This is a genomic window from Halovivax cerinus (assembly GCF_024498195.1).
In the GTDB taxonomy this organism is placed as follows: domain Archaea; phylum Halobacteriota; class Halobacteria; order Halobacteriales; family Natrialbaceae; genus Halovivax; species Halovivax cerinus.
Map to the genome: position 1 here is coordinate 2,450,163 of NZ_CP101824.1, position 112,775 is coordinate 2,562,937.

Genomic DNA, 112,775 nt, shown 5'->3' on the forward strand with positions numbered 1-112,775 from the left:
GTCGTGAGAACCACGCCGGTAACCGTTCGACTCTCACCGTCCCCTTCGTGGATCGAGACGTACTTTTCGGCCGCTTTGTCCAGTCCAGCCTGCGCGAACCGCGATCCGATCTTCACGACGACCAGCCCCATCGCGAAGAACCCGACGGCCTCCGGCCCCAGCCCGCGGGCGATTACGAACTGGATGAGGTAGCGAATCCCCTTTCCAACGACGGCGCCCGCGAACGCGACGCCGACGAGGAACAGGACCGATCGCCGGAGCGGCTCGCCGCTCCCCATCATTTCTCGAAACGACACAACCGTACTCCGACGGCGAGGGTGGGAAAACACCTGGCCTGTAGCTCGTGCCTACTCTCTTCGGAGTCACCGCGGGCGGCACCGACCAGGGCGAGTAACCGACGGCTGTGAACGCAGCCGTCGGCGCGGTGGTGTCGAGAGACGGTCCGATCGCACACAGCTCTCAGATTCCTCGCCACCCGCGAGTTGTTCGAAACCGACCCGATCGATGTGGTCCCAGCGGCCCGTGTGGCGACGAGTTCAGTTCGGACCGCCGACGCGGTCGCGCTGTCAATCGACTGTTACTCTGCGACGGGTGCGGTGTCGGTGCGTTTCAGCTATCGAGCCACGAGTGCCCGGTCGGATGCCGTGTGGGTAGTTAAAGTATGTGACTGAAACGACGGTCCGTGGTTATCCGGCAGGCGGTCGACGGATGGGTTCATGCGCATGGTTCGGAGTCGCTCCCTGGCGAATCTAGCGAGCGTCTTCGCACTCTCCGCGGTCGTTGCCGGTAGTGCCTCCCTCGTCAGCGACGTGTCCAGCGAGCCGATTTCATCGGCCGGACCGGTCTCGGGCGTTCCGATGGTGTTCGCCTTCGCTGTCGTCACCGCTGTGGTAACAACGGTGTCGGTCGGACCGCTGGCCGTCTCCGGGCCGTGGGGGCCACGGACGGTCCTGCGCGGGACGGTAGGGCGAGTGGCTGTCGCCACGCTAGTGGTCGCGCTCATCTCGCTCGTCGTGCCGGCGTTCCCGGACGTTTCCACCGTCGTCGTAACGGGTGTCGTTCTGGCGACGTTGCTCACTGGCTGGTTCGTTCGCTTCGATCGGCCAAGCGGCGGTGGGACGCTCGTCGCGACGACCGATCCCGACCTGGCCAGCCGCGCCATCGAGACGTTACCTGTCCGCCCAGATGGATTCGTCTCTCCGCCGCTTCACGTCACACCAGACCCCCGGGTCGACGGCGTGGACACGACGCACGAACGGGGTACCGACGCGGACTCGACGGCCAATCGTTCGGGTCGTCGTCCGATGGATGGCGTCCCGGCACCCACCGAGGAGGACGACGGCCAGCACAGCCCGCGCAGCGACGGCGGCCGGCCGGCAAACGAGTCGGATGGCAACGAGGACAGGGATAGGGACGTAGATCACGACTTCGGGAATTCGGGTTCACCGCACAGGGTGACGATCGACGCGGAAACGGAGGCTGTCGTCGAGACGTCGACGCTCGACGGCGTCGCGGCGATCGACGGCGTTCCTCGTCTCGGCGGCTTGTCTCGGCTGGATGCGATCTTTTCGTCGCACGACGTCGATGCAGTCGCCCTGGCCATCGGCGAGGCTGACCGTTGTGAGTTCTTCGGGACGCTAGAGCTGTGTCGCGATCACACCATCGCGGCGCTCGTCCCGGCCTCTCTCGCCGAGCACGTTATCGTCACCGAGGAACTCGACGGTGGGTTCTATCGGGTCGACCTGAACCCGTGGTCGTGGTACAGCCGTCTCGGGAAACGCATCTTCGACCTCGCGTTCGCCGCGTTCGGCCTCGTCGTTCTGACCCCGCTCATCCTCCTCATCGCCGCGGCGATCACCCTCGACTCCGCTGGCCCGGTGTTCTACGAGCAACCTCGAACGACGACGTTCGGCCGGCAGTTTCGGCTCCTGAAGTTTCGGACGATGGTACCGGAGAGCGACGACGCGGCGCCGCTCGGCGACGAGCAGAACGAACGGATCACCCGGGTCGGTCGGCTCCTTCGGACGACCCACCTCGACGAGATCCCACAACTCGCCTCGATCCTCGTCGGAGATATGAGCGTCGTCGGCCCGAGAGCAGTCTGGACCGAGGAGGAACGCCTCCTCGAACGGGAGGTGCCCGGCTGGCGCAGCCGATGGCTCGTGAAACCCGGGCTAACTGGGCTGGCGCAGGTCCGGGGCGTCACCAGCACCGACGGGCACCGGAAACTGGAACACGACCTGGAGTACGTCCGTGACCGATCGTTCCTGCTGGACCTTCGGATCGTTCTCGCACAGATTCACACCGTCCTGACGGATACACACTCGCTGGCGACCGGCGACGACGGAGGGTCGTCCTGAATGCGGATCTGTCGCGTGGCACAGAAGGTCTATCCAGACGTTCCCGGCGGCGGACCGTATCACGTTCACGCGATGAGTCGCGACCAGGCGGCCCGCGGGCACGACGTGACCGTGTTGACCGTTCGTCACGACGCCTCGCTCCCGCGCGTCGAGGAACGAGACGGCTACACGATTCGCCGATTCGATCCGACGGCCTGCGTGCTCGGCAACGACTTCTCGCTCGGACTCGCGCGTCGACTCGCGGACTTAGACGACGTCGATGTCGTTCACGCTCACTCTCACCTGTACGCGTCCACGAACGTCGCCGCGATCAGGCGCTCGCTCGACGACATCCCGCTCGCGATCACGAACCACGGACTGTTCTCCCAGAACGCCCCGGCGTGGGCGATCGAGGGCTACCTGCGCTCGATCGGTCGGTGGACGCTCAACCGCGCGGATATCGTCTTCTGCTACAGCGAGGTCGACGAGCGACGGCTTCGATCGTACGGCGTCTCCACACCGGTGGCGGTCGTCCGGAACGGCATCGACGTAGACCGGTTCTCACCCGATGGCCCGACGAGTGACCTGATCGACGACGACGGTATCGTCGTCCTGTTCGTCGGACGCCTCGTCGAGGGAAAGCGGCCGAAGGATGCGGTTCGGACGCTGGAGTACCTCCGGCGGGACCTCAACGACGTCACCCTGTACGTCTGCGGCGACGGTCCGCTCCGAGACGATCTGGAGACGGCGATCGCCCGACGCGATCTGGTAGACCACGTCGAGTTCCTCGGCCACGTCTCGTACGACGAGATGCCGAGACTCTACCGGAGCAGCGACGTGCTACTCCTCCCGAGCCGGGCAGAGGGTATGCCGCGAACGATGTTAGAGGCCCAGGCGTCCGGTCTCCCGGTCGTCTCGTCCGATCTCGATCAGTTGCGAACGATCCGGACGTCGGCCGATCGGTTCGTCTCCGACGATGCGGGAAGCGCCTTCGCGGCGGGCGTCCAGTCGGTTATCGAGACGAACGGTCATCTGAAGACGACAGACGAACCGTCGAGCCGATTCTCGTGGGACCGAACGGTCGAGGAGACGACGACGGTGCTAGAGCGACTGGTGACCGACCGGCACGTATAACGGCCGTTCGGACGCCGACGGAGCGGTTCGCGCTCGTCGTTACCGTCGCCGTCGAGGACGCTTCGGTGACTCGATTCCGCCACTGCACGTCCGTATTCGCCGTTCGATCGTCTCCCGGTGATCCCACACGTTCCGAATCCGCGCGTCCCACTCGATATCCAGCCGACCGTTCAACTGACCCTCCGTTCGGACGCGTTCGACGTAGCCGATCGCGAGGTAGGTGGCCATCGCCCGTGCGTCGACGCCGATCGTCACGCCGTATTCGGCCAGGTCTTCGTAGACGACCGACGAGTAGGGGTTCCGATCCAGGAACAGCCGTGCGAACCCCGTTTCGAAACCGTCCCAGAGCGACGTCGCCGACTGGAGCGCAACGAATCCGGCATCGACGATCGGGATTCCCTCGACGCTGGCCCACTCCCAGTCGATGACGCCCGTCACCTCCCAGTCGTCCGTTTCGGTGTCCACGTAGATGTTCGAACCGAAGTAGTCACCGTGCGTGAGAACCTGCGGGAGTTCGATCGGCCGGTCGACTCCGGGTGGATCCGTCAACCCGAGCCGGTCGAGCGCGAGATCCGAGACGACGTCAGCCGGCTCTTTTCGGACTACTCCCGACTGCGTGCCGAGGTGCAGGCGCTGTAGCCAGTCGAACGCGACGTCCAGAATCCGTTCGAAACGTTCCGGGTCCCGAGAGAGTACCGAATCGAGCGGCCTCCCGTCGACGGGACGCTCGACTCGTTCCGGCCCGAACACCGTCGTCCTCGTCCGTGCATTCGGGATCGTTGCCGAAACGGAACTGACCGACGAGGCAGTGCGGGTCGCACGATCGGCCGCCTCGTTCGCCGCTGCGTGGCGCCGACTGTTCGGGATCTTTCGAACGGCGGCGAGGATCCCCTCGTCCAGTTCCAGCACGCTCGTTCGGTTCTTGCCGGCCACGCTGACCACGTCCGTGACCGGCGCATCGGGTCGGGTAGCCACAGGCGATCGCCCGCACACGAACAGGTACCGCGGAAACGTTTGCGCTACCGTACGCGTTCGTCGTCCAATCCGGACCAGCCGTCGTAACACGCCGAAACCGGTTCTGTCCGCCGTCGCGTCGAACTCTCCGAGGAGCCACGGCAGTACGTCGTCGCTCTCGGCGTCGAACGCGAGTTCGTTCTCGTGTCGACCCCGGGAGAGGAGGCCGTACGTGCGTTCGACGGCGAGCCCGTGTCGATCGAGCGCCCGGGTCACTCTGGCCGGTATCGCGTCGATCGACGCGGCGATCCGGGTACCGAGCCCGTCTCGCTGGGACGGGGCGAGTCCGAGGAGTGCTGTTAGTCCGAGCTCGCGGATCCAGCCGTCGACGACGAGGGCGAGTCGGCCGTCCGGCGCGAGGCGGTTCGACACTTCAGAGAGGTACTTCGGGAGTTCGCTCGCCGGACACTGTAGCACGACGAGATCGAAGGCGCCGTCGGGGAACGGAAGGTCTACAACCGTCGCGTGGAGCGGCTCGACGTCGGTTCCCTCGGCGCTCGCGACGGCCGCCGTCGCTTGGAGGGAGGCGACGGACGTATCCGCGACCCAGACAGAGTCCATCGCTTCTGCGACCGAGAGCGCCACCGACTCGTCGTGCGTCCCGACGACGAGCGCCCGCCCGGCACAGTACGGTTCGAGCAGGACTCGCCAGCCGACCGTTCGCCGCGTGAAGAACCGGTCGACTACCTCGTCGTCGAGGCGGCCCACCTGATGGGCCGCGAAGACGGGCGCTATCGTGTCGTCGATCTCGAGCCCGGCGAGTTCCCGGAGTTGCTCGGCGCGCGGATCGGGTTCCACGACCGTTGTCGTGCTCGGAACGCCGCCGCGCGACGAGACGTGGCGGCCGCACACGAGACACTCCTCGTCGTCCATCGCATCTCGAAGACAGTGCGGACACGTCGGTGACCGGGCCACGGGGGTTCGAGTGGCCGGACCACGCCGTCGGGGTTAAGCATTCGCGTCGGGGCCACCGGTGTCGGAGCCGATCGAGCGATTGGTCCATCCGACCCGCCGAGTAAGGGCGCCGTACAGCCGGTTCACCCTGCCAACCACTTTAGGGCTCTCCGCGGTACCTCCGGCGATGGACGTCGATTCCGCCCACCCGTCCGCCGCGGCGATCGCGACGAGGTACGCGACCGCCGGGGCCGACGACTGGACGGACGTGTTACGGCGCGCCGACGCGAACGGGGTCGCGACCGTGGTCCTTGAGACGCTGTTCGCCGGCGAGGAGGGACCGATCGGTGCGGATCGGACGGGCGAGCTGGACTGTCGGGCGCTCGACGCGTCCACCCCCGAGTACCTCTCGGCGGCCCTTCGACGCCGACGGTCGCGCGCGGAGCAGTTCGAACTCGACCTCGAGGCCGTCGGTGGCCACTTCGCAGATCGGGGAATTCCGTACGCGGTGATCAAGACGAACGTCGACCACGCGTACCACCCGTGGGACCTGAACGTCCTCGTCTCCCCGGCTGACTTGCCGGCCGCCGACGAGTTGCTCACCGCCAGCGGCTGGGAGCGGACGTCGCTCCGCGCGCACCCGCTCGCCCGGACCGAGCCGGGAAAGCGGCTGTACGAACACCCGGTCAGGCACCCGGTCCACCTCCACCGTGCGGTGTCGTGGAACGGGCTCACCTACCTCCGGCCGGAGACCGTCCTCGACTCGCGGTGTCGCATCGACGGCGTTGCCTACCCGGATCCGGTCGTCGACGCCGCGATTCACTGTGCGCACACCGTCTTCGAGGGATTCTCCCTCCGACTCGTCGAAGCGCTCGAGATCGTCCGTCTGCTCGGTGACGCGGCGGAATCGGATCAGGTGCGCGCTCGTCGACTCGCGGTGGACAACGGCTGGCCGGCCGGCTTCGACCTGGCGCTGACGACGGCGACGTCGGTCGTCGACGCGATCGAGCACGACCCCGCGTCGGTGTCTCTCCCGAGACGCTATCCGCGCCGCCAACTCGTCGGAGCCTGGCTGCAACACGCTCGTCGAACGGGCGGGTGGTACGAACCGCCGCTCAACGCCCTCCTGGGGGTTGTCAAATGACGAGCCGGTCGCTTCCAGCGCTCGTGGTGGTGTGCGGGATCGACGGCGCCGGGAAGACGACGCAGACGCGACTCCTCGTCGAGTCGCTCGCCGACCGCGGACTCGACGCCAGAGCGGCCCAGACGACCGGCCCGAACACCCGTGTCACCGGGGCGCTCAAACGCACGATCGCGCCGCGATTCCTCGATCGCGAGGACGACCTGGCCCGGGCCGGATCGACTGCGACCGGACCGGCGAGCGCTGGCGGCTGGATCTTCCTCGTACGCGGGCTCTGGGGGAGCTGGACGACCGTCCTCGCGAACGCCACCGCAGACGTGCTCGTCCTCGATCGCTACCTCTACGACGACCTCGTCCGCGTGGCCTGGCGCTACGGGTACGAGGAATCGCGACTCGTCGCCCTCTCGCGACTGGTTCCCGCGCCGGCCCTGATCGTCCGTCTGGTCGCGCCGACCGCGGTCGCCTGGGAGCGCGAGTCGGACGGACGGACGACGCTCGCCGAACACGAGGCGAAACGCGCCGCCTACGACCGGGTCTTCGCAGCACTCGATACCGATGGCGCGATACTCACCGTCGATACCGGCGAACACGGCGTCGAGGAGACGCGAGATCGACTCCGCCGCGCGTTCGACACCCGCCTCTCGACGGTCGCAGCCGACTCCCGTCGTGCGCAGCGGTGAACGCCGGCGTGGTCCCGTGTGGATCGGAACCGAGCTGAATACGAATCACGTTCGGAGACCGGACGGGTTGGTCCGTGTCAGTTCCGCCTCCGCCAGACACTCCTCGACGACGCGTACGAAGGTCGACACCAGTGCCGTCTGCGAGTAGGAGGTTTCGACGATCTCGCGGCCCCGTCGGCCGAACGCGCGCCGTCGATCCGGATCGGAGAACTGTTCCAGTGCGTCCGCGAACGCGGCCGGGTCGGGCTCGTCTAGCAGGTAGCCCGAGGCGCCGTCCTCGACGTAGTGTGCGAGCCCACCCACTCGTGTCGAGACGACCGGCAGGCCACACGCCATCGCCTCGAGCGCAGCGATACAGAGTCCCTCGTATGCGGAGGTGTGCAGGTAGACGTCGTGTCGTCGCAGGAACGACGCGACGTCGTCGACGAACCCGACGAACTCGACGGTATCGAGGCCCAACTCGTCGCGCTGGGAGCGCAATCGGTCAGCGAGTTCCCCGGTCCCCGCGATGGTGAACCGGACCGTCGGCGCTCCCGCACGCGCTTCGAGTTCTCTCGCCGTCTCGAGCACCCGAACGTGTTTCTTCGGCGGGACGAGCGAACCCACGGTCGCGACGCGAAGCGGACGGGCGGTCGAGTGCCGCCGCGGCGTGGGTGTCGACGCTTCGGCCGGACGGGGCCCACCGTCGGTGGTCCCTTCCGAATCGGTCTCTGCTGGCACGAATTCGTCCGTGTCCACGCCCGCGATCGGAACCGTCCGAACCAGGTCTGGGTCGACGCCGACGTCGTCGACGAGTGCCTCCGCGACCGCCGGTGAGTCGGCGAGGATCCGATCGGCGAGTCGATTCGTCGCGACCACCGCTCGCTCGCGGAGTCGCGAGGAAAAGCGCTCGCTGTGTATCCAGTTCACCACGACCGGAACCCGGTGTACGCGCCCGAGCACCCGGCCGACGAGGGTCGCGTGAAAGAGCGAGCAGACGAGGACGTCGGCCGAGGCGACGGTGCGCGAGAGGACGAGCGGTCGTCGCCACGGGGCGACCGACTCCAGTTCGCGGACCGTGACCCACCCGGGTATCGCCGCTCGGACGTCGTCCGTTCCCCGGTAGGCGCACACGACGGTGACGTCGTACAGATCGCGATCGAGTCCGGCGAACAACCTCGACATGCCGATCTGCGCGCCACCGGCGGACAGTGTCGAGACGAAGTAGACCAGCGAGTACCGTTTCGCCGACGTTCCGACCGACGGCCGATCCACGGACGAGCGCACGCGTGGCCGCTCCGGATCCGATCGCGTCGTCATACGCGAACGCGGACGCGCTCGTCCGCCATGGCAGTGGGGGTTCGTCACGCGAGCCGCCCTCACGTCGTCCGGGCGGCGGTCGGTAGAACGAGGACCGTACAGTTGGTAACCGGACGTTGTACGGTGTGCAAGGGATGTGACGCGACGGAGCGGGTCGCGTTCGGCACCGACCGGAGCCTGCAGGCAGGTCGCTTTCACCCGTCTGCCGTGCCTGACGCGGTAGCCGCGGGGATGCCTGCTGCGGTAGCCGCGGGGGATCACGATGGTACGCAAAACGCACAACCACGGACTGCACGTCTACGAACGGGGCGACACCGACTGGACGCACGCGCCCGATATGGAGACGATCGAGCGACGGCTCGTCGTCCGCGGCGAGCGCGCGGCACTCGATTCGTACGACCCGCACGACGGGGCGACCTTCGTCGCCACCGACACGGGCGCCGTCTTCGACGGCGACGGCGACTCGTGGTCGCGCGCTACGCGCCGCTACGCGGAAACGACGGTCGACGACCTCCGGACGCGGGAAACGCCGGTCGCGGACGTTCGCGCCTACGGAGCGACGGGCGACGGGGAATCGGACGACACCGAGGCGATTCGGTCCGCGATCGACACCGACGGTGCCGCCGTTGCGTACCTCCCGAAGGGGACGTACCGCGTGACCGACGAACTCTCGCTGGACTCGACGAACCTCCGCGGAGACGGAGCGGGTGCGACGACGATCGCGCTGGACGAGCGAGTCGATCGGGCCCTCGCGGTCGACGGGGCCGGTGGTGGCGTCGCCGATCTCACCGTCGAGTGCAACGGGATGGCGATGGAGGGCGTCCGTCTCGCCGCCGAGCACGCGCTCGCCGAACGGGTCGCCGTCGATCACGTCACGCAGTGGGGCGACCGGGACGAGTCGACGGCCTGTATCAACGTGATGTCCGCACCCCACGCGACGGTCGAATCATGCCGCGCGACCCGTGCCCGGGCACCGAACACGGGCGTCTCGAACGGGATCCACGTCGCGGGCGACGGCGGCGGCGTGACGATCCGAAACTGCGCCGTCGACGACGTGACGCCGAAGGCCGACGGCGACGGTATCGTCGTACAGGGACTGAACGACGGAACGCGGGTGATCGGCAACCACGTCACGAACGCGGCGAAGTCCGCCCTCAAACTGAATCGCCCGACTGAGCGGCCGATCTCCGTCCTCGCGACCGGCAATACACTGCAGGCCGGATCGAACTGTCTCTCGATCGCGCGCATCCAGGGAACCGAGACGACGTTCGCCGGGAACACCCTGGTACAAGACCGGGTCGCGGACGCGGCCCTTCGCGTATCGACCGACCCCGACCTGGACGCCGCGCCCGTGACGGTCACGGGAAACGTGATAGAGCTCACCGATCCCGCCGACGGCAACGATCTGATCCGGATCAGGGACTGGGACCGGGGCGTCGTCGTCAGCGGAAACACGTGCAAGCTCTACGGCGGCGGCAACTGCGGCATCCGGGCCGACAGCTCGGAGAACGTCGTGATCGAGGGGAACGCTCTCGACCAGGTGGGTGAGACCGCCATCTCGCTCGTCGGGACGTCGCTCGCGTCCGTGACGGGAAACGTCGTCGACGACGCCGGGACGGCCGGCATCTCGCTCGACGCCGAGGCGAGTCGCTGCGTCGTCACGGGCAACGTCGTCGACGCGCCCGATGGGATCACCGTCGCGGACGGCGCGGCGGACGTCGCGGTCGGGACGAACGTTGGGGGATAGGCGGTCACGGCGACGGTCCGGCTGCTTGCGTCGGCGGTCCGGAAACTGAAGCCATCGCTTCGACCGCACGGTTCGGGTCCGCGTCTCGTCGCCCGGGTTTTACCCGGCCGCGCGTGGTGGGTCACCTCCATGTGCTCCGTGCCTCGTGGGACGGGTCGCTCCGACCTCGTTGCCGTCGTGGGCCGGGCGACGGCCCGACGATCGTTCGTCAGGACCGGTCGCGGGTTGGCCGCCGGATCCAGCGGACCGGACCACGGTAGCGCTCCGAACCGATGAAATCGCGCCTCCTTCGCGGATTCGTCGCGGTCCTCGGGGGCAACGTCACCACCAAACTCGTCGGCGTCGCGTTCGTCCCGGTACTCGTCAGGTTCGTCGGGAGCGACGGCTACGGCGATTACGCGTTCGTCACCTCCTCGATGTGGCTGTTGTTGATCGTCGCGAACGCGGGCATCTTCACGAGTCTTCGCAAGTACATTCCGGAGGCGCGTGACTACCCGGACTGGGCGGATCGGGTGTTCGGCTTCTACGTCCGATGGGCGGTCGTCCTCGTCGGCGCCGCGGTCGCACTCGTCCTCGCCGGCGTGGCGACGGGTGCGGTCGGCGGCCTGTTCGGCGACCGGTTCGGCACGTACTTCCTCGTCATGTGCGGCATGCTCGTCACGACGCAGTTTCACTCGGTGACCAGAGCCGCACTGATGGCGTTCGGCCGCGAACCCGCCTCGGAGGGGTTACACGCCCTCCAGAAGGCCCTCTTCGCCGGATTCGCCGTCCTTGCTCTCGCCGTCGGATTCGGGGTGACGGCCGTCCTCGTCGCGTTCACGGTCGCGTCCGGTATCGTCGCCGTCGCCGGCGCGGTTGCGCTCAGGCACAACGTGGCACTGCGAGCGGTTCTGGAACGTCCGCCTCCGGACTTTCCTCGCCGCGAACTGTTCGCGTACAACGGCCTGACGATTCTCCTGATCGGCGGCACGTTCTCGCTCTATCACGTCGACGTCGTGCTCTTGCAGACGTTCTACGGCAGTCACGAGACCGGCCTCTACCGGGCGAGCCTCCAGATATCCGAGTTCCTCTGGTTCGTCCCGATCGTCGTCGGGACGGTGTTTATCCACTCGCTCTCGGAACTGTGGTCGCGAGATCGGACGGACCTCGTGGAGGAGATCGCCGCACGCTCGACGCGCTACACGATCGTCGTCACGCTCCTGTTCGCCCTCGGCGTTGCCGCCCTCGCCGAGCCGTTCGTCGCGCTCTACTTCGGCGAGGACTTTCTCCCGGCCGTCGGGCCGCTGCTCGTCCTCTTGCCCGGCGCGTTCGGGTTCGCGATCGCCAGACAGCTGTTCTCGGTCGGCCAGGCGAAGGGTGCACTTCGGGTACTCATCGCCGCGACGGGCTCCGCCGCCGCGCTCAACCTCGTCCTGAACCTCCTGCTGATTCCGCCGTACGGCATGTGGGGCGCCGCCGTCGCCACGTCGACGAGTTACGGCTCGATGGCCGTCTTCCACGTCCGGGCCGCCAGATCGATCGGCTTCGATCCGCTCGCGGACATCAGGGCCGGGCCCACGCTCGCGACGGCCCTGCTCGCCGCACCGGCGATCCTCGGGGCCGGGTACGCACTCGATGGCCTCGTCGCGCTCGTCGTCGTTCCGCCGACCGGGTTCGTCCTCTACGCGGCGCTGGCGTTGAAGACCGGGGCCGTCGATGCCGCCGAGGTGACCGATCTCGTCGGTCCGCTCCCCGAACCCGTCGCGCGAGCGCTCGCCTGGTTCTGAAAACGCGACGGACGGGAGGCCACTCAGCGCTCGTGACTACCGGCACACTACCCGATCGACCGTCCGTACGTCGTCACTGACTGACGTTTCGATTCGCCCGCGACGGCGGGAGGTAGCCGGCCGTCGTCGACTCGACGGGATCGGGTCGGACGCAGCGGATCGGCTCGCGATTGACGTGCCGGTACTGCTCTGGGGAGTTTGCGAGCGGATGTGCCGGGTTGTCGTCGCTGTCGATTCGCGCGGCGCGCACGTCACCGAATCCGGTCAGCCGGGCCCGGATGCCCCGCCAGTGGTTGGCACTCGCCGCCGGAACGGAGTACGGCCGTGGTGGACGCCTGTCGGGGTGTCTGGCGGCCAGGATGGCGGCGTTGACGTTACTCGCGAGGTCGTCGTGGTCGACGAGGATGCCGACGCGTGCGTCGGGTGGTGCCCTCGCCGCGAGAACGTCGAGCCCGAGGTGCAGCGCCCGGTACTCGGCGACGTTGTTGTTCGGCGGCGAATCCGGACGCGAGAGTCGGGCGACGTGGGCGCCGTCTCGCGTCTGGATTACCGCACCGAGCCCGCCGCCCGCGGTCCTGAACGAACCGTCCGTGGCGACGTAGAAGTCCCTGTGGTGGGTGCGAGGGTGGTGAGCGATGTGCGGTGTCGGCGACTCGTCGAAGAGATCCCGAAGGGCGGGACGGCCGTGCGCGGCCATATCTATCGGTCGGAACCGGACTGACTTAACTGTAGGGGCGAGTCGCATCCCACGAAGGTGTGGTCGGTTCGAGAGTCGATGCAGCCGATAGGACGGCCGACCGGCAGTCGACGACCGCTAGACGCCGAGTGCGATCGACGTAAGCGCCGCAGCGATCACCCACCCTGCGCCCGCCCACGAGAGGACGAAAAACGCCTCGCGAGCGCCGATCTCCGTCCATCCGTTCGATACGTCCACGAACGCTCCCACACCGCGTATGGTTTCGCCGAGTCCGACGGCCATCGACCAGGCGGTGACGCCGAATCCGAGGAGGAGTGCGCCGAGCGCGAACGCGGTGTCAGTTGCCCCTTTCGCCGTCGAGACGGTGAGCAAGCCGATCGAGAGGACGACCCCGATGATCGCGCCGACTGCCATCCAGCGGGCAGCGGCGGGGACGAGATATCGAAGCCGTTTCCAGTAGCTGATTCGATCAGTCGAACGCAACGCATCGGTCGATTGGTCGTCACGCATCAGTTCAGTTGGGAGTAGTAGAGTCGTCACGCGTCGCCGAATTCCCCGGCCGTCAGACCGTCTCCCGCATACGCGGATCCAGTGCGTCGCGCATGCCGTCGCCGAGGAGATTAAAGCCGAGGACGGTCAGCGCGAGGAACAGGCCGGGGAAGAACGACCACCACCACGCACCCATGAACATCCCCTTCTCGACGCCTTCGGAGAGCATCATTCCCCAGGAGGGATCGCCGGGATCGGCACCGAACCCGAGGAACGAGAGTGCTGCGATGTCGATGATCGCGAGGCCGTAGTTCAGGGTCGCCTGGACGGTGATCGGTGCGAGACAGTTCGGCAGGACGTGACGGACGAGGACGCGTAGATCGCTCGCCCCCAGCGCCTGCGTCGCGTCGATGTACTCGTCTTCGAGCACTTTTAGTGCTGCACCCCGGACGACGCGGGCGAATCGTGGCGTGTAGACGAGCGTGAGCGCGGCTACTGCTCGCCAGAGCCCCCACGATTCGGGGAAGATGGTGATGAGTGCGAGTGCAAGCAGTAGTGATGGAAACGATAGTAACACGTCCATCGACCGCATGATGATATTGTCGGTGATGGTCCCGTAGTAGGCTGCGAGGGTGCCGGCGGCGATTCCAAGCACCGTAGACGCGACGACGGCTGCGGTCCCGTACAGGAGTGCATACCACGCCCCGTAGAGGACGCGTGGATAGATGTCGCGTGCCTGCCCATCGGTACCGAACCAGTACTCCGTGCTCGGTGCACCCCTGTTCGGATTCTGTCCGTACATCGTTCGGGTGATCGCATCGATGTCGTAGGTGAGTTTGGCGTAGACGGCGATGACGAACATCGTGACGATGATCACGAGTCCGAACACGGCGAGTCGGTTCGAGAGCAGTTCCATGAGGAACTGGTTCGCTCTGAGCCGGTCGACGAAATTTCGGTTCGCCGCCGTTCGCTCGGTGGTGGTTGTCGTGCTCATTGGTTTATTCTGGGGTCGAGTACGGAGTAGGTAATGTCGACGAAGAGGTTCACCAGCGTGTACAGTAGCGCGAAGACGAGCACTGTCGCCTGAACGACAGGGTAGTCATTCTGTTCGATTGCTGATACTAGAAGCGTTCCGATCCCGTTGATCTCGAAGACGGTCTCCGTGAGTACCGACCCACCGAGCATCGATCCGAACTGAATGCCGATGATGGTGATGACGGGAATGAACGCGTTTCTGAGTCCGTGTTTCATCACCGTCGTCTTCGCGCCCTGGCCCTTTGCGCGGGCCGTTCGCATGTAGTCCTGCCTGATGACTTCGAGCATGGACGAGCGCATCATCCGTGAGATGAACGCCATCGAGTAGATGCCGAGAACCATCACCGGCATCGCGAGGTGGCGCACGGCGGAGACGAACGCGTCCAGCTCGCCGACGAGTACCGTATCGATCAGGATGAATCCGGTCCGTCGTTCGACGAAGTACGTCGAGCCGATTCGACCGCTCGTCGGGAAGACGTCGAGGAAGACAGCGAACAGCAGGATGAGCAGTGGACCACTCCAGTAGATCGGGACGCTGATCCCGGCGAGGGCACCGATACGGGAAAAATGATCGGTGAACGTGTCCTGTTTGACGCCGCTTACGATCCCGAGTGGCAGCCCGAACGCCAATCCGGCGATCAATCCGAGGACAGCGAGCTCGATCGTGATCGGGAGCCGCCCGGCGAGAATCTCCGTGACCGGTGTCCCACGCTGGATCTGGTAGGACTGGCCGAAATCGAGGCGGACCGTGTCCCAGAGGAATCGAAGATACTGTTGCCAGAGGGGGTCGTCCAGCCCGAGATCGGCTCTGATTTGTTCGACGAACTCCTGACTGGCCCGATTGCCTGCGATGGTGACCGCCGGGTCCCCCGGAGAAATTTGCAAAATCGCGAAGACGAACGTTGCGACGCCGAAGAGAACCGGCCCTAGCAACAGGATCCGCTTCGCGATGAAGCGTTTCGATATCATACGCCTGAACACTGGGGCGAATATCCTAAAATGTTACTGTAGAAAAACCAATTAGAACTCCCGTAAAATCGACACCGCTTCGCTACTCTAGCGTCACGAGGTGGAGGTGCGGACCGCTGATAGCCGAGACGGGGTACTCACTGACAGTCTCGTGAACGCCGCGGATCTCCTGTGCGTAGTCGATGTACACCCACGGTGCCTCGTCGTAGGCGATCTGTGCGGCTTCGTAGTAGAGTTCCTGACGCTCGTCCTGATCCGCGGTTTGCTGGCCCTGCTCTATGAGATCCATGAACTCCGTGTTGGCCCACGCGGATCGGTTCGACGTGTTGTAGTCGGTGACGTCGAAGCTGTCGATGTAATCCTGACCCTCCGGCGGTTCGACCTGTGGGTGCAACAGGGCGTAGTAGAAGTTGTCCGGATCGGCGTTGTCGGTGTACCAGCCTGCGAGCGATGCATCGTGGTTGCCGGCTCCCGTGTACTCGAGGTAGTCGCCGAACGGCCGGTCGTCGATCGTAACGTCGATTCCCACGTCACTCAGGTTCGTCCTGATCGTCTCGGCGGTCGACGTCGGCGCGGGGTTGTACCCCCGCGAGTTCTGGAACGTCGTCAGTGTGAACGAGAAACCGTCGCCGTAGCCGGCCTCCTCGAGCAGCGTCTGGGCCTGATCCGTGTCGTATTCGTACGGATCGAGATCGTCGTTGTGCCCGAAGCCGATAGTTGGGGGACACGGCTGGCTGGCCTGGTCGGCGATGCCGGAATAGACCTCGGTGACGATCGACTCGGTATCGATCGCGTGGCTGATGGCGCGCCGAACTCGGGCGTCGCGGAACGCCTCGACGCGGGACATGTTGAACGACATGTACCCGATGTTGATTCCCTGTACCTCCTCGATCGTGGCGGTATCGCTGTCTTCGACGATCGAGATGGCGCTTGGGTTGAGCGTGTCGACGATTTCGACTTCGTCTTCGGTGAGCGCCTGCGCACGCGAGTTGGGCTCTCCGTATTCGAGGAACAGTACTTCGTCGACCTCCGGGCCCTCCCCCCAGTAGTTCTCATTGGGGGTGAGGCGGATGCGACCGTTCGCGTTGTCGAGCGTCTCGAGCTGGAACGGGCCAGTTCCGTTGGCATCGCCGTTGAAGTCGAAATCGCTCTCGATGCCGTCCTTCGGCAAGACGGCGGTCGCGAACATACCGAGGTTGCGCAGGAACGGCGCGTACGTCTGCGTCAGCGTGATGTTCAGCGTATAGTCGCCGTCAGTCTCGATGGAGTCGATCCAGTTTCCGAGCATGAGTGGACCGTAGGCGGACGACTCCTCCAGGTAGTACTCGTAGTCCTCGTCGACGAACCGGCGATACGTCGCGATGAAGTCGTCGGCGGTGAAATCGGTTCCGTCGTCGAACTGGGCGTCCTCGCGGAGCGTGATGGTGACGGAGTCACCCTCCATCTCCCAGTCGGTGGCGAGACTCTCGACGAGCGCCGAGCCACCGGGCTCGAAGTCGAGCAACCCGTCGTAAATCTGGTTGGTTACTTTCGCGACTTCACCACTGGTCGAATTCTGTGGGTCGAGCGTCTGCGAGTGGGCGCCACGACCGTATCGTAGCGTTGCACTCCCTGTCTCACCCTCATCGTCGTCGGGATCGTTGTCGAGACAGCCAGCGAGCGATCCCATAGACGTGGCCGCCACGGTTGCAGTGCCTGTCGCCTTCAGGAAACTCCGTCTGGAAGCGTCGTCGTTAGTAGCACCTTCCATGTTGTGACAAGTTATGTGCGAAATAGATAAGGGTACCGGTGTACGAGATTATATAGTGGGAGTCCTAAATTGGCGATAGATGGCTATATTGGTTGATCGTTTTGTAGAGACGAGACCGAGTCGGGTGCTGGTGGTGACCGAAGATCGATACGCGGTTCCGACTACCGAACGACCGGGCAACTCCCTCGATCACGATTCGTCCGGAAAGAGGTGGCAGGCTACGGGGTGGGTTCCGTCCCCTGTGACGGGGTGTTCGCGTTCGCAGACGCTCTCGAACGTCTCGTGAAGCACTGCTTCGGCGCCCTCCCAGTCGTGCGCGTCGAGGCACTCGATCGATTCGGTGACCGCCCGATCGGCCGCTCCGGAGAGCGGTCCGGAGAAGAACTCCTCGCGGATCGCCGCCTGGAACGCGTCACCGCCGTCTGCGACGGCGCCTTGCTCGGCTTTCGGGACCGTTGCGTCCGCTCGGATAGCCTCGAGATCGATGTCTCGCGCTTCGACGCGCTGTCGGTAGAACATCACCTCGCGATAGCGTTTCTGTTCGATGTGGAGATCCTCTGGTGGGATCACGGCCGGACAGCGCGTCCGGAAGTGACAGCCGGACGGCGGGTCGATGGGTGACGGCACGTCACCCTCGAGGATCGTCCGATCGCTCGTGTCGGCCAGCGGATCGGGTTCCGGGATCGCCGACAGTAACGCCCGGGTGTAGGGATGTTTTGGCTCCTCGAACAGGAGATCCGTTTCGGCCACTTCGACGATTTCGCCCAGGTACATGACGGCGACCCGGTCGGAGATGTGCTGGACCACCGAGAGGTCGTGGGCGATGAAGAGATACGTGAGGCCAAACTGCTCCTGGAGGTCTTCCATCAGGTTTATGATCTGTGCCTGTACGGAGACGTCCAGGGCCGAGACGGGCTCGTCGGCGACGATGAAGTCGGGATCGACAGCGAGCGCTCGGGCGATTCCGACCCGCTGGCGCTGACCGCCGGAAAGCTCGTGGGGATAGCGGTCGTACTGGCTCCGGTCGAGTCCGACTTCTTCGAGGAGTGCGACGACCCTGTTTCGGCGCATTCGTCGGGTCGAACTCCCGGCTGTCACCGTGACGTGAACGTTCGTAATCCGTCCGCCCTCTCTGGTTACGTCGGTCGAAACGTCGAGTTCACCATCGACGCCGACGACTACCTCGTCGTCGGTGACCGAGACGTCGACCGAAACGACACACTCGCCGTCAGTGCTGCCGAGCAGGGCGTCGACGGTGTCGGCGACGTCGACGGTGACGGCCTCGGGCGTGAGTCCCGTGACCGAGAGGTCAGCGCGTGTCTCGACGTCCGGATCGCTCTCGGGGAGGCCGTGTATCTTCAGCGGCTCCATGACTGTCTGCCCGACTGTCATCCTGGGATCCAGACTCGACATTGGATCCTGGAAGACCATCTGCATGTTCTTTCGCATCTCGCGGAGGTCCGACTTCGAGAGGTCACCCAGGGTTTCCCCCGCGAAGACGACGGTTCCGTCGGTCGGTGGATCGAGATGCAACAGTGCACGCCCGGCCGTCGACTTTCCACAGCCGGATTCGCCGACGAGGCCGAGGGTTTCTCCCTCCCTGACCGTGAAGGTCACGTCGTCGACGGCTTTGACACTCGGTTGTTCGTCAAAGAACCGGTCGAGCAGTCCCTCTTCTTGTTCGTAGAATTTTCGTACGCTATCGACCGCTACGAGGGTGTCCCCGATCACGTGCTCGGACGCGGAGGCCACGCCTTGGGTGCCGTACTCGCTCGTATCGAAGTGTTCGAGGATGCACTTCGAACGGTGGTCGACGTCGTCAGGTCCGTGCTGGAGGTACGGAATCTCGCCCGTCCGGCACTCTGGTTGGGCCCACGGACATCGGTCGGCAAAGTGGCATCCATCTGGCATGTCGATGAGATCGGGAACGTTTCCTTCGATGGGTGTGAGGCGATCTTTCTCCTCGGTCGGGATCGACTCGAGCAAGGTGTAGGTGTAGGGATGACTCGGATTGTGGAAGATCTCTTCGACTGGTCCTTCCTCGACGATCTCGCCGGCGTACATCACGGCGACGCGGTCGCACGTCTCCGCGACGACGCCCAGATCGTGTGTAATCATCAGAACTGACATGCCAAACTCGTCCTGAAGCTCGTCGATGAGTTCGAGGATCTGCGCCTGAATCGTGACGTCGAGTGCGGTCGTCGGTTCGTCAGCGATCAGGAGGCTGGGGCGACACGCGAGTGCGATGGCGATGAGTACGCGCTGGCGCATGCCGCCGGAAAACTCGTGAGGGTACTCGTCTAGACGCGTCGTCGCCTCGGGGATACCGACCTCGGTCAGGATTTCGACGACGTCGTCGGTGATCTCCTCGTCGAACGCCCGGCCGCCGATCTTCGGCACAATTTCGCGGATCGCGTTCACCCAGGTATCGGGTTTTTGGCCCCCGTACTGGTGGAGTCGGAGCGACTCGGCGACCTGTTCGCCGACGGTAACCGCGGGGTTCAGCGACGTCATCGGGTCCTGGAAAATCATCCCCATCGAGCCGCCACGAGCAGTTCGCATCGCTTCTTCTGGTGCCGTGGTCAGATCGACGAGGGCGTCGTCGAGACGGATCCGTTCTTCGTCGACGGCTTCCGAACCGTCGTCTGGACCGATTCCATCGAGTCCGTCGGCCCGGGTCGCCCCGACGAGTGTCGCGTCGCCCCCGGTGTCACGGTATCGTTCGAGCGCGTTCGTATCGATGTAGACGAAGCCGTCCGTCGCCCGTGCGATAGCGTCGTCGACCGCGTCGGCGGCAGCCTCGTGGTTGTCTTCTGCGATCGAGGCAGCCTCTTCGAGCTCCGTCGCGAACTCGTCCCTGCCTCGGTCGCGCCCGTCCACGTCTCGAACCTCGGCGGCGATCCCGCGGAGTTCCTGTGGCGCTCTATCGGTTTCGGTTTCCCCCCTGAGTTCGTCGGTGATGCGCCACATCGCCTCGATACGCTCGATCGGATACGACGAGACGGCGTCGTCGTACTCGTCAGCCAACTCCGCCGCGAGCGCGGGTTCTCTGAAGGTCACACGACCGTCGACGATGTCGCCCGGTTCGTCGACCAGGTCCATCGCCGACAGGGCCGTTACGCTCTTGCCCGATCCTGACTCGCCCACGAGCCCTACCGTCTCACCTTCTTCGATCGTGAGATCGACGCCGTCGACAGCCTTTACGTCACCTCGATTCGTTCTGAACTGCGTTCGCAGGTTCGAAATGGAGAGGAGATCTGTCACTGGCAGCTACACGGGTGCCGGCGAAGAAATACCTTTTGGAGCCATATATATTCATTTGTCTGAAATGGGTGTGTCGTGTTATTCGACTTCACTTAAACCTTCGAGGAATGGAGGGCAACTTTTATATCCGAATGCACTACCGAAGAATGCATGGATACTCCGGGCTGCGTACCCCCCGATACGATCCGGACGACTGACAGCTGGCGATCCGTCCTGGACGACATGGAGTCGACAGCTGCGGCGTACCGCGATCGTGGATGGTCGACACTCGAACTCCACCCTGGAGACTGCGTACTCGTCGACTCCGAGCGGCGTACCGGGCTCGACGTGCTCCTCTCCGGTTCCGAGTACGAAGCGCTCGAATCGCTCACCGCGGCGCACACGTTCACCGACGTCGAAGTGTTTGCCGCCCCGACGGGAGAGATGCAGTACCTTCTGATCGTCGAAACCGATCCTGTAGCCGAGTCTGCAGCGTTCGTTCCCGCGTATTTCGAACTGGCCGGCGCTAGAGCGGTCATAGAAACAGCCTCCGAAGCGGGCACGTTCCGCGTCTTTTGTCGTCGATTGAACGACGACTTCGTCGTGTTCGACCACGATGCGGTCGACCTCTTCGTCCCGGATCGATTTCTGGACTAGGCGGATTCCCGTGGCGGGGTACCGCTGATCTCGACCCCGCTCTCGAAACTGCCACCACACGACTGCGGTCTCGAGCGACACCGACGTCGGTTCGAACACTTTACCCTGCGCCAGTGTTCCGATCTGGTTCGCACTGTTCTGACAGGCCGAACCCACCACTGAACCTGGCCGTTCGAACGGGGTGACGGACGGCGGATCCTTCGAATCGAAATCGATACGTTACCCCGATTCGGATAGTACGCCGTGAGTCAGTATCGAACCGCCACGCTGTTTCTCGTACTCGCGTTCGCCTGGGGATCGGCCTTCGTCGCCATCGACGCCGGACTAGCCTACCTCCCACCGGTTCTTTTCGCGGCCGTTCGCTACGACGTCGCTGGGATTATCATGCTCACGTACGCGGCGACCGTCGTCGCGGATCCGGTTCCGCGCAGTCGTGCGGAGTGGCTGACCGTGGCCGCCGGTGCCATCCTCATGATCGCGGTCTACCACGCGTTCCTCTTCGTGGGCCAGGTGAACACGACGGCGGCTGCCGCGGCCGTCCTCGTGAGTCTCTCACCGGTACTCACGACCGGATTCGCTCGCGCGCTCGTCCCGCAAGATGCTCTCTCGCCAGTCGGCGTGGTCGGTGTCGGCGTCGGCCTGGTGGGCGTGTTGGTCATCTCCCGGCCTGATCCCTCGAACGTGCTCGCACCCGGCACGGTCGCCAACCTGCTCGTATTCGGTGCTGCGGCGGCGTTCGCCCTCGGGAGCGTCCTTACGCGTCGGATCGAGGCGGACATGCCAATCGAAACGATGGAGGCCTGGTCGATGCTCGGCGGCGCGGCGATCATGCACCTCATGAGCGCCGGTATCGGCGAACGATTCGTCGTCGAGGACTGGTTGCAGGTGGAGGCCCTCGGGGCGCTCGCGTACCTCTCGATCGTCTCGAGCGCGATCGGTTTTCTGATCTACTTCGACCTGCTGGAACGACTCGGCGCCGTCGAGATCAACATGGTCTCGTACGTGGCTCCCATCGTCGCAGCGATCGTCGGCTGGCTCTACCTCGGGCAAGCGGTGGACGCCCCGACGATGGTCGGCTTCGGATTCATCTTCGTCGGGTTCCTCCTCGTAAAACGCGACGCGATTCGGCGGGAAATCGCCTCGTTATCGCGGTGAGCGGACTGCGCCTCTGGCCCCGCTGACGTGGCAGGATGCGACGAAGATGGAGCGCACACTTTCGCGGACAGGTGAAAATGGGTTTTGGTCGGGCACTCCGAGCGAATTTGGGAACCGATCGGCGCGTTATTGGAAGCCGATGCGACTGCCGCGGCGGCCGCCGGTCGGGGCGGTCGTGGTGCCGCCACGGAACTGGTCTTCGATGCCCTCGTAGTACTCCAGGATGTCCTCCGTGATCGTCGGACGGACGTTCTCGAGCGCCTGGCGGAAGTGACGCATCTCGACGACCTCGGCGCCGTCGTCCTCGCGGAGGGCCTCGATGGCTGCCTCGCGGCCGATCGATTCGAGGTCGGAGCCGACGTAGCCGTCCGTGATCTCGGCGATCTCGCGCAGACTGACGTCCGCGGCCAGCGGCGTGTCCTCGGTGTGGATCTCGAGGATGCGCTCGCGTCCGTCGGTGTCCGGTTCGCCGATCATGACGAGGCGGTCGAAGCGGCCGGATCGGAGCAGCGCGGGATCGATCATGTCGGGGCGGTTGGTCGCGCCGACGACCATCACGTCGCCCATGTCTTCCAGCCCGTCGAGTTCGGTTAGCAGCTGGTTGACGACGCGCTCGGAGACGTTCGAACCGACCTCGCCGCCCCGGCCCGGCGCCAGTGCGTCGAGCTCGTCGAAGAAGATCACGGTCGGCGACACCTGTCGTGCCTTGCGGAAGGTCTGGCGGATCGCCTTCTCCGACTCGCCGACCCACTTCGAGAGCAGTTGCGGACCGCGCACGGAGATGAAGTTTGCGTTAGTCTCGTTGGCGACGGCTTTCGCCATGAGCGTCTTGCCGGTCCCCGGCGGGCCGTACAGCAGGACGCCAGCCGGCGGGTCGATACCCAGGCGGCCGAACTTCTCGGGGCTGTTGAGGGGCCACTCGACCGACTCCTTCACCTTTTCTTTGGCCTCGTGGAGGCCCCCGACGTCGTCCCAGGAGACTTTCGGGAGCTCGACCAGCACTTCGCGCATCGCCGAGGGTTCGACCTCGTTCAACGCACCGGCGAAGTCGTCACGCTTGACGATCATCCGGTCGATGAGGCTCGGCGGGATGTCCTCTTCGTCCAGGTCGATCTCCGGCAGGTAGCGACGCAGTGCCTTCATCGCGGCTTCCTTGGTGAGGCTCTCGATGTCGGCGCCGACGAAGCCGTGCGTGTCGTCGGCCAATCGCGAGAGGTTGACGTCGTCGGAAAGCGGCATGCCGCGCGTGTGGATCTGGAGGATCTCCTCGCGGCCGGTCTCGTCGGGGACGCCGATCTCGATCTCGCGGTCGAACCGCCCCGGCCGTCTGAGGGCGGGGTCGACGCTGTCGACCCGGTTGGTCGCCGCGATGACGATGACCTGGCCGCGGGATTCGAGGCCGTCCATCATCGTCAGTAGCTGGGCGACGACGCGGCGTTCGACCTCGCCAGTGACGTCCTCGCGCTTGGGCGCGATGGAGTCGAGTTCGTCGATGAAGATGATCGCTGGCGACTCCTCACTCGCGTCCTCGAAGATCTCCCTGAGTTGCTGTTCGGATTCACCGTAGTACTTCGAGATGATCTCCGGGCCAGCGATCGAGAAGAACGAGGCCGACGTCTCGTTGGCGACGGCCTTCGCGAGTAGCGTCTTCCCGGTCCCTGGCGGTCCGTGTAAGAGCACACCCTGAGGCGGCTCGATGCCAAGCTTCTTGAAGATCTGTGGGTGCTTCATCGGGAGTTCCACCATCTCGCGGACCCGCTGAATCTCGTTTTGCAGGCCGCCGATGTCTTCGTACGTGATGCCGCCCCCGGTCTTCTCGAAGCCGGAGATGGGCTCTTCGCGGAGTTCGACGTCCGTGTCCTCTGTGATGAGGACGACGCCGTCGGGCTCGGTCTCGACCGAGATCAGTGGGATCGCCTGTCCGGGCGAGCGCATGAACGGGTGGTTCGTCGAGCTCATCACGGGGACGATGTCGCGCTCGACGACTGGCCGCTTCAAGATCTGTCGTTTGACCATCCCTGCGGCGTCGGAACCGAACTGTACCGACGCCTCTTCCGGGGGCGCGAGGACGAGCGAGTCCGCCTTCGTCGCCTCCGCCTTTCGGATCGTCACGCGCTCGCCGATGCCGACCTCGGCGTTCTGGCGCGTGAAACCGTCGATGCGGACGGTATCCGTGTTCCAGTCCTGTCGGTCGGCCCGCCAGACCTTGGCCGCGGTCGTGTTGGCCCCCTCGATCTCGATGATGTCTCCGGGACTCAGCTTCAGATGCAACAGCGTATCTGGATCGAGACGGGCGATTCCTCGACCCGAGTCGTTCGGATACGCTTTTGCGACCTCCAGTTGCACTTCGTTCATGGGTAGTGGTGGGCGACGTTGCCGATACTCCGGTTGCTCGCCGGATAGCTCTTTTGCTCACGATGCCACGGGTTGGCGTTCACACGTGGTACCTGGACTCGAACGCCCTTAGGGTTACTGCCATCACGCGTCGATCGGGATCGATCGGATCGTGGGGGGGAACGGGCGATCGATTGGCTGGTGATCGGGCGTGGTCGTGCGACGCGGGGGTAGCTGTCGGCGAGTTCGAACGAGGGAGCTGTCGGAAAACTGTCGTCCCGCCTCCGCACGCCACTATCGGACGAACGAGTCGATGCGATGGGGCTATCGAACCATCCACCAGGGTCCTTTATATGGTGTCGTGTTATTCTGTCACGTGAATCCTATGGCGCTATACAAAATATTGGCCTGGACGGTCACCCTGGTGGGTGTGCGAACGACACGGTAAACTGGATGTATCCTGCCGTCAGGGCCGTTTCCCGATAGTTCGGAACGAACCTCTGTTTCCAGACGGGTCGGACTCCTCGGAGTAATCGGCCCATTTCCATCGGATGGTATCCGGCTCTCTTCGAGCCGAATCGATAATCGGGCGAGAAATCGAGCCAGGTCCGTGAACGCGGACGGGCACCGGTTGGCGTCGCGTGCAGGCGACGGCGGCAGGACGTTCCCATGGGGCAGCGAGATGGATCCGTCCCTGGAGCCGGGTCGGTCTATCGCCCATCGAGGCGAGTGGCCGTCGTCGGTCGTTCGGCTACTCGCGTTCGTATTCGGGCGCAAGGAGACATTCGCGGACGTACCGTTCGAATTCGGTCCGCGCGTCGTCCAGTACTTCGTCGTCGCTCGTCACCCGCTGGGTCATCGTGCCGACGAAGGTGAGTTGAAAGAGCGCTGCCGTCTCCTGTGGATCGACGTCACGAAAGATACCCTGTTCGATGCCCGAACGAATCGTGTGGGCGACGTGTTTTCGGACGAACTGATCGCTTCGGGTGAAGTAGGATCGAAATTCGTCGTCGTGGGCTGCTTGGGTCCGGAGTTCGAGGATCGCGCGCACGAAGTCGTCCGGTGCGTGGCTGTCGCCGAACACGAACGTCTGGTCGACGATGTCCTGGATGTGGTCGTCTGCGCCACTGTCCCTGTACACCGGTAACTGCTCTTCGAGCTGGTTCAACATAAACTCGAGAAAGTCGAGTAGCAGGTCGTCTTTGCTGTCGTAGTGGTGGTACAGTAACGACTTGCTCTTGGAGAACTCGTCACCGATCCGCTGGATCGTCAGGTCCGAGTAGCCGTGCTTCCCGAGTGCGACGTACGTCGCCCGCATGATCGCCTCTCGGGTGTCGTCCGGATCGTCGAGAAACGACGACGTCTGGTTCATCGCACCACACGGCCGTTCGCGTGCCCGGGTCCTGACATCCCACAGTCCATGCTAGTGCCCGTACTCACGCCGGCTATAAAAATTGATTGAATAGTCAGTCACCGGGTCGAACCGGGTTGGAGGCGGGTGGGTCCGGTCGGACCGACGCGATCGACTACGGACGGTCTCCGAGACCGGATTATCCGAGGAGCGTGGCGCTGGGCGCCACATTCCGATTCGCTGCGGATCGGGTGAAGTGAGAAGGTTCTTAAGTCCTGATTGAATATTCAGTTACAAGATGATCGACGACGCGCGGCCGGTGATCGACGCGGCGACGAACGGGGGGCGGGGTCTTCCATGAGCTGGGTGGACCGTCTGACAGGGGCGATCATGGGCCACAGCAAGGCCGTGATCGGAATTATGCTGATTCTCACCGTCGTCATGGGCGCTGGGGCTGGGATGGTCGACCAGACGTCATCGCTCGACGCGTTCCAGAGCGATACGGAGCAATCGCAGGCGCTTACCTACGCCCAGAACAACTTCGGCGGTGCGGAGCAGAACGGCACGACGGCCCAGGTGATCGTCAGGGGCGACGACGTACTCACGAAGGAGTCGCTCGTCTCACAACTCGAACTCCAGCAGTCGTTCAGAGACGACGAGACGATCAATCGCACTCTCGCTGACGAGCAACCCTCGATCGGAGTGGCGAATCTCGTCGCGATCACAGCGATTTCCGGTGACCAACAGCGCGAGTTGCAGGAGGAGGCCGCCTCGGTCCAGCAGCGTCGGGACGAATTGAACGCGACCGCTGGGGCGCTCAGCACGTCGCTCGATTCCATTCGAGACGGCCAGTCGTCGTCGGCGCGAGACGCGTTCGAGACGGCGAACCAGAATTCGCCCGTCGAACTGAACGAATCGCACTACGAGACGTTCGAGCGGGCCGTCGGGATGCTGCAGAACGCACAGAACCAGACGCAGGTCGAGACGGCGTACCAGGTTGGTACGCAGGGCGTCCTCGAGACCGAGTACGACCAACTGAGCGAACGCAGCCAGCGGTTGCGGGACCGGCAGGAAGCCATGCAGAACGGCTCCACGCCGTCACTTGCCGACCAGATCGACGCGATCGAGTCGATGAACGGGTCGACGTACGAGCGCACTCTCGACACCGTTCTGAGTGAGGACGAAACGAGTCAGTTGAACGGGCTCGCGTTCATGCCGGTCGAGTACGACGTCGGCTCGACGAGCGCGAACGCGACGATGCTGCTCGTCACCCACCAGATGGAGGGTGGTGGGGGTGGTGCCCAGACGGGCTCGATGCCGCAGTCGATCGTCGACGCCCAGCTCGAGATGCGGTCGATAGCGAACGCGGACGACGCCCCCGGAACCGAGGTCATGATCTTCGGTGGCGGTGTCATGACCGAGGAGATCAACAACTCGATGGGTGACAGCCTGTCGATCGTCGGCCCACTGGCGCTGTTGTTCGTCGTCCTCGCCCTAATCGTCGCCTACCGAGACGTCCTCGATATACTCCTCGGGGTGTTCGGTATCGTCGCCGTCCTCGTCTGGACGTTCGGGTTCATGGGCTGGGCGGGGATCAGTTTCAACCAGATCTTCATCGCCGTTCCCGTCTTGCTGATCGGGCTCTCGATCGACTACGCGATCCACATCTTCATGCGTCACCGCGAACAGCGACACGACGGTGGCGAGTACGGCGAGGAGGACACTCGCGGATCGATGCGGATCGCCCTGGTCGGCGTCGGCATCGCCCTCGTCTGGGTGACGGCGACGACCGTCATCGGGTTCCTCTCGAACCTCACCAGCCCCGTTCCGCCGATCCAGGACTTCGGGGTAGTGAGCGCGGCCGGTATCACCGCCGCGTTGCTCATCTTCGGTTCGTTGATCCCGGCGATCAAGGTCGAACTCGACGAGTTCTTCGAGAACCGCGGGTTCGATCGCAAGAAACGAGCCTTCGGGACCGGAGGCGGCCGATTCAGTCAGGTACTCGGCGTCGGTTCGGCGGCGGCACGACGCGCACCGATCGCCGTCATCCTGATCGCGCTGCTCGTGAGTGCCGGCGGTGCCTACGGCGCCACGCAGGTCGACACGACCTTCGACCAGGAGGACTTCATCGCCGAGGACCCACCCGAGTGGACGAAAAACTTGCCGGAACCGTTCAAACCGGCCGAGTACACGATGAAGGAGAACCTGGACTTCGTCAACGAGAATTTCGTCCGCGAGGACGCACAGGCGCAGATCGTGGTTCAAGGTGACGGCGTCACGGATCCACAGACGTTACAACGGATTCACGAGGCCGAGCGCGAGGCCGCGAACAACAGCGTCGTTGCGACGCTCGGGAGCGGTGACGCCGATCTCGAGAGTCCGGTTCGAACGATGCAGGCGGTCGCCGCGGAGAACGAATCGTTCAACGCGACGCTCACCGCGGCAGACACCAACGGCGACATGGTCCCAGACCAGAACGTCGAGGGTGTCTACGATGCCCTGTTCGCGACTGCGCCCACCGAAGCGTCCAACGTGATCGACCGGACCGACGATGGCGAGTACCAGGGCGTCCGGATGGTTATCTCGACGCAGGGGACGGCGGCGATGAGCGACGTCACGGACGAGATGCAACAGATCGCCGACGATATCGACGGGACGGCTGGCGTCACCGCGATCGCGACCGGTCAGTCGATCCTCTTCGACATCATCTCGGACCAGTTGATGGACACGGTCATCGAGAGCCTGCTGATCACGCTCGTGGCCGTCTTCGCGTTCCTCATGCTCACCTACCGGATCACGGAAGGCAGCGCGACCCTCGGTGCGGTCACGCTGATGCCCGTCGTCTTCAGCGTCTCGTGGATTCTGGGGACGATGTACCTCACCGGAATCCCGTTCAACGTCATGACGGGGATGATCACGAGCCTCACGGTCGGTCTCGGCGTGGCCTACAGCATCCACGTCAGTGAACGCTACAACTTGGAACTCGAACGGACGGGCTCGGTCTGGGAGGCGATGTCCCGGACGATCACCGGGACAGGCGGCGCACTGCTCGGGAGCGCTGCAACGACCGTCGGCGGGTTCGGCGTCCTCGCGTTCGCCATCCTCCCGCCGCTCCAGCAGTTCGGCATCATCACCGGGATGACGATCATCTACGCGTTCCTCGCGAGCGTGCTCGTCCTGCCGAGCCTGCTCGTGCTCTGGACGAAGTACCTTGGTCCCGACGACGTCTCGTTCGACGCGGCGGGCACGAACGTTGCGGCCAGCGACGGCGGACAGGCCGGTTCGGCGGACGTGTCCACCGATGGGCTTCCGTCCGACGAAGACGACTGAGCGGCTCGGCATCGACGTCACAGCCGGCTCCAACCGGATCCGCTTCGATCTCTCTCTCTCTCTCTCTCTCTCGAGTACCCGTGTTGCGGAGTCGACTACTCCTCGTCACGGTCGCGACTCGCGTCGCGGTGTGCGGCGAGTGCTTCCTCGATCGTCAACTCGCCAGCGGCGACCTTGCGTGCGAACCGATCGTCTATCGCCCGGTCAGTCTCCCCCGACTCACGGGAGCGATCCTTGATCGCCTGCAGTTCGCCGGCCGTCGGTTCGATCTCGCGTTCCGTGACCGGCTCTCCCGCCATCCGGGCGATGTTCACGGCCGCGATGACGTCGCCCATTCCGCGCGCACCGGTCCCGAGGTACGGTGTCGTCCCGGTCTCGTCGACGAGTTCGACCCGAACGTCGTCGGAAAGGTCGTTCACCAGCGTACTCCCCTGCAAGCGAGCGCCGTCGCCTATTCTGACGATGGGATCGGTGGCGTCCGCCAGTTCCGCGTCGATCGTCTCGACGGCGTCCGCGAGCGGCACCTGAAAGGCGGCGACGACTGCGTCGCCGGCGAGGACGACGATCCCCGGTTTTCGGCCGGGATCGACGCCGACGATCGTCCGGCCCGTCGATCCGCGGACGATCGCGAGGGCTCGGTCGACGACACGGCGTGGTTCGGTCGGATCGCCGGTAACGACCCGGAGGTCCTCGGTGCCACGCGGAGCGGACCGCTCGTCGCTGATCACGACCGTCGCTTCGTCTGGGAGGTCGTCGCCGGGCTCGACGGTCGTGAACGTCACGTCCCGCTCTCGAAGGTCCGTGACGACCCCGTGGTACAGTTCGAAGTCCTCCGTGGCGACGACGATCACGTCGTCGTGTTCGGAACGGACCGGAATAAGTGTGCCTTCGGCCGCGGGAACCGGTCGGCTCGCACTTCAGGTGCAGGTACCGGTCGGCTCGCACGGACAACCGCGTCCCGTCGATGGCTGCAGACGTTGACGGTGCCGAAATCCCCTTGAGTCGACCGGGCTAACCCGCGGTATCGCGATGGTCACCGTCAGCGCTGGCGCCCGATTACACGTCGGGTTTCAGAACCTCTCGCTCGCGCACGAGCGCCTCTACGGTGGAATTGGTGTCGGCCTCGCCGAACCTCGGGTCCGGGTGTGCGCTGAGCGGGCCGACGACGTCACCGTCTCGGACGAGCGACCGACAGAGTCGGACGATACGGCGATCGAATCGACCGAATCGACTCGTCGCTACGCGGAACGAGCGGTCGACGTACTCGACGTCCCCGGCGTCGACGTCCGCGTCGAGACGTCGCTGCCACGCCACGTCGGGCTCGGAAGCGGCACGCAGCTCGCGCTGTCGATCTACGCCGCGACCGCGCTGGCCTACGACCTGGAGCCGGCAGTCAGGAGCCACGCCCCATCGGTGGGTCGCGGTGGTCGGAGCGCCGTCGGCGTAGCGACGTTCGAGGCCGGTGGATTCGTCGTCGACGCGGGTCACCCAACCTCCAGGTTCACCACGGCGCCGCCCGCGGTCGGTGAGTGGACGGTCCCGCCGGTCGTCGCGCGTCACGAACTGCCCTCGGACTGGCGGTTCGTCGTGGTTGTACCCGACGCCGAACCGGGGAGAAGCGGCGAGACGGAAGATTCGAGCATCAGGTCCGTCGTCGAGGACGCTTCGCCCGGCGCCGCCGACGAGATCGCCGGGGTACTCACCAGGCGACTCCTCCCCGCAGCTGCCGCCGGCCGGCTCGACGCGTTCGGCGACGCCGTCGAACGGATCGGACGTCTCAACGGCACCTGGTACGCCGACACGCAGGGTGGCGTCTTCCGTCCGCCGGCCGGTCGCCTCGTCGATCGCCTCGAGTCCGCGTCGGTCCTGACCGGTATCGGGCAGTCCTCGTGGGGGCCCGCCGTCTACGGGGTGACTGACGCTGCGCACGCGAACGAAGCCGTCGATGCGGCCCGTGACACCCTCGCCGGGCTCGATCTGGACGGTTCCGTGTACGTCTCTCCGCCGGCCGCGAACGGGTACGTCGTCGAGGACCGACGCGACTGATCGGTTCGTCCGCCGGACCGGGTCGCCGCGATTGGCCGTCCGACTCTGGCGGCCGACCGTCGACGATCGGGTGGGATCGGACACGGGCGACCGGCGGGTCGTGCCACAACAGCTAACCCGATCGTGTTCGATCACCGGCTATGGAGCGGATCCCCTTCGGCATCTCACGCCTCGACGCGATGATCGGGGGTGGCGCCCCGGCGGGCAGCGTGGTATTGCTCGCCGGCGAGTCGGGTGCCGGCGCCCGGGAGTTCTGTTACACCAGCGCGGCGATGAACGGACTCGCCACGGCGGACGAGGCGGGGTTCGAACTCTACTACGGCGACCTCGCGGCCGGCGCGTCGCTACCGGACGCCGTCCACTACGTCACGTTCACCGACGAGCCAGCGTCCGTCGTCGACGAGATGCGCTTTTCCCTGGAGGACGACCTCGTCGACGCCGCCGCGACGGACATCACGGTTGCGGACCTCTCCCAGGAGTACTTCCAGCTCTCGCCAGTCCCGACCGAGTGGTACGCCGAACGGACGCCGGACATCACCGCCCTCGGTTCGTCGAACGACCGTCGTGACGTCCTTGCAGCCGTCGCCGAGTACCTGACGGCCAACGCGCCTGGAAACCTGGTCGTGATCGACTCGGTGACGGATCTGCTGGCGGCGGCCACGGGTCGGTTCGACCCGGCCGATCTCACGTTTCTCCTCAAAGGGCTGGCGCGCGCCACGTACCGGTGGGGCGGACTGATATTACTCCTGGTCAACGTCGAACCGCTCGATCGGCGAACGCTCGGCCGTCTCAAGGAGGCGGCCGACGGCACCCTGCTGTTCGAGTGGGAGACGGGTGGCTCCGAACGGGCTCGGACGCTCGTCGTCGAGGAGTTCAGGGGCGTCCTCTCGCGGCTCGAAGACGAGAACATCGTTCAATTCGAAACGGAGATCGACGACGCCGGATTCGACGTCAGTAACGTACGAAAGATCCGGTAGCGTCTGGTCTCCTGTCGCCCGGACGACTGGTGCTGCAGGGGGAGCGTGGGGACGTCTCGCGTTCGAATCGAACACTGAGTTCGAACCAACGTTCAAGAGTCGTCAGGCCCTCCACCCGATATATATGGCCAGCGACGGGCGCGACGACGATACGCTCACCATCTCCGTGCCGCCCGACGTCGACGACTGGCTCGACGAAGAGGCGATACGGACGGGGACGTCGCGAGCCGACGTCTGTCGGCGACTCCTGGAAGCGGCCCGCGAGATCGCCGCTGAGGACGGCGCGAGGGCGGTCGCAGACGCCGAGGAACTGGATTCACTTCGAGCGCAACTCGACGCACAGCGCGAGGAGTTCATCGACCACGTCGAAGACGTCCGCGAGCGCGTCATCGAGGTCAAACGCGAGGTCGACGAACGAGCACCGGCAGCGCACGCCCACGACGACTACGCACCGCTCGAGCGGGTCGACGCCCTCTCGAACGAGATCGATTCGCTCGAGGCGAACGTCACCGCGCTCGTTTCAGCGCACGACGATCTCTCGGACCGCGTCGACGACCGATACGAGGCACACGAATCGATCCTCGCCGACGTGTCGGGAGACGTCGACAGGCTCTCCGATCGGTCGACGGTACTCGCGGGCGCAGTGCTCGAGTTGCGCGACGACCGGGAGACGCTCCTCGAACGGGAACGTGACCGTGCGGCCGTGGACGAACTGAGAGCGACGGCGAACCGACTCGACGTGAGGCGGGCGGCCTGCGACGAGTGCGGTTCGAGCGTCGATCTCGCACTGCTCGCGCGGCCCCGCTGTCCACACTGCGGCGCCTCGTTCGCGGACGTCGAGGGGTCGTCTTCGTTCTTCGGTTCCGATACGCTTGTCACCGGCGACCCACCACCGCTCCCGGGCCGTACCGGAACGGACGGACCGGATCGAGAGCAACTCGAAGCCGCGGCGAACGACGACTCGGCGATCGGTGGTGACGACCGATGACCGAGGACGAGTCGGAGTCCAGCGAAGCGGCAGTCGACCGGGATCAGTCCGACGCCGAGGCGCCTCGATCGAGCAGATCGGAGGGTGCCGACGGGGTTTCGACCGGTGCCACCGCCGGTGACGAGCGATCTCCCGGCGCCGCGACCGGTGAGCGTGGCGGTCCCGGCGACGACGCGTCGGTCGACGACCGCTCGCCCGAGCAGTCGGGCGCGGTGGCGTCCAACGGCGGGGGCCCGGGGTTCGAATTCGACGATGGGACCATCGCGACGGGTGTCACCGAGTCAGTTGACGACGATCGGGCATTCGAGGAACTCTTCGAAGCGGTGCCAGTGAACGAACTGGATAGCGACCGGCTCTGGGAACGGCTCGCGGACGACGAGGCCGGGCCAGCGGTTGACCTCGCCGACCGGGAGATCCGAGAGATCGACAAACACCGCTACTGTCACCAGTGCGAACACTTCACCGACCCGCCCACCCTCGGGTGCGAGCACGACGGCACGTCGATCCTCGAACTCGTCGATGTCGAGACGTTCAGGGTCGCGAACTGTCCGGTGGTCGTCGAAGAAGAGGCACTCGAAGAGGGGTAGCCGACCGGAACACGGCCGCTCGTCTGGCGGCGTGTCACTGGCGAGCGGGGCGTCCCGTCCGTGACGGTCGGTTGCGTGTGAGCGGATGCCGGCGACGGGGGACTTTTCACTCGGCGTCCCGTTTTTCGGTGCATGCAGTTTTGCGACGACTGCGGGTCGATGATGAAGCCCGACGGGGACCGACTGGTCTGTTCGACCTGCGGTTCGGCCGTCGAGCGTGATCGAGACCGGGAAGCCGCGTTCGTCACCACGGAGTCCCAGACGGACGACGACGTGATCGAGACGGACGCGAACGCCGACTTCGAGGGGAAACCGAAGGCGACCGACGTCCGCTGTGACGAGTGCGGAACCGAGGAGGCGTGGTACTACATCCAGCAGACCGCGAGTGCGGACGAGCCGCCAACGCGATTCTTCAAGTGTACCGAGTGCGGCCACAAGTGGCGCGGCTACAACTGATCGCGACCGCCACGCCACCAGGCCGGCGACGTTCGAGTGGTGCGCGGATCGAGCACCGCTGACGTCGCCGGAGTCGATTTCACCGTCTTTCGAGAAACTACCGCAGCGGTCGCTACGTCTCTAGGGTCCCGATTGATGAGAAGTCGGTGTGGTGATTTGGACCGTCCGGTGGTTCGATTCGTCGCGGACTGTCGCTGTGGTGCGGCCAATCGCGGACCTGTCGGACGATTACAACGCATGACCGAAGAAGATGCAACTGCGGACGAACCGAACGCGGCCGATCGATTCGCGAAGCTCGAACGAACGGTCGAGGCACTCGCGGATCGCGTGGGGGAACTGGAGACGAACGAGCGATGCGACGAAGGCGACGGCGAATCGGCCGGATCGATGACGCGTCGATCCGCGATGGGTACGCTCGGCCTCGCCGGCCTGCTGGGACTGGGTGCGACGACGGCGAGTGCGGACGCTCAAGGGCAGGTCGGGACGGAGAGCGACCCGCTTCGGGCAGTTCACACCGAGGCCATCATGTCACGATCGACCCTCGATATCGCCGTCGAAGCGAACAGTGGGCACGCCGGAAACATCGTTTCTGGACACTCGAGTAACGGCGTGGAGGGATCCGTTCGCGGAGTCACCATCGCTGGAGGATGATTCGACGATGGGACGGACGCGTTCCCGAACCGGGTGTCGGGCGAGTTCGGTACCATCGGCGGCGGGTTCGACAACGCCGCAGCCACGTACGGATCGACGGTCGCCGGCGGTGAAGCGAACGTCGCGGACGGATCGACTGCCACCATCTCGGGCGGCGTCCAGAACGAGGCGAGTGGGGCGACTGCGACAGTCGGCGGTGGAAACGAAAACGTGGCGAGCGGGGCGGATTCGACGGTCGCCGGTGGAACGCAGAACCAAGCGACCTATCAGTACACCACCGTCTGCGGTGGTCGCTTCGGTGTGGCGAGTTCGCGCGATGCGACGGTCGGCGGCGGTGCGAAGAACGAGGCCACCGCAACGGGCGCCACCGTATCGGGCGGTGACTCAAACGGTGCCAGTATGGACCTCGCCACCGTAGCGGGCGGCGATCAGAACGAGGCGAGCGGCGAGGCTGCGGCCGTGGGAGGCGGTGCGTCCAACGTAGCAAGTGGAGAGAGGGCGACAGTCGGCGGGGGGATCGACAACAAGGCGACCGATAGCGACTCGACCGTCGCGGGCGGCAATTCCAACGAGGCGACCGCTGTCACCTCGACGGTCGCTGGCGGATTATCCAATATCGCGGAATCGACTGATGCAACCGTGAGTGGGGGGTTTAGCTGAATTGAGGCGCTAAGCCCCCTTCCTCAGCGAGCGCCGACCGAACGGGAGGCGCGAGCAGGGAGGGGATACAGTGCCGCACGGTTCTCGAACACAATTCGGTGGCAATCCAATAGACCCACGCAATCGCAATGTTTTTGCAATAGAGTAACATAATATTTATTGAACCCAATGGAATACGACCTCGACTCGGGAGCGCACTCGACGTTTTCCCTGCACTACCACCTGATACTCACCACGAAGTATCGGCGCGGAGTGCTAACCGAGGAGCGAACCCAATTCATTCACGAGGTCATCAGCGGGTTCACGGACAACTACGGTGTCGAACTGACGAACCTCGACGGCGAGGACGACCATGTATACATCTTGTTCCGAGCGAAACCAACCACAGACCTCGTGAAGTTCATCAACACGGCCAAGGGCGCGACCGCCCGCCGTATCCGCAACGAGTACGCGGACGAACTCAAGACCGAACTGTGGGGCGACTCGTTCTGGAACGACTCGTACTGCCTCATCTCGACGGGGCAGGTGTCGCTTGATGTGCTGAAACAGTACGTCGAGGACCAACGCGAGTAGAATGTACTACGCCTACAAGTACCGTCTCACGCCGTCCGACGCCCACCGTGAGGAGTTGGACCGCCACCGAGACATCTGTAGGCAACTCTACAACCACACGCTCTACCGACTCAACGAGTACCAAGACGAACACGGTGAACTACCGTCCATGACCACACTACGGTCGGAACTACCCGACCTCAAGACGTGGTGGGACGGCCTCTCCGCCGTGTACTCGAAGGTTCTCCAAACCGTCGTGGAACGACTGTTCGACAACCTCAAAGGACTCTCGGCACTCAAGAAGAACGGCTACGGCGTCGGTCAACTCAAGTGGAAGCCGCCACGGGAGTTTCGCAGTTTCACGTACAGCCAGTCTGGCTTCAAGCTCGACAAGAAGGGCGGTCAGACTGTCCTGTCACTCTCGAAACTCGCGGATATACCGATTCGGCTCCACCGCGCCATCCCTGACGACGCCACCGTGAAACAGGTCACGGTCAAGAAGGAACCGACGGGCGAGTGGTTCGCCACCTTCGGCGTCCAAATGGACCGTGAAGTTCCTGAGCCACCTGAGAATCCCGAGAATTGCGTCGGTATCGACCTAGGGATTCTCAAGTACGCTCACGACACCGACGGCACAGCGGTCGGGTCGCTTGACCTCACCGACGAGCGCGAACGCTTGGAACGCGAGCACCGGAAGCTCTCTAGGAAACAATACGGGTCGAACAACTACGAGAAGCAACGGCGTCGAGTCGCGGAGTGTCACGCCGATCTCCGACGGAAGCGCCGCGACTTCCTGCACAAACTCTCGGCGTACTACGCTCGGGAGTACGACCTCGTGGCGGTCGAAGACCTGAACGTGAAGGGGATGATGGAATCGCCGTCGAACAGCCGTACCACCGCATCAGCGGCGTGGCGGACGTTCCTCTCGTTGCTCGAATACAAGTGTGAGCGCGAAGGGACGCACTTCGTGGCGGTCAACCCGAGAGGGACGACCAAGGAGTGCGCGTCATGTGGCGTCTCGACCGAGAAGCCGCTGTGGGTCCGTGAACACTCCTGTCCCGCCTGCGGGTTTGAGGCGGACAGGGACGCGAACGCGGCGTGGAACATCCTTTCTCGCGGCCTCGAAGACGTAGGAGTGGGATACTCCGAATCAACGCCTGTGGAGACTGCGCTCCCTGTGGATACACCTGTGTCTGCAAAGCGCGTCGTGGAAGCAGGAAGCCCTATCTGCTCACGGGCGCGAAGCGCCCGTTCGCATGGTCAGCGGGACCGAAGGTCCCGCGCTACCCTCAAGGAGCGACCGGTGTCAGCCGTGAGCGAGTAGGGTAGGGTAGTTCACTAACACCGCGAGTGGTACCGGCGCAACAATCGGCGGTGGTTCGTTAGGCGAAGCGTCTGGCTCCTATGCGACCGTCCCCGGCGGCTACTCGAACGAAGCGACGGGAGAGAGCAGCGTTGCAGTTGGTCACCAGGCGCAGGCATACCACGACCACACGTTCGTCTGGTCGGACGGCAACGGTGACTCCCTATCGGATCCGTTTTCGTCGGGGGACGGGATGAACGGGTCGGGCGTCACCGGCGCGGAGACGTTCCACGTCAAAGCGACCGGCGGAGTCCGATTCATCACCGGCGGCGGAACGACCTACATTTCGGGCGGCAGCACCGGCTGGTCGACCACGTCGACGCGGTCGGCCAAGACCAACGTGGAACCGGTCGAGCCGTCGGCCGTTCTCGAGGGGGTCGAGTCGATGCCGGTCGCGACCTGGGAGTACACGGGGGACGACGGGGACGGCGCCGGTACGACACACATCGGCCCGATGGCCGAGGACTTCCACGAGGCGTTCGACGTGGGGGACAGCGATCGACACATCAACTCGATCAACGCCGACGGCGTCGCGCTCGCCGCGATCAAGGGCCTCGCGGAGCGCCTCGACGAACGCGAGGAGCGTCTCGACGACCAGCGAGGTCGACTCGACGAGCTCGAAGCCGAGAACGAGGCACTACGGGAGCGCCTGGACGCGCTGGAAGCAAGACGGCTGGCGGCTGACGGGGGTGACGCTGATTCGGGCATCGACGGGGGTGACACTGATTCGGGCATCGATGAAGTCGACGACCCGGGAACCGAGGGAGACGACGGCGCGGCTGCGGGTGTGTCGAAGACGGTCGCGGGTTCCGAATCCGCCGGCGGTGAGGTGCGGTGACGGCTCGTCTCGCCTGTGCTTCCCTGGTCCTCGTCGCGGTGATCGCGCTGGCCGCTCTTGGGACGGGAGCGGTCGCGGCGGAGCCCGACCCGGCCTGCGCTGGATCGGGTGGCGGTGCGATGTTCGTCGCGGACTCCGGGTTCACCGTCGCGTACAACGACACCCAGCCGATGCCGGAGGACGGTCCGTTCCTGGGCCCGGAGACCATCCGATTTCGGAACGTGACCTTCTCGTCGAACGCCTCGACGGTTCTCGGTGTCGAGAACGGAACAGGTCCAACCACGTGCCTGTTCGATATCGACGCGACGAACGGGTCGGTTCTGATCGCCCCGGACGACGAGGCGAACGTGAGCGTCGACGGAACCGTCCCCGCGCTGTCGCTCTCTGCGGTGACGTACGGGAGCGGGAGTGGGGATATCGCGTACGACGCGGCCGCTTCGTGGAACCTGACGCTCCTCGAGACCGGTCTCGAGTCCGGGGCCGACGTCGACGCCGTGGCCGAGAACGGGTCGACGCTCGCCTCCGGAACCGTCACGGAGAACGGGACACTGCCCCTGGCGTTGCCGGGCGGGACGAACACCGTTGATTTGCAGGAGAATTCCGGTGGTGGCGGCGGATTCCTGCCGCCTCCGCCCCCGGACGACGACGGGTCCCCGCCGTTCGACGTCACCGCGTTGACACTCGACCACGGCGACGTCGGCGTCGGTGAGCAGGTTGCCGTGACCATCGAGGTCGAGAACGTCGGCGAGAGCGATGGCACCTTCACCGGGACGCTCACCGCCGACGGCGAACGGGTCGATTCGGGGTCGATCGCCGTCGAGTCGAACGGCGCGGGCACGCTCACCCTCACGACGACGTTCGACGAACCCGGCACCTACGAACTCGCCGTCGACGGCGAGCCGGCCGGATCGGTCACCGTCACGGACGAGTCTGCACTCTCGATACCGGACGCATCGATCGAGCCATCGGACGTCGATCCGGGTGAGACGGTTCGGATCACGGTCACCGTCGCTGCCGGAGAAACGGGTGTCGATCGGACCCTCGTTCTCTCGGTCGACGGGGACGAAGTCGATTCGGCGTCGGTGTCCCTCTCTCCGGACGAGTCGAGGACCGTTACCTTCGAACACCGGTTCGATTCGACGGGCTCGAAGACCGTGTCCGTCGACGGGGTAGACGTCGGTTCGGTGACGGTGGCCCACTCCGACGAGGGAGCCGGCGGTCCGCCGCTCGTGATCGTCGCATCGGTTCTCGGCGTCCTCCTCGCCGTCGGTATCGGTAGTCTCTACTGGTACGATCCCGAGAGATTCGCCGGCGTGTTGAATCGGTGATCCCGTCCGAGTTCGGACCCCCGTCGGAAATCGGAACCGGGACCGACAGCGTTTTTCTGATTCCGGCGTACTTCACTCGCGTGAAGGTACGTGGAACGGTCGTCGGCGAGGTGACGACGCGGACGGTCTCGACGAGTGCGGGCGAACGGGATCTCGCCGAGGTGGCGCTCCGGCTGCGTGAGGAGGGGGTCAGCGATTCCGCGACCGACAGCGGTGTTCTGGATTCGGCAGGCGACTCAGCGACCGACAGCGGGGTGACGAGTTCGACCGATGACTCGGCGACCGACGCTGGCCGGTCCGATTCGGCCGGCGCCACGCCGACCACGGTCACCCTCTGGGGCAAGTGGACCGAGTCGGCCGAGGTGCTCGAACCCGGCATGGAACTCGTCGTGACCGAGGCCGAACGCGACGAATACCGCGGCGAGACGGGGTACGCGACGACGCCGGCGTCCTACGTCGTGGTCGAACCCGCGTACCTCGTCGACGTGACCGACGTCCGCAACTGGGTGGAGTGTCCACGACTGTACTATCTCAACAAGCTCTCCGGCGTCCCACTCAACTACCCCGTCGTGAAGGGGACGCTGGTCCACGAGGTCTTCGGCGACCTCCTCCGCGGCCGGGACCTGGAGGCGTCGATCGAGGAACGTGTCGAAGAGCGAGCCCTGGAACTCGGCCTCCTGGGGGAGTCGGCCGAATCGACGGCCGAGGACGTCCGACAGAACGCGGCCGCGATCGAAGGCTGGCTCGAACAGGGCCGGCTGAGCGAGGACGACGAGTGGCGCTCGGAGCAGCTGCTCATCAGTGAGACCTTCGGTCTGAAGGGGCGGGCCGACGCGATCCGTCGCGGCGCGCCGGTCGAACTCAAGACGGGCAAGAACCTGAAGAAGGAACCGCGGTTCAAGGACAAGGTGCAGGCGGCGCTGTACGCGCTCGTCCTCGAGGAACACGGCGGCTCGATCGACACCGGGACGCTGCTGTACACGAAGAACTCGGCGCTCGATCGGAACGAGGAGACGGGCGATCTGACCCCGGCGAAGGACTTCTCGATGGGCCAGGGATTGCTGGAGTACGTCCTCCGACTGCGTAACGAGATCGCCGCGATGGAGGCCTCGGGCGGCGTTCCGACGGGCAAGGAAGGAAACGCGAAGTGCGAGTACTGCTTCGAACGGGACACCTGCATGGTCGTCTCCGGCCGCCTCGACCAGGAGTCGAAGGCCGGCCAGATCGGGGGTGCGATCCCGGTGGAAGAGCGTGAGCACTTCGATCGCTTCTACCGGGCGATCGAGGAGGAGCGGCGCGAGGTCCACCGCGAGTACGCGAAGCTCTGGGAGCAGAGCGCCGAGGAACGAGCGGACGACGACCGGGCGATCGTCGACCTCGAGTTTATCGAGGCGCGCGAGCTGTCGGGCGGCCGCTGGGAGCTGCGCGCCCGCCGGCGGTCGGCGGCCACCTCGAAGCTGCGGGAGGGCGATCTGGTACTGGCCAGCGACGGCGAACCGGTCGTCGGCGACGCCGAGCTGGCCCGGATCGAACGACTGGACGGCGTGGCGCCGCCCGCGGCGGAGGCAGACGATGGGCCGCTGGACGCGGAGATCGTCCTGACGGCGGACGAGCCCGTCGAGGTCGAGCGCCTCGACGTCTACCCGAGCGAGCTGACGACCGATCGGCTCCTGACGGCGTTGCACGACGCTCTCCTCAAGGGTACGGAGCGGCGAAAAGACGTCCTGTTCGAGCGCGCAGCGCCGGAATTCGACGCGATCGACGAGACGTTCGTCGACAACAACGACGCCCAGGACGTGGCCGTCCGCAAGGCGGTCGGCGCGCGCGATTGCGCGTTGATTCACGGCCCGCCGGGAACCGGCAAGACTTACACCATCGCTCGCGCCATCCGCGCCATGGTCGAGCGCGGCGAGCGCGTGCTGCTGTCGGCCTTCACCAACCGGGCGGTCGACAACGCGCTCGAAGCGGTGCTGGAGACCGGGATCGAGCCCGAGGACGTCGTCCGCGTCGGCACCGAGAGCGGCGTTCGCGAAGACATGGGCCACCTCCGTCTCGAACGGGAGGGCGATCCGGACGCGCGGGTCGCCGAGCTCCAGAGCGCCCGGATCGTGGCCGCGACGACGGCGACCTGCGGCTCCCGGGTCATGAAAGAGGGATCGTTCGACGTCGCGCTGGTCGACGAGGCCGCCCAGCTCACGGAGCCGGGGACGTACGCGGCGATCAACCTGGCCGAACGGTTCGTCCTCGTCGGCGACCACCACCAGCTTCCGCCGGTGGTGCAGGCGGAGAACGAACTCGCCGAGTCGCTGTTCGAGCGCCTCGTCGAGGCTTACCCCGATGCTGGCGTCATGCTCGATCGCCAGTACCGGATGAACCAGCGCATTCAGGCGTTTCCGTCGACCGAGTTCTACGACGGCCGGCTCCGGCCGGCGACGCCCGACGTGGCCGGTCGCACGCTCGACGACCTAGACGACGTCTCTCTGGAATCGCTCCCGTCCGAACTCGCGGACCAGGTCACGTTCGTCGACGTCCCCGGCGACGACGAGCGCTACACAGACGCCGTGGAGGCGTCGAGGATCGCCGATCTGATCGATACCTACGCCGATGCGGGACTCGCCCCGTCCGAGATCGGCGTCATCGCCCCGTTCCGCGCGCAGGTCTCCGAGATCGAGCGCCACGTCCCCGACGCCGTCGCCGTCGACACCGTCGATCGCTTCCAGGGGTCGAGTCAGGAGGTGATCGTCGTCTCGTTCGTCGCGAGCGGCGAGCTCGACGGCCCGATCTTCGAAGACTACCGGCGGATCAACGTCGCGCTCACCCGTCCGAAGCGGGCACTCGTACTGGTGGGCGATGCGGAGGCCCTCGGGACGGATCCGGTCTACGCGCGTATGCTTTCCTGGGCGCGTCGGTGACGTGGCCGCCGGTGAGCACGCACGCAGGTGTTGGTGAGCACGCACGCAGGTGTCTGTCCGCACACGCGTCCGCGCCGATGAGCAGACGGCCACTCCGTCGACGCGGCCGGTCTGCTACGGCGGTGAATCCCTCACTCGATCACGTATTCGTCGAGTTCCGTCTCTCCCCAGGATCCGGTCCAGACGAGACGGAGCGTACGCAGGTCGGCAGGTGGCGTATCGCCGACGTCGTCTTCGCTCTCGGTCATCGAACTGACGAGTACCGTCCCGTTCTGAAGCGGTCGTCCTTCGACAGCAATGGCGATGACGTCGACGCCGGTCTCGGTGTCCGTGCCGTTGATCGTCCGCCCCTCGAGATCAGTATCGCTGCGATAGGGCTGTCGTGCCTCGACGTCGGCGTCCGCGACGAAGCCGACGGTGAGCGTACTGCCGTTCCTGACCGTTCCCCAGTCTTCGAGCGAGGTGTTACCAGAGAGTCCGCGAATGCCGGAGGCGTCGAGTGTGAGTCGGTCGCCCGGAATCGAGTCGCCGCCAGCGTGTTCGAGCGTCACTTCCAGATCCGCTCCCTGCCCGTTCTGGGTCCACTCGAAATCGGCATCCGGCTCCGGATCTTCGGCGATCGCACCGACGAGCACGCCGACGGCGACCGCCAGCACGACGGTGACGAGCAGCGCGACGGCGAACCCGAGCGCGGGCGAGATGGCTCTATCGGAGCGACGGCCGCCTGGAACTCCGCGATGTCCGGTCGGTATCATCCTGTGGGGGTCTGGTTTTCGCGTTCGTCGCCGACCGACTCCGAATCGCACGTATTCGCCGTGACGTGCGCAGGTCGAGGTCGCGCGCCCATCGGGGCTCGATCTCACTGTCGTCGGCTCTCTGCCCTCGACGACGGGGTCGCAGTGTGGACGCTGTGGTTCGGCTGTTCCTTCGGAGACCGGTCTCAAGTACGTTCGTTCCGTATCGAACGCTGAGTCGGCACTCGATTTCGTTGGTCTGTCACCCACGTCGGCATCCGCACGGGTCGGTCACGCGTCGTCCAACGCCTCCCACAGGGGATAGAGGCCGTCTTCGATGGGCTCCTCGTACGTGTCGCCGTCGAGCGTGACGCTCCCGGTCCGTTCGCCCGTCGTGACGCGTCCGATGTCGGCCGCGTCGATTCCCGTCTCCGCGAGCGAGGCCACGACCTCGTCGACGGCGTCTCCCGGGACGGTGGCCACCAGCGCACCGGAGCCGAAGATGCGCAGTGGATCGACGCCGGCCGCCGCACAGAGGCGTCCTGTCTCCGGTCGGATGGGAATCGACTCACGCTCGATCGAGAGTTCGACGTCGGAGGCGGCGGCCAGCTCGACGAGACCGGCGAGGACGCCACCCTCGGTCGGATCGTGCATGGCCGTCGCCCGCTCGCGCAGGACGCGTGCGGCCGGGAGAACCGAAATCTCCGAGAAGAACGTATTCGCCGTATCGATCGTCTCCGCCGAGACGTCGAGCGACTCGCCGAAGTCGGCTGCCAGGATCGCCGTTCCCTCGAGACCGGCGGGTCCAGCGAGGACGACCCGGTCGCCCGGACGGGCGCCACCGGTCGGGACGAACGGATCGGCGAAGCCCAGGGCCGTGAGTGAGAGGATGGGACGGGTGAGCGCGTCGACGTACTCGGAGTGGCCGCCGACGATCGCGGCACCGATGTCGGCGGCGGCCGCGTCGAGGTCGGCGGTGATCACGTCCAGCGTGTCGGGAGCGTCACTCGGAAGCAAGCACACGACCGTGAGCCACGCCGGCTCCGCTCCGGACGCGGCGACGTCGTTACAGGCGACGGCGACGCCGAGCCGACCGATCTCGCTCGCTGCCAGCGAGATCGGATCGGAACTCACGACGAGCGTCCCCGCGGGAACGTCGATCGCCGCGGCGTCTTCGCCGAGACCTGGCCCCTGCCTGACGCGGTCGTCCGGCGCGCCGGTCCGCTCGAAGACGTGCCTCGTTAGATCGTCCGACCCTACCTTCCCGGGCATGGACGTGAATGAACGGACTCGCGGTTTGTAGCTGTCGCTCGCGGCGAGTCGTCGAACGGCGAACGGTCGGTGGATCCGGTGCAGGACGACTGCTGGTCGGTGGATTCTGGTCGGAGCGGTTGCTGGTCGATCGATCCGATTCAGGGTGACTGTCGGTCGGCGACGGCGTCACGAAACGCGTCCGGTACGGGCGTCGGTTCGGCCGTTTCCTCGTCGACGATGACCTGCGTGACCGACCCCTTCGCCAGAAGTCGGTCGTCGTCCTCGCGCCTGACCCGGTACTCGTAGGTCACGCTCGTCTCGCCGATGCGGGCGACGCGGACCTCGTTGACCAGGACGTCCTCGTACCGAGCGGATTCGTGGTACTCCATCTCCGTCGCGACCATTCGCGTACTCCAGTCGGTCCCTCGGACGTACTCGGCGTCGAAACCGAGTTCTCGCCGGTAGGCGGACACGGCCTCGTCCTGGTACGTGACGTACTCGCCGTAGTAGACGATCGCCTGTCGATCGGTCTCTGCCATGCGGACGCGATTGGTCCAGACCCGTCGAAACGCGTCGTCGCTCCCGTCGTAGGCTCCACCATCCGTCGTCGCGGCGGGTGGATCTTCGTCACTATCGCTCATACGACCCCTGCGGTGACCGCGCGCAAAGAACTGTTGACAGCGGCAACGAGACGTTGACAGCGGCAGCGAGAACGGGCTCTGGTTCGGAGCGAGGTCTCCGTTCAGTCGTCCGTGGCGACGCCGGTCGGGGTCGCGGCGTCGATCTCCGAGAGGACGCGATCGTGGAACGACTGGAGGGCGGCGCTCTCGTCTTCGGCGAGGACGACGTCGCTGGCCGAGAGCGTCGCGAGGCCGAACGCTCGCGGCGTCGGCGAGTCGAACAGGGACCGTGTGACGGTCAGTTCGCCCGCGTCGATGGCGTCGACGATGGATTCGATCTCGTCGACCGCGAGTTTGTCTTCCAGTATCTCGCGGTACGTTTCTTCGACGACGGCGAAGTCTTCGAGGCCCTCCGCGAAGCCGAGCAGCATCTCGCTCGAGACCTGCTGTTCGCTGGCGGACTTCTCGTAGCCCTTGTAGCGTTTGAGGATCATCAGCGAGCGTGTGGCGTTGATCCGGAAGTACCGCTGTAGGAGGTCCGTCCCGGAGAGCGCATCTCGCAGGTCGCTGCGGACGCTCTCGGGGTCGAGGTCGGCGAGGATACCGGGGACGTCGACCTTGCGATTCAGCGGCATGGAGAGGACGAAACCGTTGTCCGCGACGGCGACGCGAACGTTCGCGGTGGCCTCCTGGGCGCAGTGATACGCGAGCAATCGCGAGAGGCCGTCGTTGACCCGTCGACCGTAATTCGAGTGGACGTAGTAGTGGCGCTCGTACTCGTCGCGATTTCGTTCGATCTCGATCGCGAGTCGGTCGTCGGTCGACACGCTCTCCGTCCCCCCGTACCGACACTGCTGGTCGAACAGGCGCGCGAGCGCCCGGACGCTGTCGTCGTCCAGCGGAACGTCTCGGAGCCAGGCCCGGACACGGGCCGAACCGCCAGCCTCGTAGTGCGATAGCAACTCGCGCTGGAAGTCGAGGATCTCGCGACCGAGGTCCGTCGAGAGCGGTAGCCGCTCGGAGTACCAGGAGGGGACGGTTGGTCTGGCGCGAGTGTGGTCTACGTACACCTTCGACCCACGTCGGTAGCGGTACTCGAAGTGGTTGCCGCCGAGGACGAAGACGTCGCCCTTCTCCAGTGTGTCGAGATAGTCCTCGTCGAGCTGGCCGACCCACTCGTCGCTCGCGCGGGTGTAGACGCTACAGGTGAACGAGTCGGGAATGGTCCCGATGTTCGTCATGTAGATGACGCGGGCGAGTCGGCCCCGTTTGCCGATCAGCGTCTCGCCGACCGGGTACTCCGCGTAGTGGTGCTCGCCGTCGGGCGGGTCGTTCTCGTCGCGCCAGATTTTCGCGTAGACGTTGCGATCCTCGAGGCCGGCGTAGTCGGCGGTGAGGTACCGGATCAGGCGTTCGTAGCGCTCGTCGTCGTAGTTTCGGAACGGATAGGCCCGGCGGAGGATGGCTTTCACCTCGCGTTCCGGACGGATCTCCGCGATGCCCATCCCGTAGACGTGCTGGGCGGCCACGTCGTGGGCGTTCTCGGGGATCGACACCGAGTCGACGAACCCCTCCTCGGCCTTCGTAAGCATGACCGCGCACTCGACGAGTTCGTCGCGATCGAGCGCGATCACGCGCCCGGTGACGGTCTGGCCCACACGGTGTCCCGCGCGGCCGACGCGCTGGAGGAGTGCGGCGACGCTCTTCGGGGAGCCGACCTGGACGACCAGGTCGACGTGGGGCATGTCGATGCCGAGCTCGAGCGACGTCGATGAGGTGACGACGTCCAGCTCGCCCGACTTGAGTTTCGCTTCGACGCTCTGCCGAACGTCCTTCGAGAGGCTGCCGTGGTGACAGGCGGAGTTCGCCTCGTCGTATCCGCTCGCGGCGTCAGCTGTCGCTCTCTCGTTCGTTTCGTCGTTCGTCCCGTCGCCCGTTTCGTCGTTCGTCCCGTCGTCGGAGCGGCCATCACCTCCTGGACCGGGATAGCGCTCACGCAGCTCGTGGAGCACTCGTTCGGCGCCCGACCGGGTGTTCGTGAAGACCAGCGTGTTCGTGTGGTCCCGGATCAGGTCGTGGAGTCGCCGATAGAAGCGGTCCTGGACGATATCTCGTGGCGTGTTGATGAGGTCGTCCGTCGGACACTCCAGTTCGAGGTCGAAATCGCGGGCGAACCTGGCGTCGACGATCTCGCACTCACGGGGCTCGCCGGGCAGCGAATCGTCGGCCGCGTCGGCGGGTACCTCGCGACCGACGAGGAACTCGGCGACGTCGTCGAGCGGGTCGATCGTCGCCGAACAGCCGATACGCGTGATATCGCCCTCGGCCATCGCTTCGAGTCGTTCCAGACTCACGGAGAGGTGCGTGCCGCGTTTGCCCTCGGCGAGCGAGTGGATCTCGTCGACGACGACGTACTCGACGGTCCGGAGCTTCTCGCGAAACTTCGGCGAGTTGAGCAAGATCGCGAGCGTCTCGGGCGTCGTGTTCAAGATGTGCGGCGTCTCGTCCAACATCTTCTGGCGCTCGGACGAGGGCGTGTCGCCGTGGCGGATCGCGTGGCGGATCTCGCCGACGTCGTCGCCCCGTTCCTCGATGATCGATTCGATACCGGAGAGCGGCCGGGTGAGGTTGCGGTGGATGTCGTTGGCGAGCGACTTCAACGGGGAGACGTACAGGCAGTAGACCGAATTGTCCAGCCCGTCGGCCCGCTCGCGATCGCGGCGAAAGAGTTCGTCGATGATCGCGCTGAACGAACTCAACGTCTTTCCGCTGCCCGTCGGCGCACAGACGAGCGTGTTCGTCCCGTCGTGGATCTTCGGGATGGCCTCGCGCTGGGGCGGCGTGAAGAAGCCGCCGTTCTCGGGGACGTACTCGCCGAACTCGCGGATCCACCACTCCTGGACGGCGGGTTCGAACAGGTCCAGGACGTCGCGATCGGCGATGTCCGCGTCGGTGTCGACCGGCAACCGCCCGTCGAGGTCGACCGACTCGGAGGGTTCCATCGAGGTACCCTGGGACGCGAGCGCCAAAGAGGGTTGGGTCGGCGGAGTGAAAGTGAACCTGTGTAGGCTCCATATACCGGCGCCCCGCGGACGCGATTGATTCGGTGCCCGCGGACGACCGAGCAGACGTAGACGTACCGGCGGATCACGCACCTTCCCATTTTTAGATACATTGACTATCAATCGAAATTATTGTATTATACTCGCACAATGGGGAGATAGAACCTATAAATATAGGCGATATCGGTCTCCGGCGAAGTTTATAAAAAATAATAACTGGAGACAAATATTTATCGCCCCTACCAACCCACGTTCGACCGGGATACAATGGCAGACCCCGACTTTCCATCAGAACTGGGAAACATTCCGTACAGCAAGATACTCGGCGCACCGTTGAACGCGGCCGTGGAGGCCAACGCGGAGGCTTCGGAGACGGCGGCGCAGTTCATTCAGGACGTCGGATTCACAGAGACGGATAGCTTCGGCACGTTCGACGCCCAGCGCGAACCGGTCTACGTCACGTTCCACTACAAGAAGGACGCCACGAACACGGACGGGGAGGTCGAGACCCAGGAGTTCGAGATGAAGATTCCGCTCCTGCTGTTGCTCCACGTGCCCTACTTCGAAGTGAGCAACGTGACCGTCGACTTCAACGTCTCGCTCAACTCGACGCACATGCGGCAGGTCGAAGAGGAGGGCGGCGGTGGTGGCAGCGTCGGCGGCCTGGTCGGCGGTATCATCGGTTTCAACGTCGGTGCCAGCTACCAGAAAACCGACAAGCGCCAGCAGAAGATCGAACGCAGTTACGACCAGTCCGTCCACATCGAGGCCGGGTCGATCGAATCTCCGGAAGGTGTCACGCGGCTGCTCGACGTCCTCGAACAGACGATCACGGAACAGTCCGAAGACGACGTCGAGACTCCCTCATAATGCAACCGGGATGTGATGATCGGTGACGGAGGAACTACAGAACCTCCCGCTGTCGGCGCTGTTTAGCGGTCCGCTGATCGCCGCGATCGACGCGAGCGTCGAGGCCCAGACGGAGACCGTCGAACTCCTGCGCGAACACGGCTACGACGAGGCGGGCAATCTCGTCACGGTGACCTTCGGGTACACGACGACCGAATCCGACCCGGCGGGCGGCACGCGCCGGGTGGCCAGAGAGATCGAGATTCCACTCCTGCTCTTTCTCTCCCTTCCCAACCTCGTGATCCACGAGATCGAAGAGGAGTTCTCGGCGAAGATTACGAAGGTACAGAGTACAGAGGCCGAATCCGATAGCGTCGAACCCGCGTCTCGCCACCGCCTCACACCGATCCGGCCGCCGCGACTCCGCGTCACACCGTCCGACCAGGAGACGACGCTCGACCGCAAGACGCGCTCGACCTACGACCTGACCGTCCGGATGGTCGCGGAGCTGCGAAACGAGTCGGCGGGGATGGATCGACTCGAACGGGTGGCTGCGACCGCCACGACCGACCGGATCGACGAGGCGCGAACCGAACAGCTTGCCGAGACGCGTCGTGAGGAAACCGACGGTGGCGGCCTGTCTCCGGTGCCCGGTCGCGATGGGACTGCGAGCCAACCGACGCCGGATGCGGACGCCACGGCTCCCGTTCGTACTCCAGCAACTCCCGACGAGTCCGACGACGAGGGATCGGAGACGGGCGATCAGCTCGCGGGGCAGTCGGCCGATTCGGCCGATCGAGCGGTCGGCGATCCGTCGGAATACACCGTCTCCGAGCTTCGAGAGACGGTCGCCGAGGTGGACGATATCGACGACGCGCGGTCGCTCCTCGAGGCCGAGCGGACGGGTCGGAACCGAAAGACTGCTCGACGGGCCATCGAGCGTCGGATCGAACACCTTCGCGACGAGGAGGCGTCAGAAGAATGACCGAACTGACCCGATTCCTCGCCGCGTTGTACGATTCGTTCTCGGAGGCGGAGATGCAGGCTCAGGAGCACGGCCGCAGGCGCTACCTCGAACTCCTCGAGACGGGAGCGATCCCGAAGGACGGTGCGGTCCCCGTTTACCACGCGGCCGACGCGAGCGTCACACTCGACGTCGGACTCGCGGCCGAAGAGACCAAACACGGGACGGAAATCTACATCACCGAACCGACGGAGGGAGACGAGTCGGGGCTGACGTTCACCGTCGAACTGTTCGACCTGGTCGACATCGACGACTTCGAGAACCTGGAGTACGAGGACGTACTGGACGATGGGGTACCGCCCGGTCGTTCGCGTCCGGGTGGACCCGGTGGCGGGCCGATTGGCGACATCGAGAGCCAGTCGGTGGACGCCGTCCGCGGGATCGGCCCGGAATTCTCGAACGATCTCGAGGCGGCTGGCGTCGAGTCGATCGCCGACCTCGTCGTCCACTCGCCCGAGGAACTGGCCGAGATCGTCAGTGAAGAGGGCGGCGTCGTCTCGCCCGATCGCGCGAGCGACTGGATCGAACAGGCTCGCGGGATGATTGCGGTCCTCTCCGGGGGCGCCCAGCCGGTCGAGTTCGTCGACGATATCGGACCGGCCTACGGGAGTCGCCTCCGTGAACACGGGATCGAGACGCTCTCGGAACTGGTCGATCGCTCACCCGACGAGGTCGCAGACCTGGTCAGTACCGCGTCCCGCTCGATCTCGACCGATCGGACCGGCGAGTGGCTCGCGGCGGCCGAGGATCTCCTCGCAGAGTTGGAACAGACCGAGGCGGACGTGGCGGAGCGCTCGTCCGACGAACCGGGAGAGAGTGATGCATCCCCACCGACCGACGATTCGGCCATGACGTCGGCGGAGCGTGAATCGACCGACGAAACCGGGATGATCGACGAAACTGAGACGACCGGCGACCCCGAGACGAACGACGACGCAGAGACGATCGGCGAAACGGAGACGACCGACGACGAAGAACGATGACAGGAAACCTTGGAACCTACTTCGAGCAGTTGACGATGAGCGATCGAGCCGAACTCGAGACGCGCCTCGAACGCTACCGCGATCAACTCGAGGCACAGGGGTACGAAGCGACGGTCGCGGAGGGCGAGAACGGCTTCTTCGCCGGCGTCCTGGTTATCGACGACGAGGGTGGCCGCTTCGGCTTTCTCGAACCGGACGGCAGTGTCACCTGGATTGGCGGCGACAACGAGGGCATCGGTGCCTTGGGGACGGCTGTCGCACAGAACCCGACCGAAGAACTCGCGCAGGACCCGGACGGGCTCGAGAACGTCGACGTCGAGTGATCCGACGAGACGAGCGGGAGGCGGATGAGACGAACCCGGCCGAGACGGCGGTGCTCGTCGGCATTCGGACACTGGCGTCGGTCAGGCGGCGACGAATGGGCACCCTCGGAGTCTCCGTCCCGATGCCGTCGGAACGTTTTTCCACGATCCGTTCCGATATCTCCGTATGCAGGTGACCTTCCTCGGGACCGGCTCCGCGATGCCGATGGGCGACCGTTTCCAGGCAGGAATTCTCGTCCAGGAGGACGGTCGGACCGTGCTGATCGATTGCGGATCTGGGGTCCTCCACCGGCTGGAGCAGTCGGGCGTGGGATACGAAGCCGTCTCGACGGTGCTGCTCACGCACCACCACCTGGACCACGTCGCCGACCTCCTCCCGCTGATGAAGGCCCGGTGGCTCGCGGGCGAGGAGCATCTGGAGATCGTCGGCCCGCAGGGGACGAAAGCCCTCGTCGACGATCTCCTCTCCGTCTTCGAGTACATGGACGGCCGACTCGACCTCCAGGTTCGCGAGGTCGTCCCCGACGATACGGTCTCGGTCGCGGGATTCGACGTCTCTACGTACGAAACGCGCCACTCGCTGCCCTGTCTGGCCTATCGGTTCGACGATCGCTTCACCTTCAGCGGCGACAGCGAGGCGTTCACCGGACTGGCGAACTTCGCCGATGGGTGTGCAATCTTCGCCCACGACTGCTCGTTCCCCGACGACGTCGACGTCTCGAATCACCCGACGCCGAGTGACCTCGGCCGGGCGCTCGCCGACGTCGAACTCGGGCGGCTCTACCTCACGCACCTCTACCCGCACACGCAGGGCCGCCACGAGGAGATGCGCCGCTCGATCGCGACTCACTTCGACGGCGACGTCAGATTCGCCGAGGACCTCCAGCGCGTGACGATCGAATCGTGAGTGCGTTCGTCGGCGAGTCGGTTCTTCGAGCGGTTTGGTGGTCGGCGTCTCGATCGATCCGGTCCCCGGTTCTTCGACTGGAGTGGGAGCCGGTTCCTCAATCGATCCGATACCGCAGGAGTGCTGCGATGCCGCCAAGGTTCGAGAGCTGCTGTCCCGGCGGGAACTCGCTCGAGAACACGGTCACCTCACCGCCTTTCTGTTCGACCGTCCGGACCAGGTCGTCGACGTCGACGGCCCACTCGCGGTCGGGACCGCGCTCTTTTCGGAGCCGATCGTCGAGAACCAGGAGCCGTTCGATCGCGCCGAATTCGGCCGCTTTCTCGACTTCGTTGGGTCCGTAGGCGGCCTTCGCCCCCTCGGCGATCCGGCGGGTCAGTTCGTCGATCGCCTCGGCTTCGGTCTCGATTCGCGTCTCCTGTTGCACGTCTGCGACGGCACCGCGTTTTAACACCTCGTGAACGCCACGGTCACCGACGCTCGCCGTGTCGACCATCGTGATCAGTTCTGCGACCTCGGGTGCCTCGTCCTCGACGTATTTGTGGGCGTCTTGCTTGGTAAAGCCAGGTCCGGCGAGGATGATCGCGTCGACGTCGAGGCGTCGGAGGACGTCCGTCAGCTCGGAAAAGAGCGCGGTCCGATCCTGGGCGTCCTCGTTCTTGCCCGTCGAGCCCGTGATCGTCGCGCGTTCCTCGGTGCCGTACTGGGCCACGCTGTGGACGTGGGCTCGTCCCTCTTCGACCGTCGCGATGGCGACGTCGGGGTTCTCGGTCGCTTCCTCCGCCTCCTCGAGGCGCCGTTCTTGATCGGGTTTCCAGTACTTCTCGATCGAGAGTTCGTCGCGCTCTTCGACGTTCAGTGTGTGCTGAAAGCCCAGTTGATCCTCGCGGGAGCAGGCGACGATCTCGCCGCCGACGCGGAGCCGGTTCGCGAAGCGGTGGAACTCGACGTCCTCGACCGCCAGCGCGACCCACATGGGCTCTCGCTCGCCGCCCGTATCGCGCATCTTGTCGTCGTTGCGCTGGATCCGACGGGTCGTGTCGCCGGCGACGCGGTCGCCGGGCTCGAGGACGTACTGGAGGTGCCAGAGGTCGTCGACGTTCTCCGGGACGACGGTCAGTCGCTCCCGACCGCCATCGAGTCGCTCCCGGTCTCTGACCTGCATGGGTCACCGTCGAACCGGCGCGGTGAAAGGTGCTGTTATTCGGACCCACCGCGGCGATTGGTTGGCAGTGCGCCAGTGAGTGTGTTTCCGGCGTGCATCGGTGACGCGGTCGACGGCTTCGGGGCTACGATAGTCCGACCAAGCGTGGCTCGATTCCCGAGTGACCGTGACGTCCGTCTTCGCATGCGACGGTGGCCCACTGCTCGGCGTGGTACGGCTTCACCCGTTCCACTGTACTCGTTCCCCGGCACATATTTATACGTCGGTGTGGGGTAATACTTACAGACGAATGCGACACGGACGGGTCCTGCTGCTGGTGGCGACGTTTCTCTCGATTCTCTCGCTGGGGATCGCCGGGTCGGCGCTCGAAACGGTGTCGATCTCGTCGCCGTACGAGTCGCCGTCTGCTGAGCGACCCGACTCGGGTGTCTCGCTGTTCGGGATGCTGTTTATGCTCTTGGCCGCGGTGTTCGAGTTGTTCGGTATCGAGTTGAGGGAGCCAACGGTCCCTGCCGGTACCGGCGACATGACCGGGGTCTTCGTCGCGTTGCTCGAGTTCCTGTACCCGAACGCGTTGCCCGCGCTGGCGCTCGGTTTGGGTGCGGTCCTCCTGTCTTTCGCCGTGCGACGACTTCCGGATTCTCGCGGCGAATCACTGATTCGGTCGGTAGTCATATGGGGTGTGTCCGCGCTGGACGGGTGGCGGTACGGAGCGGGCACGGCGCCACGACGCAACGACGTGGGGCGTGAGTGGCCGCCCGCCGAACCGACGGACGAGGTGTCACGGGCCTGGGTAGCCATGATCCAAGCGCTCGACGTCGATACTCCACGCAGTCGAACGCCCGCAGAGTGGCAGCGTGCAGCCGTCGACGCGGGGATCGATCCGTCCGTCGCTCGCGAACTGACCGACCTGTTCAGGAAGGTCAGGTACGGGCGTTCGACGGCATCTTCGGACGACCGGGACCGAGCGAACGAGCACCTGAGACGGATCGAGGGGGAGTGAGCGATGGATCCCATTTCGATCGGTCGCCGTTCGCTGACCGCGATCGGGATCTTCTCACTCTGTCTGGGGCTCGGAGTAGTGCTGTTCGTTCCAATTGTCCCACCCGCTCCGTGGCCTCGAGACGACGAAGTCGTCGTGACCCTGTTCTTCACGGGAGTCCTGACGATCGTGTGCTTCTACGTGCCGCTCGTCCTGGGAGGTGTGGACGTATCGGGTGACGCGAACGGAGCGCCGCCTGAACGAGTAGTGTCGACGCCGACTCCCGGCGCTCGGTTCGAACGGCGCCTCGAGAGTCGTTGGTCGGTGACGTTGCCGCGCCAGACGCGGCGGCGTCTCCGGACGGATATCCGTCAGGCGGCCGTTCGAGCGATCTGGAGACGATCGAACGGCACACCCCGAAGTGCACGTGAAACGATCGAACGAGGGGACTGGACGAGCGATCCGGTCGCCGAATCGTTCGTTCGACGCGATCGGGGGTCGGAACGGACGCCCGTCCGGGCCGTGGTCGATCGGGTGCTGTTCAAGACTCGCGCGCTGCGAGCCGTCCGAGCGATCGTGCGCCTCGAACGGGAGGGACACCGTCGATGATCCGTCGACGGACCGGTCGATGGAACGGCACGGTCATCGTCGCGTTATCGGCGATCGCCGTCGGCGTCCTGCTAGCGGAGTCGGCGTTGGTGCTCCTGGCGATCCCCCCTATCGTTTTCGTGGGCTATTCACATCTCACGAGGGACCCTGTCGTCTCGCTCTCCGTCGACCACCATCTAGCCCCCACGGACCCAACCCACGGGGAGTCCGTCGAGGTCACCGTGACGGTTCGCAACGAGGGCCCACAGCCGCTCGCAGACGTTCGAGTGCTCGACGGGGTCCCACCGATGCTCTCCGTCCGTGACGGTACGCCCCGCCACGGAGCCGTTCTCGGGCCCGGTGAGTCGACGACGTTTTCCTATCGCGTCGAACCGAAACACGGCGTCCACCGATTCGAACCGGTGACGGCGGTCGTCAGGGACGTTAGCGGCCGGCTGGCGATGGTGACGACGCTCTCGACGTCGACTGCGATTTCGTGCCGGTCGCCGGTCCGGACGATTCCGTTAGAACGGGTCGTCGGGAATCGTCCCGGCGCCACGGCTGGCGCGACGACCGGGAGCGGGGTCGAGTTCTCCACGGTCCGATCCTATCGATTTGGGGATCCACCGGGACGGATCGACTGGAATCGATACGCACGATCCGGTTCGTTATCGACGGTCAGCTATCGCGAGGAGCGAACCGAGTCGGTGGTCCTCTGCGTGGATGCGAGGCGCGAGTGCTATCTCTCGGCGGGTCCGGCCGAACCACACGCAGTGTTGTACGAACGCGTTGCAGCCAGAGAAGTACTCGACGCGGTGACAGCCGCCGGAACGCCCGTGGGGTTGTCGATTCTGTCGGCCGAGTCGACGTGGCTCGCGCCTGGAACGTGTTCTCACCACGTCGGGAATATCGAACGGACGCTCGAAGACGACACTACGCTGTCGCTCGAGCCACCGGACCGTCGGACGGAAGACGGGTGTGTCGACGCCCACGTCAGCACGCTCCAGCCGGCCGTTCGCGCGGACTGGGGCGTCGTCTTGTTCTCACCCCTCTGCGACGACGTTCCGGTCGAGATCTCGCGTCGACTCCGCGAACGAGGCTGTTCCGTCGCGGTCGTTTCACCGGACGTCACGAGTGGGAATTCCCTCGCCACCGCGTTCTCGCAACTCCGGCGCAGAAATCGTATCGCCACCCTTCGGCGAGCCGACGTTCCCGTCGTCGACTGGGACCCCGAAACGCCCCTCGAGCCGACGATCCGGCGGAGCGTGGGGCGATGAGTCGGATTCCTGCCCACCCGACTGATCCGCGACCAGCTGTTCTGAGCGCTGCAGTCGCCTGTCTCGCCGCCTTCGGCGCCGCCATCGTCGGCTCGACCGGACCCGTTCAGCAGGCACCGTTGCTCCTCACCGGGATCGGTTCGGGACTCTACGCGTGTGGGATCGTCCTTCGGCGCCGTCGCTACCGGTTCGTCGGACGCGTAGCCACTGTCGTCGGCCCGCTCGTCGTCGGCGGTGCGCTCGTCGGTATCGTCGCACTCTCACCATCGCTGGCGACGGTGCTGCCGATCATCGCGTGCGGTCTCGGCGTCGCGTTCCTCACCGTCGGGATGTTTTCGATCGTCGTTCGATGGGCGCGTCAGTGCGCCATGTTCGGCGTCGTCCTGCTGCTCGGTGGGGTGCTCGCGAATGCGACGATCGGTGAGCCGCCGATCTTGCGATCGGCGTTCGCGGTCACGTCGGTCGTGCTGTCCTGGGACGCCGCCGACCGGGCGGTATCGGTAGGGCGAGCACTCGGTCCCGGCGCGACGACGGCGCCGGTGGAAGTGGTCCGGACGATGCCGAGCGTTCTCGTCGGTGGGGCAGCCATCGCTCTCACCGTCGGTGCCTCGATGATTCCGGCGGCTGGTGGCACGGTTTTCGGCGTCCTGCTCGTCCTCGTAGCGACGGTCGCGTTTACGCTTGTTCTCTCACACGCCCCGCGCACGTCGGAATCGTGATGTGGTGGCCGGTGGGTCATGTCCCGTCGATCGTTCGCGCGTGCGGCTGATCGCCGGACGCGATCGAGCCGATCGATCGGAAATCGAGGGTCACTGCGGGACCAGCGGCGTCTCCGGGTCGGAGACAGGGACTCCGACTGTCCGGCTCTCAATCGTCTTTGATCCGACTGCCGCCCGGCGGCAGGAAGTGCTGAAGTTGATCCGGGCTTGCGATCTTGCGGACGAACGACTCGTCGGCGAAGCGTTCGCGCAATTCGCGGTAGATCCGCTTTGCCACGTCGCCCTGGGCGAACTGGCCGGGTTCGACCTCGATCGTGGTCACCGCCCGGTCTGCGATCGCGGCCGGCGGTCCACCGACGACGCGGGTCCAGGGCTCACACTGGATGCCGACGACGACGCCGACCGGCGTATCTCGATGGTAGGTCCGGTCGCCCCGAATTGCGAAGCCGCCCTTCTCCAGATATTCGCCGCTCTCGGGCGTCTTGGTCACCTGATCGGCGTCGACGGAGTAGACGTCGCCGGCGTAGCGACCGTCCTTCCAGACCGACGCGTAGGAGACGGCGAACTGGGCGGCCTGCTCGATGCTCGTCTCTGGGAACTCCATGTCGGGACGGGACGATTCGCTGGGATCCGTGGCCTTCAGGACCGTCACCGGCCCGCCGTGGGCCTGCGTGTGGAAGACGCGATCGCCGGGTTCCAGATACTTGCTCACGAGCTCTTCGTTCTGGTCGGCGTTCCGGCCGCCGATGACGAGGAAGCCGTCGCTGGTGTGGACCCACCGGAAGCGGTCGAACCAGGGTTCGTTCTCGCGGATCGGGATCGACGAGCGTGAGAGCCAGTCGATCTCGCGGTCGTCTTCGTCCGAGTCGTCGCCCCCGGTATCGGCGCCACCTTCGCCGTCGGCGGCCTCCCAGGCGGCCTTGCGTTCGCGGACGTCGGCGAGGTCCTCGCGGGTGTTCTCGATCGCCTGCTGAGCGCCTTCCTTCTTCTCGGCGATTCGCTTCGCCTCGGTGTAGAGGCGATCGGCGTTCTTCTCGACGCCGTCTTCGGCATCGAGCGGGATCCGTTCGCCGTCGAGATCGATCGTCACGCGGCCGTTCGCGCCGTCGACGCCGACGACCGCCTCGGCCGCGTCGATTCCCTGCTCGGCACCGGCGGCGAATCGTTCCTCGATCTCCGCCCACGGTGTGCCCTCGGCTCTGGCCTCGCGGACCGTCGTGAGGATCTCGTCGACGAAGCCGTAGTTCGCGTAGAGCAACTCGGCGCGCTCGCGTTCGGCCGCGGCCTCGCGCTCGAACTCCTCGATCGCACCCTCCTGCTGTTCGATGATGCGCTGTTGCTTCGCGATCTCGGCCTCGAAGTCGGGCCGTTGGCTGGTCGGCTCGGCTGACTCCTCCTCGGCGAGTTCCAGCCGGTAGAAGTACTCGTCGAGGGCCTCGGTGAAGGAGTCGAACGCTTCGGGTTCGAGTCCCGCTTGCTGGTGTTCGTCGAGCGGGAACGGCGTCACGTCGACAGGCGTACCGGACGCCTCGGTCTCGTCCTCGTCGTCAGTGTCCGCTGTTGCGTCAGCCTCGTCGTCAGTCCCGCTGTCGTCCCCGTTTTCGCCTTCTTCGTCCTCGCGTTCCAGATAGAGCCGCGGATCGAACGCGCCGTTCCTGACGTCGATCGACAGTCGTTCGATCGCCCCGTAGAGCCTCTCGTATTCGGCCTCGTCGGCGTCGTCGATGTCCATCGTCTTTTCGACACCGGCGCGCGTACAGAGCTCTTCGGCGTAGAGGCCGCCGAAGTTGAGCTGCGTCGCGAGCGTTCGGACGACGTCCGTATCGGAGTCGTCCATCTGCCGGTCGAAGGCTTCACGGGAGACGGTCAGCGGATTCACCCGCGACTCGGGGAATTCGTAGCGAGCGCCGGGGGCGACGGTGCGCGACTTCAGTCGGATCGTCTCGAGCGAGTCCACGACCTCGTACTCGTCGTCGGTGACGGCCACATTGCCCTCGCCGAACAACTCGACGATGAGTCGGGTCGTGGCGTCCTCGCGGTCGAAGACGAACTCGAGGATGCGATCGAACTCGTACTGCGAGACGCCGGCGAAGTCGGCCCCGGAGAGCCGGTTCCGGAGCATCTTCGCGAAGTGTGGCGGCCGACCCGGCGCGTCCGGCACGCGCTCCTGGGCGACCGTGTGGACACGCTTCGTCTCGCCGACCTCGATGAAGAGTTCGACCCGTCCGCGATCGAAATCCCGCAGCTTGAGGCGCACGAGGTCGTCGCCGTAGAGGTAGGCCTTGTCGACCTTCGCCCCCTCCAGTTCGGAGAGCTCGCCGACGACGGCGGCGAGGTCGACGCTCGAGAGTTCCCGCTTCGGATCCATACTGTCCACTGTCGCTCCGCCCCAAAAAGGGGTGTCGCTCCGACTCGCACCCAGGTCGACCGTGGATCGATTCCGTGACTGGGCCGACTATTCCGGCCGGGGAATTAGGTCGGTGCAGCGCCTCCGGGTGTCCGTGACAGTGTCCCGAGACCACGATCCCGATGCGTCCGCCCACGTCGGCCCGTATCGCGTCGAGCAGCTCGCCGACCCCGAACGCGGGCTGCGCGTCGGCTGTGAGCGCCACGACGAGTGGACTGAGTTCGATCCGGGTCGTCGATCGGTGGCGTTCTACTGTCCGGACTGCAGCATGGAGATCGAAGTGACGCTCCACGACGACCTGGATTGGCGTGACTGGGGGGAGCGGTGTTAGGGCGGCTACTATAGGGGGTAGTCCGTCTATCGCCCGAGACGCGAGAGAGACTGTCTAGAGCCGCTTACTCACGTAGGGGCCGTCCTGGTGGTACCCGAGTTTCTCGCGGTAGTACTCGCGGGCGCCGATACCCGAGATGACCGAGAGCTTGGAAAACCCGGCGTCGGCGGCGAGGTCCTCGGCTCGCTCCATCAGTCGACGGCCGTAGCCGCGGTGCTGGTGCTGACCGCCGTCGCTGGCGGCGTTGTTTGGCTGCGTGCCCTGTCCGCTCGCGGATTCCGGGTCACTTTGCGGCTCGCTCCCGACGCTCACCTCACTGCCGTAGACGTGGAGTTCGCGAACCAGCGCGGCGTCGTCGAGCTCGGGGCGGACGGGGTCGTTCGGGAAACGGAGCCGACAGAAGCCGATCAGGAGGTTCTGGTCGAAGTCCTCGACGGAGATGAAGTGCTCCGTGCCGCCGCAGGCCTCGTAGGTCATCACGTCCAGGTCGACGGTTTGGGGTTCCGCGTCGTTCATCCCTACTTCGCGACAGCGAATACAGTCACAGGACCAGCCGTGTTCGTCCATGCGCTGTCTGGCGAGCTGGCGCAGGTTCGACTTCCAGACGCCGGCGTCGATGAAGTCCGCGGGGATGTCCCGCTGGACGCGCTGGAGGCGCGTGTAGCGCGGGATCATGTCCTTGATCTCGGCGACCAGGTCGGCCGCCTCGTCGTTCGTCAGGGGATCGTACTCGTCTCGGTGCCACCAGTCGTAGGTGGCGGTGCCGCGGACGACGAGCGTCGGGTAGATCTTCAAGTAATCGGGCTTCCAGTCCTCGTTCGCGAAGAGTTCGCGGAAGTCCTCGAGACACATCTCTTTGCTCATCCCCGGCTGGCCGGGCATCATGTGGAACCCGACCTTGAACGCCGCGTCGCGCAGGCGGCGGTTGGCGTCGATCGACTCCTGGATGCCGTGGCCGCGGTGCATCTCGCGGTTGATACGCTCGTATGTGGTCTGGACGCCCACCTCGACCTTCGTCCCCCCGAGATCGAGCATGCGATCGATCTGTTCCGGGTCGCACCAGTCGGGCTTGGTCTCGAACGTGGTCCCGATGTTACGGATCTCGTTCGTCTCGTTTTCGGCGATCACGTCTTCTATGTATCGCCACTCGTACTCCTCGGGATCCTGCGCGAAGCTCACGCCCTCGGCGGGCTCGGGCTCTTTCTCGACGTCGTAGTCGTTCATCGCCTCTAACGCCCGCTTGACGAACCACTCCTGGTAGTCGTGACTGCGCGCGGTCATCGTCCCGCCCATGAGGATGAGTTCCACCTTGTCGACCGGGTGTCCTATCTGGCGTAACTGCTCTAAGCGGAGCGTAACCTGGCCGTACGGATCGTAATCGTTCTGGACCCCGCGCGCGGCCGCCGGCTCCTGGCCGGTGTAGCTCTGCGAGGAGGAGAACTCCGAGTCCGGGCCGCCCGGACAGTACAGACACTTTCCGTGCGGACAGCGCGCGGGCGAGGTCATGATCGCGACGGGCGAGACGCCCGAGGCCGTCCTGACCGGCTTTCGTTGCAGGACCGATTCGAGCGTCTCACGCTGCTCGTCCGGGGCGTACTCCAGCAGTTCCGCGTTCTTCGGCACCTTCGGCGCGGAGTACTCGGAGCACGCCTGCAACTTCGCCGATTCGACGTCCTCTCGGTCGATCTCCCCCGAGAGAATCCGTTCGACCAGCGTCTCACAGACCCGCTCGAACGCCTCCGTCTCGGTCGGATCGGACGTCTCGGTACTCACTACGCGATGGTGGTGGACGGCCGCGAATAAGCGTATCGGACCGATAGCACCAGCTATCGGGTGTATCGATCCGCAGGACGGTGATGGTTCTACCCGAGCAGTTCGCCGAGTGCGTCGACGGCGGCCTCGTGGACGGCCGCTCGTTCACCCTTCAGGAACTCGACGTGGCCATCAGCGCCGCCGACGACGTGGACGCCGGCGTTCGGGAGCGCGTCGGCGATGGTCTCGCCGAGGTCACGAACGTCGACGGACTCGGTCGCGCGAACGTGCAGTTCGGTCTCGTCGACACCGAGCGTGACGAACGGCGGGTCCGTCCGTCCGCGTTCGCGCCGGTGGAGTTCGTCGAGGAGGAGCCCCGTCGGTGGGAAGTCGAACCGATGGGTGTACTTGGCCGTGTCGAGGACGGTGATCGTGACGCCGTTCGTCCCGCGCACGCCGGCGTTCTCGCGAGCGGTCTCGAGTTCGGTCTCGAGCTTGTCGCGGAACTGGCCGGAGACGTGGGTAGCGAGATCCCCGTCCGTGTCGAACAGCAGGTCGGCGATCAGTTCGCGTTTGCCGTTGTACGACTGGTAGTGTGCCTCGAGGGCGACGGCGTTCCGTCGGTCTTCGAGCGCCGTCTCGTCGTAGCCGGCGTCGGCCGCGAGGTCGACGAACGACTGGGGCGGCGACTCCCAGTAACTGAGGGCGGGGAGGTGGGCGACCTCGTCGCGGACGTCGGGGTTGACGGCCGACGCGAGCGTGCTCGCGAGCGCCGTGGTCGTACAGTCTTCGACCGAGACGTCGTGGGTCGACGGCGTGACCGTCGTCGTGACGACGTCGGACAGGTCGTCGGCGCGGCCCGCGTCGACGACGAGGTGCTCGGTTCCGTACCGATCGAGCAGTTCGTAGGCTTCTCGGGAGGCCTCCGTGCTCCCGGCGTCGACGACGACGACCAGCGGCACCTGTTCGTCGTGGCGCTCCTTCGCGTCGAGCAACGACGTGACGTCACCCGTCGCGTCGTTCATCTCGTAGCGAGAGCCGTCGAGCGGGCGGCGCTCGACGTAGTGGTAGACGGCGTCGTCTCGGGTGTGTTTGTCTCGAACGAGCGGAAGGATCGCGTGTTCCAGTCCTGCGGCAGCCGCGTAGCCGTCGGCCGTGTCGCTGTGGCGGACGACGACCGGCTGACTCTCCATTACGGCCCGCCGGATCGCCGTCGCCGCGTCTCCGAGTTCGGTTTCGACGGCGGCGATCGCCTCGAGGTCGCCGAACGGCTCGACCGACGCCGGTCTCGCCTGGTCCTCGATCGCCGCATCGAGTCGCGATCGAACCGCGGCCGCGTCGTCGTCCGTCCGGACGGTCAGCGCTTCGGTTTCGATCTGGAGGTCGCCGTTGTGTCGTTCGACCTCGCCTTCGAGCGAGACGACGTCGTCGACGTCGACGTCGGGATAGGCGCGAACGCCCGCCTCTTCGAACGCGGCACACTCGACGATGCCCGTCTCGTCTTTCAGTTCGAAGACGGTCGGGCCACTCGTCTGGCGGACGCTCGCGATCTCGCCTTCGAGTCGGACGATCGTCCCGAGTTTGTCCTCGAGTGAATCGATCGTCGTCCGCGCGAGCGTGGCGTCGGCGTCGTCGGACGCCCGATCGTGGGGCTCTTCGTCGGCGACGGCCACCGCGCTTCCACTGCCGGCGGCGACGGTCCCGCCGTCCTGTCCGCCCGCGGAGGCGTTCCCGGAGGTACTCGTCGCACTCGCGGGAGTGTCGGTGTGTTCGGCGGCGCTAGCGTCGACCCCAGCGCTGTCTTCGGTTCGGGCGCTCCGATCGTCCTCGCTCGTCGGTTCGTCCGTCTCGGTCGGCGTCTCGTCCGTCTCGGTCGACGCCGTCTCTTCCTCGTCGGGAAGTCGCTCGCCCGTTTCGGGATCGTCGACGATCGTTCCGCGGAACTCGTCTGCCGATTCGCGGATGGACCAGCCGAGGTCCACGTTGCCGTTGTCGCGGACCGAGAGGACCTGGACGAAGACGGTGTCGCCGGGTTCCCACTCGAGGCTTTCGAGTCGGCTATCCAGTTCGCTACGGTGCAACAGGCCGGTGACACGGGGGCCGATATCGACGAAGACGCCGAAGTCGGCGTACCCGTCGACGGTCCCCCGGTAGTACCGGTTGGGGGTCAGTTGCGAGGGGTCGTCGCCACGGAAGACGAAACAGACGTCCTCTTCGTGGACCTCGCAAACTTCGCCGTCGACAGGCGTGTCGCAGATGATGCAGGTACCCATCTACCCCAGTAAAATGGATTGAGCGTAAAACGGTTGTCGAATCGGACTCGCCACCGACCGACGCCAGGATCGGCGGTCACCGTCGTCGCCTCCGTCGATTCGCACCAGGTTTACCTCTCGGGGCCCATCAGGCGGCCGCGGATTGGGCGCACGCGCGAGGTGTAGTAATTGGGCTCTGACTGATCCGACGTCGAGTATCCCTCCGAGTCGTGTTTCACTCGAAGCCGACCGACGTGTCTCACTCGAAGACGGCCGACTCGGATTCGAGTTCGTCTATCTCGGCCGCGAGCGACCGCACCTCGTCGGGAAAGAGTGCGACCTGCACCTCGTTGCCCGCGTCGTCGGTGAATTCGAACTTCACCCGCTTATCGCCGAACTCGCGCGCGTGTGCCTCTTCGACGTCGAACAGTTTGACTGTGGTCGTCTTGTTCGTCGGACCGACGTTTTTGATCGAACCGTCTTTCACCTCGACCGTGAACGGGTCGAGTTCCAGTGTCAGCATCGACCACCGCTTCGGACCGGGACGGGATAAAGCCGGGCGATGAGCCGACGGATCGATTCGGTTGTGAGCGTCCTTCGATCTCGGACGTCGGTCCCAAATCCGGACGAGACGTCGCTTCGACGCCCGTCTTCGATATCGGTAGCGGTTCGATGCGGTCTCTGCGATGGGCAGTTGCTCGATTGATGGTTCGGAGGGCCGTCGATTCCGGCCGTCTGTGACCGCACACCAATGGACGTCTATCCAGGTTCGATACGCGCTGACGGCCACCGGCGCGGGCTAACTCGTGGTATCGAGTGTGTACGACCGAGTGTGATCTATCAGTCAGCCGTCAGCGGGGGCGAGAACGACGAAATCTCGTACTTTTAAGGGATTTTGACCGGTATCTCGAATCGTCCATGGAACTCACCTGGCACGGCCACTCGACGTGGTCCGTAACCGTTGGCGAAACGTCGCTGCTGATCGATCCGTTCTTCGACAATCCGAAGACATCGCTGGAACCGGGGGACGTAACGGACCCGGATTACGTCCTGTTGACGCACGGTCACGCAGATCACATCGCCGACGCGGGCGCGTTCGCCGACGCGACGCTGGTCGCGACACCCGAACTCGTCTCGTACTGCAAGGACGAGTTCGGCTACGAGGACGCCGTCGGTGGAATGGGGATGAATCTGGGCGGAACCGTCGAGTGTGGCGATGCGTTCGTCACGATGCACCGTGCCGACCACACGAACGGCATCATGACCGACTACGCCTCGAGCGCAGGGATGCCCGCAGGCTTTCTGATCAGCGACGAGGATCCGACTGCCGACGGAGCGACGACGTTCTACCACACGGGCGATACGAGTCTGTTCAGCGAGCTTCGGGACGTTGTGGCTCCGTACCTCGACCCGGACGCGGTCGCCGTCCCGATCGGGGATCACTTCACGATGGGCCCCTCGCAGGCTGCAGTCGCCGTCGACTGGCTCGACGTCGACTACGCCTTCCCGCAACACTACGATACGTTCCCGCCGATCGAGCAGAACCCGGACGAGTTCGAGACGGAAGTGCGAGCGACCGGGAGCGACGCGTCCGTTGTCGTCATGGAAGGAGACGAGTCGTTCGATCTCTCCTGAGACCGACGAGGGACGGTACGTGTTCGCTGTGTCCGTAGGCCTGAACCGACAGACTCAGACTCACGCACCGGTCTGTGTCCAGCGAGTGGCCGGATCGGTCGAATGTCACCGGCCCGCACGTACCGAATGCCCGGGGACGCTGGACCACAGCCGCCGTGGCGAAGGAACAACGTTTACACGTCGGGCCGTCGTCGGATAGAGTGCATGTCAAAGAACGTGACCACGGTTTCCGACGAGGGGTACGCCTCGACGAACGACACCGGCGACTTCGAGTGGACGGTCGACGCGACCGCGGAGGAGGCGCCCGACACCCTCGAAGCGCTGCTCGGCGCGTACGCGTCCTGTTACGTTCCGGCCCTCCGCGTCGCCGGCGAACAGCGTGACGCGGGCGACCTCGGACGTATCCGTATCGACGCGACGGGTGACCTCAACGACGACGACAAACTGGCGTCGATCTCGTTCGATATCGACGTCGAACCCGACCTCGACGAGGAGACGGCGGCTGCCGTCATCGAGCGTGCGAACGAACTGTGCAAGGTTCACGACGCCCTGAAGCCACAGCTGCACGCGGAGATGAACCTGTAACGCGGCCGAGATCGATTTCGTATCGCTTTCCGTTCCCTTCGTAGCCGGTCGTACGCTCGTGGCCGGTCGTACGTTCGTAACCGTTCGTACGTTCGTAGCCGGTCGTACGCTCGTCGTCTGCGACGCTCGTCGACGCTCTGACCGCTAGCTGGGCTCTCTCCGGTCGTTCGTTCGCTCCCGTCGAAGTGATGCGACTGTCCCCGATCCGATCGGCAAAAAAGTGACCGAGAACGGTACTGTCGTTATTCGGCCGGCTGTGCACCGTCGAGGACGAACGTGACGTCCGTCTCGCCCTCGACCGTGACGTCCTTCTCGACGTCGTCGAAGCTCCCGTCGGTGCTCGTGACGGTGATCGTGTACTCGCCTTCGCCCAGCTTGTCGCTTAGCGTTCCCTCTTCGATCCCGGTCGACGTGATGGTGTAGGCCGCCTTGCTTCCGTCCTCCGGTTCGGCCGTCCCCTCGATGCCCGACGAGATCGGCTCGCCAGCTTCGTTCTCGAAGTGCATCGTGACCGTGTACCGGTCGGTCGGTTCCCAGTCCGAGAGGTCACCGCTCGAATCGTCCGCTGGCGACTCGTCTTCCGAGTCCCCGTCGAGACACCCGGCGAGTGCGAGTGAACCAATTGCAGCGAGTCCTGTCGTGAACTGCCGTCGCGTGGAGGTTTGTCGAACCATATACGAACCGAAACACGGTCCATATATAAATTCGTTGAACCGAACCGGAACTTTCTGCCGATATGTGTATGAGTCACTCTCTGACGTGTACTTTGTCAACTTTTACCTCTCTCGTGTATGTAATTGTCACACACTGCGTGCCGTCGACGGTCTTCGAGGTATCGTACTCTCCCACGACCTCGTCGCTGTAGGTCCGGTGGGAAACGCTCATACGGATCGACGGAAATCGATGTGTATGACTGAATCGTGGACCGATCGCATCGTCGGCGAACGTATGGCGCTCGATCGCGAATTTTCGAATCGGATAGCCGACTCACGCTTTACGAATCAGGAGTGGTCGTTGATCATGACTGCGACGACGTTCGAGATCGAGGGGGCGGACGACCCGGAGTCCGCGCGACTCGTCGCGAACACCGAACAGGTCGAACACGTCCTCCCGGAGTTCGAGTCTCTCCGGACGCAATCAGCGGGTCTCGGCGGTGCGGGCGGCGAGTCCGGCCGCTCGGGGTTGATCGATTCGATCAAGTCGGCGGTCGGCATGGGTGACGACGGCGTCTCCGAGGAAGAGCGCCAGGCTGCGGATGCACTCGCACAGGAGTACGCTGGCGCACTCCAGTCGAAACTCGAATCGAACGGCCGGTGGAACGAAATTCTCGAACTCGCCGCCTCCACGTGAACGGTGGCGTCTGCGCGACCGGCCGGCGACGACAGCCGCAGGACCTTTAGGCCGGGCCGTGAGTGTAGCGGTATGGTCGAACAGGCAGATACCACGACGTTCAGCATCGAATCGGAAGCCGGCGACGTCGACGACGTGACGATCCCGACTGGACTCGTCTCGCTCCTCGCCGAAGGCGAGCAGTCATCTGCTGAGACGGTCGGCGACATCACCCTGCTCTCGTTCGCGAGTCGCGCGCATCACCTCGTACACCACGGTGAAGACGCAGACGAAGACCTCGTCGCACAGGAGGAACTCGCCATGGAACTGTTCGAGGAACGGTTCGGCGTCAGTTATGCCGAAGCGACCGGTCACCACCACTAGATCCCCTTCGCCCCACTCGCGCATCGCCTACCGCGGACGACGGTCGCTACCCGCGTGTTGGCTGCCGTCGACAGTACGGTAGCGCCGGGTGGGGTCGTCGTCCGGTCGAACCCGTTACGCGTCTCCCTCATGCACTCTCACGAGTAGGTCACCATCGAGTACTCTCGCGGGGTCAGTCCCATCGAATGGGTCAGTCGCATCGAATACTCGAACGCACCCCGACTCCTCCGTAAACCAAAGCAGTTAGTACGGTTTACGGGAAGTGGCGGGTATGTCGACCGATCACCGATTCGACTCCGTCGAGCTCGTCCCGGCGTCGATCGTCAGGCCGTTCGCTCGCGCGGCAGTCTTCGCAGCGCTGACCGGTGTCGCCGCGATCGCGGAACTACAGACGCCGCTCTCGCCGGCGCCGGTCACGCTGCAGGTCCTGTTCGTCTTCCTGGCAGGCCTCTACCTCGGGCCCGTCTGGGGATCGATCTCGATGCTCCTGTACCTCGCCGCGGGCGCCGTCGGCGCCCCGGTCTACTCGGGCGGAGATGCCGGCCTCGGCATCCTGTTCGGAAACACGGGCGGGTTCCTCCTCTCGTACCCCGTCGCCGCGTTCGTCATCGGAGTCCCGGTTCACGGTCGGGCGGGTCTCGGTCTCGGCTCCGGGTGGCCCTGGCGTCCGGGCGAGAGGAACGATTTCTTCGATCGGGTAATCGTTCGCGATCCGGCCGACGCTCCGCTCCCGGTACTCGTCTTCGCACTCGCTGTCGGCGCGCTCGTCGTCTACGCGTTCGGAGCCGCCTACGTCACGATCCTCCTCGACCTCTCGCCGGCCACGGCGACGGTCCAGTACGTCGTGCCGTTCCTCCCGGTCGAGTTCCTCAAACTGATCGCCGCACTGTTGGTCGTCAGAGCCGGACCCATCGATCTCACGTGATCCGACCGTCCACCCGACTCCCGTCGGTCGCCATTGACCTGCCATGATAGCGTTCGATACCGTCACGTACGCCTACGGCGATACAACCGTGCTCGCGGACGTCTCGTTGACGATCGACGACGGGGCGTTCGCCGTCCTGGTCGGTCCGAACGGGAGCGGCAAGTCGACCCTCTTGCGTCTCACCAACGGGTTACTCGTCCCCGATTCCGGGACTGTCAGCGTCGACGGCCGCATCGTCTCCGAGAACCTCGTCGCAGCGCGAACGGCCGTGGGGATGGTGTTCCAGCACCCTCGCGACCAGTTCGTCGCGGCGACTGTCGGGGCGGACGTCGCGTTCGGCCCCGAGAACCTTGGTCTCGACCGCCGCGAGATAGACGACCGTGTCGACCGTGCGCTCGCGGCCGTGAACATGGAGGGCCGGACGACCGACCGTATCGACGCCCTCTCGGGTGGTGAACAGGCGCGCGTTGCGATCGCGGGCGCGCTCGCGATGGAGCCGACCCACCTGGTCCTCGACGAGCCGTTCACCGGTCTCGACGACCCCGCTCGGCGGTCCGTTCGCGATCAGCTTCGAACCCTCTCGCGAGACGGGACGAGCATCGTCGTCTCGACGCACACGCCGCGGCTGGTGTCCGACCAGGCCGATCACTTCGTCGCCCTCGAGGACGGCCGAGTTCGGCTGGTCGACGAGTTCGACAGCGGGCTGAAAACGCCGGCGGACGACCCGCAGGACTCCCGCGTCCAGGAGGGCTGAGCCGTGCTCGCGTACGAACCGGACGAGACGATCGCTCACGGCCTGGATCCGCGGGCCAAACTCGCCTTCCAGGTCGCGTTCGCGGTCGCGGCACTGGCTCGCCCGTCGATCGTCACGCTCGCCGCCCTCACCGTCCTCGCCAGGAGCACGCTCGCTACAGCCGGCCTCTCTCCGGTGTCCGTGCTGTACGGGTACCGCCACCTCTTCGCGTTCCTCGCCCTGTCGGTCCTGCTCGCGGCGGTTACCGTCGGGCCACCCTGGATCGACGTCGCCGGCGGTGTCCGCACGGCGCGGGCCGCGTACGGGGTCGGCCTCGTCCTGCTCGTCAGTGCCGCGTACGTCCGCTCCACACCGGTGCGCCACTCGCGCGCAGCGATCCAGCGGCTCGTCCCGGGTGCGCCCGGTCGACTCCTCGGACTCGGCGTCTCGCTCGTGTTTCGCTTCCTGCCCGTCGTACGACACGACGTCCTGACGATCAGGGACGCGATGGCGGTTCGGCTGGGTACCGAGCGATCGATGCCCGATCGTGCGGCCACCATCGGGGCGCGGAGTCTCACCCGGGCCTTCGCGAGAGCCGACCGACTGTCCGTCGCGATGCAGGCCCGCTGTCTCTCCTGGAACGCGACGCTCCCTCGCCTCTCGTTTTCCCGGGATGACTGGCTCGTCGTCGCGTTCTCCCTCGCGGTCGGGACGTCACCGCTGTGGTGACGGTCAGCGTCGGTGGGTGCTCTCTCTCTCTCTCTCTCTCTCTCTCGATACTCGCTTTCACCGCGTGATTTTTATCGAGGTACGTGGTAGTCGCCGCTCCGATGAGTCTCATCGCCGAGTTCACCCTCGACACGCCGATCCTCGTGAACGCACGAACGACGGTGCCGGCGGTGGAGTTCACGATCGAAGACGAGTTCGTCTCCTCGACCGGGACGCCGATCCTCACCGCGTGGGTGACGGCCGACGAAGCCACGCTGGACGAACTCGACGACGTCCTCTCGGGGGATTCGACGCTGGACTCGGCGTGTCTCCTCGCGGACATGGGTGACCGACGCCTCTACCGACTCGAACTGACTGAAGCGGGGGCGACGGCGCTTACGTACCCACGAGCCGTCGACGAGGGCTTCATCTTCCAGGAAATCTCCGGCTCCGGCGACGACGTGTACTACCGCGCCCGTGTCCCGGACCGACAGTCGTTGACGGCCTACCGTCGGCTGTGCGACGAGCGAGATCTGAACTTCCGGTTGCTCGGTCTCTACCGCGACGAAACGAGCGAGGCCGACTCGCCCTCGATGACGGACCGCCAGCGCGAGGTACTGCGAGCGGCGTACGAAGCCGGATACTTCGACGTCCCTCGCAGGACGCGGCTTGCAACGCTTTCAGACGAGCTCGACGTCTCGGAACAGGCTCTCTCGACGATTCTCCGCCGCGGCCAGGCGAACCTCCTCGCCGACACGGTGGCCAGCGATCTCGTCCCGACCGACGCAGCCGAGGGGACTTAAAGTGTTGAGTGATCAACCGCGAACCATACCCTCCGCGTGGCACTACTCCAAGCTAGATTCTCGATGCACGCCGAGACGAACACAGAGCAGACCGTGACGGATAGCGACTCGTTTACCTACCAGCGTTCCGGTACCGAGACACCGACCGAGGGCGTCCTCGAAGCCGTCTCGACGGCGCTCGACCGGCCGATACTTCCTGGCGAGGGAACCGACCCGCTCCCGCCGATGTACGACGCGATCGATCCGGATGCACTCGACACCATCTTCGACGGCTCGTCCCGTCCGATCCTCACGTTCGAGTACGCCGGGTGTACGATCACCGTCGAGCAAGACGAGATCACGGTCGAACGCGTCTGAACTGAGGCTACGAATTCTCTCTCTCTCTCTCTCTCTCTCTCTTCGACGCTTCGTGACGCACGAGACCCATCGAGCGACCACACGGTGTCTCGTTTCCGATCGGCGAGGGGGATCACGCGACCGCTCTCGTCGGGATATCGAGGGCACTCCGAGGGACCGCCAGTCCGTACTCGACGGTCGGACGATTGCAAGCCGGCGAGAACAACCGAAACTATCACTCTCGTGCGGGGAGTAGGTTCGATCGTACGCGGCGCCAGACCGGCGCCGTCGACGTGGCATCGGGCGTCCGAACGAACCGCGACCCACACCTATCATGGACATCGCCACCATCGTTTCTACCGAGTTCGTCGAATTACCCCCGGACACCCGCGTCTCGAAACTCGTCGGGACCTTCGCGGACGCCGACGTGCGAGGCGTCGTGATCCGCGGCGACGAGTTCGAGGGCGTCGTCACGAGGCGCCAGCTCACCTCGTCACACCAACAACCCGATCAGAAGGTCGGATCGCTGGTCTGGAACGTCCCGAGGCTGTCGCCAGACGAAGACATACGGACGGTCGCTCGGCTGATGATCGACGCTGACTCGCAGTTCCTCCCGGTCTTCGAGGGCCGTGACCTGCTCGGCGTCGTCACCGCCGACGACGTACTGGGCGAGGTCGAGCCCTATCTCGACGCGGCGACCGTGGCAGAAGCCTACTCGGCCGACCTGATCACACTCGAACCGGACGCCTCCCTCGGCGAGGCGATCAACACGTTCCGGGAGCAACACATCACGCACCTGCCTGTCGTCGACGGGGGCGACGCTGTCGGCGTCCTGAGCCTCTACGACGTCACCGACCGGACGGTCCGGGCGGAAGTGCAGAGCCAGGGCGGCGACCCCGGCGGCACCGACCCGTTCGGGGGTGCGATCTCCCAGAGTTCCGGTCGCACGCGCGGCGGCGGCTTCGGCGCCCGCGAGGGCGAACGCCAGCGAATGCTCTCCCTCCCGGTCAGAGATAGCATGTCGACCCCGGTGCGCACGATCGATCCGGACGAAACGCTCGACGTCGCCGTCCGGGAGATGTTCGATCACGACGCCTCGTCGCTCGTGGTGATCGAGGACGGTTCCCCCCACGGGATCGTCACGAAGACCGACGTCCTGGACGCGCTCACGTGGGAGGCCGGCGGGAACCGCGGCGTCCAGCTCTACGGAAGCGACCTGATCGACGACGCGACCTACGAGGAGATCGTGGCCATGGTCGAGACGTTCGACGAGCGGGACGGCGCGATGTCCGTCCTCGACGCGAAGGTCCACCTCCACGAGCACGACGAACAGCGTCGCGGCGTCCGACTGCTCCTCGTTCGAATCCGGCTCCACACCGACCGCGGCCTCTTCGTCGCCTCGGGCGAGGGCTACGGCGCATCCCAGGCCATGAACGAGGCGCGAGACGTCCTCGAACGACAGATTCGCGACCGGAAAACCCGCGGGCGGACCAAGAAGCACCCGGACGAGGAGTTCTGGGAGAAGCGCTTCGGCTGGCTGCTCGAAGAGTAGGCGGTCACTGGCCTCGAGCGAGACCCACCTCGTTCACGGTGGTCTCAGTTTCCCGAATCGTCGTCGCTCTGACTCACACTCTGGTAACGGCTCCACCGTTCACTATTCGTGGTTCTCGCTTCGCTCCGAACCACGTTCCGTTCGTCGTAGAAAGAGCCGGTGGAGGGATTGTGAACTACGCGAAGACGGTCGCTCGTTTCACTCGCGCTGCGTCTTCTCTCGTTCAAATCCCTCGATGGCTGTTGCTGCTCACGAATTGTTCGCAGCAACAAGCCGGTGGAGGGATTTGAACCCTCGACGCGCCGAGGCACTCTGTACCTCGACGCTACCGCCGGTCCGTACGCGGCCGTGCCTCTGCTGGTGGACGTACATGGAGAAACCCATGCAACTAAAGCCCACACCGCCGCAAGACGCCAAGAAGCGCTACCTGAAGAAGAAGCAGACCTACGTCTCAGATAAGACGTATTACAACTACAACACTGCTCTCAAGCGATTTCTGGAGTACCTTGACGAACGCGGGATAGACGACATGCGCGACGTTGACAGCGACGAGATTGTGCGGTTCGAGGAGTGGCGGTTGACCGATGTGAAGCCCATCACGTGCCGCAACGACATGCGGACGGTCAAGAACTTCATCCAGTTTTCCGAGACCATACAGGCCGTCCCTGTCGGGCTACACGAACTTGTCGAACCCACGAAAGTATCCGCAGACGACGAGATATGTGACGATGTTCTCACGCGGCAAGAAGCCAGCGCTATCCTCGATTACGTCGGGAAGTACGAATACGCCAGTACTCGCCACGTCATCATGCTCGTTCTGTGGAAGTGCGGAATGCGGATTGGCGGACTACGGGCGCTCGATGTTGAGGACTTTGACGAGGGACGGCCAGCGGTCGAAATCCGTCACCGGCCCGAGACAGGGACGCCTCTCAAGCGGAAGGAAAACAGCGAGCGTGACGTAATCATCACTTCCGAGACCGCCGAAGTGGTCCAGGACTACATCGAGACGACGCGTCCTGATTCCACCGACGATTACGGCCGGAAGCCGCTAATCGCTACTGACCACGGGAGGGCCAGCCGAACGACAATCACGAAACACGTCTATATTGCTACTCGACCGTGCTTCTACAATGGCGGGAAGTGCCCTTCCGACCGCGACCCGAACGAATGTGAAGCGACGTACTGGGGTCACGCCTCGAAGTGTCCAAGTTCGGTTAGTCCCCACGCGCTCCGGCGAGGATACGTGACGGCCGCCAGAAACGCGGGCCAACCGAAAGACGTGACCGGCGAACGGGTGAACATGAGCGGGAAGATTCTGGAGAAGCATTACGACAAGGGGTCTTACGACGAGAAGGCCGAACGCCGGAGGGACCACCTGAAGGACATATAGAACAAGAAGCCCTCACAGCCCCCCTACAGCCTTTCAAGAGTTTTGTGACTATATTCCCCTCTGATGAGAATTGACCCAGTCAGGGCGGTATCTGGGGCCATTTGGATGCCTGGGAGCGTGACCACAATCTGCGAGAAGGTCAAGTCCCGACGAGACCTTCACATGCTTCGACTTGGGTACATCACGGCGGCCCTGAACGCGAGACAGCCGGTAGACGTGACCGCCGAGCGGACCAACGTGAGCCGCGAGGTGCTGGACAAGAACTACGACGCCCGAACCGACAGCGAGAAGCGGGAAGTGCGCAAGCGGTTCTTGGAGGACGTGTAAACTAAATCCATCAGTGATAGACGGAAATGGTTCCTGAATTGTTAGGTACAGAATATCGTCGTTAGCAGTTTGGTGTTACCACCCGGAGGGGGTCGCGAGGCGGTATTTCACCTTCCGTCCAACCCTCTCCTTCTCCACGAGGCCTAACTTGTGGAACCAACTGTTATAGTAGCCGGTGTAGTACTTTCCAGAGCCCTTGTATTCGTCCACGAGCGTTTCTTCGAGTTCTTCGCGGAGCAGACCCCCATCATCCCGATGTGCTTCGAGAGTTCCGAGGTAGAAGAATGCGCTTCCATAGGGTTGCATACCGATTAACAGGGTCCGCTCTATGGGCCGAAGGTCGGGACCATTATCGAACACAGAAGCGAACTCCCGACCGGTATCAGTCAGAGATATTTCGGTGTCCGGGTCACGGTCACCTGTAGTGTTAAAGAACGCCCCCTCATCTGTTTCCACGATACCGAAGTTGTACGAACCTTCCTCCGCGTCAATGTGACCCTCACTCTGGAGGTAGGCTCGTAACTCCTCAAAGGTCACCGTTTCCTCACTCTCAACAAAGTTGAATGCGGCCTTGACTGCCTCGGGGTTCGAGGACCACCGCAGTATCGGTAGTTCATCGTCCCGTTCCACATCTTCGAGTAACTTTCGTCGTTCCTCGGGGGAGAGTTTTTTCAACTGCTCTTCGAGGTCGTCACGGTTCGGATTTTCGTCGGATTCGTTTGTCATCTCTGACTTCCTCCACCCCACACTTGCACCCACTGACTAATATGTCTTACTCTGACTGAAGTTGACTTAGACTGACTTGGATAGGGGAAGGTTGATGTTGGGTATTTCAGTCCGATTCCTAAGTCCCAAATGTGCTGAAAGCGGGAACGGTTGGACTCTCCATGATTCCAGTCGGTTTTCCTCTACTCAAAATATCACTATCCGTTATCTCCCATAGGGCCGGTTTTCAATATGCCGATAATCCGAGAATCGACCAATAGGTACCACTACACGAGCCGGTTGCTTCGCATAGGACGCAGGAAGGAGACAACCCCTTCTTGCCAAATTGGGTCCTCCCGATTCAGCGAGAAGGCCACCGTCCTATCAAGTCGCCCCTCTGACCCGAAGGGTTTGGGACACTTGGAGGAGGTGGCCGCTCTACTGGCATTGGGTTTTCCGATAGAGTCTCATCGGCCCCAGAACCCGAACTGCTTCACTACAGTTAATGGTCAACCCTTTATATACCACCCCCTAACCTCACCCCTCCATGTGCTGAATGAAAAGTTCCGTGACCCGGTGTTCATATTCCAGCGGGAACTCTTCATTATACTTGTCAAACTCGGGGTAATAGCGAAGGTCTCCACGCCGAACCCATCGCTCAATCCGAGCATATGCCTTCCGTATCCATTTCACGGAGACACCAAACCGTTGACTCACGTCCTCCAGTCGGAACTCAGTCGGCTTTTCCTCCTCAGGGACATTCGGGTGTCCGCGCCGTCGGTCGGTCTCTGAGGTCTCAACCACGTACAGACAAGTGACAACAGCGAAGGTCTCCTTGTACGTCCCGAACTTCCTCCCCGAGAGCCGATGAAACAACCCTTTTGCATGGGCGCGTTCTCGCTGGGTGAGGGGCAATTGAGAGGAACAGGCCTGTATTAGCCGGTCGTTCTCAAGCCAGTTGTAGAACGGCTTGTTCCACCAACCGAAGTTCTTGTAGCCATTGTTAGTCAGGTCTTTGTCTTGGTACCAATCTTCGTAGCGGCGCGGAAACCGGTCATCGTCCCATGTATCGTCCGGGTCGTAATGTTCTGTTTTCTCGTGCCACCAGATGATTGTTGCATTGTTGGTGTCTGCCTGTTCGAGACTCCCGTAGGTAGGTGCATCTACAGTTTTCATTGAGAATCCGGGGAAGTCTCTAAGACTTTACACAGACCGCCAGTCTATGGAGAACACTCCCCCATACTTCTCTCACCACACCGCTTAACTCTATCGTAGTGCCGTCGTCTGATTTCAAAGTCAAGAAGGGGCCTTCTATGCGGGCTATCAACTCCGAATAGTCATGCAAGTTACAAGTGCTTTGGTGGTTGCGTTAGGCCGGTGTCAAAATTCGGCCTACTCCTTAGAAGCAGGCTTCCAGAAGACGACTGCCCGCCCGCCGACTTTCTTCCGCCGGAGGTCTCCCCGCTCAACCAACTCGGTTACTTTGTTCAGCGCAGTCCGGCGCGACACGTCGAGGGCGTCCGCGACCTCGTTGGTCGTCCGTGGTTCGTGGTCGGTGAACACCGCGAGGGCGTCATCAGGCCGGACCGTCTCTGTATAGCGGCCCTGGTCGTTTCGGTCGCGGTCGTCATCGTCCATACGCTCGCCTTCTCGCCGCGTAGGTTTATCCATTGCCTTCGAAGGCTACCGACGGCCTTATATCCTCTTCCTTCGTAGGCAAAGGTGAGAAGAACTGGTTCCTCGGGACATTGGAATGTCCGGGTGCTGGAACACCCGAACCGGCTTCTCTGATAGGAGAAAGCCAATGCAAGCCAACAATCGCGGAAGACAAAAGAGTGCCGTTGACCACTTGAACTTCGGACCTGCTACGTCGAAGCGCGTGACGTGGGAAGCGTGGGAGTTCACCGTGACCGACCCGTACCTCGTAGAAGTCACCAACGCCAGTTACGGCTTCGAGAAGGGCGACCACTCATACACGGTCGGCGTTGAGGAGCGCGACGGGCTGGCCGTTCCCGTCGATTGCGAATGTCCTGCCGACGAGTATCAGGAGGAGTACGACTGTAAGCACAAGGTAGCGCTGGCGACCATCGGCGGTCCGACGGTACTGAACGCCGCTATCGAGTACGAATCGACCTCTCGTAACCGTTCGACCGGAAGCGAGGAGCGAGCCGATACCATCCGAGCAGACGGTGGGAAGCCAGTAGAGACGGATGACGACTGCGACTGTGCTTTCCTGTCGGGCCTCCCTTGCTGGCCGTGCTACCGAGACGGTGAGTTCTGATGGTGGAGAGCCGTCTCCCGGTTGAATGGATTGCTATCGGTGCGGGTGTAATCGCTCTCGGGATATTCGTCGTGGCTGGCCTGTTCTCCGTTGGAGCGGGACTGTGGGCCGTGTATGCCCTCGGGAGGGTAGATACGGGCTGGGGCATGGTTTGGATAGGGGTCGCCCTTCTGGCCGTTCCTGTTGCTCTGTACGGCTTAGGGAAAGGGGTAGGCAGGGTCTGGGAGATGCTTGGTCGCTAAAGGCTTCGGACAATCCTTCTCTCCCGTTCACAAGGGGACAGTAGTTAGTGAAAGCTAATCAGGAGCGTTCATTATATTACCTTTGTACCCTACTGGTTCTCAGCGTAATCAAACAAATCGACCGAGGCATCAATTACGAACCAGTCCGTTTATCGCCACTAAACCGAATTTCGCAAACTTGGTCTGAGTAAAAATCTGCTATAGCGTATTGGATGAACCGCCTATTGAACTTCTTTTTTCGGGAATTAAATACCAGCACTCCGACTATACTGCTAAGAATCGTTAGTCCGAGAATGGGCCAAGACCGAACCATGCCCAGACCATGGTACTTCAGGACGGCCCCAAGAAGCGAGAGAGCAATCACAGGAAACCAGACTGCCCACATACTCCGGTGGAACGAGTGGAGAGCCTGAAAACGGAGGGCACGAGTAGCGGGTGTTGTTTCGATGTAGCTCAGAAGCAATCTGAACATATGGCCGTAGTCTTCGAAGTCCGGGGGCAGAGCAAATTTTCGCCGTAGGAGTGGCCACAGACTCTCTTCGACATGAGTAATGGCTATATCTACATTATCCACGTCCTCTCCTTTTGACGCGCGAACTACATCACCAAAAATAGTTGGAGTACCGTCAAGACTACTGGCTATAGCTTGGACTACGTGACCCAGAACCAGGGATGCCACGAGGAAAACACCTGCGGAAAATGCACTCGTCGTGATTTGCACGTAATTCTCAACCTGGTAAATGGTAGTAATAGCCAGGAGCAGAACTGCTCCAGGAACAAGACTTACCAGAACATCGTAGAGTTCGAGCGCCCGGAAGCTACGTGCAACAGACATTAAAGCTCCCTTTCACACCAATCGGTCATACCGCTTGGTATCTGCTTTCTGGGAAGCGTAGTCTCGTCCAAAGACGGAGACCACCCATGTATCTGGATTTGAGGCTTGAATCCGGATGCGACCATCATTGCGGGTGGTAAGGACGTATCTGGTTTCCATATTACCTGTGTCCTCATGTTCTACAGGTACCCCTGTCGCGTGACTATAGTAGTCTGTTGTAGCAGGGTTTTTAGGGTCGCCCTCATCTGAAACTAACACCAAGTCAGGATTGATATGCTCAACGAGTTCATCATCGTAACTGCTGTCCCGGCCATGATGGGGCGCAACCAACACCTCAGAATCCGCTATTGCACTCATGGCCGAGTCGTTGTCTTTTAATTCTTCAATTCCTTTCGGCATGAGGTCGCCCATCGTTACGTATTGGAAGCCGAACGAGTTGACCACAGTCACCCTGCTAAGGTTATTTAGTTTCTTGAATCGGGTGCTACCGAGGTCCGAATCGCTTGTTCCAAAGGTGTGAAAGGTTACACCCCTATCTGGGATACCGCCATCAGCCCGAACCTTACTAAGATTTTGTTCATCAAGTGCCCAGGAAGGGTCCGAGGGATAGGTATCAGGGTCGCCGTCGTATTCGTCAAGTCTATTAAGATAGTACTCGGCGTCCTCGATGTACTCTGTGTCACCATTCTCTTGCGCCATTTCCAGTCCTTCCCCAACTAACTCCGTGGCCGATTTTGGCCTCTGAAGCATACTGGGTGCCAGGCCCAGTTCCTTCATTACGTCGAGGTCCTCAATGTGGTCGTGGTGAGGGTGGCTGATAATTAGATAGTCGATGTTGTTCACTCCGAAGCGGCTATCATTTATCCATCTGAGTGGAGACCAATCATCGTTAGCACCACAGTCAATTACAACGTCCTTTGTGCGTGCCCTCATATAGGCGGCGCTACCATGTTCAACATCCCAGAACCGAATATCTAAGGTGTGATTACTCTTACTCCCCATCGTGTATAACCGTTATGTTTGCTTACTATAAAGCGTTCCGTGACCGAAGTGGAAGTGAAAACCATGATAGATAGGTAACTATTAGTAATGCGGTTCTATATTTATTGTGGCCTGCTGAGTGTATCGATATTATCTTCCTTATATTTGTTAGTGCCGTATTTACGAATTATTACTTTGAGGTGGGCCGATGGTTTATGCATTTGGATAAGGTCGATATGTCCTTCGAAAATAGTTTGCTTAATTAGGTATCTAACTATTCTCGCGAGCAGTAGCAACCAATAGCCCGAGAACAGGGACTTCTGTCAGGAGCTTTTTAATCCCCCGTTGTATCCAGTAATGCATGACTGATGCCGACGGATTTGGTGATATTCTTCGCGGAATCGGCAACCGTATTGCCGAGGACATGAGTGAAAAAGATGTTGAAAATGCATTTCTTAATGAAGGGTTCTACGCCGCACTTGGTTACCAGGGGGCTGGTCACGACCTCCGTAGCGAGTGGTCCCTCTCTGATAACCGCCGTCCGGACTATGTGACCCTTGATGCCAACGAATCCGTCACCGCCGTATATGAGTTCAAAACTTCCGGACGAGACCTTTCCCCTCATACAGACCAACTCTTCCACTACGTTGAGGCACTCAAGGCCGATTACGGCGTCTTAACTAACGGCGAGGAACTTCGGCTATACCGGCGAGAGAGTGAGGACGCCCTTCTTGCTGTTTCCCTCTCTGAAGTGGACGATGCTAAAGCCCGAGACCTAAAGGGAGCACTTAGCAATCCCGAATGGGATATTACCAATCCTGAAAGCGTCAATGACTTTTTAGAACGGCTTGACCCGGTCCCACTCGATAGCGAACTCGGACAAGAACACTTCTTCGACACTTTCCGATTGGAGGAGGGAAGCCCATTTGCCGACCTCGTAACCGCCCAAATGGACCTCCTTCACGAGCTTCGGGACGAACGGGAAGCCAAGTTCGTCAAGGGGGCTTACGACTTCTGGGAAGCCAGTTACGCCAGCGAACCCGATGAAGTACCAGATTCGTGGGAGCCATTCATCAATGACAAACAATCTCTAATGGACTTCATGTTCTGCTTAGAGTCAGGGCACGCCCTTCTCGCCCGACTACTTCTCGCTAAGGCGACAGACGACCACGATTTCTTCCCCTCTGACGAAGGTCTAAGACAGTACGTTACAGGTCTTCAAGGATTCAGTGACGAAATCAATCTTGATGCTTACCCAGTCGCCGCAAATGGAATGATGGAGGTCATGCAGGACCAGCTCGTTGAAAGTCTATTTGAGGACGACATTTTCATTTGGTGGCGGAGTGGGTATGAGGAACAGCTAAGCCGAATCCACGACAATCCGGTAAATCAGTTTCGGGACGTAGCCGCTGGGCGTGACGATACCGTAGACGTAACTGAATCTGTCCAAGAGCTTCGTGCAACCCGTGAGCGTTTCAGCCGAGCAGTTGCCCACACATTCTTTTCTGTACTCAAATTCGATTTCTCCGCAGTCGAAGGCGACCCACTTGGCGACCTCTATCAGCGATACTTTGACCCGGAGACCCGGAAAGCACTTGGAGAGTTTTACACTCCTCAACCAGTCATCGAGTACATCATGGACGGAGTGGGATACGATACGGGAGTCTCGAATGAACGGCTTATTGACCCCTCCTGTGGGTCTGGTACCTTCCTTGTCGAGGCCGTTCGGCGCTACCTGGAAGACGTGCGGCGATTTGATGATGACCCTGATTGGGAACAGCACTTGAAACGCCTCTGTTCCCGCCCTCATATAGTCGGTCTCGACATACATCCCTTCGCTGTATTAATGGCTCAAATTAGGTTCATGACTGAGATTCTTCCCGAATATCGAGAAGCTAAACGGAATAATCCAGAGTTTACGATTCGCCGTCTTCCGATATTCCGCACAGATACACTACGTAACGAGCGAGAGAGCACTGGTCAGGATATTGGCGAGTCAGGACAGCGCCAGATGACGTTCGACTCACTAACTGAAGATAATCAAGACGTGTTGATTCCGGTCCCCCTTCCGGTCGAAGCCAAAGAACACGAGGAAACCGAGGGTAACACGGATTTTCTGGTTCGGCGGGTTCGGATGCCGCTGTTCGACACAATTCAGTTAGAAACGGGCGTGAGCAATTTCGGGGAATACTTCGCGGCCTTACAGGGCGTTCTTGACGTAGTAAAGTGGCATATGAGTGAGGGATTGTGGGAATATGGCGGTGGCCTTGAGCAAGCCATTCACAGGTACACCATACGAGAATATGAGGGCGTTGGTGAATTCTTCGCGCCCTATGTTGACGATATTCTGGAGACGGTTCGTTATCTTAAAGAAGAACACAACGATGGGCGGCTATTCAAGATGTTCGAGGACAGCGTCCTTGCGCTCGTGGTTAAGAACTATATGGACTATGAGTATGTCGTTGGAAATCCCCCTTATGTAAATATCAAACACATCCCAGATGCAAGTCAGGAGTACTATCGTAGTCTCTATGATTCCGCATATGGAAGATTTGACCTTTACGTGCTATTTATTGAAAGGGGATTGAATCTCCTCGCGGAAGATGGAGTATTAGGATATATTACGTCGAATAAGTTTGCCCGCTCAAAGTACGGGCAAGAGATAAGGAGATTAATCACTTCAGAATATTCCCTTGCTAAATATATCGACTTTGGCGATACTGGGGTGTTTGATGATGCTGTGAATTATCCTTGTATCTTCTTCATAGACCGGAATAGAAGTCAGTCTCAGGTCCCATATGCGAAACTCCACAAACAAATAGAGAATCCACTTGAAACAGTTGAAGACTACTTTGGACAGGATGTTCTCACAGAATCATTGGAAGTCTCGGACTTTCCGACAGAAGATTTGAACGAAGAAATTTGGGCGTTCACGCCGAAACCTGCACGCGCATTGGTTGAGAAGCTTGATAGGATTGCTGAAACAACCGTAGAAGAAGCCTGTCTGGGCATTCGAAGCGGTGTCGCATCAAACGCTGATGACGCATTTATTGTAACACCCGAGTATGCTGAAGAACGTGACTTGGAGGATGACTTACTCTACCCAATTATCAAGGGTAAGTATACTCGACGCTGGCAAGTTGAATGGGATGGAGAATTGGCAATCTATCCTTACAATGACAATGAAGAATACATTGGTGTATCAGAATATCCGAACATTAAAGCTCATTTGGAGAGATACAAAGGTCAACTAAAAGACCGGTACTGTGTAGAAACTGGTGGAAAGGATATTTATGAATATGATGGTCCACGTCCCAAATCCGTATTCGAGGGTGATTTCAAAATAGCCGTGCCAGATATGGCGACGGAAAATCACTTCTCGCATACAAACACATACGATTGTTTCAAGAATACTGACTACGTTCTCACCTTCTCAATTGAGCAACCGTATACAGAAAATGAGATTCTCGGTCTCCTGAATAGCTCGGTCGCAGAATTCACAATAAAACAGGAAAGTCCCTTCTTAAATGACAGGTACTATCGGTATAAGACACAATATATCGAATCTGTTCCACTTCCGGAACCAAGTTCAGAAATCGACGAAGTCGTCGAACAGATATTGAATCTGGAATCGCTCGACCGGACCGTTAGCAATTTCCCTGATTCATACATTGGTTCTGTCCCAGGTGAAGTGGAGTATATCACTTACGAATGGCAAACTCAGCGTCGTCCGGTGGAGGCAACTATTCAGAAGCGAACTGACGGGTTGTACGCAATTAAAGCAGGTAGAACAGATGCTATTACCGCGCCTCAAATTGACAGCGAGGAACGGGCAAAATACGTCTATGAGGCAGTCAACGGGTTAGACGTTGAGAGCGGGGAGGAGGTTTCGATACCAATACCGCGCCGTACCGAGGACGTGATAGCACTTCTCGCTGAGTTAGAGGAAGATGATGAGACCCTGCAGGAATCCAATATTGATGAACTTGAGGCGGAAATAGACCACTTAGTATACGACTTGTTTGACCTTTCTGAGGATGAGCGTGAAATCATCGAAAATTATCTACAGATTTTCTGAATTATGCGAGATGGAAAGCGTCTGTCTGCAGGTCATTCATCAATCAGCGACACCGAACCCACGTCAGAATGATATTGCACGTTTTCTCGGACGTACTCCAAGTGATTTTTCGGGTTCCTCTCGTGGAAGGCAAATCGTTCATGGGGTAACGTTACTCCATCCACAGTTACAGACTCGCCCGGCAACTGCTCGACTCCGTCCGCCTTGACCGAGAGTGAATGACGGAGGCCGTCCCAGCCGGCGTCTGGATGGGTAATCTCGAACTCGTAGGGGTCCGCAGTCACCTTCGCAATTTCCGCACCATCGGAATCATACAGCCGAAGGGCCAGAGGCACACGCTCCCTTCTGGCCGCTCTGAGATAACCCCGTCGCCCATTCGCACGCGGAAAACCTCCGGAATTTTGCGAGCCGGGTTACGCTCTCACCGGTGACGGTCTGGAAGTGGTGTCAAAACCTACCCTTATTGGGAAGACTACATAGGCAAGAATGCTGGCTCGCCCTTCTCGCCGCAAACGAACTCCTTTTTCAAAACCGCAAGCGGTCAGGGCCACGTCTCCCTGAACGAATCAAATGTTTCCGGCAAACCGGGGTGGTGAGACCGAATCAAATGCCCTTCGAAAGCGGGTGCTTGAGAGGAATGTTGAAGTATGAGCGCCTCTAACGGTCAAATACGTTCACAAGGGAGGCGAAGCCGACCTTAAGCCGGTGGAGGGATTTGAACCCTCGACCTAATCCTTACGAAGGATTCGCTCTGCCAGTCTGAGCTACACCGGCGCGTGCGGTCCGCCCGCGGACACGTCGAGTGTGTCCCGGGTGGTCCGCGTTCACTCTTTGGTAGGGCCGATGCCAGCCATAAGGATTGCGAATCGACGCGGCGACGTCACCGGGTGAGGCGAACGTCGAGACAGACGTTGAGCTCGTGGGGTGCGTAGGATCTGACCTCGCGGCGGGTCTCGACGGCGACGTCGTACTCGGGTTCGGCGGCGGCGCGGATCGCACGCTCGCCGGGTCCGAACGGGTCGTCCTCGTGCTGGATGTCGTAGTAGTGGATCGTGCAGTCGTCGCCCGCGACGGCGACGGCGGTGTCGAGGAACTCGTCCGCGCTGTGGGGCAGGTTCATCACGATCCGGTCGGCCCAGTCGGCGTACTCGCCGGCGACCTCGCGCACGTCGTCGTCGACCGCGGTCACCCGCTCCGTTACGTCGTTGCGCTCGGCGTTCTCCTGGAGGTACTCGATTGCGCGCGGGTTGACGTCGACGCCGACGACCTCCGCGCCGCGGGCGGCCATCGGGATCACGTACGGGCCCACGCCGGCGAACATGTCGAAGACGCGCTCGCCCGCCGCGACCTGCTCGGCCACGCGGTGGCGTTCGGTCGCGAGGCGGGGCGAGAAGTACACCGTGTCGATGTCCAGCGCGAACGCGTGGTCGTACTCGCGGTGGACGACCTCGGTACTCGGCGTGTCGTCGCTTCTCACGCTCTCGCCGGTCGGGTCGTTCGACTCGGCGAGCACCGTCCAGTCGCGCACGCGCGTTTGACCTTTCACTTTCGAGGCCTTGTTCAGCACGACGTCGACCGGCAGGTCGGAGGCGACGATGGCGTCGGCGATCTCGCGTGCCCGGTCGGCGTCGTCCTCGTCCAGAATGACCGCCCGCCCGAGTCGTTCGTAGGAGGGTTCGAACCCCAGCAGGTCGGCGGGCGTCGTCTGCGTCTCACGTTCGGGCGCCTCGCGGTTGACCACCCGGAGGTCCTCCGGGACCGCCGTCGTGTCCGCGACAGGAATGTACAGCCAGCTGTCCTCGTGGGTGATCTGAAACGCGTCCGCCACGAGGTCGTCCTTGGCGAGTCGCCGGCGCGTTGCCTCGCCCTCCTCGCGTCGCACCCGGACGCACGGCACTTCCATGCACATCCCTCGCGTGCGGGCGTCCCTAACGGTATCGCTTCGGCCGGTAGCGATGTGTGTGTCGGTATCACCCCGACCGAAGCCGGCCCAGCAGGTCCGATCGACCGGGCCGGGCCCGCGTTGACGGGAGTCACGGGAGTTTTACCGCGTCGAACGAAACCCGTTCCCATGACCGACGGGACGCACCTGACGACGGTCGAGACCGTCAAGGAGGCGGGATCGTGGCTATTCACAGTCCGCGACGCCTACGGCGAACTCGACGAGGTCATCCTGGTCCCCTGCGAGGACGGTGTCGAGGGCTGGATCAACCGCTGTCCGCACGAGGCCCAGCGCCTGGACGTCGGCCGCGGCGCGGCGATGCGAAACGGGGAGATCGTCTGCCCGCGCCACGGCTCGACGTTCGACTCCTGTGCGGGCGACTGCGACAACGGCGAGGCCGCGGGGACGCGGCTCGTTCCGGTCGAGACCACCGTCGACGACGGCGACGTCTACCTCTCGGACCGAAGCGTCACGGTCGCCAACGAGGGTGGGATCGCGGACGCGGACACCTCGCCCGCGGACGACGTCGACGACGACCTGCCATCGTCGACCTCCCACATCGGCTTTTGAACTCGTTGAAGTCGGCTGGTGTCGGTTCCCTGGCCGGCTGTGGAAGTCTCGCCAGCCGCAAGTGCTGACTCCGACAGCGGCCAGGCGCTCCGGAGGGGGCGATATTTCATGTTGGACGAGTGGGTGGTTTGGCGCTCGTACTCGCGTTACCACCATGGGTCCAGGACGCTCGGCGAATCGGGGCTCCGTTGCACACGCCACGGAGCCCATTAGGGGGTCCGCCGGTGGAGTGACCGACGATGGCAGTACAAGAGATAAAACACGTCGCCGACGATGAGCGAATGGAACGGTGCATCGACAGTTGCTCGGAAGCGTCCCAGGCATGCGAGTGGTGCGCCGACGAGTGCATCGGGATGGGCGAGGAGATGGCCCGCTGCATCCGCCTGTGTCGAGACGTCGCCGACCTGACGTCGATGAACGCGCGGTTCGTGTCGCGAAACTCCGGGTACAGCGTCGACCTCTCGGAGCTCGTCATCGCTGCCGCCGAAGAGTGCGCGGACGAGTGCGAGCGTCACGACCACGAACACTGTCAGGTCTGTGCTGACACACTCCGGACCTGCGCCGACGCCTGCCGCGACATGGTGTCGGCGTAGTCGAACGCCGACCACGGGTCGTATTTTCGCGCCCGCCGATCGCGACTGTCGACGCAGTGGCGGCCGAGCGTCTCTCGACGCGCAGCGTACACCGGACACCGCTCTCGAAATCGACAGGTATTCCACACACTTCGAACAGTCCACTCACATGTCCCAGGAGCGCCAGCTGGTTTCGAGCGGCACGGAGTGGGAGGACGCGGTCGGCTATTCTCGGGCGGTTCGCGTCGGGGATACCGTCCACGTCTCGGGGACCACCGCGACGGACGAGGACGGCGACGTGGTCGGCGTGGACGACCCGCGCGAGCAGACGCGATACGCGCTCGAACTCGCTGTCGGAGCGCTCCGCGAGGCGAACGCGTCGGTCGACGACGTGGTCAGGACGCGGCTGTACGTCACCGACGTCGACGACTGGCCGGAGATCGGCGCCGCACACGCCGACGTCTTCGACGAGGTTCGCCCGGCGGCGACGATGGTGCAGGTCGAGCGTCTGATCGACCCCGAGCACCTCGTGGAGGTCGAACTCGAGGCGATCTGCGAGGGCTGAGACGGGCGGGGTGTGGGATGAACTGACAACCTGGACAGCGGCGACGGATCCGTTCGCCTAAGACGCTTCGCGGCCACGGTCGGGTATGCTCACATTCGTCGGCCTCGGCCTCTACGACGAGCGCTCGATCACCGTCGAGGGACGCGAGGCGATCCGCGGCGCCGACCGTGTCTTCCTCGAACGGTACACCAGCGAACTGATCGGGACGACCGTCGCGGACCTCGCCGATCACCACGATGTCGAGATCGAGGTCCGCGACCGCGCAGGTGTCGAGCAGGACCCGGCGCCCATCCTCGACGCGGCCGCCACCGGCGACGCAGTCTTCTGCACTCCCGGCGACACCATGATCGCGACGACGCACGTCGACCTTCGGCTGCGGGCGGCCGACCGCGGAATCGACACGCGAGTCGTCCACGGCGTGACCGCCCAGACCGCCGCGAGCGGGCTCACCGGATTGCAGAACTACCGGTTCGGCCCCTCGACGACGCTCCCGTTCCCCTGGGCGCACGGGGCCGACGGCCTCCCGGCGAGCGTCACGAACACGATCGACGACAACCGCGAGCGCGGCCTCCACACGCTGGTCTTCCTCGACATCAAGGCGGCGGAGGGCGAGTACATGTCCGCGGACGTCGCCGCCGAGCTCCTGTCGTCGACGTACCCGGATCTCGGCGCCGTGGTGGTCGCGCGCGCCGGCTCTCCCGATCCACTCGTCGAGGGCGGAGCGCTTCGCGACCTCGCCGAGCGCGACTTCGGCGAGCCGCTCCACCTGCTCGTGATCCCTGGCGAGTGTCACCTTCTCGAAGCCGACGCGCTGGAGACGCTCGCGGGCGTCCAGCGGGACGCGCTCGACGTCGCCTGAAGATCGCATCCGACGCCGCCCGCTCCGATCCCCGGGGCCGGTGGCGAATCCGATTTCCGGTTACTTACCGGGGCCATCCAAATCTACTTTAATCGGGAATGGGAGTCACTGACAATGACCGAACTACCGCTCGATGCCTACTACGACCTGACCGAACTCACCGAGGTGGCTATCTCGCCGTCCGGCCATCGGGTCGCGTTCGTCGCGACGGAGTACGACCAGTCGACGGACGAGGCGGTCTCCTCGCTGTTCGTCGTCCCCACCGACGGGACGCGAGAACCACACCGGCTCACGCAGTTCGGATCCGCCTCCGAACCCGCCTGGGGACCGGACGGCGATCGGCTGGCGTTTCTCGGCAGCCGGGACGTACCCGCCGAGCGCCGCGTCGGGTGGCAGGACCGGCCGGCGGAAGCCGATGGAGACGACGAATGCGAGGACGGGGGTACCGAGGACACCGGCGCCGACAACACGAACTCGACCGACGACGGGAAGGGGGACGAGTCCGACGAACCAACCCAGCAGGTCTGGTTGTTCGATCTCACGATGGGTGGCGACCCGCGACAGGTCACCGACCGCCAGGAGGGCGTCCAGGAGTTCGACTGGTCGCCCGACGGCGACCGACTCGTGATCGGGGCTCGTGACCCGACAGATCCGGAACGCGAGTACATAGCGCAGCGACAGGCGGGCGGACCGATCGAGACCACCCGCCTCCAGCACAAACTCGACGGCGTCGGCTGGACGGACGACGTGACGTCGTACCTCTTCGTCGTCGACCTCGCGGACGGGAGTACAGAACGCCTCGACGACGCGTACGCAGCCGGCGCGTTCGCCGATCTATTTGGTCTCGAACCCGCCTGGGGACCGACCGGGAAAATCGCGTTCTCGTCGTGCCGACAGGAGCGCCCGGACGACACGATGCAGCGTGACGTCTTCACGATCGAACCCGACGGCGCCGAGTGCACCTGCGTCACCGACGGCGAATACGCGAACGCGCAACCGAACTGGCGCGAGGACGGCTCCCTCTCGTTCTTCCGGAGTCACCCGGAGGATACGTACGTACCGAGCGACGCCGTCCTGTTCGACGGGGAGTCGATCACCACGCTGACCGGAAACCTGGACCGGACGATCGCCCGGACGGCGAGCCAGCAGTGGGTCGACGAGACGCTGTACACGCTGGTCGGCGACGATTCGCGAACACGACTCGTCCGGGCGACGGCTGCCGAAGGGGCCACCCGATGTTTCAGCGCGCAGGGGGCGGGTCGTGCGCTGACGCACGTCGACGTGGCGGACGACGGCGAAACCGCTGCGATCGTCTTCTCCGACCCGCGGGACGGTCTGGATCTGTACGCGATCGACGTCTCGGACCTCTCCGACCCGGAGAAAACCGGCGATGACTACGGTGTCGAACCGGAATCTCTCGTTCGACTCACCGACCTCAACGCCGCCCTCCGCGAGGAGTTCTCTATGCCGGAGGTGCGTCGCATCGAGTGGGAGTCGGACGGCTGGACGATCGACGGCATCTGCTATCACGATTCCGACGTCGACCCGGAATCGGGGGACCACCCGCTCGTCGTCGCGATTCATGGCGGGCCGCTGTCGTACGACGAACCGGTTTTCAGCTTTGCCCACGCGGCGTTGACGAGTCGGGGGTACGTCGTCCTCCGGCCGAACTACCGTGGCGGGACCTCGCGGGGCGAAGCGTTCGCAGCCGAACTCTACGGAGAGTGGGGAACGACTGAGGTCGAAGACGTCGTCGCCGGCGTCGACACACTGGTGGATCGCGGCTGGGTCGACCCGGACCGCGTCTTCGGCTACGGTTTCTCCTACGGGGGTATCTCGCAGGGGTATCTCGTCACGCGGACTGACATATTTACCGCCGCTGCGCCGGAGCACGGCATCTACGATCTGATGTCGTCGTACGGGACGGCGGACAGTCACACCTGGTTCGAAGCGGAGTTCGGACTCCCGTGGGAGGAGCCGGACGCCTACGACGAGGCGTCCGCGTTGCGGGACGTTGGCGACCTCGACACGCCGCTTCTCATCACCGCGGGCGGGCAGGACTGGCGGTGCCCGCCGACACAGTCGGAACAGCTCTACGTCGCCGCGCGCAAGCAGGGCGTCGACGCGAAACTGATCGTCTACCCCGATGAACACCACAACGTCGGCGATCCGGACCGGGCGATTCACCGCCTCACCGAGGTGCTCGAGTGGTACGAGAAACACGACCCGGCTGCCGAGCCATCCGCCGCCGACGAGTGATCGGGGGGTGGGTCCGGCGGTCGTGTATCGACGGGTGCTCGGAGTGGGTCCGGCGGTCGTGTATCGACGGGTGCTCGGCTCCCCGTCCCCAGTCTCGTGTCGCCCCCGAGTATCGTCTCGCGCTCGTCCCGCCGGTTTCCAAGGCGATAAGTAGCCGCGACGGCCCCGTATAGCCGAGAACGCTCCATGGCACTCTCCGCAAACGACCGCGCCATCGCCGGATTCGCGATGACGGGTCACGGACTCGTCCACTGGTTCGAGACGTCTGTTCCGATCTTCCTGGTCGTCTGGCTCGCGGAGTTCGACGTCTCGAACGTGCTCGTCGGCCTCGTCGTCGCGCTCGGTTACGCCCCGTTCGGGATCGGTGCGCTCCCGGCGGGCATCCTCGCCGATCGATTCGGGCCGAAGACACTCGTCGTCGCCTGCCTGGCGGGGATGAGCGCGTCGTTCGTGATCCTCGGCCTCACCGGTTCGCTCGCCGGCGTGGCGGTCGGCCTCGTCTGCTGGGGCGCCGCGGCCAGCATCTATCACCCCGCGGGCCTCTCACTCATCAGCACCGGCGTCGAGCAACGTGGTCGCGTCTTCGCCTGGCACGGCATGGCCGGGAACGCGGGCATCGCGCTCGGCCCGTTCGTCGCCGCGACGCTCATGGCGGTCGGACTTCCCTGGCAACGTGCCGCGCTCGTCCTCGCGGTTCCGGGCGTCCTCGCGGCGATCTACGGACTCACCGCGGACTTCGACTCCACCGCCGCGGTCGACGACGAGACGGACGCTGACGCCGACGAGGTACTCTCGCTCGGGGACTTGCTGACCGACTCCAGAACGCTCTTCGCGAGCGCGTTCGCCCTCGTGTTCGTCATCGTCACGTTCGAAGGGCTGTTCTACCGGGGGATGTTGACCTACCTTCCGGAGATCCTGCACGGATCCGACGCCCTCGCCGGGTTCGATCCCGGACAGACGCTCCGCGGGATCGAACCAGGTGACTACATCTACGTTGGGTTACTCGTCGTCGGTATCGTCGGCCAGTACGTCGGCGGTCGACTCACCGATCGCATCACGCCAGCGCGCGGCTTGCTCTCCTTCTTCGCCGTGCTTGCCGTCCTCGCGCTCGCGTACGTTCCGGTTCTCTCGCTCGGCGGCGGTGGTCCCACCGCCCTAGGGGCCGTGATCGCCCTCAGCGCCATCTTCGGATTCACCCTGTTCGCGATCCAGCCCTTCTACCAGGAGGCCGTCGCCGTCTACACGCCACCGGAGTCGCGCGGACTCTCCTACGGCTACACCTACCTCGGCGAGTTCGGCCTCGGTGCTGTCTCGATCGCGATCGGTGGCGTCGTCCTCGATATCTCGACGCCGACGTTCCTCGCGACGATGGCCGGGTTCGCAGTCGTCGGGGCCGGTCTGTCGGTGGTACTCGCCGTCGGCCTGGATACGATCCTGGGCGGCGGTTCTGCGAGCAGTCCCGCGTCGGCCAACGAGTGACGAGCCGCCGGTCGTCGCGGAACGTGACTGTGATCGACGTTACTGGTCCTGGCTCCGTGCGTCGCGACCGAGGTGTTCCTCGACGGCGGCCACTTTCTCACTCGCGGATTCGTCGCTCGTCCGCTTGTCGTCGACCTTGAGAAACGTGCTGACGCGATCGGCGTCGATCGACTCGTGAGCGGCCTCGACCGCGTCGAGCAACTCACCAATCGAGTCGGCCTCGATCGTCGTTCCCATCGGTCCCGTCTCGTAGGTCAGCCCGGTGTCGTCGATCGCCTCGATCGCTCCCGCCACGTCCTCGGCCATGCTCTCGTCGGTCGCGGGCGCGGTACTGAGAAATCCGATGACGGTCATACGCGACGGTACGAACGCTCGGGCCTAAAAACAGCAGGTTCAGGTGAAACTCGGGGCCGTGTCGGCCTCACTGTCGAGACTCGGTGGCAGCCTCGCGTTCCCCACGCCCGTGTCAGTTCGGCCGTTCGACCTGCGGCGGCGGGTAGATGTAGATCTCGCCGTTCGCGTAGACGTAGACCTCGCACTCGAGGGCGGTAAAGGCCACGTGCCCGCCTGTGCGTTCCTCGCCGTCGGCCTTCGGGCTGAAGATGCGTTCGAGGGCGTCGGGGTCGACGCTGTCGTAGAGGGAGAACTCGCCCTGCGAGACGTCGACGTCGACGACCGCCGTCAGTCCGTGGACGATCGTGGTGAGAAGCGTCGCGCTCCCCTCGGGATCGTACTCGACCTCGAAGCGGTCGTTCGCCTCGTCGTACGTGAGCTCGCTCGTATCGGAGTTACGGGTAATTTCGGTTTGCATTGGCGCTACGGGTCTGCGATCGCTCATCGTCCCTTACCCCATCCGGGTACAAAAGGTAATCGGCTGTGACACGAGTCGGCTTGTGTGACGGTTCCGGCATCGGATCGGTCCGCGTTCGCTCGCTCGTTCCGCCCCAGGTTGCCGAAATCTATCGGTAGGGCCGGGAAATGACGGCATAACTCCCGATCGTCGCCTTCGAGAGGCGGCCGGACCAGGGGCGTCATCTCTCAGCGATCGTGGGTGCGTTGCGGCCAGTTCCGGGCTGGAACCGCTCCGATGTCGGGTGCGGGCGGCGGATCGGTCCCGAGTTCCGACGAAGCCTATTTTGCGGACGCGTTCGATGACGACCCCGTTCTGAGTCCGTGGTGCCAGACGACGTCGTTCGGATGGAACCCGGGAATCGGCCCAGCGCCGCGGCGAACCGTTCGTGGTCTGGGAATGTCCTTCGTACTCCGTCGCGTTAGCATCCTTGCCACGAGACCGGAACCGGTCGAGGCGAGACGAACGTATCCGTTCGGTAGCGGAGGCGGCGGCTCGCGGCTCGCACACAAAGCATTTAAATGAATTACAATAACCGGATGTATGAATCGGCGAGCCGTCCTGGCCGGCCTTGCCGTCGGGCCCCTCGGCGCACTCGCCGGCTGCATGGCCGGTGGGTGTACAGCATCGACCTCCGTCTCGTTCGAGCCGGTCGACGCGGAAGCGATCGCGGCCGACGGGGCCGACGACGTCGACGACGCGCCAGCGATGATGGCTCGGCTCGCAGATCGGGTCCTCGCGGGCGAGGAGCCGACGGTCGAGACGCTGTACCGCGACCCGCTGGGCTGGCTAACGTACGTCGAACACGACGGGAGCTTTTTCGAGATCGCTGCGGAGACGATCGCGGAAGGACGCGTCTCCGGCCCCGAGTACGAACTCTCCCGCGACCGCGAGATGGACGCCGACGCGCTGGCGGACGACGCGATCGCGTTCACCGACTTGCCCCGCCACGATCGATGGCGCGTCAGCGAAACGGTGGACTACGCTATCTCCCCGGAAAATATACGCGGGCGTTACTCGGTCTCGTCCGTCGCCGGGTATCTCGACGAGTCCGATCAAGCGGACTCGGTGCTCGCCTCGGGCATCGAGGCGTCGGCGATCGAGGCGGGTGGCCACGTAGCCAGAATCGAACGTCTTGGCGAGGGATCGATCGATGCGCGGCGGTACCGATACGCGGCGAACCCGGTCACTGACGACGTCGAAGCGTTCGCCGACCACGTGCTCGAGCGTCGCGGGTCGACGGCGTTCGATCCGAGCGATGAGGTGCGCCAACTCCTCTCAGAGACGCAAGACGCGGGTGGATCGATGACTATCTGCGATCACGAACTGGACGACGTGGACGAGGAGACCGCCGAGCGACGGCGGGCCGCGGCCGACGAACTCGAACGGGAGGTCCAGTCCCTCGCACCTCCCGTCGTGCCCGACGACGAAGAACACCCGCAGGTGCGGTACGTGCGGTACGAGGGCGACTGGTATCGAATCGACATCTCCCATGGCGTCGTGTGAGGCCGTCACCCGAGTCTCCCTGAGAAGATTGCATCGCCTTCGAACGGGATCGACCCGGGCGTTCGGACGTACACCGGTGCTTCCATCCGGGTGTTTCCGCGCGTTACGCGGCCGATCGATAGCGAGTAGAGACGGTTGCGCTCGAAAGTGGGGACGTGACCGACTGTGCCGTGCCAGCGGGCAGTGGTGAAATCCTGGTACCGGCGCCGCAGCGTCCGTCAGTTTAGAAGCGGAGGCGTGTCCGTTCCGTCGAGCGACCGGGCTACGAGTGGCCTCCGTCAAATCCAGAACCCAGTCCTGAATTCACCGCGAACTCGCGACAGGCCACCGCGGTCGCACGTGAGACGAAATTCAGAGAAATGCGCTGGCTGGGATTTGAACCACGCCCAGACGTTCCGGGTCGCTCAGTTCCTTCGCTTCCCGGGCTGCGACTGGTCTCTTTCAATCCAGAGCGATTTCACGGCTCACGGGTTCCGAGCACACGCTTCGCGGTGCTCGGAAAGGTTGTTCGCCGTAGAAATGCGCTGGCTGGGATTTGAACCACCTGAAGACGATCTCACTCGCTTCGCTCGTGAGCGTGCGTCTTCCGTAATTCAAATCCAGAACGCATTCCTGAATTCATCGCGAACTCGCGACACGCTGGCGCGGTCGCTCGTGGGATGAAATTCAGAGAAGTGCGCTGGCTGGGATTTGAACCCAGGTTGTGACCATGGCAAGGTCACGTGATACCACTACACTACCAGCGCCCTGTTGCACTCTCATGTACACCCCGATGAGGGTATAAGGGTTGCGAAAGGCGGGCGATTCGCTACGCCGTGACACGGTTCGTGGTCCGGCGCGGGTCTTCCGTCTCTCGGGCGGGTTTCGGTCCGTCTTCGACCGATCACGGCGCCGGTCAGTCTCTCGCGCCTGACTGTGCCCCCGGCTCCCACGTTATCGGGGGTGACAGGGCGTCACAGCCCCGAATCGTTTCGCCACCCTTTTAAGATCCTGTCCGCAAGGAATCGCTACAGTCTAGTGACGAGGCGCCGAAGCGCCACGGCATGACCGTCAGCGTACTCGTGCCGTCGTCGATCGCCCGTGAAGCCGAGGACAAACGCGAGGCAACTCGCAAACTCGGATACGTCGCCCGCGCGGCGACGATCTTCCGGGCCGACCGCCTGATCGTCTTCCCCGACGGGGACGGCGAGACGGGTCGATTCGACGGCGGGTTCGCAGAAACCGTGCTGCGGTACGCCGCGACGCCCCCCTACCTCAAAACCGAGGCGTGGGGCAAGCGGGACGAACTGGAGTACGCGGGCGTCCTGCCGCCGCTCCGCGCCACGACACAGACCGGCTCCGGATCGAACGGTTCGGGGTCGTTAAGACGAGGGATCGTGACCGAGGTCGGACCTGAAGGCCGCGTCCGGGTCAATTGCGGACTGCAACACCCGATCTCCCTCAACGTCCCACCGAAAATGGTGGTCGACGAGGGGGAACGCGTGACCGTCAGGATCTCTTCGCGACGACCGGTCCGGGCGAAACTCGAAGACGTGCCCCTCCCGGGGCTGTCGATCGAGCGGACGGACCTCTCCGCAGCACTCGGCCGTGAGGACGCCGGTGTTCGCATCGCGTCGTCCCGGTACGGTGAGCAGCTCACCACCGGGCGACTCGAGACACTGGCCGGACGCGTCGAGCGCGACGGCATGACCGTCGTGTTCGGTGCGCCCGAGAGAGGGCTGCCGGACATCCTCGGAATCGAGGAGTCACGTGTCGGCCCGTCGTCCATCGGGGACGACGGGGCGGCAGACGGAGTCGAACCCAGCGCCGATCCGGGGTTCGACCTCTGGCTGAACACGGTTCCGAACCAGGGCAGCGAGGTGGTGCGAACGGAGGAAGCGATGTTCGCCACCCTCGCCTGCCTCTCACTGAGAGCGTGATAGAATGCCACAAAAACACGCACCACGCAAAGGCTCACTCGGATTCGGCCCACGCAAGCGGGCGACCAGCGAGGTCCCGCGCTTTCGCTCGTGGCCGGACGACGACGGACAGCCGACGCTACAGGGCTTCGCGGGCTACAAGGCCGGCATGACCCACGTGGTGACGGTCGACGACGCCGCCAACTCGCCGACCGAAGGGATGGAGACGACCGTCCCGGTCACCATCGTGGAGACGCCGCCGATGCGCGTCGCGGCTCTGCGAGCGTACGAGGAATCGCCATACGGACAGCAGCCGGTCGCCGAGGTCTGGGCGGACGAGCTCGACGACGAGCTCTCGCGCACGCTCGACCTGCCGGGCGACGATTACGACCGTGACACCGCCGCGGACGAGTTCACCGCCGCTCTCGACGAGGGTCGCGTGGACGACGTGCGCGCGATCACGTACACGATGCCGGGAGACATCCCGTCCGTCCCGAAGACCAAACCCGACGTCATGGAGACGCGAGTCGGCGGCGGTTCGGTCGACGAACGGGTCGAGTTCGGTCTCGACCTGCTCTCGGAGGACGGCGGCGAACACGTCATGAACGACGTGTTCCGCGCCGGCGAGTACGTCGACTCGAGCGGCGTCACGAAAGGGAAGGGCACCCAGGGCCCCGTCAAGCGCTGGGGCGTCCAGAAGCGAAAGGGCAAGCACGCCCGCCAGGGCTGGCGACGCCGCATCGGTAACCTCGGCCCGTGGAACCCGAGCCGCGTTCGCTCGACGGTTCCCCAGCAGGGCCAGACCGGCTACCACCAGCGCACCGAACTGAACAAGCGCCTGCTCGCCATCGGCGACGGCGCCGACGCGACGGTCGACGGCGGCTTCGTCAACTACGGCGAGGTCGACGGCCCGCACGCGTTGATCAAGGGCTCGCTTCCCGGGCCATCGCAGCGACTCGTTCGCTTCCGCCCGGCGATCCGACCCGGAGACCAGCCGCGCCTCGATCCCGAGGTCCGGTTCGTCTCCACCGCATCGAACCAGGGATAATCCATGGAGGCAACAGTACACGACCTGGACGGCGGCGACGCGGGCTCGGTCGAGCTCCCGGCGATCTTCGAGACGGAGTATCGCCCGGACCTCATCACCCGTGCCGTCACCGTCGCCCAGGCAAACCGAACCCAGGCCTACGGCGCAGACGAGTTCGCCGGCAAGCGAACCTCGGCGGAGAGTCCCGGCAGCGGCCGGGGGATGGCCCACGTCCCACAGCAAGGCGGACGCGCGCGACGCGTTCCCCAGGCTGTCGGTGGACGCAAGGCCCATCCGCCGAAGGCCGAGGCCGACCACACAGAATCGATCAATACGAACGAACGCAAGCTCGCTACTCGCAGTGCCGTCGCGGCGACCACCGACGCCGAACTCGTCGCCGACCGCGGCCACGAGTTCGACGACGATCTCGACCTTCCCCTGGTCGTCGACGACGAGTTCGAGAACTTAGAAAAGACCCGCGATGTCGTCTCCTTCCTGGAGGCCGCCGGCCTCGACGCCGACGTCGAGCGCGCCGACGAGGGTCGCTCCGTCCGAGCCGGTCGCGGGAAGGCTCGCGGTCGCAAGTACAAGCAGCCGAAGTCGATCCTCTTCGTGACCGCTAGCGAGGCGGGCCCCTCGAAGGCCGCCCGCAACCTCGCCGGCGCCGACGTGGCGACCGCAGCCGAGGTCAACGCGGAGGACCTCGCACCCGGCGGACACCCGGGCCGACTCACCGTCTGGACTGAAGCCGCAGTCTCCGAGGTGAGCGAGCGATGAGTTCGCTCATCGACTACCCGCTCGTGACCGAGAAGGCGATGAACGACATGGACTTCGAGAACAAGCTCCAGTTCATCGTCGACGTCGACGCGGCGAAGCCCGAGATCCGCGAGGAGGTAGAGTCCCGTTTCGACGTCACTGTCACCAAGCTCAACACGCAGGTAACGATGGAAGGGACGAAGAAAGCAACCGTCACGCTCGACGAGGACGACGACGCGCAGGAAGTCGCCTCGCGAATCGGGGTGTTCTGACCATGGGACGACGCATTCAGGGCCAGCGACGCGGGCGCGGCGGACCGACGTTCCGTGCGCCGTCGCACCGGTACAAGGCCGACCTCCAGCACCGAACGCTCGAGGACGCCGACGTCGTCAGTGGCACGGTCGTCGACATCGAACACGACCCGGCCCGCTCGGCACCGGTCGCGGCCGTCGAATTCGACGACGGCGACCAGCGCCTCGTCCTCGCGCCGGAGGGCATCGCCGTCGGCGAGGAGATCCAGATCGGCATCTCCGCGGAGATCAAGCCCGGGAACACGCTCCCGCTGGCGGAGATCCCGGAGGGCGTTCCGATCTGTAACGTCGAAGCCAAGCCCGGCGACGGTGGGAAGTTCGCGCGCGCGTCGGGCGTCAACGCGGACCTGATCACCCACGACCGCAACGCGGCGGTCGTCCAGTTGCCGAGCGGCGATACCAAACGCCTCGACCCCAACTGTCGCGCGACGATCGGTGTCGTGGCCGGCGGTGGCCGCACGGAGAAACCGATGGTCAAGGCGGGGAACAAGTACCACAAGATGCGCGCACGGGGGACGAAGTGGCCCCGCGTTCGTGGTGTCGCCATGAACGCCGTCGACCACCCGTTCGGTGGCGGCGGTCGCCAGCATCCCGGTCGCCCGAAGTCCGTCTCGCGGGACGCCCCGCCGGGCCGGAAGGTGGGCGACATCTCGTCGCGGCGAACGGGCCGCGGTGGTAACAAATGAGTCAGGAGTATCGAACCGGCCGCGAGGGTGAGTTCACCTACCGCGGCTACACGTTAGACGAGCTGCAGGAGATGGAGCTCGACGAGGTCGCGGAACTGCTACCCGCACGCAAGCGGCGAAGTATCGAGCGCGGGCTCTCGGTCGAGCAGGAGAAGTTGCTCGAGAAAGCCCGGGACCGGACGGAAGAGGAGACGGCGAGTAACCCGATCAGGACGCACCTGCGGAACATGCCGGTGCTGCCGGAGTTCGTCGACCTCACTTTCGCCGTCTACGACGGTCAGGAGTTCGGCCGCGTTCGCATCGAACCCGAGATGATCGGCCACTACCTGGGCGAGTTCCAGCTCACCCGCACGTCCGTCGAGCACGGACAGGCCGGTATCGGTGCAACGCGCTCCTCGAAGTTCGTACCACTGAAGTGATCCACGCATGGGAATCAGCTACTCGGTCGACGCGGATCCGGACACCACGGCGAAAGCCATGCTCCGGGAGCGTCACATGAGCCACAAGCACAGCAAGGAGATCGCCCGTGAGATCAAGGGCATGTCCGTCGGCGAGGCCCAGGAGTACCTGGAAGCCGTCGTCGCGGGCGATCGCTCGGTCCCGTTCAAGTCCCACAACACCGGCGCCGGGCATCGCTCGGACGTCGACGGCTGGGACGCGGGCAAGTACCCCGAGAAGGCGGGCGGTGCCTTCCTCGATCTCCTGGAAAACGTCGCCGCCAACGCGGCCCACCAGGGCTTCGACGGCGAGACGATGGAGATCGCCCACGTCGCCGCCCACAAGGTCGGCGAGTCGATGGGGCGAAAGCCCCGTGCGATGGGTCGAGCGACGGCCTGGAACACGCCCCAGGTCGACGTCGAGATCGTCGTGGCGGCGACAGAAGACGCTGTGGAGGGTGATGCCTGATGGCGGACGAACACGAGTTCATCCGGAACGGGCTTCGCCGCTCACAGATCGACGAGTTCTTCGCCGACGAACTCGGTCGCGCCGGCTACGGCGGCATGGAGGTCGCCCAGACGCCGATGGGGACACAGATCGTCCTCAAGGCCGAAAAGCCCGGTATGGTGATCGGAAAGGGCGGTGAGAACATTCGGAAGGTCACGACGGAACTCGAAGACCGCTTCGACCTCGACGACCCGCAGATCGACGTCCAGGAGGTCGACGAACCCGACCTCAACGCTCGCATCGTCGCGGATCGACTGGCCAACGCCTTAGAGCGCGGCTGGTACTTCCGCAAAGCGGGTCACACCACGATCGACCGGATCATGGACGCTGGCGCACTCGGCGCCGAGATCGTCCTCTCCGGGAAGGTCACCGGCGCGCGCTCGCGCGTCGAGAAGTTCAACCGCGGCTACATCAAGCACAACGGCGAGCCCGCCGACGAGGTCGTCGACCACGGCCAGGGCGTCGCCGTCATGAAGCTCGGCACGATCGGCGTCGACGTGAAGATCATCCCGCCGGGCGCAGAACTGCCCGACGACTTCCAGGTTCACGACGACCTCGATCCCGAAGAGGTCGTCCCGGACGCCGTCGAGGCGAACGAGGGCGTCGAGGAACTGCTCGAAGGTACGCCCGAGGAGGGTGAGGCCGGTGAGTCGGCCGAGGGTGACGAGGCCGCCGAACCAACCGAGGAGCCCGAACTCGACGAAGAGGTCGTCGAGGAGGCCATCGAGGAAGAGATCGTCGAGGAGACGGTCGAAGACGAGACCGACGCGGACGAAGCGGCGGCCGAATCCGCCGCCGAGGAGGTCACCGAAGACCTGGACGAGGAGGTCGAGGCGGAGGCCGAAGCGCTCGTCGAGGAGATGGAAGCCGACGCGGATGCCGACGAAGACGAGGGAGGTGACGCCTGATGGCGATCCTCCACGTCGAGGAGATTCGCGACATGACGCCCGCCGAGCGCGAGTCCGAACTCGAAGAACTCGAGACGGAGTTGCTGAACCAGAAGTCGATCCTCGCCGCCGGTGGTGCTCCGGAGAACCCGGGTCGCATCAACGAGCTCGGTAAGACGGTCGCCCGGATCAAGACGATCCAGCGAGAAGAGGGCGATCTCGAATGAGATCGTGTATCCGAACGGACCGGGCCCGTGAGGAAGAGGGCGATCTCGAAGCTAGCGAGTCGTCGGAGACGGCTCGAATCGGAGGCGGCCACGCCGCCGACAGAGACGACGAATAATCATGCCACTGACACCCGAGACGCTGCCGCGACACGAACTCACTGGCCTACCGGTCAGGGTCGTCGAGAGTGACGACCTCGGCCGCGTTGGCATCGAGGGGCGTGTCGTCTTCGAGACGACCAATACCCTCCATATCGAGTGCGTTCCGCTGGAAGCGGAACTGGGTGGCGATGAAGCCGCCGACAGTCGCGACGGCGAGACTCGGGTGGTCACGGTACCGAAGGTGGGAACGACGTTCGAATTCGCGATCACAGATGACGCCGCCGGGGACCGAAAGGCCCCGGGGACCGGGTCCAAACTGGCCGACACTCAACCTGCGGGGGAGTCCGAGACGGATTCCGCCTCAGACGGCGCTGGCGAGGGCGTGGCCTACGTTACGGTCGATGGATCGCGCTTGCAGGAACGACCGGCCCGCCGTACCGAAACGGCAGGAGATTCACCATGGCAATAGGACTAGATGTAGATACCCCTCCGGAACCAGAGAACCCGGAGGAATACGACTACGAGACGTGTCCGTTCTACGGCGAGCTTCCCGTTCGAGGGCAAGTCCTCGAAGGGAAGGTCGTCTCGACGGACATGGATCGGACCGTCGTCGTCGAGCGAGAGTACGACGTGGCCGTACCGAAGTACGATCGGTACATGAAACGTCGTTCGCGCATCCCGGCACACGTGCCGGGCGTGCTCGAACCACTCTCGGTCGGTGACACGGTCACGATCGCAGAGACCCGACCACTGTCGAAGACGAAATCGCACGTGGTCGTCGAAGTAACACAGGAGGCGACCGCCGCCGACGTCGCGGAACTCACTCGCGAGCCCGAACCGGATCCAGCGCTCTCGACCGACGACGTCACGATGGGCGCCGACGCCGAGGCCAACGAGGGTGAGCAGTGATGGAGGCGATCAAGGCCGACGTCACGCAGGGACTCAAGAAGGGGTCGCTCGTCACCTGTGCCGACAACACCGGTGCCCGAGAGCTGAAGGTTATCAGCGTCGCGGGCTACCACGGCACGAAGAACCGCCAGCCCAAGGCTGGCCTCGGTGACAAGGTGACCGTCTCCGTCACGAAGGGGACGCCCGAGATGCGCCGCCAGGTGCTCGAAGCCGTCGTCGTCCGCCAGCGCCAGACCGTTCGGCGCCCGGACGGGACGCGCATGAAGTTCGAGGACAACGCGGCGGTCATCGTCGACGAGAACGAAGAACCCCGCGGAACGGAGATCAAAGGACCGATCGCCCGCGAGGTCGCCGAACGCTTCGGCGCCATCGCGAGCACCGCTACGATGATCGTATAGAACCATGAGCAAGCAACCACGCACACAGCGAAATCAGACCGAGCGGGCGGCGCTGCACCAGCGCAGTTCACAACTGCACGCCACCCTCTCGGGCGAGCTTCGCGAGGAGTACGGCACGCGACGCACGCGGGTCAACGCCGGCGACACGGTCGAAGTGATGCGGGGCGACCACGCCGGGACCGAGGGTGAGGTACTCTCCGTCTCGCTTCGTGATGGCGTCGTCCACGTCGAAGACGTGACGGTGGAGACGGCCGATGGCGAGTCGGTCGCCCGGCCGCTCGACGCGTCGAACCTCCGCATCACGGAGATCGACCTGAGTGACGACCGTCGTGAGGCCCGACTCGAAGGTGATAGTGAATGAGCAACCATCAGAAACGACTCTCGGTTCCGAAGTCCTGGCCGGTCGAGCGAAAGACCGACACCTTCACGGTGAAAGCAGGTGCGGGACCGCACGGCGAAGACGGCGTTCCGCTGTTGATCCTGTTGCGGGACGTCCTCGAGTACGTCGACAACCGCAAGGAGGCGCGCTACGCTCTCTCGAACGACGCGGTGCTCGTCAACGGCGACGAGATCAACGACGAAGAGCGTCCCATCGGGATGTTCGACATCGTGGCGTTCCCCGATCGCGAGGAGTACTACCGCGTCTTCCCCGACGAAGGCGGTCGCCTCGCGCTGACGTCGATCGACGCAGACGCGGCCGAGAGCCGCCTCGGGAAGGTCGAGAGCAAACGGCAGGTCACCGGTGGCGTCACGCAGCTTACGCTGCACGACGGGACCAACGTGACCGTCGACGATGTGTCGACCTACAACGGGAACGACTCGATCGTCGTCGACAACGAGGACAAGACTGTCGTCGCGCACTTCCCGTACGAGGACGGAGCGCTCGTGACCGCCGTCCGTGGGAACCACGCGGGCAAGGTCGGACAGATCGTCGAGATCGACGTCACACCCGGCAGCGGCTCGAACATCGTCCGTGTCGAAGCGGCCGACGCGGCCGCGACGAACGAGGCGTTCGAGACCGTCGAGGAGTACGTCGTCGTTATCGACGAGAACTTTACGGGCAGCGAGGCGGGGAGCGCCTCGGACGAGACGAGCGGTGACACCGCGAGCAGCGAGGCGGGGAGCGCCTCGGACGAGACGAGCGGTGACACCGCGAGCAGCGAGGCGGGGAGCGCCTCGGACGAGACGAGCGGTGACACCGCGAGCAGCGAGGCGGGGAGCGCCTCGGACGACGAGGAGCCCAACGCTACCGAAGACGAGGGAGGTGACGACGAATGAGCGACGCTGAGACGTCCGGTGACTTCCACGCGATGCGCCGGCCGCGCGTCGAGAAGGTCGTCGTCCACATGGGCGTCGGCCAGGGCGGCCGCGAGCTCGCGGACGCCGAGGACATCATCGAGGACGTAACCAGCCAGGAGAGCGTACGCACGCTCGCCTCGAAGACCGAGCCCGAATTCGGCATCCGTCAGGGAGAGCCGATCGGGACGAAGGTCACCCTTCGTGGCGACGACGCCACCGACTTCCTCGAGACGGCGTTGGCGATCGCCGATCTGTCGTCGAACCAGTTCGACGAGACGGGGAACTTCAGCTTCGGCATCGCCGAGCACACGGACTTCCCCGAACAGGAGTACGACCCGAACATCGGGATCTACGGGCTGGACGTGACCGTCAACCTGGTTCGTCCGGGGTATCGCGTTTCAAAGCGCGACCAGGCGACCCGATCGATCCCGTCGAACCACCGACTGACACCCGAGGACGCGGTTCGCTTCCTCGAGGCGACGTTCGACGTGGAGGTAGACGATGAGTGAAAGTGAGAACGAACGGACGGGCGAGCACGCCGAAAAGCGGACGGGCCAGCTAGCGGCCTGCCAGCGTTGCGGCCGCAATCAGGGCCTCGTCGGCAAGTACGACATCAACCTGTGCCGGCAGTGCTTCCGGGAGATCGCCCGCGACATGGGATTCAAGAAGTACCGATGACAGGAAACGATCCACTCAGCAACGCGCTCTCGGGCATCGACAACGCCGAGAGCGTGGGTCATCTGAGCCACGACGTACGGCCCGCCTCGAACGTGATCGGCCAGGTGCTCGAGGTCTTCTACGACCGCGGGTACATCGACGGCTTCGCGCACGTCGACGACGGCAAGGGCGGACAGTTCGAGGTCGAATTGAACGGAGCGATCAACGAGTGCGGCCCCGTCAAGCCACGCTACAGTGCCGGCGCCGACGAGTTCGAGAAGTGGGAGAAGCGATTCCTCCCCGCTCGAGACTTCGGTGCGCTCGTCGTTACGACGAGCGAGGGCATCATGAGCCACTACGAGGCTCGCGAGCGCGGCATCGGGGGACAGGTGATCGCCTACGTCTACTAGAACAATGGCACACACAACACTCACCATACCCGACGACGTAACCGTCGAGGTCGACCACCTCGACGTGACGGTCGACGGTCCGGAGGGGACGGTTTCCCGTCGCCTCTGGTACCCCGACGTCACCGTCGAGACGGATGGCGACCAGGTGGTCATCGAGAGCGACGCCGACGACGCGAAGACGAACGCGACGGTCGGCACGTTCGAGAGCCACGTCCGAAACGCCTTCCACGGCGTGACCGAGGGCTGGGAGTACGAGATGGAAGTCTTCTACTCGCACTTTCCCATGCAGGTCACCGTCGAGGGCGACGATGTCGTCATCGAGAACTTCCTCGGCGAGAAGGCACCGCGACGCACGACGATCCACGGTGAGACCCAGGTGAGCGTGGATGGCGAGGCCATCACGCTCTCCGGTCCCAACAAGGAACACGTCGGCCAGACGGCCGCGGACATCGAGCAGCTGACCCAGGTCAGCGGCAAGGACACCCGCGTCTTCCAGGACGGCGTCTACATCACCGTCAAACCACAGAAAGGAGGTGCCTGAACATGGCAGACGACGAACCAGAAGACGTCGAGGAAACGGTCGACGACGACCCGTCGGCGGACGCTGACGGCCCGTCGAGTCTCGGCGAGATCAGCGGTGTCGGCGAGAGCAAGGCCGACGCGCTGCGCGAGGCCGGCTACGAATCCGTCGACGACGTCCGCGAGGCGTCCCAGGACGATCTGGCTGCGGTCGACGGCGTCGGCATGGCACTGGCCGCACGTATCAAGGCCGACGTCGGCGATCTCGAAGTCGACGCGGAGACCGAGGCCGAGATCGAAGACGAGGCCGAACCAGAAGCCGAGACCGAAGACGTCGAAACCGAACTGCAGCCCCGGGGTCTGACCGAGAAGGAACCCGACCTCACCGACGAGGAGGGTCGCCTGCTGACCGAGCGGCGCCACGAAGGCAACCCGCAGTTCAACCGACAGGACTACCACAAGAAAAAGCGGACACCTGAATCCTGGCGTCGACCGCGTGGCGGCCTCTCGAAGCAGCGCCGCGGCGTGAAGGGCAAGGGTCCGAAGGTCGAGGCCGGCTACCGAACGCCCAAAGCGGTGCGCGGCACGCACCCGAGCGGCTTCGAGGAGGTCCGCGTCGAGAACGTGGACGATCTCGAGGGTGTCGACGGCGACACGGAGGCCGTTCGAATCGCCTCCTCGGTCGGCGCGCGAAAGCGCGAACGCATCGAGGAGCGAGCCGAGGACGCGGGCGTTCGCGTCCTCAACCCGACGTACGTCGAAGTGGAGGTAGACGAATGACGGATCTGAGTGCACAGAAACGACTCGCAGCGGACGTCATGGACGTCGGCGAGAACCGCATCTGGCTCGACCCGGATGCCCAGGGAGAGATCTCCCAGGCCATCACGCGCGAGGAGATCCGCGAACTCGTCGACGAGGGAACCATCCGCGCCGAGGACGCCCGTGGTAACTCCCGCGGGCGAGCCCGCGAACGGAACGCGAAGCGAGCGTACGGCCACCAGAAGGGGCCGGGAAAGCGACGCGGCAAGGCGGGTGCCCGGCAGAACGAGAAAGAACAGTGGCGAAACCAGATTCGGGCTCAGCGACGGAAGCTGCGCGAGCTACGTGATGCGGACGAGCTCACGCCGACCGAGTACCGCGAACTCTACCGCAAGGCCGGTGGAGGCGAGTTCCGCAGCGTCCGGTACATGCTGACCTACATCGAGAACGAATACGGTGACGAATAATGGCAACAGGACCACGCTATAAGGTACCGATGCGACGTCGCCGGGAGGTCCGGACGGACTACCATCAGCGGTTGCGCCTGCTGAAATCCGGTAAGCCGCGCCTCGTCGCGCGGACGTCCAACGCACACGTCAGGGCGCAGCTGATCACTCCCGGCCCTCAGGGCGACGAGACACACGCAAGCGCACACTCGGGCGATCTCGCCGAGTACGGCTGGGAGGCACCGACTGGAAACCTCCCGGCGGCGTATCTGACCGGACTGCTGGCCGGGACATGCGCCGTCGAGGCTGGAATCGAGGAGGCGGTCCTCGATCTCGGTCTCAACACGGCGACACCCGGGAACAAGGTGTTCGCGGTCCAGGAGGGCGCGATCGACGCTGGGCTGGAGATTCCCCACAACGACAGCGTCCTCGCCGACTGGTCGCGAACGCGTGGCGAGCACATCGCCGAGTACGCCGAGTCGCTCGACGAGCCGCTCTACGGCGGTGACTTCGACGCGACGGACCTGCCGGAACACTTCGACGAGGTACGGGAGGCGATCAGCAATGAGTAACGGCTATGACGACGGGTGGGAGCCCGTCACGCGACTCGGACGGATGGTACAGGACGGCGAAATCGATACGATGTCGGCCGCGCTCAACTCCGGACTCCCGCTGAAGGAACCGGAGCTCGTCGACCAGCTCCTGCCAGGGCTCGACGACGAGGTGCTCGACATCAACATGGTCCAGCGGATGACCGACTCCGGTCGCCGGGTGAAGTTCCGCTGCGTCGTCACCGTCGGCGACCGCAACGGCTTCGTCGGCTACGCCGAGGGGCGAGACGACCAGGTCGGCTCGGCCATCCAGAAGGCCATCGAGATAGCGAAGCTGAACATCATCGAGGTGCCCCGCGGCTCCGGTTCGTGGGAGGACCGGTCGGACCGACCGCACTCGTTGACCCACCGAACTAGCGGGAAGGCGGGCTCCGTCGAGGTCGATCTCATTCCGGCCCCCGAGGGTCTCGGATTGGCGGCGAGCGATACCGTTCGCGCCGTCCTCGAACTCGCAGGGATCGAGAACGCCTGGACACAGAGCCACGGCAATACGCGGACGACTGTCAACCTCGCGAAGGCGACGTTCAACGCACTCGAGAACGCCTCGCAGTCCCGACGGCCGGCGGCTCGTTCGGACACCGACACGGGTGAGGTGGTCGAACGATGAACGCGATCGTTCAACTTCGCGGCGAAGTCGACCGCGCCGACGCCGTCGACGACACGCTGATGATGCTTAACGTCCCGGAGGTCAACCACGCGACGCTCGTCCCCGAGACGGACGCCTACCGTGGGATGCTCACGAAGGTCCACGACTACGTCGCGTACGGCGAACCGGACGTGGACGTGCTGGCTGCGGTTCTCGCGAAACGTGCGGAACCGCTCGAGGGTCGACAGGCAGACGTCGACGAGTCGTGGCTCGCCGACAACACGGACTTCGACGACTTCGAGGATCTGGCCGAGGCGCTACTCGCAGAGGAAACGACGCTTCGCGAGGAGGGACTTTCACCGACGCTTCGCCTGCACCCGCCGCGGGGCGGGCACGCGGGTATCAAGAAACCGACCGGTGAGGGTGGCCAACTCGGAAAGCATACAACGGAGCAGATTAACGACCTGCTAGAATCGATGCGCTAACCATGACGAGTAAAAAACGACGCCAGCGCGGTTCGCGGACGCACGGCGGCGGTACCCACAAGAATCGACGTGGGGCCGGTCACCGCGGCGGACGCGGCCGCGCGGGGCGATCCAAACACGAGTTCCACAACTACGAACCGAAGCACAAACACGGCTTCAAGCGCCCGCAGGACGCCCGGCCGACCGTGGCCGAGATCGACGTCCGAACGTTAGACGAGGACGTCCCGCTCCTCGTCGCCGACGGCCTGGCCGAAGAGACCGACGACGGCTACGCGATCGACGCGCGCGACGTGGTCGAAGACGGCCACGAGGTCGACGTCGTGAAGGTCCTCGGTTCCGGACGGGTCCACGACACAATCTCGGTGACTGCCGACGCGTTCACCGAGAGTGCCCGGGAGAAACTCGAAGACGCTGGTGGCGCGGCCGTACTGTCGGAGCGAGGCGAGGAGCGAGCCGCCGAAACTGACGACGAGAACACAGAGGACTAATCTATGGGCTGGAAGGAAGCCGCCGAACCGGTGCTGACGCGGATGCCCGCGGTCCGCAGACCGGAGGGACACGTTCCCTTCAAGCGCAAGCTCATGTGGACCGGGGCGATCCTGGTACTGTACTTCTTCCTCACGAATATCGCCATCCTGGGGACGACAGGGGGAGGCGAGGACCTCTTCGGCGAGTTCCGGGCGATCCTGGCCGGACAGCAGGGGTCGATCCTGCAGGTCGGGATCGGACCGATCGTCACGGCGAGCATCGTCTTGCAACTGCTCGGCGGGGCGAACCTGCTCGGGCTCGATACCGACGATCCGCGCGATCAGGTCCTCTACCAGGGGTTGCAGAAGCTACTCGTCGTTGTGATGACGGCGTTGACCGCCGCACCGCTGGTAGTCGCCGGAAGCGGCTTCCTGGTACCGGCCCAGCAGCTCACGCTCGGGAGTCTCACGTTCGGTGCGACGGGCGTGAAGCTGCTCATGTTCGCCCAGATCTTCGTCGGCGGCATCCTCATCCTCTACATGGACGAGGTAGTCAGCAAGTGGGGCGTCGGCAGCGGTGTCGGCCTCTTCATCATCGCTGGCGTGAGCCAGATGCTCGTCGCCGGCTTCTTCGCCTTCGAACGGGGCGCTGGCTTCTTCTACACCTGGTACCTGATCCTGACCGGCGACGTCCAGATCGAGTCCGTCCTCGGTGGTAACGGGCTCTACCAGCTGCTCGTCTCCGAGGGCCAGATCGTGGCCCTGTTGACGACGGTGTTGATCTTCCTGATCGTCGTATACACGGAGTCCGTCCGCGTCGAGATTCCCCTCAGCCACTCGCGTGTGAAAGGGGCTCGCGGACGATTCCCGGTGAAACTCATCTACGCGAGCGTCCTGCCGATGATCCTCGTTCGTGCCGTCCAGGCGAACGTCCAGTTCCTCGGCCGGATTCTGAACCAGCAGTGGGCGAACATGCCGAAATTCCTCGGACAGTACAACGCGAGCGGTGAACCCGTGAGCGGATTCTTCTACTATACGGCGCCGATCTACAGACCACAGGACTGGATGTGGTGGACCGGTCTCACGCAGGACACCTGGATGGTTCTCCTGCGGATCGGGGTCGACCTCACGTTCATGGTGATCGGTGGTGCCATCTTCGCTATCTTCTGGGTCGAGACGACCGACATGGGGCCCGAATCGACGGCCAAACAGATCCAGAACTCCGGGATGCAGATCCCCGGCTTCCGCCAGAACGTCGGCGTCGTCGAGAAGGTCATGGAACGGTACATCCCGCAAGTGACCGTCATCGGCGGTGCGCTCGTCGGCTTGCTCGCCGTCTGGGCCAACATGCTCGGCACTATCGGCGGCGTCACCGGGACCGGCCTGCTGCTGGCCGTCTCCATCACCTACAAGCTCTACGAGGAGATCGCCGAAGAGCAGATGATGGAGATGCACCCGATGATGCGCCAGATGTTCGGCAGCGAGTAGCGACTAGTTGGCCCCGCTGGCGTTCGTCGTTTGGGAACTCGGTCGATCACATCACTCGTCCTCAACGGGCCGTTCTCTCGACTGCGAACGGGTGTGGTCGACGAGACGGTGTCGGCGGACGGTCGTCCGATACTCGTCACTGTACTGGCTGGTACCCGTTGGTTCCCACGACCGACTGAATCGAATTCCGTACGTCTCTGAGTACCAGCCGTCCCTCGCCGGTCGCACGCTCGCGGCAAGCCACGTCGTGGGTATTTTCCCCGTCGAACCGGTGGCCACCGCATGGAGAAAGTCCGAATCGACGACGTCGAGAACGACGTCCAGCCCGCAGCGGTGATGCGCCACGTGACGGGACCGCTCGGGGCCTCGGATCTGGCGATCAATTACTACGAACTAGAACCCGGTGACAGCTTCGCGTACGCGTACCACCGTCACAGCGTCCAGGAGGAGGTGTTCTACGTGCAATCGGGGGTCGCGACGTTCGAGACAGTGGACGGACCGGTCGAGGTTGCGGCCGGCGAGGTAATTCGATTTCCGCCGGGCGAGTTCCAGCGGGGGTGGAACCGCGGCGAGGAACGCGTCGTCTCGCTGGCGCTGGGCGCGCCACTCGAGTACGGGGAACAGGTGAAGCTCCGGGACTGTCCGGAGTGCGGGGAAGCGACAGACAACGAACTCGACCGTGTGGTCGACGACGATGCACCGGGTGGTGAGGCGACCGTTGCCCGGTGTTCTCGGTGCGGGATCGAAACCGGTCGCTGGACGAGGGGATCGATGCCCGGCGAGGTTCCCTGATCACTCGACGAACTCGTGCGGCTCACTCCGAATTGGCGCCGCCGAACCCATCGCGAGGTGCCCAGAGTCCACACCAGTCGACCGATCGAACTTCCCCGGCGACGACGGCACAGGCACCGATCGCGTTCCCGTTCTTATCGTCGATGTAGAACGTACAGTTTCCACAGAGCATCCCGTCCTGTGGACCACACGCGTAGCCCGCTTCGTCTTTGGGGAGGAGCTCCTCAGCCGGTTGCCGTTCGACCCCGTCGATACTCAGGGCCGTTGCTTCCGCCTCCGGGACGCTCTCGTCCAGCTGGTCCAGGCAGTAATTGGCGGGCTCCTCGGACACGACCTGTCCGCTCGTCGGTGTGTTGATACAACCGGCCGTGAGCGAAATCGATCCGCCTGCGGCGAGCATGAGCAATCGCCGCCGGGTTGGTGTCCCGGAGTCCATGCCCTCGCCTACACCGCTCGCCCCTATAATCCCCGCCCGCACCCTCTCCGTACGTGATATGCACCGATCCCTCTCCATCCAGGATTTCGAACCGGTCAGCGGACGTGAGAACGGGTTATTTGCCCATCGTTGTGGAAGGTGGGCCGTGAATCCTATGATGGTACGTCTTCGTGACCAGCCGACTCCAACGGTCGGTGACCGACCGGGACGGTTCGGCCGATCGGAAGGTGAGAGACCGTGACCGATCCCGACGAACCGTTCCATCCGCTGGGCCAGGAGTGGGAGGACGAACTGGAAGACCTGCTAGACGACACGGAGTACGACACCGACCTCGGACTCGCGATGGCCGAGGATGCGATGCGCGTGACGTCGGGTGACCTCTCCGAGGAGGCGTTTCACGAACGGTATCACGAGGCGGTGATGGAGGAGTTCGGCCGGGACGATAGACCGTCGGCCGACGCAGCCGCGGCCAGCGACGAGTCTCGACTCGATTCGTTCCTGGATTCGGACTCTGGCGGCATCGATAGACGCGGCGTGCTCGCCGCCGTCGGTGCCGTTGGCGCCATATTCGGCTTCGACGGTGTGATGGGCGACGACGAAACTCGATCCGCCGCCGTCGGAGAAGAGGACGGCGGTACTGACACGGGCGTCCAGTGGGGCATGTCGATCGACCTCGAGGTCTGCGACGGTTGTCTCGCCTGTATGCAAGCGTGTCAGGAGGAACACCGGTGGAACCCCGGGATGAACTGGATGTACGTCATGGACTGGGAGTCGCCGGAGGAGGAACTCAATTCGGGTCGTGGCCGTCTCGTCCGTCCCTGCCAGCACTGCACGGACGCGCCCTGCGAGAAGGTCTGTCCGACGACGGCTCGCCACACCAGGGGATCCGACGGTCTCGTCCTGACGGACTACGACGTCTGTATCGGCTGTCGATACTGTCAGGTCGCCTGTCCGTACGGCGTCAACTACTTCCAGTGGGACGAACCGAACGTTCCGCTGAGCGATATCGAAGAGGATCATTACTACGACGCCAGGGGACGACCGGTTTCGAGTCGCGCCCCCCGCGGCGTGATGAGCAAGTGTACGTTCTGTCCGACGAGACAGGACGGCTCACGCGGCCAGGACGCGATCGGGACGACCGCCTGCGAGGATGCGTGCCCACCCGGTGCGATCCAGTTTGGGGACATGAACGACGAGGAGAGCGATCCACGTCGGTACCTGGACGACGTTCCGCTGGCTCGGATGCAAGCTGCTGCCCCCGATGACGAGGAGTTGCAGACGGCGATCGCGATACTCTCCGGTGAGCAGGATCCGGCCGAGAATCAGGACGACGGCATGACGGAAGAGCAGGCTCGCCAACTCGTCGACGCGTCGGCGGGTACGAGCGTCTCGACCTTTCAACTGCTGGCGGACGTCGGGACCGACCCGAACGTCATCTACGTCGGGAACGAACCCGGGCCGCACGCCGAACAGGTTCCTGGCCCGATCAGTTACGAGGAAGTCGGAATGCTCGACAACAACATGGATCGGCTTGAGGAGGGGACAGTCAGGTTCGAAGAAGCGGGGTAGCGAAGCGGTGTTCGATCCGGCACACCCAATTGAAGCGCACGTTCGGTTTCGTCGAGTATCCACCGA

Annotated in this window: 111 protein-coding genes, 2 tRNA genes and 1 pseudogene (1 of these 114 only partly in view); 80 read left to right on the forward strand and 34 right to left on the reverse strand. The window is 64.0% G+C overall.

Features of this window, described 5'->3' with window-relative positions:
- Positions 1-296 carry the 5' portion of a flippase gene (locus tag NO366_RS11485; RefSeq protein WP_256530930.1) on the reverse strand. 1,198 nt of this gene lie to the left of the window's left edge, so the window shows 296 of its 1,494 coding nt (coding positions 1-296); its start codon is at positions 294-296; its stop codon lies off the left edge, out of view.
- Positions 297-716: 420 nt separating this feature from the next.
- Here NO366_RS11485 and NO366_RS11490 point away from each other — a divergent pair, with 420 nt between their 5' ends.
- Both NO366_RS11490 and NO366_RS11495 read left to right on the forward strand, forming a co-directional pair.
- Complete coding sequence (locus NO366_RS11490) at positions 717-2,360, forward strand: sugar transferase (protein ID WP_256530931.1); 1,644 nt, start codon at positions 717-719, stop codon at positions 2,358-2,360.
- Positions 2,361-3,473 carry a glycosyltransferase family 4 protein gene (locus NO366_RS11495; protein ID WP_256530932.1) on the forward strand — a complete coding sequence of 371 codons (1,113 nt, stop codon included), beginning with the start codon at positions 2,361-2,363 and terminating at the stop codon, positions 3,471-3,473. It begins immediately after the preceding gene.
- A gap of 39 nt (positions 3,474-3,512) precedes the next feature.
- On the opposite strand, the gene NO366_RS11500 is transcribed toward NO366_RS11495, so the two are convergent.
- Positions 3,513-5,360, reverse strand: coding sequence for a phosphotransferase (locus tag NO366_RS11500; RefSeq protein ID WP_256530933.1), 1,848 nt, complete (start codon positions 5,358-5,360; stop codon positions 3,513-3,515).
- A gap of 208 nt (positions 5,361-5,568) precedes the next feature.
- Here NO366_RS11500 and NO366_RS11505 point away from each other — a divergent pair, with 208 nt between their 5' ends.
- Together NO366_RS11505 and NO366_RS11510 are read left to right on the forward strand one after the other, a co-directional pair.
- Complete coding sequence (locus tag NO366_RS11505) at positions 5,569-6,525, forward strand: nucleotidyltransferase family protein (RefSeq protein ID WP_256530934.1); 957 nt, start codon at positions 5,569-5,571, stop codon at positions 6,523-6,525.
- A complete protein-coding gene (locus tag NO366_RS11510; protein WP_256530935.1) occupies positions 6,522-7,202 on the forward strand; it encodes a nucleoside/nucleotide kinase family protein in 681 nt (226 codons plus the stop codon). Before NO366_RS11505 ends, NO366_RS11510 begins: the two co-directional genes overlap by 4 nt.
- A 45-nt stretch (positions 7,203-7,247) precedes the next feature.
- Here the strand turns inward: NO366_RS11510 and NO366_RS11515 are convergent, their stop codons facing one another.
- Positions 7,248-8,501 (reverse strand): glycosyltransferase family 4 protein, encoded by a 1,254-nt coding sequence (locus tag NO366_RS11515; RefSeq protein ID WP_256530936.1) that lies wholly within the window; start codon positions 8,499-8,501, stop codon positions 7,248-7,250.
- A 262-nt stretch (positions 8,502-8,763) separates the two neighbouring features.
- Between NO366_RS11515 and NO366_RS11520 the strand changes: the two genes are divergently transcribed.
- Positions 8,764-10,248 (forward strand): right-handed parallel beta-helix repeat-containing protein, encoded by a 1,485-nt coding sequence (locus NO366_RS11520; protein ID WP_256530937.1) that lies wholly within the window; start codon positions 8,764-8,766, stop codon positions 10,246-10,248.
- 272 nt (positions 10,249-10,520) lie between these two features.
- Positions 10,521-12,014, forward strand: coding sequence for an oligosaccharide flippase family protein (locus NO366_RS11525; RefSeq protein WP_256530938.1), 1,494 nt, complete (start codon positions 10,521-10,523; stop codon positions 12,012-12,014).
- 73 nt (positions 12,015-12,087) lie between these two features.
- Here NO366_RS11525 and NO366_RS11530 read toward each other — a convergent pair whose 3' ends face one another.
- From NO366_RS11530 to NO366_RS18535, 6 genes are all read right to left on the reverse strand, one after another.
- Entirely contained in the window at positions 12,088-12,711 is a 624-nt protein-coding gene (locus tag NO366_RS11530) for a ribonuclease H family protein (protein WP_256530939.1), read from the reverse strand.
- A gap of 117 nt (positions 12,712-12,828) precedes the next feature.
- Complete coding sequence (locus NO366_RS11535) at positions 12,829-13,221, reverse strand: DUF7268 family protein (RefSeq protein WP_256530940.1); 393 nt, start codon at positions 13,219-13,221, stop codon at positions 12,829-12,831.
- Between the two features lie 52 nt (positions 13,222-13,273).
- Complete coding sequence (locus NO366_RS11540; RefSeq protein ID WP_256530941.1) at positions 13,274-14,194, reverse strand: ABC transporter permease; 921 nt, start codon at positions 14,192-14,194, stop codon at positions 13,274-13,276.
- Entirely contained in the window at positions 14,191-15,204 is a 1,014-nt protein-coding gene (locus NO366_RS11545; protein WP_256530942.1) for an ABC transporter permease, read from the reverse strand. The genes NO366_RS11540 and NO366_RS11545 overlap by 4 nt, the downstream gene beginning before the upstream one ends.
- A gap of 82 nt (positions 15,205-15,286) precedes the next feature.
- Positions 15,287-16,954: an ABC transporter substrate-binding protein gene (locus NO366_RS11550; RefSeq protein WP_256530943.1), complete on the reverse strand. Its 1,668-nt coding sequence runs from the start codon at positions 16,952-16,954 to the stop codon at positions 15,287-15,289.
- A 189-nt stretch (positions 16,955-17,143) separates the two neighbouring features.
- Complete coding sequence (locus NO366_RS18535) at positions 17,144-20,218, reverse strand: dipeptide ABC transporter ATP-binding protein (RefSeq protein ID WP_305880591.1); 3,075 nt, start codon at positions 20,216-20,218, stop codon at positions 17,144-17,146.
- 150 nt (positions 20,219-20,368) lie between these two features.
- On the opposite strand from NO366_RS18535, the gene NO366_RS11570 reads away from it, so the two are divergent.
- Both NO366_RS11570 and NO366_RS11575 read left to right on the forward strand, forming a co-directional pair.
- Positions 20,369-20,854: a DUF7529 family protein gene (locus NO366_RS11570; protein ID WP_256530944.1), complete on the forward strand. Its 486-nt coding sequence runs from the start codon at positions 20,369-20,371 to the stop codon at positions 20,852-20,854.
- 243 nt (positions 20,855-21,097) lie between these two features.
- Complete coding sequence (locus tag NO366_RS11575) at positions 21,098-22,009, forward strand: DMT family transporter (RefSeq protein WP_256530945.1); 912 nt, start codon at positions 21,098-21,100, stop codon at positions 22,007-22,009.
- A 126-nt stretch (positions 22,010-22,135) separates the two neighbouring features.
- On the opposite strand, the gene NO366_RS11580 is transcribed toward NO366_RS11575, so the two are convergent.
- Both NO366_RS11580 and NO366_RS11585 read right to left on the reverse strand, forming a co-directional pair.
- Positions 22,136-24,364 (reverse strand): CDC48 family AAA ATPase, encoded by a 2,229-nt coding sequence (locus tag NO366_RS11580; protein WP_256530946.1) that lies wholly within the window; start codon positions 24,362-24,364, stop codon positions 22,136-22,138.
- Between the two features lie 730 nt (positions 24,365-25,094).
- Complete coding sequence (locus NO366_RS11585; RefSeq protein ID WP_256530947.1) at positions 25,095-25,715, reverse strand: TetR/AcrR family transcriptional regulator; 621 nt, start codon at positions 25,713-25,715, stop codon at positions 25,095-25,097.
- Between the two features lie 336 nt (positions 25,716-26,051).
- Between NO366_RS11585 and NO366_RS11590 the strand changes: the two genes are divergently transcribed.
- Positions 26,052-29,024 carry an efflux RND transporter permease subunit gene (locus NO366_RS11590; RefSeq protein WP_256530948.1) on the forward strand — a complete coding sequence of 991 codons (2,973 nt, stop codon included), beginning with the start codon at positions 26,052-26,054 and terminating at the stop codon, positions 29,022-29,024.
- A 95-nt stretch (positions 29,025-29,119) separates the two neighbouring features.
- Here the strand turns inward: NO366_RS11590 and NO366_RS11595 are convergent, their stop codons facing one another.
- Positions 29,120-29,875 carry a hypothetical protein gene (locus NO366_RS11595; RefSeq protein ID WP_256530949.1) on the reverse strand — a complete coding sequence of 252 codons (756 nt, stop codon included), beginning with the start codon at positions 29,873-29,875 and terminating at the stop codon, positions 29,120-29,122.
- 178 nt (positions 29,876-30,053) lie between these two features.
- Between NO366_RS11595 and NO366_RS11600 the strand changes: the two genes are divergently transcribed.
- The 12 genes from NO366_RS11600 to NO366_RS11655 all read left to right on the forward strand — a co-directional run bounded on the left by NO366_RS11600 (position 30,054) and on the right by NO366_RS11655 (position 42,382).
- On the forward strand, positions 30,054-31,070 hold the full coding sequence (locus NO366_RS11600; protein WP_256530950.1) for a beta-ribofuranosylaminobenzene 5'-phosphate synthase family protein: 1,017 nt from the start codon (positions 30,054-30,056) through the stop codon (positions 31,068-31,070).
- 140 nt (positions 31,071-31,210) lie between these two features.
- On the forward strand, positions 31,211-32,047 hold the full coding sequence (locus tag NO366_RS11605) for an RAD55 family ATPase (RefSeq protein WP_256530951.1): 837 nt from the start codon (positions 31,211-31,213) through the stop codon (positions 32,045-32,047).
- Between the two features lie 124 nt (positions 32,048-32,171).
- Positions 32,172-33,035, forward strand: a complete 864-nt coding sequence (locus NO366_RS11610) for a ribbon-helix-helix protein, CopG family (protein WP_256530952.1) — start codon at positions 32,172-32,174, stop codon at positions 33,033-33,035.
- On the forward strand, positions 33,032-33,622 hold the full coding sequence (locus NO366_RS11615) for a DUF8135 domain-containing protein (protein ID WP_256530953.1): 591 nt from the start codon (positions 33,032-33,034) through the stop codon (positions 33,620-33,622). Before NO366_RS11610 ends, NO366_RS11615 begins: the two co-directional genes overlap by 4 nt.
- Positions 33,623-33,754: 132 nt before the next feature.
- The gene (locus NO366_RS11620) at positions 33,755-34,078 is read left to right on the forward strand and encodes a transcription factor S (protein WP_256530954.1); all 324 of its coding nucleotides are present in this window, start codon (positions 33,755-33,757) and stop codon (positions 34,076-34,078) included.
- Between the two features lie 237 nt (positions 34,079-34,315).
- The gene (locus NO366_RS11625; protein WP_256530955.1) at positions 34,316-34,729 is read left to right on the forward strand and encodes a hypothetical protein; all 414 of its coding nucleotides are present in this window, start codon (positions 34,316-34,318) and stop codon (positions 34,727-34,729) included.
- 33 nt (positions 34,730-34,762) lie between these two features.
- Entirely contained in the window at positions 34,763-35,389 is a 627-nt protein-coding gene (locus NO366_RS11630; protein WP_256530956.1) for a hypothetical protein, read from the forward strand.
- 168 nt (positions 35,390-35,557) lie between these two features.
- A complete protein-coding gene (gene tnpA / locus NO366_RS11635) occupies positions 35,558-35,962 on the forward strand; it encodes an IS200/IS605-like element ISHmu6 family transposase (RefSeq protein WP_256530957.1) in 405 nt (134 codons plus the stop codon).
- A gap of 1 nt (position 35,963) precedes the next feature.
- Positions 35,964-37,265: an RNA-guided endonuclease InsQ/TnpB family protein gene (locus NO366_RS11640; protein WP_256530958.1), complete on the forward strand. Its 1,302-nt coding sequence runs from the start codon at positions 35,964-35,966 to the stop codon at positions 37,263-37,265.
- A 232-nt stretch (positions 37,266-37,497) separates the two neighbouring features.
- Complete coding sequence (locus tag NO366_RS11645; protein WP_256530959.1) at positions 37,498-38,142, forward strand: tail fiber domain-containing protein; 645 nt, start codon at positions 37,498-37,500, stop codon at positions 38,140-38,142.
- Entirely contained in the window at positions 38,139-39,470 is a 1,332-nt protein-coding gene (locus NO366_RS11650; protein ID WP_256530960.1) for a CARDB domain-containing protein, read from the forward strand. Before NO366_RS11645 ends, NO366_RS11650 begins: the two co-directional genes overlap by 4 nt.
- Before the next feature lie 80 nt (positions 39,471-39,550).
- Positions 39,551-42,382 carry an AAA domain-containing protein gene (locus NO366_RS11655; protein WP_256530961.1) on the forward strand — a complete coding sequence of 944 codons (2,832 nt, stop codon included), beginning with the start codon at positions 39,551-39,553 and terminating at the stop codon, positions 42,380-42,382.
- A 131-nt stretch (positions 42,383-42,513) separates the two neighbouring features.
- Here the strand turns inward: NO366_RS11655 and NO366_RS11660 are convergent, their stop codons facing one another.
- From NO366_RS11660 to NO366_RS11675, 4 genes are all read right to left on the reverse strand, one after another.
- Complete coding sequence (locus NO366_RS11660) at positions 42,514-43,137, reverse strand: type IV pilin domain-containing protein (protein ID WP_256530962.1); 624 nt, start codon at positions 43,135-43,137, stop codon at positions 42,514-42,516.
- A gap of 270 nt (positions 43,138-43,407) precedes the next feature.
- Positions 43,408-44,388, reverse strand: coding sequence for an AIR synthase family protein (locus tag NO366_RS11665; RefSeq protein ID WP_256530963.1), 981 nt, complete (start codon positions 44,386-44,388; stop codon positions 43,408-43,410).
- A 140-nt stretch (positions 44,389-44,528) separates the two neighbouring features.
- Entirely contained in the window at positions 44,529-45,011 is a 483-nt protein-coding gene (locus NO366_RS11670; RefSeq protein WP_256530964.1) for an acyl-CoA thioesterase, read from the reverse strand.
- A gap of 101 nt (positions 45,012-45,112) precedes the next feature.
- Positions 45,113-47,992: a DEAD/DEAH box helicase gene (locus tag NO366_RS11675; protein ID WP_256530965.1), complete on the reverse strand. Its 2,880-nt coding sequence runs from the start codon at positions 47,990-47,992 to the stop codon at positions 45,113-45,115.
- Positions 47,993-48,319: 327 nt separating this feature from the next.
- On the opposite strand from NO366_RS11675, the gene NO366_RS11680 reads away from it, so the two are divergent.
- The 5 genes from NO366_RS11680 (at position 48,320) to NO366_RS11700 (ending at position 52,138) form a co-directional block, all read left to right on the forward strand.
- Positions 48,320-48,922 (forward strand): DUF2589 domain-containing protein, encoded by a 603-nt coding sequence (locus tag NO366_RS11680; protein WP_256530966.1) that lies wholly within the window; start codon positions 48,320-48,322, stop codon positions 48,920-48,922.
- A gap of 22 nt (positions 48,923-48,944) precedes the next feature.
- A complete protein-coding gene (locus tag NO366_RS11685; protein WP_256530967.1) occupies positions 48,945-49,886 on the forward strand; it encodes a DUF2589 domain-containing protein in 942 nt (313 codons plus the stop codon).
- Positions 49,883-50,908, forward strand: a complete 1,026-nt coding sequence (locus NO366_RS11690; RefSeq protein ID WP_256530968.1) for a helix-hairpin-helix domain-containing protein — start codon at positions 49,883-49,885, stop codon at positions 50,906-50,908. Before NO366_RS11685 ends, NO366_RS11690 begins: the two co-directional genes overlap by 4 nt.
- Positions 50,905-51,231, forward strand: coding sequence for a hypothetical protein (locus tag NO366_RS11695; protein ID WP_256530969.1), 327 nt, complete (start codon positions 50,905-50,907; stop codon positions 51,229-51,231). Before NO366_RS11690 ends, NO366_RS11695 begins: the two co-directional genes overlap by 4 nt.
- Before the next feature lie 166 nt (positions 51,232-51,397).
- Positions 51,398-52,138 carry an MBL fold metallo-hydrolase gene (locus NO366_RS11700; protein ID WP_256530970.1) on the forward strand — a complete coding sequence of 247 codons (741 nt, stop codon included), beginning with the start codon at positions 51,398-51,400 and terminating at the stop codon, positions 52,136-52,138.
- 97 nt (positions 52,139-52,235) lie between these two features.
- Here the strand turns inward: NO366_RS11700 and NO366_RS11705 are convergent, their stop codons facing one another.
- Positions 52,236-53,303, reverse strand: coding sequence for an mRNA surveillance protein pelota (locus NO366_RS11705; protein WP_256530971.1), 1,068 nt, complete (start codon positions 53,301-53,303; stop codon positions 52,236-52,238).
- 289 nt (positions 53,304-53,592) lie between these two features.
- Here NO366_RS11705 and NO366_RS11710 point away from each other — a divergent pair, with 289 nt between their 5' ends.
- Genes NO366_RS11710 through NO366_RS11720 form a run of 4 tightly spaced genes read left to right on the forward strand, consistent with a single transcriptional unit; the run spans position 53,593 to position 56,869 of the window.
- Complete coding sequence (locus NO366_RS11710) at positions 53,593-54,306, forward strand: DUF4129 domain-containing protein (RefSeq protein ID WP_256530972.1); 714 nt, start codon at positions 53,593-53,595, stop codon at positions 54,304-54,306.
- Positions 54,307-54,309: 3 nt separating this feature from the next.
- Complete coding sequence (locus NO366_RS18655) at positions 54,310-54,894, forward strand: DUF7269 family protein (protein ID WP_425493186.1); 585 nt, start codon at positions 54,310-54,312, stop codon at positions 54,892-54,894.
- Positions 54,891-56,150, forward strand: coding sequence for a DUF58 domain-containing protein (locus NO366_RS11715; RefSeq protein WP_256530973.1), 1,260 nt, complete (start codon positions 54,891-54,893; stop codon positions 56,148-56,150). Before NO366_RS18655 ends, NO366_RS11715 begins: the two co-directional genes overlap by 4 nt.
- Complete coding sequence (locus tag NO366_RS11720; RefSeq protein ID WP_256530974.1) at positions 56,147-56,869, forward strand: DUF7519 family protein; 723 nt, start codon at positions 56,147-56,149, stop codon at positions 56,867-56,869. Before NO366_RS11715 ends, NO366_RS11720 begins: the two co-directional genes overlap by 4 nt.
- Positions 56,870-57,017: 148 nt before the next feature.
- Here NO366_RS11720 and rqcH read toward each other — a convergent pair whose 3' ends face one another.
- Positions 57,018-59,237 carry a ribosome rescue protein RqcH gene (rqcH, locus tag NO366_RS11725; protein ID WP_256530975.1) on the reverse strand — a complete coding sequence of 740 codons (2,220 nt, stop codon included), beginning with the start codon at positions 59,235-59,237 and terminating at the stop codon, positions 57,018-57,020.
- Positions 59,238-59,370: 133 nt separating this feature from the next.
- Here rqcH and NO366_RS11730 point away from each other — a divergent pair, with 133 nt between their 5' ends.
- Positions 59,371-59,607, forward strand: a complete 237-nt coding sequence (locus tag NO366_RS11730) for a hypothetical protein (RefSeq protein WP_256530976.1) — start codon at positions 59,371-59,373, stop codon at positions 59,605-59,607.
- 54 nt (positions 59,608-59,661) lie between these two features.
- Here NO366_RS11730 and NO366_RS11735 read toward each other — a convergent pair whose 3' ends face one another.
- The 3 genes from NO366_RS11735 to NO366_RS11745 all read right to left on the reverse strand — a co-directional run bounded on the left by NO366_RS11735 (position 59,662) and on the right by NO366_RS11745 (position 64,134).
- Entirely contained in the window at positions 59,662-61,380 is a 1,719-nt protein-coding gene (locus NO366_RS11735) for a tRNA uridine(34) 5-carboxymethylaminomethyl modification radical SAM/GNAT enzyme Elp3 (protein WP_256530977.1), read from the reverse strand.
- An 89-nt stretch (positions 61,381-61,469) separates the two neighbouring features.
- On the reverse strand, positions 61,470-63,632 hold the full coding sequence (locus NO366_RS11740) for a DHH family phosphoesterase (RefSeq protein WP_256530978.1): 2,163 nt from the start codon (positions 63,630-63,632) through the stop codon (positions 61,470-61,472).
- Between the two features lie 238 nt (positions 63,633-63,870).
- Positions 63,871-64,134 (reverse strand): hypothetical protein, encoded by a 264-nt coding sequence (locus NO366_RS11745; protein WP_256530979.1) that lies wholly within the window; start codon positions 64,132-64,134, stop codon positions 63,871-63,873.
- Positions 64,135-64,529: 395 nt separating this feature from the next.
- On the opposite strand from NO366_RS11745, the gene NO366_RS11750 reads away from it, so the two are divergent.
- On the forward strand, positions 64,530-65,246 hold the full coding sequence (locus NO366_RS11750) for a metal-dependent hydrolase (protein ID WP_256530980.1): 717 nt from the start codon (positions 64,530-64,532) through the stop codon (positions 65,244-65,246).
- A 204-nt stretch (positions 65,247-65,450) separates the two neighbouring features.
- Positions 65,451-65,831 carry an OsmC family protein gene (locus NO366_RS11755; protein WP_256530981.1) on the forward strand — a complete coding sequence of 127 codons (381 nt, stop codon included), beginning with the start codon at positions 65,451-65,453 and terminating at the stop codon, positions 65,829-65,831.
- 242 nt (positions 65,832-66,073) lie between these two features.
- Here the strand turns inward: NO366_RS11755 and NO366_RS11760 are convergent, their stop codons facing one another.
- Entirely contained in the window at positions 66,074-66,505 is a 432-nt protein-coding gene (locus NO366_RS11760) for an S-layer protein (RefSeq protein WP_256530982.1), read from the reverse strand.
- Between the two features lie 73 nt (positions 66,506-66,578).
- The gene (locus NO366_RS11765) at positions 66,579-66,716 is read right to left on the reverse strand and encodes a hypothetical protein (RefSeq protein ID WP_256530983.1); all 138 of its coding nucleotides are present in this window, start codon (positions 66,714-66,716) and stop codon (positions 66,579-66,581) included.
- A gap of 24 nt (positions 66,717-66,740) precedes the next feature.
- On the opposite strand from NO366_RS11765, the gene NO366_RS11770 reads away from it, so the two are divergent.
- The 10 genes from NO366_RS11770 (at position 66,741) to NO366_RS11815 (ending at position 74,318) form a co-directional block, all read left to right on the forward strand.
- On the forward strand, positions 66,741-67,181 hold the full coding sequence (locus NO366_RS11770; RefSeq protein WP_256530984.1) for a DUF5799 family protein: 441 nt from the start codon (positions 66,741-66,743) through the stop codon (positions 67,179-67,181).
- 72 nt (positions 67,182-67,253) lie between these two features.
- Complete coding sequence (locus NO366_RS11775; RefSeq protein ID WP_256530985.1) at positions 67,254-67,544, forward strand: DUF7545 family protein; 291 nt, start codon at positions 67,254-67,256, stop codon at positions 67,542-67,544.
- 271 nt (positions 67,545-67,815) lie between these two features.
- Positions 67,816-68,469 (forward strand): biotin transporter BioY, encoded by a 654-nt coding sequence (locus NO366_RS11780; protein WP_256530986.1) that lies wholly within the window; start codon positions 67,816-67,818, stop codon positions 68,467-68,469.
- Between the two features lie 43 nt (positions 68,470-68,512).
- Complete coding sequence (locus NO366_RS11785; protein ID WP_256530987.1) at positions 68,513-69,223, forward strand: energy-coupling factor ABC transporter ATP-binding protein; 711 nt, start codon at positions 68,513-68,515, stop codon at positions 69,221-69,223.
- Between the two features lie 3 nt (positions 69,224-69,226).
- Positions 69,227-69,931 carry an energy-coupling factor transporter transmembrane component T family protein gene (locus NO366_RS11790; protein ID WP_256530988.1) on the forward strand — a complete coding sequence of 235 codons (705 nt, stop codon included), beginning with the start codon at positions 69,227-69,229 and terminating at the stop codon, positions 69,929-69,931.
- A 101-nt stretch (positions 69,932-70,032) separates the two neighbouring features.
- The gene (locus NO366_RS11795; RefSeq protein ID WP_256530989.1) at positions 70,033-70,713 is read left to right on the forward strand and encodes a helix-turn-helix domain-containing protein; all 681 of its coding nucleotides are present in this window, start codon (positions 70,033-70,035) and stop codon (positions 70,711-70,713) included.
- Between the two features lie 63 nt (positions 70,714-70,776).
- Entirely contained in the window at positions 70,777-71,070 is a 294-nt protein-coding gene (locus tag NO366_RS11800; protein WP_256530990.1) for a HalOD1 output domain-containing protein, read from the forward strand.
- Positions 71,071-71,383: 313 nt separating this feature from the next.
- Positions 71,384-72,601 carry a CBS domain-containing protein gene (locus NO366_RS11805; RefSeq protein ID WP_256530991.1) on the forward strand — a complete coding sequence of 406 codons (1,218 nt, stop codon included), beginning with the start codon at positions 71,384-71,386 and terminating at the stop codon, positions 72,599-72,601.
- A gap of 382 nt (positions 72,602-72,983) precedes the next feature.
- Positions 72,984-73,991, forward strand: a complete 1,008-nt coding sequence (locus NO366_RS11810) for a tyrosine-type recombinase/integrase (protein WP_382274328.1) — start codon at positions 72,984-72,986, stop codon at positions 73,989-73,991.
- A gap of 162 nt (positions 73,992-74,153) precedes the next feature.
- Positions 74,154-74,318, forward strand: a complete 165-nt coding sequence (locus NO366_RS11815) for a hypothetical protein (RefSeq protein WP_256530993.1) — start codon at positions 74,154-74,156, stop codon at positions 74,316-74,318.
- 75 nt (positions 74,319-74,393) lie between these two features.
- On the opposite strand, the gene NO366_RS11820 is transcribed toward NO366_RS11815, so the two are convergent.
- The 3 genes from NO366_RS11820 to NO366_RS11830 form a co-directional block, all read right to left on the reverse strand.
- A complete protein-coding gene (locus tag NO366_RS11820; RefSeq protein WP_256530994.1) occupies positions 74,394-75,044 on the reverse strand; it encodes a hypothetical protein in 651 nt (216 codons plus the stop codon).
- 516 nt (positions 75,045-75,560) lie between these two features.
- Positions 75,561-76,199 carry a hypothetical protein gene (locus NO366_RS11825; RefSeq protein WP_256530995.1) on the reverse strand — a complete coding sequence of 213 codons (639 nt, stop codon included), beginning with the start codon at positions 76,197-76,199 and terminating at the stop codon, positions 75,561-75,563.
- A gap of 216 nt (positions 76,200-76,415) precedes the next feature.
- Positions 76,416-76,661: a hypothetical protein gene (locus NO366_RS11830; RefSeq protein ID WP_256530996.1), complete on the reverse strand. Its 246-nt coding sequence runs from the start codon at positions 76,659-76,661 to the stop codon at positions 76,416-76,418.
- Positions 76,662-76,902: 241 nt separating this feature from the next.
- On the opposite strand from NO366_RS11830, the gene NO366_RS11835 reads away from it, so the two are divergent.
- Together NO366_RS11835 and NO366_RS11840 are read left to right on the forward strand one after the other, a co-directional pair.
- A complete protein-coding gene (locus NO366_RS11835) occupies positions 76,903-77,304 on the forward strand; it encodes an SWIM zinc finger family protein (protein WP_256530997.1) in 402 nt (133 codons plus the stop codon).
- Positions 77,304-77,546, forward strand: a complete 243-nt coding sequence (locus NO366_RS11840; protein WP_256530998.1) for a hypothetical protein — start codon at positions 77,304-77,306, stop codon at positions 77,544-77,546. Before NO366_RS11835 ends, NO366_RS11840 begins: the two co-directional genes overlap by 1 nt.
- 847 nt (positions 77,547-78,393) lie before the next feature.
- Here NO366_RS11840 and NO366_RS11845 read toward each other — a convergent pair.
- Positions 78,394-79,383: a ComEC/Rec2 family competence protein gene (locus NO366_RS11845; protein ID WP_256530999.1), complete on the reverse strand. Its 990-nt coding sequence runs from the start codon at positions 79,381-79,383 to the stop codon at positions 78,394-78,396.
- Between the two features lie 340 nt (positions 79,384-79,723).
- On the opposite strand from NO366_RS11845, the gene NO366_RS11850 reads away from it, so the two are divergent.
- Positions 79,724-83,440 carry an Eco57I restriction-modification methylase domain-containing protein gene (locus tag NO366_RS11850; RefSeq protein ID WP_256531000.1) on the forward strand — a complete coding sequence of 1,239 codons (3,717 nt, stop codon included), beginning with the start codon at positions 79,724-79,726 and terminating at the stop codon, positions 83,438-83,440.
- Positions 83,441-83,472: 32 nt separating this feature from the next.
- Here NO366_RS11850 and NO366_RS11855 read toward each other — a convergent pair whose 3' ends face one another.
- From NO366_RS11855 to NO366_RS11865, 3 genes are all read right to left on the reverse strand, one after another.
- Complete coding sequence (locus NO366_RS11855; protein ID WP_256531001.1) at positions 83,473-83,775, reverse strand: hypothetical protein; 303 nt, start codon at positions 83,773-83,775, stop codon at positions 83,473-83,475.
- A 365-nt stretch (positions 83,776-84,140) separates the two neighbouring features.
- Positions 84,141-84,214: transfer RNA gene (locus tag NO366_RS11860), tRNA-Thr, on the reverse strand.
- A gap of 106 nt (positions 84,215-84,320) precedes the next feature.
- Positions 84,321-85,343 carry a class I SAM-dependent methyltransferase gene (locus NO366_RS11865; RefSeq protein WP_256531002.1) on the reverse strand — a complete coding sequence of 341 codons (1,023 nt, stop codon included), beginning with the start codon at positions 85,341-85,343 and terminating at the stop codon, positions 84,321-84,323.
- A gap of 168 nt (positions 85,344-85,511) precedes the next feature.
- Between NO366_RS11865 and NO366_RS11870 the strand changes: the two genes are divergently transcribed.
- The 6 genes from NO366_RS11870 (at position 85,512) to NO366_RS11895 (ending at position 91,686) form a co-directional block, all read left to right on the forward strand.
- Positions 85,512-85,952 (forward strand): Rieske (2Fe-2S) protein, encoded by a 441-nt coding sequence (locus NO366_RS11870; protein WP_256531003.1) that lies wholly within the window; start codon positions 85,512-85,514, stop codon positions 85,950-85,952.
- 239 nt (positions 85,953-86,191) lie between these two features.
- Positions 86,192-86,545 (forward strand): four-helix bundle copper-binding protein, encoded by a 354-nt coding sequence (locus tag NO366_RS11875; protein ID WP_256531004.1) that lies wholly within the window; start codon positions 86,192-86,194, stop codon positions 86,543-86,545.
- A gap of 148 nt (positions 86,546-86,693) precedes the next feature.
- Positions 86,694-87,089, forward strand: coding sequence for a RidA family protein (locus NO366_RS11880; RefSeq protein ID WP_256531005.1), 396 nt, complete (start codon positions 86,694-86,696; stop codon positions 87,087-87,089).
- An 85-nt stretch (positions 87,090-87,174) separates the two neighbouring features.
- Positions 87,175-87,948, forward strand: a complete 774-nt coding sequence (gene dph5 / locus NO366_RS11885; protein ID WP_256531006.1) for a diphthine synthase — start codon at positions 87,175-87,177, stop codon at positions 87,946-87,948.
- Positions 87,949-88,062: 114 nt separating this feature from the next.
- Positions 88,063-90,207 carry an alpha/beta hydrolase family protein gene (locus NO366_RS11890; RefSeq protein WP_256531007.1) on the forward strand — a complete coding sequence of 715 codons (2,145 nt, stop codon included), beginning with the start codon at positions 88,063-88,065 and terminating at the stop codon, positions 90,205-90,207.
- A 186-nt stretch (positions 90,208-90,393) separates the two neighbouring features.
- Positions 90,394-91,686: an MFS transporter gene (locus NO366_RS11895; protein ID WP_256531008.1), complete on the forward strand. Its 1,293-nt coding sequence runs from the start codon at positions 90,394-90,396 to the stop codon at positions 91,684-91,686.
- Between the two features lie 39 nt (positions 91,687-91,725).
- Here NO366_RS11895 and NO366_RS11900 read toward each other — a convergent pair whose 3' ends face one another.
- Both NO366_RS11900 and NO366_RS11905 read right to left on the reverse strand, forming a co-directional pair.
- The gene (locus tag NO366_RS11900) at positions 91,726-92,040 is read right to left on the reverse strand and encodes a thiamine-binding protein (RefSeq protein ID WP_256531009.1); all 315 of its coding nucleotides are present in this window, start codon (positions 92,038-92,040) and stop codon (positions 91,726-91,728) included.
- Positions 92,041-92,152: 112 nt separating this feature from the next.
- On the reverse strand, positions 92,153-92,497 hold the full coding sequence (locus NO366_RS11905) for a HalOD1 output domain-containing protein (RefSeq protein WP_256531010.1): 345 nt from the start codon (positions 92,495-92,497) through the stop codon (positions 92,153-92,155).
- Positions 92,498-93,079: 582 nt separating this feature from the next.
- Here NO366_RS11905 and NO366_RS11910 point away from each other — a divergent pair.
- The gene (locus tag NO366_RS11910) at positions 93,080-94,042 is read left to right on the forward strand and encodes a hypothetical protein (RefSeq protein ID WP_256531011.1); all 963 of its coding nucleotides are present in this window, start codon (positions 93,080-93,082) and stop codon (positions 94,040-94,042) included.
- A 675-nt stretch (positions 94,043-94,717) separates the two neighbouring features.
- On the opposite strand, the gene NO366_RS11915 is transcribed toward NO366_RS11910, so the two are convergent.
- Positions 94,718-94,788: transfer RNA gene (locus NO366_RS11915), tRNA-Gly, on the reverse strand.
- Positions 94,789-95,085: 297 nt separating this feature from the next.
- Between NO366_RS11915 and NO366_RS11920 the strand changes: the two genes are divergently transcribed.
- From NO366_RS11920 to NO366_RS12045, 26 genes and pseudogenes are all read left to right on the forward strand, one after another.
- Positions 95,086-95,961: an RNA methyltransferase gene (locus tag NO366_RS11920; protein WP_256531012.1), complete on the forward strand. Its 876-nt coding sequence runs from the start codon at positions 95,086-95,088 to the stop codon at positions 95,959-95,961.
- 4 nt (positions 95,962-95,965) lie between these two features.
- A complete protein-coding gene (locus NO366_RS11925) occupies positions 95,966-96,988 on the forward strand; it encodes a 50S ribosomal protein L3 (protein ID WP_256531013.1) in 1,023 nt (340 codons plus the stop codon).
- Between the two features lie 3 nt (positions 96,989-96,991).
- Positions 96,992-97,744 (forward strand): 50S ribosomal protein L4, encoded by a 753-nt coding sequence (gene rpl4p / locus NO366_RS11930; protein WP_256531014.1) that lies wholly within the window; start codon positions 96,992-96,994, stop codon positions 97,742-97,744.
- Positions 97,741-97,995 (forward strand): 50S ribosomal protein L23, encoded by a 255-nt coding sequence (locus NO366_RS11935; protein WP_256531015.1) that lies wholly within the window; start codon positions 97,741-97,743, stop codon positions 97,993-97,995. Before rpl4p ends, NO366_RS11935 begins: the two co-directional genes overlap by 4 nt.
- Positions 97,996-97,997: 2 nt before the next feature.
- Entirely contained in the window at positions 97,998-98,720 is a 723-nt protein-coding gene (locus NO366_RS11940; RefSeq protein WP_256531016.1) for a 50S ribosomal protein L2, read from the forward strand.
- Positions 98,717-99,139, forward strand: a complete 423-nt coding sequence (locus NO366_RS11945) for a 30S ribosomal protein S19 (protein ID WP_256531017.1) — start codon at positions 98,717-98,719, stop codon at positions 99,137-99,139. The genes NO366_RS11940 and NO366_RS11945 overlap by 4 nt, the downstream gene beginning before the upstream one ends.
- Positions 99,140-99,146: 7 nt before the next feature.
- Positions 99,147-99,626, forward strand: coding sequence for a 50S ribosomal protein L22 (locus tag NO366_RS11950; RefSeq protein ID WP_256531018.1), 480 nt, complete (start codon positions 99,147-99,149; stop codon positions 99,624-99,626).
- The gene (locus NO366_RS11955; protein WP_256531019.1) at positions 99,626-100,573 is read left to right on the forward strand and encodes a 30S ribosomal protein S3; all 948 of its coding nucleotides are present in this window, start codon (positions 99,626-99,628) and stop codon (positions 100,571-100,573) included. The genes NO366_RS11950 and NO366_RS11955 overlap by 1 nt, the downstream gene beginning before the upstream one ends.
- A complete protein-coding gene (gene rpmC, locus NO366_RS11960; protein ID WP_256531020.1) occupies positions 100,573-100,779 on the forward strand; it encodes a 50S ribosomal protein L29 in 207 nt (68 codons plus the stop codon). The genes NO366_RS11955 and rpmC overlap by 1 nt, the downstream gene beginning before the upstream one ends.
- 118 nt (positions 100,780-100,897) lie before the next feature.
- The gene (locus NO366_RS11965; protein WP_256531021.1) at positions 100,898-101,347 is read left to right on the forward strand and encodes a ribonuclease P protein component 1; all 450 of its coding nucleotides are present in this window, start codon (positions 100,898-100,900) and stop codon (positions 101,345-101,347) included.
- Positions 101,338-101,787: a 30S ribosomal protein S17 gene (locus tag NO366_RS11970; protein ID WP_256531022.1), complete on the forward strand. Its 450-nt coding sequence runs from the start codon at positions 101,338-101,340 to the stop codon at positions 101,785-101,787. The genes NO366_RS11965 and NO366_RS11970 overlap by 10 nt, the downstream gene beginning before the upstream one ends.
- Positions 101,787-102,185: a 50S ribosomal protein L14 gene (locus NO366_RS11975; protein WP_007704216.1), complete on the forward strand. Its 399-nt coding sequence runs from the start codon at positions 101,787-101,789 to the stop codon at positions 102,183-102,185. The genes NO366_RS11970 and NO366_RS11975 overlap by 1 nt, the downstream gene beginning before the upstream one ends.
- Positions 102,186-102,189: 4 nt before the next feature.
- Positions 102,190-102,546, forward strand: coding sequence for a 50S ribosomal protein L24 (rplX, locus tag NO366_RS11980; protein WP_256531023.1), 357 nt, complete (start codon positions 102,190-102,192; stop codon positions 102,544-102,546).
- Positions 102,543-103,274: pseudogene (locus NO366_RS11985) on the forward strand (30S ribosomal protein S4e); the annotation flags it as partial. The gene rplX and the pseudogene NO366_RS11985, both read left to right, overlap by 4 nt.
- A 185-nt stretch (positions 103,275-103,459) precedes the next feature.
- Positions 103,460-103,993, forward strand: a complete 534-nt coding sequence (locus NO366_RS11990) for a 50S ribosomal protein L5 (RefSeq protein WP_256531024.1) — start codon at positions 103,460-103,462, stop codon at positions 103,991-103,993.
- A complete protein-coding gene (locus NO366_RS11995; RefSeq protein ID WP_256531025.1) occupies positions 103,986-104,162 on the forward strand; it encodes a 30S ribosomal protein S14 in 177 nt (58 codons plus the stop codon). Before NO366_RS11990 ends, NO366_RS11995 begins: the two co-directional genes overlap by 8 nt.
- A complete protein-coding gene (locus tag NO366_RS12000; RefSeq protein WP_256531026.1) occupies positions 104,159-104,551 on the forward strand; it encodes a 30S ribosomal protein S8 in 393 nt (130 codons plus the stop codon). The genes NO366_RS11995 and NO366_RS12000 overlap by 4 nt, the downstream gene beginning before the upstream one ends.
- Before the next feature lie 4 nt (positions 104,552-104,555).
- Entirely contained in the window at positions 104,556-105,092 is a 537-nt protein-coding gene (locus NO366_RS12005; protein WP_256531027.1) for a 50S ribosomal protein L6, read from the forward strand.
- Positions 105,093-105,094: 2 nt separating this feature from the next.
- On the forward strand, positions 105,095-105,850 hold the full coding sequence (locus tag NO366_RS12010; RefSeq protein ID WP_256531028.1) for a 50S ribosomal protein L32e: 756 nt from the start codon (positions 105,095-105,097) through the stop codon (positions 105,848-105,850).
- Positions 105,847-106,296, forward strand: coding sequence for a 50S ribosomal protein L19e (locus tag NO366_RS12015; RefSeq protein WP_256531029.1), 450 nt, complete (start codon positions 105,847-105,849; stop codon positions 106,294-106,296). Before NO366_RS12010 ends, NO366_RS12015 begins: the two co-directional genes overlap by 4 nt.
- Entirely contained in the window at positions 106,296-106,847 is a 552-nt protein-coding gene (locus tag NO366_RS12020; protein WP_256531030.1) for a 50S ribosomal protein L18, read from the forward strand. The genes NO366_RS12015 and NO366_RS12020 overlap by 1 nt, the downstream gene beginning before the upstream one ends.
- Complete coding sequence (locus NO366_RS12025) at positions 106,840-107,493, forward strand: 30S ribosomal protein S5 (RefSeq protein WP_256531031.1); 654 nt, start codon at positions 106,840-106,842, stop codon at positions 107,491-107,493. Before NO366_RS12020 ends, NO366_RS12025 begins: the two co-directional genes overlap by 8 nt.
- Entirely contained in the window at positions 107,490-107,957 is a 468-nt protein-coding gene (locus tag NO366_RS12030; RefSeq protein ID WP_256531032.1) for a 50S ribosomal protein L30, read from the forward strand. The genes NO366_RS12025 and NO366_RS12030 overlap by 4 nt, the downstream gene beginning before the upstream one ends.
- A 2-nt stretch (positions 107,958-107,959) precedes the next feature.
- Positions 107,960-108,445, forward strand: coding sequence for an uL15m family ribosomal protein (locus NO366_RS12035; RefSeq protein ID WP_256531033.1), 486 nt, complete (start codon positions 107,960-107,962; stop codon positions 108,443-108,445).
- 3 nt (positions 108,446-108,448) lie between these two features.
- The gene (gene secY / locus NO366_RS12040) at positions 108,449-109,912 is read left to right on the forward strand and encodes a preprotein translocase subunit SecY (protein WP_256531034.1); all 1,464 of its coding nucleotides are present in this window, start codon (positions 108,449-108,451) and stop codon (positions 109,910-109,912) included.
- A gap of 282 nt (positions 109,913-110,194) precedes the next feature.
- Positions 110,195-110,704 carry a cupin domain-containing protein gene (locus NO366_RS12045; protein ID WP_256531035.1) on the forward strand — a complete coding sequence of 170 codons (510 nt, stop codon included), beginning with the start codon at positions 110,195-110,197 and terminating at the stop codon, positions 110,702-110,704.
- 22 nt (positions 110,705-110,726) lie between these two features.
- On the opposite strand, the gene NO366_RS12050 is transcribed toward NO366_RS12045, so the two are convergent.
- Complete coding sequence (locus tag NO366_RS12050) at positions 110,727-111,140, reverse strand: high-potential iron-sulfur protein (protein ID WP_256531036.1); 414 nt, start codon at positions 111,138-111,140, stop codon at positions 110,727-110,729.
- 237 nt (positions 111,141-111,377) lie between these two features.
- Between NO366_RS12050 and NO366_RS12055 the strand changes: the two genes are divergently transcribed.
- Positions 111,378-112,709, forward strand: coding sequence for a 4Fe-4S ferredoxin N-terminal domain-containing protein (locus NO366_RS12055; protein WP_256531037.1), 1,332 nt, complete (start codon positions 111,378-111,380; stop codon positions 112,707-112,709).
- Positions 112,710-112,775: the final 66 nt, after the last annotated feature.

Bases quoted from the DNA above. Each gene is read 5' to 3' on its own strand.
- NO366_RS11490 (WP_256530931.1), top strand. From the start codon at position 717: ATGCGCATGGTTCGGAGTCGCTCCCTGGCGAATCTAGCGAGCGTCTTC.
- NO366_RS11495 (WP_256530932.1), top strand. From the start codon at position 2,361: ATGCGGATCTGTCGCGTGGCACAGAAGGTCTATCCAGACGTTCCCGGC.
- NO366_RS11500 (WP_256530933.1), bottom strand. From the start codon at position 5,360: ATGGACGACGAGGAGTGTCTCGTGTGCGGCCGCCACGTCTCGTCGCGC.
- NO366_RS11505 (WP_256530934.1), top strand. From the start codon at position 5,569: ATGGACGTCGATTCCGCCCACCCGTCCGCCGCGGCGATCGCGACGAGG.
- NO366_RS11510 (WP_256530935.1), top strand. From the start codon at position 6,522: ATGACGAGCCGGTCGCTTCCAGCGCTCGTGGTGGTGTGCGGGATCGAC.
- NO366_RS11515 (WP_256530936.1), bottom strand. From the start codon at position 8,501: ATGACGACGCGATCGGATCCGGAGCGGCCACGCGTGCGCTCGTCCGTG.
- NO366_RS11520 (WP_256530937.1), top strand. From the start codon at position 8,764: ATGGTACGCAAAACGCACAACCACGGACTGCACGTCTACGAACGGGGC.
- NO366_RS11525 (WP_256530938.1), top strand. From the start codon at position 10,521: ATGAAATCGCGCCTCCTTCGCGGATTCGTCGCGGTCCTCGGGGGCAAC.
- NO366_RS11530 (WP_256530939.1), bottom strand. From the start codon at position 12,711: ATGGCCGCGCACGGCCGTCCCGCCCTTCGGGATCTCTTCGACGAGTCG.
- NO366_RS11535 (WP_256530940.1), bottom strand. From the start codon at position 13,221: ATGCGTGACGACCAATCGACCGATGCGTTGCGTTCGACTGATCGAATC.
- NO366_RS11540 (WP_256530941.1), bottom strand. From the start codon at position 14,194: ATGAGCACGACAACCACCACCGAGCGAACGGCGGCGAACCGAAATTTC.
- NO366_RS11545 (WP_256530942.1), bottom strand. From the start codon at position 15,204: ATGATATCGAAACGCTTCATCGCGAAGCGGATCCTGTTGCTAGGGCCG.
- NO366_RS11550 (WP_256530943.1), bottom strand. From the start codon at position 16,954: ATGGAAGGTGCTACTAACGACGACGCTTCCAGACGGAGTTTCCTGAAG.
- NO366_RS11570 (WP_256530944.1), top strand. From the start codon at position 20,369: ATGGATACTCCGGGCTGCGTACCCCCCGATACGATCCGGACGACTGAC.
- NO366_RS11580 (WP_256530946.1), bottom strand. From the start codon at position 24,364: ATGAACGAAGTGCAACTGGAGGTCGCAAAAGCGTATCCGAACGACTCG.
- NO366_RS11585 (WP_256530947.1), bottom strand. From the start codon at position 25,715: ATGAACCAGACGTCGTCGTTTCTCGACGATCCGGACGACACCCGAGAG.
- NO366_RS11590 (WP_256530948.1), top strand. From the start codon at position 26,052: ATGAGCTGGGTGGACCGTCTGACAGGGGCGATCATGGGCCACAGCAAG.
- NO366_RS11600 (WP_256530950.1), top strand. From the start codon at position 30,054: ATGGTCACCGTCAGCGCTGGCGCCCGATTACACGTCGGGTTTCAGAAC.
- NO366_RS11605 (WP_256530951.1), top strand. From the start codon at position 31,211: ATGGAGCGGATCCCCTTCGGCATCTCACGCCTCGACGCGATGATCGGG.
- NO366_RS11610 (WP_256530952.1), top strand. From the start codon at position 32,172: ATGGCCAGCGACGGGCGCGACGACGATACGCTCACCATCTCCGTGCCG.
- NO366_RS11615 (WP_256530953.1), top strand. From the start codon at position 33,032: ATGACCGAGGACGAGTCGGAGTCCAGCGAAGCGGCAGTCGACCGGGAT.
- NO366_RS11620 (WP_256530954.1), top strand. From the start codon at position 33,755: ATGCAGTTTTGCGACGACTGCGGGTCGATGATGAAGCCCGACGGGGAC.
- NO366_RS11625 (WP_256530955.1), top strand. From the start codon at position 34,316: ATGACCGAAGAAGATGCAACTGCGGACGAACCGAACGCGGCCGATCGA.
- tnpA (WP_256530957.1), top strand. From the start codon at position 35,558: ATGGAATACGACCTCGACTCGGGAGCGCACTCGACGTTTTCCCTGCAC.
- NO366_RS11640 (WP_256530958.1), top strand. From the start codon at position 35,964: ATGTACTACGCCTACAAGTACCGTCTCACGCCGTCCGACGCCCACCGT.
- NO366_RS11645 (WP_256530959.1), top strand. From the start codon at position 37,498: ATGAACGGGTCGGGCGTCACCGGCGCGGAGACGTTCCACGTCAAAGCG.
- NO366_RS11660 (WP_256530962.1), bottom strand. From the start codon at position 43,137: ATGATACCGACCGGACATCGCGGAGTTCCAGGCGGCCGTCGCTCCGAT.
- NO366_RS11665 (WP_256530963.1), bottom strand. From the start codon at position 44,388: ATGCCCGGGAAGGTAGGGTCGGACGATCTAACGAGGCACGTCTTCGAG.
- NO366_RS11670 (WP_256530964.1), bottom strand. From the start codon at position 45,011: ATGAGCGATAGTGACGAAGATCCACCCGCCGCGACGACGGATGGTGGA.
- NO366_RS11675 (WP_256530965.1), bottom strand. From the start codon at position 47,992: ATGGAACCCTCCGAGTCGGTCGACCTCGACGGGCGGTTGCCGGTCGAC.
- NO366_RS11680 (WP_256530966.1), top strand. From the start codon at position 48,320: ATGGCAGACCCCGACTTTCCATCAGAACTGGGAAACATTCCGTACAGC.
- NO366_RS11690 (WP_256530968.1), top strand. From the start codon at position 49,883: ATGACCGAACTGACCCGATTCCTCGCCGCGTTGTACGATTCGTTCTCG.
- NO366_RS11695 (WP_256530969.1), top strand. From the start codon at position 50,905: ATGACAGGAAACCTTGGAACCTACTTCGAGCAGTTGACGATGAGCGAT.
- NO366_RS11700 (WP_256530970.1), top strand. From the start codon at position 51,398: ATGCAGGTGACCTTCCTCGGGACCGGCTCCGCGATGCCGATGGGCGAC.
- NO366_RS11705 (WP_256530971.1), bottom strand. From the start codon at position 53,303: ATGCAGGTCAGAGACCGGGAGCGACTCGATGGCGGTCGGGAGCGACTG.
- NO366_RS11710 (WP_256530972.1), top strand. From the start codon at position 53,593: ATGCGACACGGACGGGTCCTGCTGCTGGTGGCGACGTTTCTCTCGATT.
- NO366_RS18655 (WP_425493186.1), top strand. From the start codon at position 54,310: ATGGATCCCATTTCGATCGGTCGCCGTTCGCTGACCGCGATCGGGATC.
- NO366_RS11715 (WP_256530973.1), top strand. From the start codon at position 54,891: ATGATCCGTCGACGGACCGGTCGATGGAACGGCACGGTCATCGTCGCG.
- NO366_RS11720 (WP_256530974.1), top strand. From the start codon at position 56,147: ATGAGTCGGATTCCTGCCCACCCGACTGATCCGCGACCAGCTGTTCTG.
- rqcH (WP_256530975.1), bottom strand. From the start codon at position 59,237: ATGGATCCGAAGCGGGAACTCTCGAGCGTCGACCTCGCCGCCGTCGTC.
- NO366_RS11740 (WP_256530978.1), bottom strand. From the start codon at position 63,632: ATGGGTACCTGCATCATCTGCGACACGCCTGTCGACGGCGAAGTTTGC.
- NO366_RS11745 (WP_256530979.1), bottom strand. From the start codon at position 64,134: ATGCTGACACTGGAACTCGACCCGTTCACGGTCGAGGTGAAAGACGGT.
- NO366_RS11750 (WP_256530980.1), top strand. From the start codon at position 64,530: ATGGAACTCACCTGGCACGGCCACTCGACGTGGTCCGTAACCGTTGGC.
- NO366_RS11755 (WP_256530981.1), top strand. From the start codon at position 65,451: ATGTCAAAGAACGTGACCACGGTTTCCGACGAGGGGTACGCCTCGACG.
- NO366_RS11760 (WP_256530982.1), bottom strand. From the start codon at position 66,505: ATGGTTCGACAAACCTCCACGCGACGGCAGTTCACGACAGGACTCGCT.
- NO366_RS11765 (WP_256530983.1), bottom strand. From the start codon at position 66,716: ATGAGCGTTTCCCACCGGACCTACAGCGACGAGGTCGTGGGAGAGTAC.
- NO366_RS11770 (WP_256530984.1), top strand. From the start codon at position 66,741: ATGACTGAATCGTGGACCGATCGCATCGTCGGCGAACGTATGGCGCTC.
- NO366_RS11775 (WP_256530985.1), top strand. From the start codon at position 67,254: ATGGTCGAACAGGCAGATACCACGACGTTCAGCATCGAATCGGAAGCC.
- NO366_RS11780 (WP_256530986.1), top strand. From the start codon at position 67,816: ATGTCGACCGATCACCGATTCGACTCCGTCGAGCTCGTCCCGGCGTCG.
- NO366_RS11785 (WP_256530987.1), top strand. From the start codon at position 68,513: ATGATAGCGTTCGATACCGTCACGTACGCCTACGGCGATACAACCGTG.
- NO366_RS11795 (WP_256530989.1), top strand. From the start codon at position 70,033: ATGAGTCTCATCGCCGAGTTCACCCTCGACACGCCGATCCTCGTGAAC.
- NO366_RS11800 (WP_256530990.1), top strand. From the start codon at position 70,777: ATGCACGCCGAGACGAACACAGAGCAGACCGTGACGGATAGCGACTCG.
- NO366_RS11805 (WP_256530991.1), top strand. From the start codon at position 71,384: ATGGACATCGCCACCATCGTTTCTACCGAGTTCGTCGAATTACCCCCG.
- NO366_RS11810 (WP_382274328.1), top strand. From the start codon at position 72,984: ATGCAACTAAAGCCCACACCGCCGCAAGACGCCAAGAAGCGCTACCTG.
- NO366_RS11815 (WP_256530993.1), top strand. From the start codon at position 74,154: ATGCTTCGACTTGGGTACATCACGGCGGCCCTGAACGCGAGACAGCCG.
- NO366_RS11820 (WP_256530994.1), bottom strand. From the start codon at position 75,044: ATGACAAACGAATCCGACGAAAATCCGAACCGTGACGACCTCGAAGAG.
- NO366_RS11825 (WP_256530995.1), bottom strand. From the start codon at position 76,199: ATGAAAACTGTAGATGCACCTACCTACGGGAGTCTCGAACAGGCAGAC.
- NO366_RS11830 (WP_256530996.1), bottom strand. From the start codon at position 76,661: ATGGACGATGACGACCGCGACCGAAACGACCAGGGCCGCTATACAGAG.
- NO366_RS11840 (WP_256530998.1), top strand. From the start codon at position 77,304: ATGGTGGAGAGCCGTCTCCCGGTTGAATGGATTGCTATCGGTGCGGGT.
- NO366_RS11845 (WP_256530999.1), bottom strand. From the start codon at position 79,383: ATGGGGAGTAAGAGTAATCACACCTTAGATATTCGGTTCTGGGATGTT.
- NO366_RS11850 (WP_256531000.1), top strand. From the start codon at position 79,724: ATGACTGATGCCGACGGATTTGGTGATATTCTTCGCGGAATCGGCAAC.
- NO366_RS11865 (WP_256531002.1), bottom strand. From the start codon at position 85,343: ATGGAAGTGCCGTGCGTCCGGGTGCGACGCGAGGAGGGCGAGGCAACG.
- NO366_RS11870 (WP_256531003.1), top strand. From the start codon at position 85,512: ATGACCGACGGGACGCACCTGACGACGGTCGAGACCGTCAAGGAGGCG.
- NO366_RS11875 (WP_256531004.1), top strand. From the start codon at position 86,192: ATGGCAGTACAAGAGATAAAACACGTCGCCGACGATGAGCGAATGGAA.
- NO366_RS11880 (WP_256531005.1), top strand. From the start codon at position 86,694: ATGTCCCAGGAGCGCCAGCTGGTTTCGAGCGGCACGGAGTGGGAGGAC.
- dph5 (WP_256531006.1), top strand. From the start codon at position 87,175: ATGCTCACATTCGTCGGCCTCGGCCTCTACGACGAGCGCTCGATCACC.
- NO366_RS11890 (WP_256531007.1), top strand. From the start codon at position 88,063: ATGACCGAACTACCGCTCGATGCCTACTACGACCTGACCGAACTCACC.
- NO366_RS11895 (WP_256531008.1), top strand. From the start codon at position 90,394: ATGGCACTCTCCGCAAACGACCGCGCCATCGCCGGATTCGCGATGACG.
- NO366_RS11900 (WP_256531009.1), bottom strand. From the start codon at position 92,040: ATGACCGTCATCGGATTTCTCAGTACCGCGCCCGCGACCGACGAGAGC.
- NO366_RS11905 (WP_256531010.1), bottom strand. From the start codon at position 92,497: ATGCAAACCGAAATTACCCGTAACTCCGATACGAGCGAGCTCACGTAC.
- NO366_RS11910 (WP_256531011.1), top strand. From the start codon at position 93,080: ATGAATCGGCGAGCCGTCCTGGCCGGCCTTGCCGTCGGGCCCCTCGGC.
- NO366_RS11920 (WP_256531012.1), top strand. From the start codon at position 95,086: ATGACCGTCAGCGTACTCGTGCCGTCGTCGATCGCCCGTGAAGCCGAG.
- NO366_RS11925 (WP_256531013.1), top strand. From the start codon at position 95,966: ATGCCACAAAAACACGCACCACGCAAAGGCTCACTCGGATTCGGCCCA.
- rpl4p (WP_256531014.1), top strand. From the start codon at position 96,992: ATGGAGGCAACAGTACACGACCTGGACGGCGGCGACGCGGGCTCGGTC.
- NO366_RS11935 (WP_256531015.1), top strand. From the start codon at position 97,741: ATGAGTTCGCTCATCGACTACCCGCTCGTGACCGAGAAGGCGATGAAC.
- NO366_RS11940 (WP_256531016.1), top strand. From the start codon at position 97,998: ATGGGACGACGCATTCAGGGCCAGCGACGCGGGCGCGGCGGACCGACG.
- NO366_RS11945 (WP_256531017.1), top strand. From the start codon at position 98,717: ATGAGTCAGGAGTATCGAACCGGCCGCGAGGGTGAGTTCACCTACCGC.
- NO366_RS11950 (WP_256531018.1), top strand. From the start codon at position 99,147: ATGGGAATCAGCTACTCGGTCGACGCGGATCCGGACACCACGGCGAAA.
- NO366_RS11955 (WP_256531019.1), top strand. From the start codon at position 99,626: ATGGCGGACGAACACGAGTTCATCCGGAACGGGCTTCGCCGCTCACAG.
- rpmC (WP_256531020.1), top strand. From the start codon at position 100,573: ATGGCGATCCTCCACGTCGAGGAGATTCGCGACATGACGCCCGCCGAG.
- NO366_RS11965 (WP_256531021.1), top strand. From the start codon at position 100,898: ATGCCACTGACACCCGAGACGCTGCCGCGACACGAACTCACTGGCCTA.
- NO366_RS11970 (WP_256531022.1), top strand. From the start codon at position 101,338: ATGGCAATAGGACTAGATGTAGATACCCCTCCGGAACCAGAGAACCCG.
- NO366_RS11975 (WP_007704216.1), top strand. From the start codon at position 101,787: ATGGAGGCGATCAAGGCCGACGTCACGCAGGGACTCAAGAAGGGGTCG.
- rplX (WP_256531023.1), top strand. From the start codon at position 102,190: ATGAGCAAGCAACCACGCACACAGCGAAATCAGACCGAGCGGGCGGCG.
- NO366_RS11990 (WP_256531024.1), top strand. From the start codon at position 103,460: ATGAGCGACGCTGAGACGTCCGGTGACTTCCACGCGATGCGCCGGCCG.
- NO366_RS11995 (WP_256531025.1), top strand. From the start codon at position 103,986: ATGAGTGAAAGTGAGAACGAACGGACGGGCGAGCACGCCGAAAAGCGG.
- NO366_RS12000 (WP_256531026.1), top strand. From the start codon at position 104,159: ATGACAGGAAACGATCCACTCAGCAACGCGCTCTCGGGCATCGACAAC.
- NO366_RS12005 (WP_256531027.1), top strand. From the start codon at position 104,556: ATGGCACACACAACACTCACCATACCCGACGACGTAACCGTCGAGGTC.
- NO366_RS12010 (WP_256531028.1), top strand. From the start codon at position 105,095: ATGGCAGACGACGAACCAGAAGACGTCGAGGAAACGGTCGACGACGAC.
- NO366_RS12015 (WP_256531029.1), top strand. From the start codon at position 105,847: ATGACGGATCTGAGTGCACAGAAACGACTCGCAGCGGACGTCATGGAC.
- NO366_RS12020 (WP_256531030.1), top strand. From the start codon at position 106,296: ATGGCAACAGGACCACGCTATAAGGTACCGATGCGACGTCGCCGGGAG.
- NO366_RS12025 (WP_256531031.1), top strand. From the start codon at position 106,840: ATGAGTAACGGCTATGACGACGGGTGGGAGCCCGTCACGCGACTCGGA.
- NO366_RS12030 (WP_256531032.1), top strand. From the start codon at position 107,490: ATGAACGCGATCGTTCAACTTCGCGGCGAAGTCGACCGCGCCGACGCC.
- NO366_RS12035 (WP_256531033.1), top strand. From the start codon at position 107,960: ATGACGAGTAAAAAACGACGCCAGCGCGGTTCGCGGACGCACGGCGGC.
- secY (WP_256531034.1), top strand. From the start codon at position 108,449: ATGGGCTGGAAGGAAGCCGCCGAACCGGTGCTGACGCGGATGCCCGCG.
- NO366_RS12045 (WP_256531035.1), top strand. From the start codon at position 110,195: ATGGAGAAAGTCCGAATCGACGACGTCGAGAACGACGTCCAGCCCGCA.
- NO366_RS12050 (WP_256531036.1), bottom strand. From the start codon at position 111,140: ATGGACTCCGGGACACCAACCCGGCGGCGATTGCTCATGCTCGCCGCA.